The sequence below is a fragment of the Acinetobacter sp. YH12100 genome (genome assembly GCF_013419135.1).
In the GTDB taxonomy this organism is placed as follows: Bacteria; Pseudomonadota; Gammaproteobacteria; order Pseudomonadales; family Moraxellaceae; genus Acinetobacter; species Acinetobacter pseudolwoffii.
In genome coordinates, this window is the sequence record NZ_VPAQ01000011.1 from 1 (window position 1) to 115,343 (window position 115,343).

107 protein-coding genes, 8 tRNA genes, 1 other RNA gene and 3 pseudogenes (1 of these 119 running past the window's edge) are annotated in these 115,343 nt (G+C 44.2%); 55 read left to right on the forward strand and 64 right to left on the reverse strand.

The features are described from left to right. From FTU40_RS08805 to FTU40_RS08820, 4 genes and pseudogenes are all read left to right on the forward strand, one after another. Positions 1 to 111 (forward strand): annotated as a pseudogene (locus FTU40_RS08805) (IS701 family transposase); the annotation flags it as partial. A gap of 17 nt (positions 112 to 128) precedes the next feature. Then, positions 129 to 809 (forward strand): annotated as a pseudogene (locus FTU40_RS08810) (MFS transporter); the annotation flags it as partial. A 1-nt stretch (position 810) separates the two neighbouring features. After that, positions 811 to 1,704, forward strand: coding sequence for a LysR substrate-binding domain-containing protein (locus FTU40_RS08815; protein ID WP_180040576.1), 894 nt, complete (start codon positions 811 to 813; stop codon positions 1,702 to 1,704). A 133-nt stretch (positions 1,705 to 1,837) separates the two neighbouring features. Further along, positions 1,838 to 2,452 carry a glutathione S-transferase family protein gene (locus FTU40_RS08820; protein ID WP_180040631.1) on the forward strand — a complete coding sequence of 205 codons (615 nt, stop codon included), beginning with the start codon at positions 1,838 to 1,840 and terminating at the stop codon, positions 2,450 to 2,452. Positions 2,453 to 2,534: 82 nt separating this feature from the next. On the opposite strand, the gene FTU40_RS08825 is transcribed toward FTU40_RS08820, so the two are convergent. Together FTU40_RS08825 and FTU40_RS08830 are read right to left on the reverse strand one after the other, a co-directional pair. Next, positions 2,535 to 4,139 (reverse strand): bifunctional 3-(3-hydroxy-phenyl)propionate/3-hydroxycinnamic acid hydroxylase, encoded by a 1,605-nt coding sequence (locus tag FTU40_RS08825; RefSeq protein WP_180040578.1) that lies wholly within the window; start codon positions 4,137 to 4,139, stop codon positions 2,535 to 2,537. Between the two features lie 348 nt (positions 4,140 to 4,487). Continuing rightward, positions 4,488 to 4,718: a hypothetical protein gene (locus FTU40_RS08830; protein WP_005097806.1), complete on the reverse strand. Its 231-nt coding sequence runs from the start codon at positions 4,716 to 4,718 to the stop codon at positions 4,488 to 4,490. 389 nt (positions 4,719 to 5,107) lie between these two features. Between FTU40_RS08830 and FTU40_RS08835 the strand changes: the two genes are divergently transcribed. From FTU40_RS08835 to FTU40_RS08855, 5 genes are all read left to right on the forward strand, one after another. Next, positions 5,108 to 6,115: a GTP-binding protein gene (locus FTU40_RS08835; RefSeq protein ID WP_180040580.1), complete on the forward strand. Its 1,008-nt coding sequence runs from the start codon at positions 5,108 to 5,110 to the stop codon at positions 6,113 to 6,115. A 101-nt stretch (positions 6,116 to 6,216) separates the two neighbouring features. Next, positions 6,217 to 6,747, forward strand: a complete 531-nt coding sequence (locus tag FTU40_RS08840) for a YaeQ family protein (protein WP_005169770.1) — start codon at positions 6,217 to 6,219, stop codon at positions 6,745 to 6,747. Between the two features lie 85 nt (positions 6,748 to 6,832). Further along, positions 6,833 to 7,456: an MgtC/SapB family protein gene (locus FTU40_RS08845; RefSeq protein ID WP_005097799.1), complete on the forward strand. Its 624-nt coding sequence runs from the start codon at positions 6,833 to 6,835 to the stop codon at positions 7,454 to 7,456. Positions 7,457 to 7,540: 84 nt separating this feature from the next. Next, positions 7,541 to 7,879 (forward strand): FKBP-type peptidyl-prolyl cis-trans isomerase, encoded by a 339-nt coding sequence (locus tag FTU40_RS08850; RefSeq protein WP_005097798.1) that lies wholly within the window; start codon positions 7,541 to 7,543, stop codon positions 7,877 to 7,879. 229 nt (positions 7,880 to 8,108) lie between these two features. After that, positions 8,109 to 9,911, forward strand: a complete 1,803-nt coding sequence (locus FTU40_RS08855) for a diguanylate cyclase (protein ID WP_180001665.1) — start codon at positions 8,109 to 8,111, stop codon at positions 9,909 to 9,911. On the opposite strand, the gene FTU40_RS08860 is transcribed toward FTU40_RS08855, so the two are convergent. Beyond that, the gene (locus tag FTU40_RS08860; RefSeq protein ID WP_005097793.1) at positions 9,908 to 10,375 is read right to left on the reverse strand and encodes a GNAT family N-acetyltransferase; all 468 of its coding nucleotides are present in this window, start codon (positions 10,373 to 10,375) and stop codon (positions 9,908 to 9,910) included. The genes FTU40_RS08855 and FTU40_RS08860 overlap by 4 nt on opposite strands. A 370-nt stretch (positions 10,376 to 10,745) precedes the next feature. On the opposite strand from FTU40_RS08860, the gene FTU40_RS08865 reads away from it, so the two are divergent. Then, the gene (locus FTU40_RS08865; protein WP_005169777.1) at positions 10,746 to 11,231 is read left to right on the forward strand and encodes a hypothetical protein; all 486 of its coding nucleotides are present in this window, start codon (positions 10,746 to 10,748) and stop codon (positions 11,229 to 11,231) included. Between the two features lie 45 nt (positions 11,232 to 11,276). Here FTU40_RS08865 and FTU40_RS08870 read toward each other — a convergent pair. Continuing rightward, positions 11,277 to 12,160, reverse strand: a pseudogene (locus FTU40_RS08870) (alpha/beta fold hydrolase). Between the two features lie 170 nt (positions 12,161 to 12,330). On the opposite strand from FTU40_RS08870, the gene FTU40_RS08875 reads away from it, so the two are divergent. Next, entirely contained in the window at positions 12,331 to 12,606 is a 276-nt protein-coding gene (locus FTU40_RS08875; protein WP_100357877.1) for a hypothetical protein, read from the forward strand. A 147-nt stretch (positions 12,607 to 12,753) separates the two neighbouring features. Beyond that, complete coding sequence (locus FTU40_RS08880) at positions 12,754 to 13,251, forward strand: DUF2505 family protein (protein WP_005097789.1); 498 nt, start codon at positions 12,754 to 12,756, stop codon at positions 13,249 to 13,251. 280 nt (positions 13,252 to 13,531) lie between these two features. On the opposite strand, the gene FTU40_RS08885 is transcribed toward FTU40_RS08880, so the two are convergent. The 8 genes from FTU40_RS08885 to sdsA all read right to left on the reverse strand — a co-directional run bounded on the left by FTU40_RS08885 (position 13,532) and on the right by sdsA (position 24,277). Continuing rightward, positions 13,532 to 14,050 carry a YbjQ family protein gene (locus FTU40_RS08885; protein ID WP_005097787.1) on the reverse strand — a complete coding sequence of 173 codons (519 nt, stop codon included), beginning with the start codon at positions 14,048 to 14,050 and terminating at the stop codon, positions 13,532 to 13,534. Between the two features lie 3 nt (positions 14,051 to 14,053). Then, the gene (locus FTU40_RS08890; RefSeq protein WP_005097785.1) at positions 14,054 to 14,410 is read right to left on the reverse strand and encodes a YbjQ family protein; all 357 of its coding nucleotides are present in this window, start codon (positions 14,408 to 14,410) and stop codon (positions 14,054 to 14,056) included. Between the two features lie 106 nt (positions 14,411 to 14,516). Beyond that, a complete protein-coding gene (adeK, locus tag FTU40_RS08895) occupies positions 14,517 to 15,989 on the reverse strand; it encodes a multidrug efflux RND transporter AdeIJK outer membrane channel subunit AdeK (protein ID WP_005097784.1) in 1,473 nt (490 codons plus the stop codon). Next, entirely contained in the window at positions 15,989 to 19,165 is a 3,177-nt protein-coding gene (locus FTU40_RS08900) for an efflux RND transporter permease subunit (RefSeq protein WP_005169787.1), read from the reverse strand. The genes adeK and FTU40_RS08900 overlap by 1 nt, the downstream gene beginning before the upstream one ends. 13 nt (positions 19,166 to 19,178) lie before the next feature. Continuing rightward, positions 19,179 to 20,444, reverse strand: coding sequence for an efflux RND transporter periplasmic adaptor subunit (locus FTU40_RS08905; RefSeq protein WP_034608437.1), 1,266 nt, complete (start codon positions 20,442 to 20,444; stop codon positions 19,179 to 19,181). A gap of 35 nt (positions 20,445 to 20,479) precedes the next feature. Further along, positions 20,480 to 21,082: a phosphatase PAP2 family protein gene (locus FTU40_RS08910; protein WP_074383416.1), complete on the reverse strand. Its 603-nt coding sequence runs from the start codon at positions 21,080 to 21,082 to the stop codon at positions 20,480 to 20,482. Between the two features lie 159 nt (positions 21,083 to 21,241). Continuing rightward, positions 21,242 to 23,284 (reverse strand): site-specific recombinase, encoded by a 2,043-nt coding sequence (locus FTU40_RS08915; protein WP_034608441.1) that lies wholly within the window; start codon positions 23,282 to 23,284, stop codon positions 21,242 to 21,244. Between the two features lie 15 nt (positions 23,285 to 23,299). Beyond that, positions 23,300 to 24,277 carry an All-trans-nonaprenyl-diphosphate synthase gene (gene sdsA / locus FTU40_RS08920; RefSeq protein WP_100329110.1) on the reverse strand — a complete coding sequence of 326 codons (978 nt, stop codon included), beginning with the start codon at positions 24,275 to 24,277 and terminating at the stop codon, positions 23,300 to 23,302. A gap of 445 nt (positions 24,278 to 24,722) precedes the next feature. Between sdsA and rplU the strand changes: the two genes are divergently transcribed. The 8 genes from rplU (at position 24,723) to FTU40_RS08960 (ending at position 31,377) form a co-directional block, all read left to right on the forward strand. Next, complete coding sequence (gene rplU, locus FTU40_RS08925) at positions 24,723 to 25,034, forward strand: 50S ribosomal protein L21 (RefSeq protein ID WP_005097776.1); 312 nt, start codon at positions 24,723 to 24,725, stop codon at positions 25,032 to 25,034. A 19-nt stretch (positions 25,035 to 25,053) separates the two neighbouring features. Continuing rightward, a complete protein-coding gene (rpmA, locus tag FTU40_RS08930; RefSeq protein ID WP_005097774.1) occupies positions 25,054 to 25,308 on the forward strand; it encodes a 50S ribosomal protein L27 in 255 nt (84 codons plus the stop codon). A 247-nt stretch (positions 25,309 to 25,555) separates the two neighbouring features. After that, a complete protein-coding gene (gene lolA / locus FTU40_RS08935; RefSeq protein ID WP_180040582.1) occupies positions 25,556 to 26,251 on the forward strand; it encodes an outer membrane lipoprotein chaperone LolA in 696 nt (231 codons plus the stop codon). 169 nt (positions 26,252 to 26,420) lie between these two features. Beyond that, on the forward strand, positions 26,421 to 27,182 hold the full coding sequence (locus tag FTU40_RS08940; protein ID WP_180040584.1) for a DUF3298 domain-containing protein: 762 nt from the start codon (positions 26,421 to 26,423) through the stop codon (positions 27,180 to 27,182). 100 nt (positions 27,183 to 27,282) lie between these two features. Continuing rightward, positions 27,283 to 28,554, forward strand: coding sequence for a serine--tRNA ligase (gene serS / locus FTU40_RS08945; RefSeq protein WP_005097768.1), 1,272 nt, complete (start codon positions 27,283 to 27,285; stop codon positions 28,552 to 28,554). 73 nt (positions 28,555 to 28,627) lie between these two features. Next, the gene (cysG, locus tag FTU40_RS08950) at positions 28,628 to 30,010 is read left to right on the forward strand and encodes a siroheme synthase CysG (RefSeq protein WP_180040586.1); all 1,383 of its coding nucleotides are present in this window, start codon (positions 28,628 to 28,630) and stop codon (positions 30,008 to 30,010) included. Between the two features lie 355 nt (positions 30,011 to 30,365). Next, complete coding sequence (locus tag FTU40_RS08955; RefSeq protein ID WP_005097765.1) at positions 30,366 to 30,842, forward strand: tRNA (cytidine(34)-2'-O)-methyltransferase; 477 nt, start codon at positions 30,366 to 30,368, stop codon at positions 30,840 to 30,842. Positions 30,843 to 30,981: 139 nt separating this feature from the next. After that, a complete protein-coding gene (locus FTU40_RS08960; RefSeq protein WP_218944851.1) occupies positions 30,982 to 31,377 on the forward strand; it encodes a hypothetical protein in 396 nt (131 codons plus the stop codon). A gap of 60 nt (positions 31,378 to 31,437) precedes the next feature. On the opposite strand, the gene FTU40_RS08965 is transcribed toward FTU40_RS08960, so the two are convergent. The 6 genes from FTU40_RS08965 to rpoD form a co-directional block, all read right to left on the reverse strand. Continuing rightward, positions 31,438 to 32,832: an APC family permease gene (locus FTU40_RS08965; RefSeq protein ID WP_180040588.1), complete on the reverse strand. Its 1,395-nt coding sequence runs from the start codon at positions 32,830 to 32,832 to the stop codon at positions 31,438 to 31,440. A gap of 264 nt (positions 32,833 to 33,096) precedes the next feature. Further along, positions 33,097 to 34,281 (reverse strand): iron-containing alcohol dehydrogenase, encoded by a 1,185-nt coding sequence (locus FTU40_RS08970; protein WP_005097761.1) that lies wholly within the window; start codon positions 34,279 to 34,281, stop codon positions 33,097 to 33,099. A 1-nt stretch (position 34,282) separates the two neighbouring features. Next, positions 34,283 to 34,816: a hypothetical protein gene (locus tag FTU40_RS08975; RefSeq protein WP_180040590.1), complete on the reverse strand. Its 534-nt coding sequence runs from the start codon at positions 34,814 to 34,816 to the stop codon at positions 34,283 to 34,285. 74 nt (positions 34,817 to 34,890) lie between these two features. Further along, entirely contained in the window at positions 34,891 to 35,550 is a 660-nt protein-coding gene (gene lipB / locus FTU40_RS08980) for a lipoyl(octanoyl) transferase LipB (protein ID WP_074383411.1), read from the reverse strand. 150 nt (positions 35,551 to 35,700) lie between these two features. Beyond that, positions 35,701 to 35,988, reverse strand: a complete 288-nt coding sequence (locus FTU40_RS08985; RefSeq protein ID WP_005169807.1) for a YbeD family protein — start codon at positions 35,986 to 35,988, stop codon at positions 35,701 to 35,703. A 113-nt stretch (positions 35,989 to 36,101) separates the two neighbouring features. Next, positions 36,102 to 38,036 carry an RNA polymerase sigma factor RpoD gene (gene rpoD, locus FTU40_RS08990; RefSeq protein ID WP_225554192.1) on the reverse strand — a complete coding sequence of 645 codons (1,935 nt, stop codon included), beginning with the start codon at positions 38,034 to 38,036 and terminating at the stop codon, positions 36,102 to 36,104. 346 nt (positions 38,037 to 38,382) lie between these two features. Between rpoD and FTU40_RS08995 the strand changes: the two genes are divergently transcribed. Together FTU40_RS08995 and FTU40_RS09000 are read left to right on the forward strand one after the other, a co-directional pair. Next, positions 38,383 to 38,589 (forward strand): PA3496 family putative envelope integrity protein, encoded by a 207-nt coding sequence (locus tag FTU40_RS08995; RefSeq protein WP_005169810.1) that lies wholly within the window; start codon positions 38,383 to 38,385, stop codon positions 38,587 to 38,589. A 71-nt stretch (positions 38,590 to 38,660) separates the two neighbouring features. Next, complete coding sequence (locus FTU40_RS09000) at positions 38,661 to 39,185, forward strand: YecA family protein (RefSeq protein WP_005169813.1); 525 nt, start codon at positions 38,661 to 38,663, stop codon at positions 39,183 to 39,185. Between the two features lie 67 nt (positions 39,186 to 39,252). Here FTU40_RS09000 and FTU40_RS09005 read toward each other — a convergent pair whose 3' ends face one another. From FTU40_RS09005 to FTU40_RS09020, 4 genes are all read right to left on the reverse strand, one after another. Then, positions 39,253 to 39,678, reverse strand: a complete 426-nt coding sequence (locus tag FTU40_RS09005) for an ABZJ_00895 family protein (RefSeq protein ID WP_074383409.1) — start codon at positions 39,676 to 39,678, stop codon at positions 39,253 to 39,255. Positions 39,679 to 39,708: 30 nt separating this feature from the next. Beyond that, on the reverse strand, positions 39,709 to 40,326 hold the full coding sequence (locus FTU40_RS09010; protein ID WP_074383408.1) for a DedA family protein: 618 nt from the start codon (positions 40,324 to 40,326) through the stop codon (positions 39,709 to 39,711). 87 nt (positions 40,327 to 40,413) lie between these two features. After that, the gene (locus FTU40_RS09015; protein WP_005097750.1) at positions 40,414 to 40,692 is read right to left on the reverse strand and encodes a hypothetical protein; all 279 of its coding nucleotides are present in this window, start codon (positions 40,690 to 40,692) and stop codon (positions 40,414 to 40,416) included. Between the two features lie 206 nt (positions 40,693 to 40,898). Next, entirely contained in the window at positions 40,899 to 41,831 is a 933-nt protein-coding gene (locus FTU40_RS09020) for a rhodanese-related sulfurtransferase (protein ID WP_005097749.1), read from the reverse strand. A 198-nt stretch (positions 41,832 to 42,029) separates the two neighbouring features. Between FTU40_RS09020 and FTU40_RS09025 the strand changes: the two genes are divergently transcribed. From FTU40_RS09025 to FTU40_RS09040, 4 genes are all read left to right on the forward strand, one after another. Next, positions 42,030 to 42,515, forward strand: coding sequence for a DUF1289 domain-containing protein (locus FTU40_RS09025; protein WP_035337988.1), 486 nt, complete (start codon positions 42,030 to 42,032; stop codon positions 42,513 to 42,515). A 46-nt stretch (positions 42,516 to 42,561) separates the two neighbouring features. After that, entirely contained in the window at positions 42,562 to 43,173 is a 612-nt protein-coding gene (locus tag FTU40_RS09030; RefSeq protein WP_100329105.1) for a LysE family translocator, read from the forward strand. 90 nt (positions 43,174 to 43,263) lie between these two features. Then, positions 43,264 to 45,069, forward strand: coding sequence for a DUF2157 domain-containing protein (locus tag FTU40_RS09035; RefSeq protein WP_180040592.1), 1,806 nt, complete (start codon positions 43,264 to 43,266; stop codon positions 45,067 to 45,069). Next, positions 45,066 to 45,638, forward strand: a complete 573-nt coding sequence (locus tag FTU40_RS09040; RefSeq protein WP_005097744.1) for a GDYXXLXY domain-containing protein — start codon at positions 45,066 to 45,068, stop codon at positions 45,636 to 45,638. Before FTU40_RS09035 ends, FTU40_RS09040 begins: the two co-directional genes overlap by 4 nt. Before the next feature lie 69 nt (positions 45,639 to 45,707). Here the strand turns inward: FTU40_RS09040 and panD are convergent, their stop codons facing one another. The 11 genes from panD to FTU40_RS09095 form a co-directional block, all read right to left on the reverse strand. Continuing rightward, positions 45,708 to 46,088, reverse strand: a complete 381-nt coding sequence (gene panD, locus FTU40_RS09045; RefSeq protein ID WP_005097743.1) for an aspartate 1-decarboxylase — start codon at positions 46,086 to 46,088, stop codon at positions 45,708 to 45,710. A gap of 146 nt (positions 46,089 to 46,234) precedes the next feature. Further along, complete coding sequence (gene pth / locus FTU40_RS09050) at positions 46,235 to 46,816, reverse strand: aminoacyl-tRNA hydrolase (protein WP_074383404.1); 582 nt, start codon at positions 46,814 to 46,816, stop codon at positions 46,235 to 46,237. Between the two features lie 18 nt (positions 46,817 to 46,834). Beyond that, positions 46,835 to 47,131, reverse strand: coding sequence for a 50S ribosomal protein L25 (gene rplY, locus FTU40_RS09055; RefSeq protein ID WP_005097741.1), 297 nt, complete (start codon positions 47,129 to 47,131; stop codon positions 46,835 to 46,837). 98 nt (positions 47,132 to 47,229) lie between these two features. After that, complete coding sequence (locus FTU40_RS09060; RefSeq protein ID WP_005097740.1) at positions 47,230 to 48,183, reverse strand: ribose-phosphate pyrophosphokinase; 954 nt, start codon at positions 48,181 to 48,183, stop codon at positions 47,230 to 47,232. Between the two features lie 36 nt (positions 48,184 to 48,219). Further along, positions 48,220 to 48,294 (reverse strand) — tRNA-Gln (locus FTU40_RS09065). 92 nt (positions 48,295 to 48,386) lie between these two features. Next, positions 48,387 to 48,461, reverse strand: a tRNA-Gln gene (locus FTU40_RS09070). Positions 48,462 to 48,481: 20 nt separating this feature from the next. Further along, positions 48,482 to 48,556 (reverse strand) — tRNA-Gln (locus tag FTU40_RS09075). Between the two features lie 25 nt (positions 48,557 to 48,581). Then, positions 48,582 to 48,656 (reverse strand) — tRNA-Gln (locus FTU40_RS09080). Between the two features lie 2 nt (positions 48,657 to 48,658). Further along, complete coding sequence (gene ispE / locus FTU40_RS09085; RefSeq protein ID WP_035337985.1) at positions 48,659 to 49,486, reverse strand: 4-(cytidine 5'-diphospho)-2-C-methyl-D-erythritol kinase; 828 nt, start codon at positions 49,484 to 49,486, stop codon at positions 48,659 to 48,661. Positions 49,487 to 49,507: 21 nt separating this feature from the next. After that, positions 49,508 to 50,086, reverse strand: coding sequence for a lipoprotein insertase outer membrane protein LolB (gene lolB, locus FTU40_RS09090; protein WP_005097737.1), 579 nt, complete (start codon positions 50,084 to 50,086; stop codon positions 49,508 to 49,510). A 7-nt stretch (positions 50,087 to 50,093) separates the two neighbouring features. Further along, positions 50,094 to 51,806 (reverse strand): tetratricopeptide repeat protein, encoded by a 1,713-nt coding sequence (locus FTU40_RS09095; protein WP_034608942.1) that lies wholly within the window; start codon positions 51,804 to 51,806, stop codon positions 50,094 to 50,096. A gap of 78 nt (positions 51,807 to 51,884) precedes the next feature. Here FTU40_RS09095 and hemA point away from each other — a divergent pair, with 78 nt between their 5' ends. Beyond that, the gene (hemA, locus tag FTU40_RS09100; RefSeq protein WP_180040594.1) at positions 51,885 to 53,168 is read left to right on the forward strand and encodes a glutamyl-tRNA reductase; all 1,284 of its coding nucleotides are present in this window, start codon (positions 51,885 to 51,887) and stop codon (positions 53,166 to 53,168) included. Positions 53,169 to 53,249: 81 nt separating this feature from the next. On the opposite strand, the gene FTU40_RS09105 is transcribed toward hemA, so the two are convergent. Then, positions 53,250 to 55,163, reverse strand: a complete 1,914-nt coding sequence (locus FTU40_RS09105) for a DNA primase (RefSeq protein WP_005097734.1) — start codon at positions 55,161 to 55,163, stop codon at positions 53,250 to 53,252. A 193-nt stretch (positions 55,164 to 55,356) separates the two neighbouring features. Next, positions 55,357 to 56,349, reverse strand: a complete 993-nt coding sequence (locus FTU40_RS09110; protein WP_180040596.1) for an outer membrane protein assembly factor BamD — start codon at positions 56,347 to 56,349, stop codon at positions 55,357 to 55,359. Between the two features lie 71 nt (positions 56,350 to 56,420). Here FTU40_RS09110 and rluD point away from each other — a divergent pair, with 71 nt between their 5' ends. The 3 genes from rluD to FTU40_RS09125 are packed head-to-tail and all read left to right on the forward strand — an operon-like array spanning position 56,421 to position 58,852. After that, complete coding sequence (rluD, locus tag FTU40_RS09115) at positions 56,421 to 57,473, forward strand: 23S rRNA pseudouridine(1911/1915/1917) synthase RluD (protein ID WP_100534869.1); 1,053 nt, start codon at positions 56,421 to 56,423, stop codon at positions 57,471 to 57,473. Between the two features lie 37 nt (positions 57,474 to 57,510). Further along, on the forward strand, positions 57,511 to 58,251 hold the full coding sequence (pgeF, locus tag FTU40_RS09120; RefSeq protein WP_180040598.1) for a peptidoglycan editing factor PgeF: 741 nt from the start codon (positions 57,511 to 57,513) through the stop codon (positions 58,249 to 58,251). 40 nt (positions 58,252 to 58,291) lie between these two features. Further along, positions 58,292 to 58,852: a flavodoxin family protein gene (locus FTU40_RS09125; RefSeq protein WP_005097730.1), complete on the forward strand. Its 561-nt coding sequence runs from the start codon at positions 58,292 to 58,294 to the stop codon at positions 58,850 to 58,852. A 56-nt stretch (positions 58,853 to 58,908) separates the two neighbouring features. Here FTU40_RS09125 and smpB read toward each other — a convergent pair whose 3' ends face one another. Next, positions 58,909 to 59,388 carry an SsrA-binding protein SmpB gene (gene smpB, locus FTU40_RS09130; protein WP_004280586.1) on the reverse strand — a complete coding sequence of 160 codons (480 nt, stop codon included), beginning with the start codon at positions 59,386 to 59,388 and terminating at the stop codon, positions 58,909 to 58,911. A 139-nt stretch (positions 59,389 to 59,527) separates the two neighbouring features. Here smpB and coaD point away from each other — a divergent pair, with 139 nt between their 5' ends. The 5 genes from coaD to FTU40_RS09155 all read left to right on the forward strand — a co-directional run bounded on the left by coaD (position 59,528) and on the right by FTU40_RS09155 (position 61,682). Then, on the forward strand, positions 59,528 to 60,019 hold the full coding sequence (coaD, locus tag FTU40_RS09135) for a pantetheine-phosphate adenylyltransferase (protein ID WP_004280585.1): 492 nt from the start codon (positions 59,528 to 59,530) through the stop codon (positions 60,017 to 60,019). Position 60,020: 1 nt separating this feature from the next. Then, on the forward strand, positions 60,021 to 60,284 hold the full coding sequence (locus tag FTU40_RS09140) for a YfhL family 4Fe-4S dicluster ferredoxin (protein WP_005097729.1): 264 nt from the start codon (positions 60,021 to 60,023) through the stop codon (positions 60,282 to 60,284). A gap of 26 nt (positions 60,285 to 60,310) precedes the next feature. Then, positions 60,311 to 60,688, forward strand: an RNA gene (rnpB, locus tag FTU40_RS09145) — RNase P RNA component class A. 72 nt (positions 60,689 to 60,760) lie between these two features. After that, a tRNA-Met gene (locus FTU40_RS09150) sits at positions 60,761 to 60,837 on the forward strand. Positions 60,838 to 60,959: 122 nt separating this feature from the next. Then, on the forward strand, positions 60,960 to 61,682 hold the full coding sequence (locus FTU40_RS09155) for a hypothetical protein (RefSeq protein WP_159138243.1): 723 nt from the start codon (positions 60,960 to 60,962) through the stop codon (positions 61,680 to 61,682). Here FTU40_RS09155 and FTU40_RS09160 read toward each other — a convergent pair. The 4 genes from FTU40_RS09160 to carA all read right to left on the reverse strand — a co-directional run bounded on the left by FTU40_RS09160 (position 61,666) and on the right by carA (position 67,820). Beyond that, positions 61,666 to 62,292, reverse strand: coding sequence for a CatB-related O-acetyltransferase (locus tag FTU40_RS09160; RefSeq protein WP_005097726.1), 627 nt, complete (start codon positions 62,290 to 62,292; stop codon positions 61,666 to 61,668). The genes FTU40_RS09155 and FTU40_RS09160 overlap by 17 nt on opposite strands. A gap of 575 nt (positions 62,293 to 62,867) precedes the next feature. Beyond that, the gene (gene greA, locus FTU40_RS09165) at positions 62,868 to 63,344 is read right to left on the reverse strand and encodes a transcription elongation factor GreA (protein ID WP_005097724.1); all 477 of its coding nucleotides are present in this window, start codon (positions 63,342 to 63,344) and stop codon (positions 62,868 to 62,870) included. Positions 63,345 to 63,436: 92 nt separating this feature from the next. Then, positions 63,437 to 66,667 (reverse strand): carbamoyl-phosphate synthase large subunit, encoded by a 3,231-nt coding sequence (gene carB, locus FTU40_RS09170; RefSeq protein ID WP_180040600.1) that lies wholly within the window; start codon positions 66,665 to 66,667, stop codon positions 63,437 to 63,439. Positions 66,668 to 66,680: 13 nt separating this feature from the next. Continuing rightward, positions 66,681 to 67,820: a glutamine-hydrolyzing carbamoyl-phosphate synthase small subunit gene (carA, locus tag FTU40_RS09175; protein ID WP_005097721.1), complete on the reverse strand. Its 1,140-nt coding sequence runs from the start codon at positions 67,818 to 67,820 to the stop codon at positions 66,681 to 66,683. 308 nt (positions 67,821 to 68,128) lie between these two features. On the opposite strand from carA, the gene FTU40_RS09180 reads away from it, so the two are divergent. Both FTU40_RS09180 and FTU40_RS09185 read left to right on the forward strand, forming a co-directional pair. Then, the gene (locus FTU40_RS09180) at positions 68,129 to 68,617 is read left to right on the forward strand and encodes a hypothetical protein (protein ID WP_180040602.1); all 489 of its coding nucleotides are present in this window, start codon (positions 68,129 to 68,131) and stop codon (positions 68,615 to 68,617) included. Positions 68,618 to 68,718: 101 nt separating this feature from the next. After that, positions 68,719 to 68,943: a hypothetical protein gene (locus FTU40_RS09185; RefSeq protein ID WP_180040604.1), complete on the forward strand. Its 225-nt coding sequence runs from the start codon at positions 68,719 to 68,721 to the stop codon at positions 68,941 to 68,943. Between the two features lie 155 nt (positions 68,944 to 69,098). Here FTU40_RS09185 and FTU40_RS09190 read toward each other — a convergent pair whose 3' ends face one another. Together FTU40_RS09190 and yhbY are read right to left on the reverse strand one after the other, a co-directional pair. Continuing rightward, complete coding sequence (locus FTU40_RS09190; RefSeq protein ID WP_005169863.1) at positions 69,099 to 69,638, reverse strand: DOMON-like domain-containing protein; 540 nt, start codon at positions 69,636 to 69,638, stop codon at positions 69,099 to 69,101. Between the two features lie 11 nt (positions 69,639 to 69,649). After that, entirely contained in the window at positions 69,650 to 69,973 is a 324-nt protein-coding gene (yhbY, locus tag FTU40_RS09195) for a ribosome assembly RNA-binding protein YhbY (RefSeq protein WP_005097716.1), read from the reverse strand. A gap of 195 nt (positions 69,974 to 70,168) precedes the next feature. Between yhbY and rlmE the strand changes: the two genes are divergently transcribed. The 4 genes from rlmE to FTU40_RS09215 all read left to right on the forward strand — a co-directional run bounded on the left by rlmE (position 70,169) and on the right by FTU40_RS09215 (position 74,285). Next, positions 70,169 to 70,819 carry a 23S rRNA (uridine(2552)-2'-O)-methyltransferase RlmE gene (gene rlmE / locus FTU40_RS09200; RefSeq protein WP_005097715.1) on the forward strand — a complete coding sequence of 217 codons (651 nt, stop codon included), beginning with the start codon at positions 70,169 to 70,171 and terminating at the stop codon, positions 70,817 to 70,819. Positions 70,820 to 70,951: 132 nt separating this feature from the next. Continuing rightward, positions 70,952 to 72,841 (forward strand): ATP-dependent zinc metalloprotease FtsH, encoded by a 1,890-nt coding sequence (gene ftsH / locus FTU40_RS09205; protein WP_034608943.1) that lies wholly within the window; start codon positions 70,952 to 70,954, stop codon positions 72,839 to 72,841. Between the two features lie 169 nt (positions 72,842 to 73,010). Next, positions 73,011 to 73,862 carry a dihydropteroate synthase gene (gene folP, locus FTU40_RS09210; RefSeq protein ID WP_159138239.1) on the forward strand — a complete coding sequence of 284 codons (852 nt, stop codon included), beginning with the start codon at positions 73,011 to 73,013 and terminating at the stop codon, positions 73,860 to 73,862. 108 nt (positions 73,863 to 73,970) lie between these two features. Further along, positions 73,971 to 74,285, forward strand: coding sequence for a DUF5713 family protein (locus tag FTU40_RS09215; protein WP_005169878.1), 315 nt, complete (start codon positions 73,971 to 73,973; stop codon positions 74,283 to 74,285). Positions 74,286 to 74,317: 32 nt separating this feature from the next. On the opposite strand, the gene FTU40_RS09220 is transcribed toward FTU40_RS09215, so the two are convergent. The 3 genes from FTU40_RS09220 to FTU40_RS09230 form a co-directional block, all read right to left on the reverse strand. Then, positions 74,318 to 75,001, reverse strand: coding sequence for a hypothetical protein (locus FTU40_RS09220; protein ID WP_100329093.1), 684 nt, complete (start codon positions 74,999 to 75,001; stop codon positions 74,318 to 74,320). Between the two features lie 91 nt (positions 75,002 to 75,092). Continuing rightward, positions 75,093 to 75,178 (reverse strand) — tRNA-Leu (locus FTU40_RS09225). A gap of 170 nt (positions 75,179 to 75,348) precedes the next feature. Continuing rightward, on the reverse strand, positions 75,349 to 76,077 hold the full coding sequence (locus tag FTU40_RS09230) for a hypothetical protein (RefSeq protein ID WP_159516166.1): 729 nt from the start codon (positions 76,075 to 76,077) through the stop codon (positions 75,349 to 75,351). Positions 76,078 to 76,251: 174 nt separating this feature from the next. On the opposite strand from FTU40_RS09230, the gene FTU40_RS09235 reads away from it, so the two are divergent. Further along, positions 76,252 to 76,758 carry a hypothetical protein gene (locus tag FTU40_RS09235; RefSeq protein ID WP_074383395.1) on the forward strand — a complete coding sequence of 169 codons (507 nt, stop codon included), beginning with the start codon at positions 76,252 to 76,254 and terminating at the stop codon, positions 76,756 to 76,758. 52 nt (positions 76,759 to 76,810) lie between these two features. Here FTU40_RS09235 and FTU40_RS09240 read toward each other — a convergent pair whose 3' ends face one another. The 3 genes from FTU40_RS09240 to FTU40_RS09250 form a co-directional block, all read right to left on the reverse strand. Continuing rightward, positions 76,811 to 77,092 (reverse strand): hypothetical protein, encoded by a 282-nt coding sequence (locus tag FTU40_RS09240; RefSeq protein ID WP_005097706.1) that lies wholly within the window; start codon positions 77,090 to 77,092, stop codon positions 76,811 to 76,813. A gap of 46 nt (positions 77,093 to 77,138) precedes the next feature. Next, entirely contained in the window at positions 77,139 to 78,461 is a 1,323-nt protein-coding gene (locus tag FTU40_RS09245) for a hemolysin family protein (protein WP_005097704.1), read from the reverse strand. Between the two features lie 127 nt (positions 78,462 to 78,588). Beyond that, positions 78,589 to 79,578: a LysR family transcriptional regulator gene (locus tag FTU40_RS09250; RefSeq protein ID WP_005097703.1), complete on the reverse strand. Its 990-nt coding sequence runs from the start codon at positions 79,576 to 79,578 to the stop codon at positions 78,589 to 78,591. Between the two features lie 662 nt (positions 79,579 to 80,240). Here FTU40_RS09250 and FTU40_RS09255 point away from each other — a divergent pair. The 4 genes from FTU40_RS09255 (at position 80,241) to FTU40_RS09270 (ending at position 87,332) form a co-directional block, all read left to right on the forward strand. Then, positions 80,241 to 81,842, forward strand: coding sequence for an isocitrate lyase (locus FTU40_RS09255; protein WP_005169883.1), 1,602 nt, complete (start codon positions 80,241 to 80,243; stop codon positions 81,840 to 81,842). Between the two features lie 258 nt (positions 81,843 to 82,100). Further along, complete coding sequence (locus FTU40_RS09260; RefSeq protein WP_180040606.1) at positions 82,101 to 85,202, forward strand: multidrug efflux RND transporter permease subunit; 3,102 nt, start codon at positions 82,101 to 82,103, stop codon at positions 85,200 to 85,202. A 133-nt stretch (positions 85,203 to 85,335) separates the two neighbouring features. Further along, positions 85,336 to 86,676 (forward strand): magnesium transporter, encoded by a 1,341-nt coding sequence (gene mgtE / locus FTU40_RS09265; RefSeq protein ID WP_180040609.1) that lies wholly within the window; start codon positions 85,336 to 85,338, stop codon positions 86,674 to 86,676. Between the two features lie 74 nt (positions 86,677 to 86,750). Further along, complete coding sequence (locus FTU40_RS09270; protein WP_005169896.1) at positions 86,751 to 87,332, forward strand: DUF4112 domain-containing protein; 582 nt, start codon at positions 86,751 to 86,753, stop codon at positions 87,330 to 87,332. A gap of 82 nt (positions 87,333 to 87,414) precedes the next feature. On the opposite strand, the gene htpX is transcribed toward FTU40_RS09270, so the two are convergent. Both htpX and FTU40_RS09280 read right to left on the reverse strand, forming a co-directional pair. Continuing rightward, positions 87,415 to 88,320, reverse strand: coding sequence for a protease HtpX (gene htpX / locus FTU40_RS09275; protein ID WP_005097694.1), 906 nt, complete (start codon positions 88,318 to 88,320; stop codon positions 87,415 to 87,417). Between the two features lie 175 nt (positions 88,321 to 88,495). After that, positions 88,496 to 89,368 carry a lytic transglycosylase domain-containing protein gene (locus FTU40_RS09280; RefSeq protein ID WP_005097692.1) on the reverse strand — a complete coding sequence of 291 codons (873 nt, stop codon included), beginning with the start codon at positions 89,366 to 89,368 and terminating at the stop codon, positions 88,496 to 88,498. A 500-nt stretch (positions 89,369 to 89,868) separates the two neighbouring features. On the opposite strand from FTU40_RS09280, the gene ttcA reads away from it, so the two are divergent. Together ttcA and FTU40_RS09290 are read left to right on the forward strand one after the other, a co-directional pair. Next, positions 89,869 to 90,795, forward strand: a complete 927-nt coding sequence (ttcA, locus tag FTU40_RS09285) for a tRNA 2-thiocytidine(32) synthetase TtcA (RefSeq protein WP_005097691.1) — start codon at positions 89,869 to 89,871, stop codon at positions 90,793 to 90,795. 203 nt (positions 90,796 to 90,998) lie between these two features. Beyond that, positions 90,999 to 91,385: an SCP2 sterol-binding domain-containing protein gene (locus FTU40_RS09290; RefSeq protein WP_004280536.1), complete on the forward strand. Its 387-nt coding sequence runs from the start codon at positions 90,999 to 91,001 to the stop codon at positions 91,383 to 91,385. Between the two features lie 97 nt (positions 91,386 to 91,482). Here the strand turns inward: FTU40_RS09290 and FTU40_RS09295 are convergent, their stop codons facing one another. Further along, entirely contained in the window at positions 91,483 to 92,598 is a 1,116-nt protein-coding gene (locus FTU40_RS09295) for a transglycosylase SLT domain-containing protein (RefSeq protein ID WP_180040611.1), read from the reverse strand. A 362-nt stretch (positions 92,599 to 92,960) separates the two neighbouring features. Between FTU40_RS09295 and greB the strand changes: the two genes are divergently transcribed. From greB to epmA, 5 genes are all read left to right on the forward strand, one after another. After that, the gene (greB, locus tag FTU40_RS09300) at positions 92,961 to 93,455 is read left to right on the forward strand and encodes a transcription elongation factor GreB (protein ID WP_005097688.1); all 495 of its coding nucleotides are present in this window, start codon (positions 92,961 to 92,963) and stop codon (positions 93,453 to 93,455) included. An 88-nt stretch (positions 93,456 to 93,543) separates the two neighbouring features. Next, a tRNA-Ser gene (locus FTU40_RS09305) sits at positions 93,544 to 93,633 on the forward strand. 258 nt (positions 93,634 to 93,891) lie between these two features. Beyond that, positions 93,892 to 93,981, forward strand: a tRNA-Ser gene (locus tag FTU40_RS09310). A 179-nt stretch (positions 93,982 to 94,160) separates the two neighbouring features. Further along, entirely contained in the window at positions 94,161 to 95,228 is a 1,068-nt protein-coding gene (locus FTU40_RS09315; RefSeq protein ID WP_180040613.1) for a 4-phosphoerythronate dehydrogenase, read from the forward strand. Next, positions 95,225 to 96,199, forward strand: a complete 975-nt coding sequence (gene epmA, locus FTU40_RS09320) for an EF-P lysine aminoacylase EpmA (RefSeq protein ID WP_159516093.1) — start codon at positions 95,225 to 95,227, stop codon at positions 96,197 to 96,199. The genes FTU40_RS09315 and epmA overlap by 4 nt, the downstream gene beginning before the upstream one ends. 92 nt (positions 96,200 to 96,291) lie before the next feature. On the opposite strand, the gene FTU40_RS09325 is transcribed toward epmA, so the two are convergent. The 6 genes from FTU40_RS09325 to ahcY form a co-directional block, all read right to left on the reverse strand. Then, the gene (locus FTU40_RS09325) at positions 96,292 to 97,527 is read right to left on the reverse strand and encodes a multifunctional CCA addition/repair protein (protein WP_074383390.1); all 1,236 of its coding nucleotides are present in this window, start codon (positions 97,525 to 97,527) and stop codon (positions 96,292 to 96,294) included. Between the two features lie 94 nt (positions 97,528 to 97,621). Continuing rightward, positions 97,622 to 99,901 (reverse strand): NADP-dependent malic enzyme, encoded by a 2,280-nt coding sequence (locus FTU40_RS09330; RefSeq protein WP_180040615.1) that lies wholly within the window; start codon positions 99,899 to 99,901, stop codon positions 97,622 to 97,624. 140 nt (positions 99,902 to 100,041) lie between these two features. Beyond that, a complete protein-coding gene (locus FTU40_RS09335; protein ID WP_180040617.1) occupies positions 100,042 to 102,918 on the reverse strand; it encodes a bifunctional diguanylate cyclase/phosphodiesterase in 2,877 nt (958 codons plus the stop codon). Between the two features lie 176 nt (positions 102,919 to 103,094). Then, entirely contained in the window at positions 103,095 to 103,805 is a 711-nt protein-coding gene (locus FTU40_RS09340) for a 16S rRNA (uracil(1498)-N(3))-methyltransferase (RefSeq protein WP_035337758.1), read from the reverse strand. A 108-nt stretch (positions 103,806 to 103,913) separates the two neighbouring features. Next, the gene (gene metF / locus FTU40_RS09345; protein WP_180040619.1) at positions 103,914 to 104,750 is read right to left on the reverse strand and encodes a methylenetetrahydrofolate reductase [NAD(P)H]; all 837 of its coding nucleotides are present in this window, start codon (positions 104,748 to 104,750) and stop codon (positions 103,914 to 103,916) included. A gap of 150 nt (positions 104,751 to 104,900) precedes the next feature. Continuing rightward, a complete protein-coding gene (gene ahcY, locus FTU40_RS09350) occupies positions 104,901 to 106,283 on the reverse strand; it encodes an adenosylhomocysteinase (protein ID WP_180040621.1) in 1,383 nt (460 codons plus the stop codon). 223 nt (positions 106,284 to 106,506) lie between these two features. On the opposite strand from ahcY, the gene FTU40_RS09355 reads away from it, so the two are divergent. Beyond that, entirely contained in the window at positions 106,507 to 107,529 is a 1,023-nt protein-coding gene (locus FTU40_RS09355; protein ID WP_257223532.1) for a DUF4917 family protein, read from the forward strand. Between the two features lie 34 nt (positions 107,530 to 107,563). Here FTU40_RS09355 and FTU40_RS09360 read toward each other — a convergent pair whose 3' ends face one another. The 6 genes from FTU40_RS09360 to radA all read right to left on the reverse strand — a co-directional run bounded on the left by FTU40_RS09360 (position 107,564) and on the right by radA (position 113,318). Beyond that, complete coding sequence (locus FTU40_RS09360; protein WP_005097675.1) at positions 107,564 to 108,082, reverse strand: tetratricopeptide repeat protein; 519 nt, start codon at positions 108,080 to 108,082, stop codon at positions 107,564 to 107,566. Between the two features lie 98 nt (positions 108,083 to 108,180). Continuing rightward, a complete protein-coding gene (locus FTU40_RS09365) occupies positions 108,181 to 108,519 on the reverse strand; it encodes a DUF3325 domain-containing protein (protein ID WP_100329080.1) in 339 nt (112 codons plus the stop codon). Beyond that, positions 108,516 to 110,237 (reverse strand): PepSY domain-containing protein, encoded by a 1,722-nt coding sequence (locus FTU40_RS09370; RefSeq protein WP_180040623.1) that lies wholly within the window; start codon positions 110,235 to 110,237, stop codon positions 108,516 to 108,518. The genes FTU40_RS09365 and FTU40_RS09370 overlap by 4 nt, the downstream gene beginning before the upstream one ends. 1 nt (position 110,238) lies before the next feature. Continuing rightward, positions 110,239 to 110,595, reverse strand: coding sequence for a hypothetical protein (locus FTU40_RS09375; protein ID WP_180040625.1), 357 nt, complete (start codon positions 110,593 to 110,595; stop codon positions 110,239 to 110,241). Between the two features lie 208 nt (positions 110,596 to 110,803). Then, positions 110,804 to 111,808, reverse strand: a complete 1,005-nt coding sequence (locus FTU40_RS09380; RefSeq protein WP_005169956.1) for a Tim44 domain-containing protein — start codon at positions 111,806 to 111,808, stop codon at positions 110,804 to 110,806. A 118-nt stretch (positions 111,809 to 111,926) separates the two neighbouring features. Further along, complete coding sequence (gene radA, locus FTU40_RS09385; RefSeq protein WP_180000976.1) at positions 111,927 to 113,318, reverse strand: DNA repair protein RadA; 1,392 nt, start codon at positions 113,316 to 113,318, stop codon at positions 111,927 to 111,929. Positions 113,319 to 113,492: 174 nt separating this feature from the next. On the opposite strand from radA, the gene FTU40_RS09390 reads away from it, so the two are divergent. Further along, positions 113,493 to 113,897 carry a hypothetical protein gene (locus FTU40_RS09390; protein ID WP_005169959.1) on the forward strand — a complete coding sequence of 135 codons (405 nt, stop codon included), beginning with the start codon at positions 113,493 to 113,495 and terminating at the stop codon, positions 113,895 to 113,897. A gap of 102 nt (positions 113,898 to 113,999) precedes the next feature. Here the strand turns inward: FTU40_RS09390 and FTU40_RS09395 are convergent, their stop codons facing one another. Further along, positions 114,000 to 115,343, reverse strand: partial view of a sodium:alanine symporter family protein gene (locus FTU40_RS09395; protein WP_005169960.1) — the 3' portion only. It continues 3 nt past the right edge of the window; the window shows 1,344 of its 1,347 coding nt (coding positions 4-1,347); its start codon lies beyond the right edge, outside the window — the gene reads right to left on this strand; its stop codon occupies positions 114,000 to 114,002.

Below are 115,343 nucleotides of genomic sequence, written 5' to 3' on the forward strand. Positions count from 1 at the left end.
GAAAATGTATATCGTTGGCAGAAGAAATTATTTAGACCAGTTATCAAAAACTTCATTGATGACTTTATTCTCGATAAAAATCATCTGCTACCACAGAGAATCTATAAATAATAGTGCGTAAGTCCTATATTATTATTTCTCTGGGACTGATTTTCTGCTGGATGCTGAAAATTACCGAACTGCCAAAATCAAGGCGGATCGGCACAGAAAAAACCAAATTGAGTCTACAAGATATATTGGAAGTGAAAGTCCTGGCGGTAAGCTGTGTGGCGTTGCTGACGGCGTTTGCTTATTCGGGCATCATGAGTTTTATCACGGCATTTAGTGAAAGCAAGCAGCTTTTGGCTTATACCAGCGTATTTTTTATTGTATTTGCGGCTTCGATGCTGTTGGTACGGCCGTGGGTCGGGAAAATCTATGATCGTAAGGGGCCAAGTGCTGTCATTTATCCTTCCTTTATTTTCTTTGCGATTGGCCTAGTCATGGTGAGTCTGATATCCAATCAATGGACGCTGTGGTTATCAGCAGTCTTTGTGGGGATCGGTTATGGTTCATTATTTCCATGTCTGCAGACACTCGCAATTCAATCTGTCGATAAGCAGCGTATGGGACATGCGATTTCAACCTTCTTTACCCTGTTTGATCTGGGTTTGGCGGTAGGTTCCGTGGTGATGGGCCTATTGATTGCCTATTGGGGCTTTGAAGCGATGTATGTGTCGAGTGCTGCACTCGTCATTGTGACGATATTGGTTTATCGTCAGTATGTGGCCAAAAGACCAACACACGCACCGGAAAATCAGGAAGCATAAAATGGAATTAAGACATTTACGTTATTTTGTCACTGTGGCCGAGGAACTGAATTTTACCCGGGCTGCGGAAAAATTGAATACTGTACAGCCTTCCTTAAGTCAGCAAATCAAGGATCTGGAGCGTGAGGTAGGCGTACAGTTACTGGAGCGAAATAACCGTAAGGTCAACCTGACCGAGGCCGGACAGGTTTTTTTAAAAGAAGCGTTGCTCAGTCTGGAACATGCAGAACGTGCGATCCACGCTGCCAGACAGATTGCCAATGCACATCAGGATCAGCTGAATATCGGATTTGTACCGGTTGCGGAAATGAAAGTCTTTCCCTATATCATGCCCAATATCCGCGCACATTTTCCTGAACTGAAAGCACTATTTCATAGTTTGACCGACGCTGAGCAGTTTAGTGCTTTAAGAAAAGGCCAGATCGATATTGCTTTTACCCGCTATCCGGGACAGTCGAGCGAGTTTGATTCGATCCGGATTTTTGATGAACCTTTAACCCTGATTGTGCCGAAAGATTCTCCGGTTGTGACCCTGCCACATGTCAGTATTAAGAGCTTTGAAAATCAGGATTTTGTCATTAGTGATGAGCAGGCTTCACCACAACTGCATCGAATTATTCAAGACTTTTTTAAACAGTCTAAATTGAAGGTCAATGTGGTGCAGCATTCCACCAATATCCTGCTCAATGTCAATCTGGTCGGAATGGGCGTGGGCTGGAGTCTGGTACCAGCCTATGTGATTCCATTACTCGGCGACAATATTGTAGTGAAAAAGACCCTTGAACCTTTGCCCATGATTGGGCTATATGCCAATTATCGTAAAGACCAAAAACATGTGGTGATTGATCTGATTTTAAAAGTCTTAAAAGAAAAGTTTTGTGTCGATCTTTTTTAAGATTTGCATCTTTGGTCTGCCTATATTTTAAAAGCTGTGCGACAGAAATGATCTGTAGCACATCTGTGTAAATTGACACAGAAAACCGTTTTATACTGAAGCTCTAAAAATAAAAAATGGTTAAAGCAATATGATGAAGCTCTATAACAATCCGCAATTACGGGGCCTGACCCTGTTGCCCTTATTGAAAGAATTGCAGATTGAAGACCAGATTGAGCAGGTGGAAGTGTCCTATGAATATATGCATCAAGCTGAATATTTACAGATTAATCCGATGGGAAAAGTTCCCTGTCTGGTCGATCAGGAGATTGTCATTTCAGAAATGGCCGCCATTTTTATCTATCTGGCAGATAAGTATTCTGACCAAGGCTTGGCACCTGCTTTGGATGAACCCAAGCGTGGGGCATATTTAAAATGGATATTGTTCTGTCATGGGCCCTTCACCGAATATATCGATCTAAAAAATTTGCAGGTCTCGCCAGAAAATATTGAACAGAACCGCAGAAGTTTAAGTTTCGGGAATGAAGCAGCCGTATTTGATTTTCTGAAACAGGGCATAAGCCAGGCCAATCCCTATTTGCTGGGTGAAGAATTTTCCGCAGCAGACTTATATGCGGCTTATTGTTTAGTCTTTGCGATCTCTGCAAAAATTTTACCGCCATTTGACGAGTTCAGACCCTATTTGCAGCAGATGGCCTCTCGTGATTCCCTGAAAGACATGCCGTGGTTTCAAGACTATCGAGTTTAGTTCATCGCTCTGTATCACTTGATCTGGATATCTCATCACAATAAAAAACCACGCCGAAGCGTGGTAAAAAATGACCTTAAAATTATTTCAGGTACAGTTTTTTAAACAGTTGCTGACTGGTGTTTTCCAGTGATTGTGGAATGGCCAGTGCGGCCACAAAACGGTCAGGACGCAAGATCACCACTGAATCGGAAGTATTGCCAAACCAGGAGCGAATTTCTGTGCCGCTATCACCAATGGTGATGACATCTTCAAACTGTTGGCGCTGGGTATTTTGTAACTGCACTGCCGGAATGACCTGAATAAATTTCACACCGAGGGTTTTCCACTGTTGCAGTGTCTCTGGACTCAGGCCCCATTTTGGATCGACACCCCAGGCAATAATGGCAAAATCATTGCCGATGACTTCATCCAGTAACACTGTTTCACCTGATGCAAGCTGAACTTGAGGCTGAATGAACATCTTGCCAATTGGAGAGTTTTTGGCGCCGTTGCTCAAAAGCACACCATCATGATATTTCGGCATCGGTTTAAAGCGCATTTCCAGCAGGTACTGTTTGATCGGCTTGATATAGTTCAGGGCATAGGCGATACCGTCACGGACAAAACCTTGCCACTTTTTCGGTGGTGCCAATACATGACCGGCCATCACGGACAGATCAATCATGGCTTTGGCATGGTCTTTACGTTCAACCTGATAAGAATCCAGAAGTTCTGGGCCGGTTTTGCCTTGAACCACCAGTGCGACTTTCCAGGCCAGGTTAAAGGCATCCCGCATCCCGCTGTTATAACCCTGACCTTGCCAGACGGGCATAATGTGCGCAGCATCACCTGCCAGTAAAATGCGGTCTACCCGGAATTTGTCCGCAATACGGGCATTATGCGTATAAACACGCTGACGGATCACTTCGATGCCGTCGGTACTTGGAAGCACTTTGGCCAGTAATTTGGCAATATTTTCCGGTTTGCTGAGTTCTTCCTGAGTTTCACCCGGCATGACCATAAATTCAAAACGGCGAATTCCATGGGGCAATGCGGCGGATACATAAGGACGTACCGGATCACAACACAGGTAAATATGCGGTGTCGCAAGCGGATCATTTTCAAGATCGATTACGATCCACTGATTTGGTGCAGTTTCACCCTCAAAAGCAATGCCCAGATTACGGCGTACATAAGAGTTACCGCCATCACAGGCAATCAGGTACTGGGCACGGACTGTTTCTGTATTCCCTTGTTCGTTTTGCAGGTTAAGTGTTACACCCTCGGCATCCTGACTAAACTGGGTCAATTGACGTGAGAACAGTACCTGCGTATTTTCATATTGTTTTAAGCCCTGAAGCAGAATCTGATCGACTTGTGGCTGAATAAAGGCATTACGGCGTGAAAATCCAAATTCACGGGTTAAAGGTTGAATATCTGCAAAACAGCGACCCTTAGGTGTTAAAAAGCGCATGGCATGATTGGGCGTGGTATGGGGCAAGACTTGATCGACCAAACCTAAGGATTGAATGGTACGCAAAGATTCATCATCGATCCCAATGGCACGTGGATAATCAATCAAACTATCGAGTTGCTCGACCATCGTGACGCTCACGCCTTGCTTGCTCAGATAGTTGGCAATGGTTAAGCCTACAGGCCCAGCGCCGAGGATTGCTACATCAGTGCTGTAATTGGTATTGCTCATAGTGAATGTCCATTCAATCGACTTGCATTTCAATCTATTAAGGGACAGTTCTGAGTTGTAAACAAGTTAGGCGATAGTAGTTGAGCTATATCAATAATATTAATCTTAAGTGGCTTTTTCTTATGCAAATAACTGAATTTAAATGATAAATTTAAAATAATTCAATAGTCATTCTCAATCCTGTGATCAGTTTTAACTATGATGGGCATTTAAATCTAGTCAATAAAAATGCTGAACCCGCAGCAAGCATGATTCAGCATCGATCAATATGAGGCAGTACAGGCTAAGCCTACTGGAGAAATACTGCCCTGATATTTTCTTTGATCATTTAACCCGTCGTTAAATCACTTAACGTGCTGCAGGTTGTGCAGGTGTTGCGCTTTCTGCTGCAGCTTCAGATGCAGCTGGTTGTTCTGCATTTGCGCCAGCAACCGGAGCATTTGACTCAGGCAATTCCTGGGTACTGACAATCACTTTTTCTTCAGTGTTTGTATTTGCATTTGTTGTTTCAGTCGCGGCAAAGCTAGTGGCTGCAGCAGCAGTAAGCGTTGTTGCAAGTAAGATTTGTGCATATTTCATTTTTGGCATCCTTTATTTATGTCATATAATTTGCCGAGCTGACCATCACATCAATTCGACAGGAGTTCATCCTAAGCACTGAAATTTTGATGAGCAAATCAATTAACAAAAGCGACACGGAGTGAATAACTCAGCATATACACAATGCAGAAAGTTGTTTAATTACTGTTAATTATGCAGTGTTCTATTTAATGAAAATGTATATGAATGTTTCAAAAAGCTGAATTTTAAATATGAATAAACATCAGGATTCTCTATTTGGGATAATTCGCTTAACTTATAAACTGATGGTTTCAAGTCGCCATTGAGCAAGAAAATGTCTCTACAACCATGCTGTGTCCTATAATACAGGGCATGATCTTGTCTATTTAATTTCTTGAGAACCAATTTTGAAAATTCTGTCCGCAGCACAGCCGATTCCTGTCCATATCATTTCTGGATTTTTGGGGGCGGGTAAAACCACACTGCTTAAACATTTATTACAGCAGAAACCTGAACAGGAAATCTGGGCCGTACTGATGAATGAGTTCGGTCAGATCGGGGTCGACCAGCAGTTATTACCACAAGATTCAGGCTATGCGGTAAAGGAATTACTGGGTGGCTGCCTATGTTGTAGTAGTCAGTTGCCGATGCAGATTGCCTTGTCACGTTTACTGTCCGAAGTGAAACCGGATCGGCTGTTTATCGAGCCGACCGGGCTGGGACATCCTGCACAATTGTTAGAACAGTTGACGGAACCGCATTGGCACAGTCATTTAAACATGCAGGCTTTGGTCACTGTGGTTGATGGTTCACGTTTGCATGATCAGGATTGGTCACAGCAAAATCTGTATGCAGATCAGCTTAAGGCCGCGCATATTGTGGTGATTTCCCATACAGATTTAATGACAGCCGAAGATCATGCTGCGCTTACGCAATTGCAGGCGGAATATCAAGTCTATGCCCAGCAGTGGTTGTGCACAGAGCAGGGACAGCTGAGCATTGAGCAGATTAAACAGGATTATCAAGGTTCTGTACGTCAGCTCCAGCCTTTATTAAAACAGCAACAGATCAATCATTCCCCAGAGGTACCCGTGCTGATTCAGCAGCTGCCTTATCATTATGTGGAAAGCGCGCAGGGCTATCAGGTTGCGGGCTGGAAGTTGCCAAAACGCTGGCAATTTCATTTTTATGATTTGCTCGACTTGCTGTGTGAACAAAAAGACTGGCTCAGAATCAAAGGAATTTTTAATACCGATCAGGGCTGGAAAAGCTTTAATTTCAATCCGGAGCAGTTTAATTATCAGTCGGTCGAGGCAGGTATTGATAACCGGATCGAAGTGATTTATCAACAGTCACGGGATTGGCTGGCGTTTGAAAGCGCGTTGATGCAATGCCGTATTGATCCGGAAAAATAATAGTACTGTTTCCAGTGCACTGAATGAGTTATTAGTCTAAATCTGTTCAGCAAAATACTGCTAAATCTTATATGCTAGGCGCCAAATTTGAGGATTGTGTTATGGCGTTAAAAGCGACGATTTATAAGGTTGATTTGAATATTGCAGATATGGATACGCACCGTTATGCAGATTATCAGTTGACGATGGCGCTGCATCCTTCAGAAACTATTGAACGCCTGATGGTGCGTATTCTGGCGTATGCGCGTTATGCCGATGAAGCGCTGGAATTTACCAAGGATCTGTTTGAAACCGATGAGCCGGCCTTGTGGGAAAAAGACCTCACTGGTCAATTGGTGAAATGGATTGAAGTCGGTAGCCCGGATGAAGATAAAGTCAAAAAAGCCAGTGCGCGCTGTAAGCAAGTGGCTGTGGTGACCTATGGTTCTGCGGTAGATGAATGGTATAAGCGCAGCAGCAAATTAAAGACGTTAAAGAATGTGGAGGTGTGGAAATTATCGACTACAACCACCGATGCATTGCCACAATTATGTGCACGCACCATGCAGTTACAGCTCAATGTGATGGATGGTGAATGGACTCTGATTGGCGATCAGGGGCAGGTGCTGGTCGAGTGGGAACAGTTACAATAAGGACGCATAAGGATGCACGTCTGGACTTGTATCCTGTCGCTTAAATTGCGTATACCTGAGGGATAAAAATACTCAGGGTTATGTCATGTACCATGAACTTTATGATTTACTGCTGGCCGTCGCGATCGGAGCCATTATTGGTGCAGAACGTGAATATCACAGTAAATCTGCCGGACTGCGTACCATGATCATGGTCAGTCTCAGCTCCTGTCTGTTTACTATCATTTCCCTGAAAATAGGCGTGGAAAATCCTGACCGGCTGGCGGCCAATGTCCTGACGGGGCTAGGCTTTTTAGGGGCAGGGGTCATTCTCAAAGATGAGAACCGTATTTCAGGAATTACCACGGCCACCACCATCTGGATGACCGCAGCACTGGGCATGGCAGCCGGTGCGGGTTATGAAATCCTGAGTATCTGGGCCACTTTAATGGTCATGGTGGTACTGGTTCTACTGATGTATGTACAGCGCGGGATCGAGTCGCTGAATCAGGAACGTAATTACGAAATTGTCTGTCCTTTTGAGAAACATGAGCTCAACCATTATGAATCGCTTTTCAAACAATATAAGCTAAAAGTCATGCATTCTTCACAGCGCAAGGTTGAGCAGCAGATTAGCGGAAGATGGGTGCTGATGGGATCGGCCAAAAACCATCAAAAACTCACCCTGCATTTACTCAATGATCAGAATATTCAGGAACTCAGCTTTTAATCCATCAAGGACTAAAGCCTAAAAAAATCAATCAATCCGGTTTATACTGGTTTTTGAATTTATGCCAATCTCAGGTAAATAAGTATGATTAACGAACTTGAAATTATTGATTTAAAAGTAGGCGAAGGGAAAGAGGCGGTAAAAGGCGCGCTGATTACCACACACTATACCGGCTGGCTAGAAGATGGAACCAAGTTTGATTCATCGATTGATCGCGGTAATTATTTTGAAACCGTGATCGGAACAGGCCGTGTGATCAAAGGTTGGGATCAGGGCATTTTGGGCATGAAAGTGGGCGGTAAACGTAAACTGCTGGTGCCGGCACATTTGGCCTATGGTGAACGTAAAATGGGCAAAGTGATTCCAGCCAATTCAGACCTGATTTTTGAAATTGAACTGTTTGATGTAAAAACACGTGATTAATTCATTGAAATAAGATTCATTCAGTATCATGAGTGAATGCTGATCGGGAGAAGTCTCAGTATTGGGGGCTTCTTCCGATAAACTACAAAAAAATATTTGAACTCCCTGATATTCCAAGTAGATTATAAGAAGAATAAAGCTCTTTTTCAGGAAACTACTGTCTTTGCAAAACGTGATAAGGAATGTCTATTTTGTAATGTGGGTTTGGGCCATAAGCTGGGGCATCTTGATGAGCACTTCAGTATCTGCCCAGATCGCTGCCACATCCCCCGGGGTGCAGCAGCAGTTCCGTGATCATATCTCTGAAATTCATTTTAGCGAACACAGCAGCAGCCCTTTGCAGGGGAAATGGTTATTTTATCCGAGCCAGTTTATTGTCCAGCCAAGTTCCGTACTGTTATCAAAAACAGTGGAATTGCCGGCTTCTTTTAAAATACTGACCAACTCAAATATTGGTTATGGCACATTTATTAGCCATTATAAAATTCCTAAAGAATTTATCGGACGCCGGATTGCCATTCGGATTCCTGCTCAATATGGCGCTTATCGGGTCTATGTAAATGGCGAGTTTATTGTCCGGCTTGGGCAAATCAGTAAAACACCTGAACAGCAGATCACTGAAAAAGCCCCCCGGATTGGCTATTTCGTTGCAGACAGTGAATACATTACCTTAAGCATTCAGGCCTCGAATTACACTCATTTGCATGGAGGGCTGGAACGCCCAATGCAGATTGGGGTCGCAGGTACAGTCAATCGTCAATTCCAGCAGTTGATGATGAGTATTGCCATGGCCTGTGGCGCAGTACTCGGGGTGGGTGTTTTCAATATCCTGTTTTCAATATTTCGAGGATCGAAAGAGCGTAATAGCAAAAGCATTTTTGTGTTTGGCTGTTTTATTATCTTTCTGGCCCTGCATAATATGTTTTCAGCGCCCTATGCCTATTCGGTATTTACCAATATCGACTGGTTATGGGGAACACGTTTAGAGTATCTGTTTACGTTTCTGGCGGTATTGTTTTTCCTCAGTTATATGCATCTGTTTAATCAGCGCTATTTAAAACCGCTGATTTATTATATTGCGATCGTCTTATTGATTTTGAATATCAGTGTGACGCTATTTTCTACCCCAGAGTTATTTGAACGTCTTGCGCTCTATAGTGCGATTTATGGTCTGGTGATTATTGGGAATTTCATGTACGGGTTTTATCAGACCCTACGTGATAAGCAACCGTATTCACGCCTGAATCTGTTTGCCATTATTTTCTTGTGTCTGACATTTTTAAATGACTATCTCTTGCTGATTAATGTCATTCAAACCACACATTTGTCTTTCATTTCCACCAGTTTATATGCCTTGTTGATTATGTTTCAGCAGTCTAGACACTATGCGCATCAAACTTATCAGACGGAACAGCTAAATTTTAACCTCATCGAGCTCAACAGTTCGCTTGATCAAAAAGTCAAAGAACGTACCCAGCAACTGCATCAACTGAATGCCAAACTGGAACATCAGATGAAGATTGATGCGCTGACCGGTGCTTTTAACCGGCGTGCTTTAAATAGTGAAATCCAGCAGAAGTTTTTGCAAAGCCAGCAACATTCACATGCCACACTGCTTTTTGCCATGCTGGATGTTGATTATTTTAAAAATTATAATGATCATTATGGCCATTTAAAGGGTGATGAGATTCTACAAAACCTGGTTAAGGTGATTCAGGCCAGCTTGCCTCAATCGGGTTATCTGGCGCGTTATGGCGGGGAGGAATTTGCCATTCTGCTTGGTGATATACCGATTCAGGTTGCCCTGCAATATCTGGAACGTGTCATTCAGCAGATTCGGGAACAACAATTTGAACATCTAAACCGGCCGGATGGCAAAGCCTGGATCACGGTCAGTGTGGGCGCGGCTTGGATAAGCCCACAACATCAATATGCCGATATTCATGCCTTGATGAAAGCTGCAGATGTGCAGCTGTATCTGGCCAAACACACCGGGCGTGATCAATTAAACTTTGAGCAGGGCGCGGATTAAAAAACGTATTTATACAGATATGATCCATCATCTTGTGAATGTGCAGGGCTGGAATCAAATCCACATCGCTGATAATAGCTGAGGGCTGTTTGAGTCGACTTGACTGCAATCTGATAGATTTTTTTCTCTACTAATGCTGCATGCATTTGATTAAATAATTTGGTGCCAAATCCAAGCCTCTGGCAATGTGGGGCGACATAATGCATCCGGATTTCTCCAGTATCACTGACCAATAAAAACCCGACTACTTTGTCGTGCACAAGGCAAACCCAACAATCGTTATAAAGCATATCGACAATCAGGCTGGCGTGATCAAATTTTTCCAGCCAGCTTTGGATGCGACTGTCCTCACGTTGATGATCTAAAACACAAGATTGAATACTGTCATGAATCACCTGAATAATTTGAGGTATATCCTGAATCTTCCCTTCACGAATCACCATGTTATTCATTTTCTCGAACATTTACAGGAAGGCTTCATTGGAAGAGAAATGCAGGTTGAAACAAAATAACAATCTTGTAGTTTTTTGAGAGGATTTTCTTAAAAACCAGTAGGTGAAGATAACTTATGTTGCTGATCTGTCGGTTTTGTTTATCTGATTTTCTAGAATCAACGCTTCTCAGGAGCGGGTGCTCAAATTTACAGCAAGCTTTACTAGAATCGCCTGCTTACTTTAAATCCCCATAAAATCGAGTCAAGGATGCCATCATCGAAATAGTGCAGGAGTTTGCACTGTCTAAAAAATAGACGTATGCTAGGTGTTAGGCCATTATTCAAATGAATATGAAGTGCTCGGTAATAAAAATAAAATCAGCCACACGAGATGATCTACTATGTTTAAATTGTTGCTCTTGCTGTGTATTTTTTTGCTGTTCAATGCCGCCTGGATCGTGGGGCGGAAAATTTATAAAACCCAGTCTTATCTCTCTGCGCAGCGTGCAGAAAAACCTGAACAAATTGCCAGTATTTCAGAACATGTCATGACTACGCATGAGGAACAGGTGCATCTGGTTGATGCTTATGAACTGGAACTGTTTGATGATGTGGCTCAGCTGTTTTTTCAGCGTCATGTAGCTATTCAGGACAGGGCACAGGCAGAGCAGTTACAGCAGGAAATCTTGCAAAAAATGCCTATGCAAAGCAGTACACAAATTCGTCAGATGGATTTAGGGGAGTGGTCGATTTTCTGGAATTTTTACCATCAGTCACTGGAATATTATGTCGGCCGCTATGGCGTGTTTTATACGCATGTCGACCGTTTTGGCCAAGAGCATCGTCAGGAAATTCGTACCGATCTTTTACAGTCAGATTGTGCTTGATACTCTCTGCTCAGGAAGCTTGTAAGTGATGATAGGCGTTAAACATCAGGCTGCATATTTAAGCCGATGTAATTCGGAAAAGGTATTTAAGGCATCTTGCCAGATTTTTTCTGCCCCCTGACGGAAATAGCCCATATGACCAATGTCCTTTAAACCATAATCTTCAGCTTTAAGATCAATATAATGCACGTTTGCCTGACGGTAATATTGCATAAAAGCATGTCTGGAATTAGGCAGGGCCCAGGCATCATCGAGAGCAGCAACCGCATAAATCGGAGTACTTACCGCAGCATAACGTATGTGTAAGTCTTTCAAATCCGGATCGGCAAAGAAATAGGTCGGATATTTGCACCACTTACGCCACTGACGATAGACATCACGTGGCAAGTCTGCACCCATGTTAAATTTGCTCCATGGCAAATAGCCGGTGATTGCTACGAGTGGAGGGAAAACAATATTCCAGATCATCTGAACCTTGATTTTTTCCTTGAGCGGCATATAACCAGGCCAGCCGGCGCCTGTGCCATAACAGTACATCGCTTCGATGCGGTCATGATGTTTACACAGACCTAATGCCTGACCTCCATAGGAATGGCCAATCATATAAATATCCAGTTCTGTCCGGCCCAAATATTCAATTGCCGCACTCAGGTCATATTCTCCCCAGTCCAGATAAGACATTTTAAAGCCTTTGAGCTGTTTCGGTGCGGAAGCGGCACCCCTCGATAATCGAAGGTCAGCATCTGAAAACCGGCATGAGTTGCATATTCTGCAAAACGGCGATAAAACGCTTGCGGTACTCCCGTCGCACAGGCAACGACAATATTGGCCTTCGCCACAGACGGTGTACGGTAGAGTTTGCCACTTAAGCTATAACCATCTTCTGCCAGAAACTGGACACTTTCTACCTGCATTTTTCCCTGCACCATGAGTATATCCTTCGTTATATTGGATGAGATCTTGTTTTTTGTGCGCTAGCTTATGTTTAATCCAATAATGGGCCAGATGTCAAAACTCGGCAGTCGTATAGCGAGAAGAACCCTTTAAACATATATGAAGATCGCTGCGCTATCATCATGTCTAAACAGGGAAAAATAGTATGATTATTGATTTTCAGCAGACGCAATTACAGAAGTTTATGGCTCTGGCAATGAAGATCGAAGCGCAACCTGAACTGTATGTGCAGTTTGATTCGGTTTCAGACTTTTATAAAGCAGACTGGCTGCGGGATTTTCCAAACGGCACCACATGGTATGTGTCCGGTCTAGACGATGGCGCCGATGAATTTCATGTCGTGATTGACTATGCCACAGCGCAGCTACAGATCAGTTGTGGCCAGACACAGTTGTCTGCAAAACTATCTTGCAAAGATTGACCGAATTGCCGCTATTTCCCGATAAAAGAATAATGACAGATGCTATAAAGTTGATATAAATTGCAGAATCATCTCTGTGTTTGGTTTTATTTGCGATAGTCCGGAGTGACCTAAGCGAATAATGCAATAAAAATAAGGAAAAATAGCATGGCACATCAGTTCACTGTGAAAGCAATTATCAATGGCGTGTCTATTGATGAATTTAAACGGCTGGCCAATGATATTCGTTTGCATGAGGCAGTCTGTCATCGAATTCCTGCGCAAAATTTAGAAATTCTGGTCTCGGAAAAGCAGGGGCATATGTATACCTTGAAACGTGCCTATAATCTGGATGTCAACATCCCGGATATGGCAAAAAAATTACTCAAGGATGCATTCCGTTTGCAGCGTACCGATATCAGCGATCTGAATCAAATGACATCGACGGTACAACTCGGGGCAAATTTACCGATCGAGGCGACCTGTCAGCGTGCAGTCACTGGAGATGAAGACCAGATCCAGTTTCAGCTTAACTGGACAGTAAAGGTCAAAGTGCCGTTGCTCGGCGGTATGCTGGAAAAGCATGCAGAAGGCGAGATTCGTAAATTTAGTGAAATTGAACTCAGTATCGTTGAAGATGAATTACGCAAGAGCCTAACAGCCTGAATTAGTGCACCCATCTCGTTCACCAATATTTAAAAAGGGCACTTTTAAGCTGGGTGGTGGCGGTCAATTCGGCAATGTATAGCCATTTAGCTTGCTGCCGTTCTCTAAGCAATGCGGCTTAAGACGTAGAAAAATAATAAGGCAATACAGGTGGGATTGAGTGCCGTTTGATCGACTGAAGAAACGGCATCATATTATTTGTATTTATGCCGCTAACTTTGAGCTTAATCACTTCTTCTATGATATTGCATCCCCAGTCGATAAGCGAGTTGATCCACATTCAGTAATTATCTGCGCGTACTGCGCAACATGAGCTAACCATCTGCATGCTATTGTTTGTATAGATATTTTTGATTGGTGAAACAGATTGCTGAATTGCAGTGCCATAAGCAAAGACTTCGACCATACCGCCTTGCATGCCCAGTTCCGTAGTGCTCAGCCGAATCCCCATAATCTGGGTGGCTCCGATTCTTTCAGCTTCAAGTTTTAAACGTACAATCGCCTCACGCCGTGCCCGCTCTACCACGCTTTCATAGCTGGTCAAACGACCTCCCAACATGTTCTGCACATTGGCAATTGCGTATTTAAAATAATCATGGGAAATGACCACATTACTGCTGATCATCTGTCCGGAATGTTCAGATAAGATAAAGCGGCTGTTGTTGACCTGGATATAAGCCAGTCGTTGTTCCTGTTCGTCTAGATAACGAAAATGTTTGCGTTCATTATAACGACCAAAGCCAAAACCGACGCTAAACAGAATGACAAAAATGACGATCTGAAAAATTAAACCGTCCATGAATTATTCTGCCTGTGGAAAAGGGTCGGGTAATTTTGGCATGACTGGATCAACAATGACCGCCGTTCCATAGACAAACAGTTCAGAGGCGCCTTGGGCAATATTGGAGGTCGAGAAACGAATACCGACAATCGCATTGGCACCCATGCTACGGGCTTTTTCAACCATCCGGTTCATCGCTTCCTGACGGGATTCTTCCAGCAGCTCGGTATAAGCAGTAAGCTCACCCCCGACAATATTTTTCAGGCCAGCGAGTAAATCACGCCCGACATGTTTGCTGCGTACCGTACTGCCATAAACCACATCAATTTGTTGGCGAATAGTATGTCCCGGTACAGATTCCAGATTGCTAAGTAACATGCGTATGTTTTCTAAATAAATTGCTGGTCTATGACAATAGGAAAACTGCCTTGAAAATGCAATAAAAAAGCCCACCGAAGTGAGCTTTTCTTTTTCTATTTTAAATCTATTTCGCCTGCTGTTCTGCTGCGCGGCGTTGTTCAGTCACGGACGGCTGATTCGGCAGGGTATCCGTGGTATTGACTTTTAAGCCTCCGCCGAGGGTCTTGTAGACTTCAACCTGATTGTTCAAGTTGGCCTGTTCAAGCAAGAGCAAGCCTTGTTCTGCGGCATAAGAGGCACGCTGTGCATCCAGTACCGTCAGATAGCTGTCAATCCCGGCGCGAAAACGTGCCTGCGACAGGCGATAGGTGGTATTGGTGGCTTCTACCAGACGGCGCTGTGCAGCAATTCGATCACCAATGTTTTGGCGAACTGCTAGCGCATCATTTACTTCACGAAAAGCGGCTTGAATCGACTTTTCGTAATCTGATAATGCAATTTGCTGATCGGTTTCAGAAATCTGGATATTGGCCTGACGGGTACCCCAATCGAAAATTGGAATATCCAGACTTGGGCCAAAGGACCAGCCAAAACTGCCTGATTTAAACAGATCGCCTAAATCGGTCGATGCATAACCTGCTGAACCGGTCAAACTGATGGTCGGGAACAGGCGTGCGCGTGCTGCTGCAATATTGGCACCCGCTGCAGACAGACGATACTCGGCAGCGCGTACATCTGGACGGTTAATCAGCAGATCACTTGGCAAGCCTGCACCCAGTGCCGTATTGGATGTGATGCGGGTTACGCGTTGTGCCGGCAATAAAGTCGCAGGCACTTGCTGACCGACCAGCAGGTTTAACAGGTTTTGTGCCTGTGCCACCTGAGTGCGGTAATTCGCGACATCATTGCGTGCCGTTTCGACGGAAATCTGGGCCTGACGCACAGGAAGTTCGCTGTCGATCCCGACATCAAAACGTTTCTTGTTCAGGTTAAACGATTCAAGCTGTGCTTTTAGCGTTTGTTCAGCCAAAGCCAGATTGGCATTGGCAAATGAATAGCTGAGCCAGGCTTGAGACACCTGACCAATCAGTGCAATTTGCGTCGCATCTCGCGCACTTTGAGTCGCCAGGAAGTTATCCAGTGCATTGTCACTTAAGCTACGTACACGCCCCCAAAAGTCCAGCTCAAATGCGGTTACACCCAGACCTACATTATAGGTGGTTACAGCACCGCGGCTTTGAGGATTGCTACTGCCCGTGTCTTGACGTAACACGCTGCCACTGGCACCAATGGTCGGTAACTGATTGTTTTCAGTAATCTGATACTGTTGCTGGGCGCGTTGAATATTCAGGGCAGCAGTGCGCAGATCACGGTTATTGTTTAATGCCAGATCGAGCACCTGTAACAGGCGCTGATCGGCAAAAAAGTTTTTATAACCTTGTTCTGCTACAGAAGTACCAGACGCATTGGTATAGCTGCTCGGGATATTTGCCTGTGCAACCGGCTCTGGACCACGCATGCTTTGACAGGCTGTCAAAGCAAGCGCAAGGGCAGATACCGCAATGCTACGACCTGTAATAGACCATACATTTTGCATTACGACTTATACTCCTGATTTTGTTGTTTTGGTTTGTATTTAAAGATACTTCGAATCCACACGTAGAATACCGGGATAAAGAAGATACCTAACAAGGTCGAGCTGATCACGCCACCAAGTACACCATAACCGACTGAGTGCTGACTACCTGCACCTGCACCTGAAGCCAGGGCAAGCGGCAATACACCAAAACCAAAGGCCAAAGTGGTCATGATAATTGGACGTAAACGCATTTTCGCCGCATGCAAGGTTGCTTCGAATAAATCTTCACCTTGCTCTTGTAGCTCTTTCGCAAATTCCACGATCAAGATCGCATTTTTCGCAGAAAGACCAATCACGGCAATGATCGCCACCTGGAAGTAAATGTTATTCGACAGGTTCGGATTTTGCAGCAGCACCATCCCGCCATAAGTCATGAGCAATGCACCGACGATACCCAATGGCACCACCAGCAGAACCGAGAACGGAATCGACCAGCTTTCATACAGGGCTGCCAGACACAGGAATACGATCAGGAGTGACAGGGCATACAGGAACGGCGCCTGTGCACCAGATTCACGCTCTTCCAAAGACAGACCGGTCCATTCGAAGTCAAAGCCGGTTAAGCCCATTTCTGGTAACTTCGCCGCAATTTCTTCCATGGCTACCATGGCATCACCCGAACTAATTCCCGGAGCCGGTGTACCTTGAATGTTCATCGACGATACGCCGTTATAACGTTCAAGACGTGGTGAACCATAGGTCCATTCGCCTGTGGCAAAGGCCGAGAAAGGCACCATTTCACCGCGATTATTACGCACATACCACTGGTCCAGATCTTCCGGCATCATACGTGAGCCAGCTTCACCCTGAACATATACCTTCTTGACCCGACCGCGATCAATGAAGTCATTGATGTACGAACCGCCCCAAGCAATACCCATAGTACTGTTAATTTCGGCAACGCTGACACCCAGTGCACCGGCTTGTGCATGATCAACAATGACACGGTACTGTGGATTATCTTCCTGACCATTTGGACGCACACCTGCCAGACGCGAGTCTTGTGCTGCCAGGCCCAGAACCGCATTACGTGCTGCCAGAAGCTGGTCATGACTTTGACCACCTGCCGCCTTAAGCTGTAAGTTAAAGCCAGCCGACACACCCAGTTCAGGCATTGCAGGTAATTGCAGTGGCATGATGTAAGACGCATCTTTAACAATCATGTTTAGTGCCATACCACGCTGGATAATGGCACCGACTTGAGATTCCGGACTAGTACGTTCTGACCAGTCTCTCAGTTTAATAAAGGCCAGACCTGCGTTTTGACCCACACCGGTAAAGGAGAAACCCGCCACACTAAAGACTGACTCGACATGATCTTTCTCGTTTTCCAGGAAATAGTTGGTCATGGTATTGACCACCTTGTCGGTACGTTCCAGAGTTGCATTTGGTGGTAACTGAACCAGTGCCATGACCACACCCTGGTCTTCATCCGGCAAGAATGAAGACGGCAGTTTCTGGAACAACAGCACAATAATACCCAGTACCACCGCATACACGATACCTGAGAAAATCTTACTGTGGGTCATGCGATTCACGCCGCCCTGATATTTCACAGACACCTTGTCAAAGCTGCTGTTAAACCAGCGGAAGAAACGCGCAAAGATACCATTGCTTTCCGGCTTGTTTGGATCATGCTGTTTGAGCAGGGTCGCACACAGGGCAGGGGTAAAGGTCAAGGCGACAATCAGTGACAGGATCATTGCCGTGACCAGCGTAATCGAGAACTGACGATAAATGACGCCGGTGGTTCCACCGAAGAAGGCCATTGGAACGAATACTGCAGACAGCACCGAGGTAATACCAATCAGTGCGCCGGAAATCTGTCTCATCGATTTTTCAGTTGCAGACACCGGATCCAGATGCTCTTCCACCATGACCCGTTCTACGTTCTCGACTACAACAATCGCATCATCGACCAGAAGACCGATCGCCAGTACCATGGCAAACATGGTCAGGGTGTTGATCGAGAAGCCAAAAACGTTAATGACCGCAAAGGTGCCCAATACCACCACTGGAACAGCCATGGTTGGAATAATCGTGGCACGCCAGTTCTGCAAGAACAAGAACATGACCAGGAACACCAGAATAATCGCTTCGATCAGGGTCTTAACCACACTCTTAATCGACAGTTCAATAAATGGTGTTGTATCAAAGGCCAGTTGATCGACCATGCCTTGCGGATAGTTCGGACGTAACTGTTCTAAGCGTTCTTCAACCGCTTTTGCTGTATCAAGCGCGTTAGCACCTGTGGCAAGTTTAATTGCCACACCACCAGCCGGTTTGCCATTAAATTTCGAATCAAACTGATAGTTATCTGCACCGAGTTCCACCCGTGCCACATCACCCAGACGAACTTGCGCGCCCGAAGTGGTGTTTTTCAGGAAGATATTGCTGAACTGTTCCGGAGTTTGTAACAGGCTTTGAGCCGTTACGGTCGCATTCAGCACTTGACCTTCAACTGCAGGAGCACCACCAAGCTGACCCACCGCAACCTGTGCGTTCTGGGTGCGAATTGCAGTCGCAATATCGCTCGGTGTTACTTGCAGGCTAGCCATTTTGGCCGGATCTAGCCAGATGCGCATCGCATAAGAGCCACCAAAGACCTGAACTTCACCAACCCCGGCCACACGGCTTAAAGGTTCAGAAATATTCGAGTTGACATAGTCTTTGATGTCATCGGCGGTCAGGCTGCCATCAGGTGAATAGAAAGCCAATACCTGAAGGAAGCTGGCACCGGATTTGGTGACACGCACACCCTGACGCTGTACATCTTCGGGAAGAAGTGCAGTGGCAGACTGTAATTTGTTCTGAACCTGAACCTGTGCGATATCAGGATCAACACCCTGGTCAAAGTTCAAGGAAATAGAAGAAGAACCGTTACCCGCGCTGTTAGACGAGATATAACGTAAGCCATCCATACCGTTCATCTGCTGCTCGATGATCTGGGTGACTGTATTTTCAACAGTTTCAGCAGATGCACCTGGATAAGTCGCAGAAATGGTCACGGTTGGCGGAGCAATCGTTGGATATTGTGCAATTGGCATTTTGCTGATGGTTAAAATACCGGCCAGCATGATAACCAATGCAATCACCCATGCAAAAATCGGGCGATGAATAAAGAATTGAGCCATGAACCATTACTCCTTATGCATTTGCAGCAGGTTTTTGTTCAGGTTGTTCTTTCTTTGCATCATCTGCCTTTTTCTCGCTTGCTGCAGGCTGTTGCGGTGCAGCACCTTGTGGCGCAGCAGCTTGAGGTTGATAAGGTTTAGCTACAACTTGCTGTTCAGGTTTCACTTTTGCAATCCCGTCCACAATCACTTTATCACCTGGATTCAGACCTTCAGTCACAATCCAGTTGTTGCCTTGAGAGCCGGTGGTCGTGACTGGACGTGGTGCTACTTTACCATCAGCACCGACCAGCATCGCCATTGCCTGACCTGTTGGAGTACGGGTCAACGCCGCTTGTGGGATCAGGAAGGCATTGGGCACTTCACCCTGTACGATTTGCGCAGTCGCAAACATACCTGGCAGGAGTAAATGGTTTTTGTTCGGGAATACCGCACGTAAAGTCACCGTACCTGTTTCCGGATTTACGCTGGCATCCGAAAATGCAAGACGGCCTTCAATCGGGTAGATGCTGCCATCTTCAAGCTTTAACTTCACTTTAGTGTTGTTTGAGCTATTCAAATCGCCTTTGTTGAGCTGCTGACGTAAACGTAAAAGCTCAGCACTGGACTGGTTGATATCCACATAAATTGGATCTAAACGCTGAATGGTAACCAATGGCTCTGGTTGATTCGCCGTCACTAATGCACCCGCAGTGACAGACGAACGGTTGGTCTGGCCCGAGATCGGTGCACGTACAGTCGAATAGCCCAAGTTAATTTCGGCATTACGCAAGGTGGCACGGTTGGCATTCAGATCGGCTTCAGCCAGTTTGACCTGTGCCACGATGTCATCATATTCTTGTTTAGAAATGGCATTGGTTCCAACCAGCTGGCGGTAACGGCCTTCCTTCACACGTAATACACCCAGATTGGCTTCAGCACGGGCAATTGCTGCACGAGCATTATCCACGGTCGCACGGTTGGTGCTTGAATCGATTTCGTACAGAGCCTGACCTTCACGCACATAACTGCCTTCAGTGAACAAGCGTTTAAGCACCACACCACTGGCTTGCGGACGTACTTCTGAAATTTCAAATGCTGTTGTACGACCCGAGAGCTCTACAGACTGCTCTACACTTTGTGGTTGTGCAACAAGAACACCGACTTCAGTCGGTGGCATCTGTTGTTGAGCACCAGCTTGCTGGCCCTCTTTTGGATCTTTGCTACAACCAACAAGTGCAAGACTTGTTGCTAATGCGCAAGCAGTCAGGGCAGGTGCCCAAAGCTTTGCAGACATCATTGTTTCACCTCTATTAGATCTTTATCTAAATTTTCTTATTTGTGCGCCGCGCAATATCTGATCCAGACCATATACCACAACGAAATCCAAATAAAACTGATACTCCAGCCGGATATGACATCTGAAGGAAAATGTACGCCTAGATAAACTCTTGAAATCCCCATCATCAGCATCCATAAGCCTGCACCGATCATGATGATGGTAAAGCGAGAATGTTGCCGATACATGTAAATTGCCAGACAAGCCAGACATGCCGCATACAGACTATGCGCACTTGGAAAGGAACTTCCAAAACTTTCAACCAGATGCAAGGACTCTGGTGGTCGGGGTCGGGCAATTGCAAACTTTAACAGCCAAGCTAGGAGTATTCCTCCGATAATTCCGATACATATAAAAATTACGCTTGTATGCTTTTTATACCACAGCAAGGCAATACACCATAGTGTGGATAAAAATAATACAAATGGCATGCCACCTATCACTGATAAGGACAGAGTAATTCGATTCCAAAACTCGGTGCGATACAGACTCATCCTTTCCACTGCGTGCAAATCAAGCTTGCTTAAAGCAGGGATATTCAGGATGAACACACTGAAAATTAAAAATAAAATACCGACAAAAAGTAACAAGTAATGCATGCCAAAAATCCTTGTCCCTTTAACCGTTCGCAGATCGGTTAATTGTCTGGAGTAGAAGTGTACTTGTCAGTACACTTTTTTTCAAGTGTGCGTATTTTATGCGAATTCCATTTTTTTAGTAAGGAATTTGTTGCTAAATATACTGTAATTGTCGCAGTTTTAAGATTTCGTCGATGTATGATTTTCGTCAATTTCAATGCTTTGCTTGGGGGGCCAGAAGAAATCACTTGGCCGGGTCAGGAAGTGAGTCATGACCAGTTTTGCCAACGGTTTCCACTGTTCAAAACGCACCCGTCGTGCACGCAAGGCCACAATAATGGTCAAACTGAAACTGACAAATAAGTTGGTCAGGCCAATCAACAACACACCGAGGAAAGACACCACAATCAAGCCAATATCAGGGCCATTAATATTGATCAGGCCCTGAATAAAGTTGGCCGATGCAAAGGCAATATGCCGGATATCGAGCGGCAACCCCAGAATAAAACCAATGGTGCCCATACTGCCGAGCATGATGCCAAACATGAAATTACCTGCCAGCGCTCCCAGATTACGTTCAATATAATCTGCAAACCGGTACAACCGTTCCTGTCCCATCAATTGCGATAAACGTATATGGGCTTTCAGGCGGGGGCCTACCTTGCGGTAGACGGCCATATTGTCAAAATAACCGGCCAATAACCCGGACAGGAACAGACATACCCCGGCAATCGCAGCATGCGGAATCGCCAAAGAGGTAAAGGGATTCAGGTCATGTAAGGTTTTGGTTGCCTTGGCATGATTCATTAAGGGTTCATGCAGAGCAACGTCCCACATTAAGGTAATCAATGCCGCCACCGGAATGGCAATCGAAATATTGCCCAGAATTGCCACAAACTGGGTACGGATAATATTCACAATCAGCGCGGCCAGCTCGGCAATTTGCGCCATTTTTGAGCCTTTGCGTTGCTGGACTGTGGCCGCCAGTGCAGCGGCTGTCATCGCTGGCTGTTTGGTCGCCACGGTAAAATGCAGCACATGGATCAGCATAAAACCCAGCGAATAATTCATGCTATAGCTAAAGGCCTGCATGAGAGGCGCCATGCTCAGGCGTGTCATCAGGATTTTCAGGGTGGCCATTGTTGCGATAATGGCACCTGCACCGGCGGCCGATTTGTACATGGCCAGAAAGCCTTTTTTGTCAGTACTGACATAGTGCTCGCCGGTTTTACTAGCATTCTCAGTCACCTGCAAGGCCAGGAGTTCACTATTGGTCGCCAGCAGGGCACGTACACTGCGTTCGCTATAAATCGCTTCAGTGATATCTGCAATAAACAGGCCGATGGACTGGTAGCGCAGGTCATCCTCGTCCATGACCATGTTGAGCAGGATTTCAACCCGCTCCAGACACTGCTCCAGCAGTGCCAGCATATAGGTCAGACTCACGCTGACCCCAATCCGTTTGGTAGAGCGGCGAATTTTTGCCACGACATCATGACACTGTTCCAGCATCACCAGTGCTTGCGAAGCATCTGGCGGGGTGATCGAATCGACCAGCGTGACCGTGTTATAGCGTTTTTTGTATTCCTGAATAAATTCGTTAATCTCACGGTTCTGCACCAGAAAAGGAGATTCATATTCCATCAGTTCCGGCTGTGCATTAATAAATTCAGGATGCAGACCAATACCACTGATCCGATACGACAAAATGGTCAGTGCCTTGATCAGTTGATCTTTAATGCGGGTCTTTTCAGGCTGATTGGAGTGACCCTGATTGAGAACTGAAAATAAGCGTTGCCAGTCATCTTCATCAAAATAGTCGAGCCAGTATTTATCGGTCGGCTGATAAAAAACCTTGCGAAATAATTCTTGTAATTGCTGATGATCCGGAATAACTGGCAGGATATGCGCGCCAATACGCTGATTGAGCTGATTCCAGAAACCATCCAGAGACAAAATACCGGTATCGGAAAACAGACTGGTCTGTTTATAACGGTTAATGATCCGCAGGGTAAATGTCTGTAATGCTGAAACTGCATTCGGCGTCAATAATAAAGCTTGGATAAATGCATTGAACTTTGCTTCGATTTCTTCGGTATTTCTGCTGTCTTCCGGTCTGATTCTTTCAATCAGTTCAATGAGAAGATTTTCATCCAGCACCGCCTGAGGTTGCTCAAGCTGATGCTGCATGTTTTGGAAAAGATCAAGAAAATTAATATGCATAGGCGAGTTTAAAGATTACTGAATTCGGTGTAGGGCCAGTTTGGCCAGATTAATCAGAGCTTGACGATACTCAGAGTCAGGTAATGCCTGCAAGGCATGAATGGCGGTTTCCGTTTCTTCAGTCGCACGTTGACGGCAATAGTCCAGTGCCCCGGACGCATTGACAATTTGAATGACTTGATCGAGATGTTCTGTACCGCCAGTGGCAATACTGCGACGGATAATTTCATGCTGCTCACCGGAGGTATTTTTTAGCGCAGCAATCAATGGCAGGGTAGGTTTGCCTTCCATCAGGTCATCACCGATATTTTTGCCGAGGGTTTCTGCATCGGAGGTGTAATCTAGAATGTCATCAATAATCTGGAAGGCATTGCCGAAATGACCGGCGAAAGTTTTTAAAGGGTCACGGAATTCATCTTTCCCCGACAGAATCGCTGCGCCTTCTGTCGCCAGTTCAAACAGGCGCGACGTTTTACCATGAATAATATTTAAATAAGTCGCTTCACTGGTTTCTGGCTGGTGCTGGGATTGCAATTGCAGCACTTCACCTTCAGCAATTTCACAGGTGCCGGTCGAGAAATCTTTCAGCAAGACCATATTGTTTAAATCGACCAGCAGATCAAATGCACGTGAAATCAGGAAGTCACCGACCAGAACAGCAGTCTGGTTATTCCATGTCGCATTGGCAGTCGGACGGCCACGACGCAGGCCAGATTCATCGACCACATCATCATGCACCAGCGTCGCCGTATGCAGCATTTCAATAATCGCGGCCAGCTTGCGATGCGGTTCTAAATCTTCAGCACCACAAGCCTTGGCAGCCAGAAGACACATAATCGGGCGCATGCGTTTGCCACCCGCTTCGACCACATGTTTGCTGACGGCCATCACCAGTGCAACTTTTGAAGTAATTCCTTCATTAATGAATGTGTCCATCGCAGCAAAGTCGTTAGCAACAGGAGCGAGAATGTCTTGCTTAAAGTCGATGGTCATGTGAAAGAAAACCTCTAGTCTGGTAAATCGCAGGTCGTAGTTTAACAATTTATAACATGAGTGAAACCTAAGAAATGCATAAACTCCACTAAAAATCAGCTTTTTATAGATCTTATTCAGATTCGATCTATATTCTGCGCTACAAAAAATCAGGAAAGGTCAGCGATATCGCTCTCTTCATCAGGCTGAGTATATTAATCAAACTGGCCGAATTTCTGCTGTATTATTTTGTTGCTGAATATATCTTGAGTGTCTGATTTGATAGAAATTATTTAAGTGTTAAATAATTAGCACATACTCGCCATTATTATTTCAGTAAAATGGCTTGTTGTTTTTTTGAATATCCCTTAAAATCCTCGCCCTTAGATATCCCCCAGTGGCGTACGTCTTAAGATCGATATCTTCCTTTATCGGCACGACGACACGGGCTTGTTTGGAGTACATTATGTACGCAGTAATCCAAAGCGGTGGTAAACAACACCGTGTAATCGAGGGTGAAACCCTTAAAGTAGAATTATTGAAAGCTGAAACTGGCTCAACTATTACGTTTGATGACGTATTGATGCTTGTAAACGGTGAAAGCATTCAAATCGGTGCTCCAGTTGTTGCTGGCGCTACTGTAACTGCTGAAGTAGTTAGCCATGGTCGTCACGACAAAATCCGCATTATCAAAATGCGTCGTCGTAAACACTACCGTAAACAACAAGGTCACCGTCAATGGTTCACTGAGTTGAAAATTACAGCTATTTCAGGCTAATTACGAGGAGTAAATAGACATGGCAACTAAAAAAGCCGGTGGTTCGACTAAAAACGGTCGTGATTCGAATCCTAAAATGTTAGGTGTTAAAATGTACGGCGGTCAATCTGTGACTGCTGGTAACATTATCGTTCGTCAACGTGGTACTGAATTCCACGCTGGTCAAAACGTAGGTATGGGCCGTGACCATACTTTGTTTGCGACTGCTGACGGCGTAATCAAATTCGAAGTGAAAGGCCAATTCGGTCGTCGCTACGTATCTGTTGAAGCGTAATTCGCTGAGATAGAAAAAAAGCCCACAGTTTCTGTGGGCTTTTTTATGCCTGAAAATTGACTGTAATGAACGCCTGATCCAGCTTATGTAAAAAAACGGCTGAAATCTTCATCATGATGAACAAAAAAATAGATTTCGAATTAATAACCATACAAAAGTTCTTATTTTCTATCATTTTAGCTTTTAATTTTCGTTTAAGATGAGACATCAAATAAATTGCGATGACGCAAAATATAAAGGTGAAATTATGAATATGCTTCGTAAAACCGTCTGTGCTATGGCTCTGGGTGCAGTGATTTTAGCACCGGTGATGAGTACAACCGTGTTTGCTGCACCTGTGGCAGCGTCGGAGCAACAGGCAACTGCCAGTCTGGTAAAACAGCTGAATTATGTGCGTAGCATGACGGCAAATTTTGAGCAAAGCACCAAGGTGACCAATCCGAGAGCAACCCAGAAAAAAGGCTTGAGCGCACAACATATGAATCAAACCTTTAAAGGGGTGATGAAAGTCGAGCGTCCGGGTAAATTCTATTGGGAAACGACCGTACCATCGAAGCAAACCATTACAACGACTGGTAAAACAGTATGGATTTATGATCCGGATTTGCAGCAAGCGGTTCGTCAAAACCTGGATGAGCAAGTTGCCAATACACCGGCTTTGCTTCTGTCAGGAAATACCAGTCAGATTATGCAGTCTTACCGGGTCACTCAGCCGAATAAGGGGAAAACCTATTACACACTGTATCCTAAAAATACCGATGGTGTCTTTGAGAGCCTGACCATCAGTTTTGGTGCAAACAAGGCACCTAGCTTGATGATCTTGCAGGATTCACTTGGCCAAACTACAAATATTAAGTTTAGTAATGTGAAAGTGAATAGCAGTATTCCGGCTTCTACCTTTAACTTTACCCCGCCAAAAGGTACGGACATTATTGATCAATAATCAGAAGTATCAAGTAAACCAAAGAGCAACCGATTCAGGTTGCTTTTTTATTGCCGATTATCATGATTGTTTTGAGCAGGCTACAAGGTTCAGCTATATCTAGACAAGAGAGCATCTTAAAATAAATAAAAGTCGAGTCAATGAAATTGCAAAATTTTGGGAGCTCAGGATGAAGATCAATCTGTTTAAAACTGCTGAATTTTATGCTGTCTTATTAATCACTGTATATATGTTGGGCTGTCAGCCGCCATCCAATTCAGTTGCAACGCTTACCCAAACAGATCCGTTGGTGCAGATTGAAGCCAAGAGTATTCCCGTCAAAGGGGTGGCCAAAGTGGTGTGTGAAATAGAAGGCTGTGTACGCTTTGATCTTCATACGGTGGATACCAACCTCGACTGGATTGATCAATATTTTATAGAACGTATTCAGCATACCGAGCCGGTTGCATTCACTAAAGTGACTCAGAAAAATCCTAAAAAAGCCGATGAGCCCCATTATCTGGATCAGCGTTTTATCAAGGTAGTATTTATCGCTCAGCGTGATCATCTGGCGACTTTTGCCTTAATAAGTTCCAATCTGGTGAAGAATCACACTGCATCAAGTGAACATGTGGAATATATCAATTTTGATATGAAACAGAAAAAGCGTCTGGCTTTGCATCAATTGATGTTAAAGGGCGGTGAGCAGAAACTACTCAATGTGATATATCGAACCAATACTCGATGGCTACGCACACAGGGGATACAAGCACAGCAGTTAAAACTGAGTGATAACTATTATTTTGACAGGTCGGGTCTGGTGTTGGTGTACCCGGCAGGTGAATTAACTTCTAAAGCAGCAGGAACGCCTGAATTAAAAGTGTCCTATGCAGATTTGGGTGAAGTGATTTGGCCTGAATATTTAGCCATTTTACAGCCCAAGACTTCCTAAATATTGTGCTAATAAGGCACAGCTGGGGTCGTAGTCACTGTATTTTTTGACGTTAAGAGCTTACACTATAGCCAGTTTTTTTCTTCTGCAAAGATTGATTATGATCGACCCGAAATTACTCAGAAACAATATTGAGGCTGTAAATTTGGCCTTGGCAAAACGTGGTGTTCAACTCAATGTTGAAGAGTGGGCCTCCCTAGAAGCGCGCCGTAAAGAAATTCAGTCCAAGACAGAAACACTGCAAGCTGAACGTAATGCCGGTGCAAAACAAGTCGGTCAAATTAAAAAGGCAGGCGGTGATGCTTCTGAAATCATGACACGCATGTCTGCGATTGGTGATGAAATCAAAGCGGCTGAAGCAGCATTGGCTGAACTGCAAGCGGAGCTTGAAGAAAAATTACTGTCTATTCCAAACTTGCCAGATGAAGCTGTGCCTGAAGGCAAAGACGAAAGCGATAACGTGGAAATCCTGAAATGGGGTACACCACGTGAATTCGATTTTGAGATCAAAGACCATACTGACCTCGGTGAAATGATGGGCGGTCTGGAATTTGAAACCGCAACCAAATTAACCGGTTCTCGTTTCAGTGTTTTGAAAGGCCCATTGGCGCGTTTACAACGTGCATTGACACAGTTCATGCTGAATACGCATACAGACCAGAATGGTTATACTGAAGCTTATGTACCGTATTTGGTGAATGCGGATTCATTACGTGGCACAGGTCAGTTGCCTAAATTTGAAGAAGATCTGTTTAAACTTCAAGGCGAAAAAGAATTCTATTTAATTCCAACTGCTGAAGTGCCAGTGACTAACTTCGTGCGTGATGAAATCATTGATGCAGATCGTCTGCCATTAAAATATGCAGCACATACCCCATGTTTCCGTAGTGAAGCAGGGTCTTATGGCCGTGATACCCGTGGCCTGATTCGTCAGCACCAGTTCGACAAAGTGGAAATGGTTCAGATTGTTAAACCTGAAACGTCTATGCAGGCACTGGAAGATTTAACCGGCCATGCTGAAGGTATCTTGCAAGCATTAGGTCTGCCATACCGTAAGATCATCCTTTGTGGCGGTGATATGGGCTTTGGCGCGACCAAGACTTATGATCTTGAAGTTTGGGTGCCAAGCCAGAATACTTATCGTGAAATATCTTCATGTTCAAACATGGGTGACTTCCAGGCGCGTCGTATGAAAGCGCGTTACCGTGCCGACCAGAAAAAAACTGAATTTGTACATACCTTGAATGGTTCGGGTCTGGCGGTTGGTCGTACCTTGCTTGCAGTGATGGAAAACTATCAGCGTGCAGACGGTTCGATTGAGATTCCTGAAGTATTGCGTCCATATATGGGTGGTGCGACTTATATCGACTAATGCTTGATATCAGCATCGCTAAATGTGCATGAAAATTGCATAGACAATCAGATTTAAAATTTTGAGGTAGTTCGTGGATATCTTTCCAATCTCGTTAAAGTTGCAACAGCAACCTTGTCTGATTGTCGGTGGTGGACATATTGCCTACCGTAAAGCGGTATTATTAGCAAAAGCCGGAGCAGTGATTCATGTCATTGCCCCTGAAATTGATGCCAATTTACTTGGGATTGTTCAGCAGTCTCAAGGGCAATATGATCAGGCACCATTCAGTATACAGATTCCTTTGCGCCATTATCGTTTAGTGATTGCAGCAACAGATGATGCTGATGTGAATCGTCAGGTTTTCGAACTGTGCGAAGCTGAAAATGTACTGGTCAACAGTGTCGATGATCCACCACATTGCCGTTTTATGGTACCTGCGATTATTGACCGTTCGCCGCTGGTGATTTCGGTGGCATCGAATGGCACGTCGCCGGTGTTGTCACGCCAGATTCGGACTCAACTGGAAGCGACGATTCCACATGGCATGGGCAAGCTGGCTGAGTTCTCAGGCAAATGGCGCAGTCGCGTTAAAGCAAAAATTGTCAATCCGGATCAGCGCCGTATTTTCTGGGAAGATCTGTACGCCAGTCCGCTGAAAGAACAGGTGTTTAATGACAATATGGTTGAAGCAGATCGTCTGATCGAGCAAGCATTACAAGAGTGGCAACAGCCGAAAGGTGAAGTCTATCTGGTGGGTGCTGGTCCAGGTGATCCAGAACTGTTGACCCTGAAAGCGTTAAGGTTGATGCAGCAAGCCGATGTGGTGATTTATGATCGTTTGGTGTCTGAACCAATTATGGATCTGTGTCGCCGTGATGCGGAAAAAATTTATGTTGGTAAGGCGCGTTCCAATCATGTAGTTCCACAAGATGGGATTAATGCTTTATTGGTCAAATATGCCAGTGAAGGCAAGCGAGTTTGTCGTCTGAAAGGCGGTGATCCTTTCATCTTTGGGCGTGGCGGCGAAGAAATTGAAGAACTGTTTGCGGCAGGTATTACTTTTCAGGTGGTGCCGGGTATTACCGCAGCTTCAGGTTGTTCCGCCTACGCCGGTATTCCATTAACGCATCGGGATTATGCACAAAGTGTGCGTTTCCTGACAGGTCATTTAAAAGAAGGTTCGCCTGAATTGCCTTGGCGTGAGCTGGTTTATGAAAACCAGACCTTGGTGCTGTATATGGGACTGGTGGGATTGGAAAGAATCTGTGCGCAGTTAATCGCTCATGGTCAACGCGCAGATATGCCGGTGGCACTGGTCTCTAAAGGCACGACTCCTGAGCAAAAAGTTGTGGTGGGAACCCTTGCCGACATCGCCTCCAAAGTGTCTGAGCATCAAATTCAGGCACCGACTTTAACCATTATTGGTGAAGTGGTTCGCTTGCGTGAACAACTGCAATGGCATGAGCGAGGATAAGCAAAGCACTGCTTTGCCCGAGCGCAAGACGAAGGCTATGCCTGAGTAAGAGGATAAGCAAAAGTTGTTTCTTGGTTTGACCGCAAGACGAAGGCTATGCCTGAGTAAGAGGATAAGCAAAAGTTGTCTCTTGGTTTGACCGTAAGACGAAGGCTATGCCTGAGTAAGAGGATCAGCAAAAGTTGTTTCTTGGTTTGACCGCAAGACGAAAATTACACCTGAATAAAAGGATATGACGATTAATCTCATGGTCCGAATACAGGAAAAAGCTGTATCTAGATAACAGCACTGATGTTGCTGTTTGATCTATAAGTTGAAAGCTATATCTGAATGAAATGTATAAAGTGAGAAATAAGTGATCCACGTTGTTTTATATGAGCCCGAAATTCCTGCAAATACAGGCAATATTATTCGTCTGTGTGCCAATACGGGAGCACAGTTGCATCTGGTCAAGCCACTGGGTTTTGAACTGGATGATAAAAAACTGAGACGTGCCGGTCTGGATTATCACGAATATGCACGTATGCAGATTTGGGACACTATCGAAGATTGTCTGGCCGATCTGGCAAGCAAAGGCATTGCTCTGGATGCGGTCTATCCACTGACCACCAAAGGGACTGAAACGCCACATACCTCGGACTTGAACCGTCCTGTGGCATTGTTGATGGGGCCGGAAACGCGTGGTCTGCCTGAACATGTTCGGATGATGTTCCCGCAGCAGCACTGGATTCGTTTACCGATGGCAGAGAACTCTCGTAGTTTAAACCTTTCGAATGCCACGGCAGTGATTGTATATGAAGCCTGGCGTCAGCAGGGTTTTAAAGCGCTCTAAGCTTAAATTTACAATAATTTGAAAAGCTGCCTTTAGGTGGCTTTTTTATTTGCTAGGATAGAGAGATACAACTGATTGGAATAAGAAGGATATACGCGTGAAGCCGATATTAAAATTTGCCTTGGCCTGTTGTATTGGAATGACTGCTTTACACCTCGGTGCGCAAGAAGCAAGTGATGTAATGGGGGAAACGCAACAAGTTCAGCCAATTACGCAAGCGGAAATACAGCAAGGATTGGCTGACATGCAAAAACGCTTGGATGCGCGGATCGATAACTGGGGACAGAGTCTGAATTCCGATGATTTTGAATGGACTTGGCGTGGACGTAAATTGAAGCAGACCAAACGTCAGGAAGTTTGTGATATTTTTCAGGATGTGGTCAATGAAATGTATCAGCTGGCGGTCAAGAATAAAGCCAGACTAAATCCGGAAGAGCAAAAATTATTGTCGAATAGAAGTCTGTTCATTGAAAAACTGGGCTATGAAAATAATCGGGTCAATACCCAAATGGGTTTTGATTGTCGTTTATCCTAAGTAAAATCAAAACATAAAAAAGGCGCTTAAAGCGCCTTTTTTATTTGAACCGGAACGATATTATTTATCGTCAAATTCGTTGTGCTGAGGTGCAGGATGCTTGAAACCTTTGGTTTTATAACCCAGGTACAAGATACCGCCAAATGCCCAGATCAGACCATATTTCAATGAGGTTTGATCAACTTCGAGCCATAAGGCAAATACTGCAATGAAACCTGCAAGTGGTACCACCACAAAGTTCAGAATTTCTTTCCCAGTTTTGGTACGACCATCACGTAAAGCATAGCGTGAAATGACAGACAAGTTTACGAAACTGAACGCCGTCAATGCACCGAAACTGATCAGTGAAATCACAAAATCAAGATCCATGAAGCCAGCTGTTAAGGCTACAGCACCGACAATCATAATGTTGTATGACGGTGTGTAGTTTTTCGGACTGATATGACCAAAGATTTTCTTGTTGATCACGCCATCACGGCCCATGACGTACATTAAGCGAGATACACCTGCATGTGCAGAAATCCCTGATGCCATGACGGTAATGATTGCAAAACCAAGTACATAAGCCTGGAACAAGGACCCACCCACCAGCATCAAAATTTCCGGCTGAGTTTCAGCAATATTCTGGAAATATGAACCTGGATTGTTCGGGAAGTAAATCTGCATAAAGTAAGTGCTGATAATGAAAATAATACCGGCAATTAAAGCGGTCAAGAAAATCGCTTTAGGCAAAGTTTTTTCAGTATCTTTGGTTTCTTCAGCCAGCGAGCTTAAAGAGTCAAAACCAGTGAAAGAGAAGCACAGTAAAGTCGCACCGGTAATCAGGGCGCCTACTGAAGTTAATTCATTCCAGAACGGTTCCAGACTCCAGAGCTGATAGCGTTGCTCAGCTGTGATTGGACCATCCGCATTAAAGCCAGCCTGTAACTTGCTGTAGACCATCCAGGTAAATACGGCAATGACAATCAACTGCACGAACACGATCATACTGTTGAAGTTCGCTACAAAGCGCGCACCACGTAAATTGATGCCAGTCATGAATGCAGTCAATACCACGACCCAAACCCAATGATTGATATCAGGGAACAGGGCTTCTAGGTAAATGACAGCAAGAATGATGTTGACCATTGGCGACAATAAATAATCGAGCCAAGATGACCATCCCACCATGAAACCCACATTCGGGTGAATGGATTTTTGCGCATAGGTATAGGCCGAACCCGAAGAAGGGTAGCGACGAATCATATGACCATAGCTCAAAGAGGTTAACAAAATTGCAATCAGCGCAAAAATGTAAGAGGTGGGAACGTGGAAGTTACTTTCTTCAGATACCAGACCGAATGTATCAAACAAGGTCATGGGTTGAATATAAGCCAAACCAATAATAATGATGTGCCAGAGTCCCAGCGTTTTTTGCAGTTTAGCTGCCGATTGAGTCCCAGAGATATTAGTCAACGGCGTTATCCTCTTAATCGTTGATCAAGGATCAGTCATATTTATAAGGATCGTTTGAGACGAACGATCCCCCCTACAGTTTTCTATAAAAGCCCGCCAATCTACTTGAAAAGAAGGGCTTTTGCTAGCTATTTTTTTGACTTTTGAGGTGCATAAAGTATGCTATTCAAATTAACGCAATGATTTCTTTATGCAAGATTAAAGCCTGATGTCTAAAAAAACATCAGGCTTTAATTTTCGCTATATTGGCTTATTTTTCAGTAATTACCAAGCCTTTTTTAAGATAGATTTTAAATCTTCCAGGGTGGCTTCTTTCGGGTTATAAATGATGGAACCATCGTTCAGGGCTTTCTCTGCCACTTCATCCAGCTGCGCTTCAGAAATCTTGCCGGTTTCACGTAATGTACGTGGCAGTTTGGTTAGACTATAAATCCGATCTCGCATGGTCAGAATAGTGGCAATGGTTTTGTCTGCGCGTAAATGTGCAGGTGTTTGCGCATAAATATCGGCACCTGCCAAAGGTAGCAACAGATCAGCAATCTTGTCACCATTGACCTCTTTGTTGTATTCCAGCACATACGGCAGGAACAGGTTCATACATAAACCATGCGGCAAGTGCACCACTGCACCGAGTGAATGACCGAGTGAATGTACAATCCCGACCATCGAGTTAGAAAATGCAATACCGGCCATGGTCGATGCTTGAGCCAGTTCCAGACGGCCTTGCGCATCATTGGGATTATCCAGCACATTGAATAGATGGCTACTGATCTTCTTGACTGCTGCGGTGGCATAAGCATCCGAGATTGGATTGGCTGCCATACAGGTATAAGCTTCGACCGCATGGGTCAGTGCATCCATTGCGGTCATGGCGGTTAAATGCGGCGGCAGAGTCTGGGTCATGCGCGGATCTAAAATCGCAGCATGCGGCATCAGATAATACGATGCGAAAGGCATTTTAACGTTCTTCTCGGTATCTGAGACGACAGCCACCATGGTGACTTCTGAACCTGTCCCTGAAGTTGTTGGAATCACAAAAAATGGTTTCAGTGGCTTAGGCAGGTTGTGGGCACCAGAATATTTAAGCAAGTCATCACCCCCTTCAGACACCAGAATATTGGTGGCCTTGGACGTATCAATGACTGAACCACCGCCTACAGCAATGATCGCGTCACAGTGATTTTCACGATACAGTTTCGCCGCACTACGTACTGTACCCAAGCTAGAATCGGGTGGTACATCATCAAAAATGGCTACAATTGCAGCATCTGCCATTTCAAATGCCGCTTCAATCGGTGCCAGCAGATTATTGGCGCGTACACCTTTGTCGGTAATGATCAGCGGACGTTTTGCGCCTAAGGTCGCAAGTTCAAACGGAATATGTTCTAACGCGGCATGTCCGGCAATGACTTTAACCGGACAGAAAAATTCATAATAAGGTTTAGCCATGTTATACACTCCGTTTTAAATAAGATTGAGCGATTTTTAGATAAATACTGCTCGCTTCGCTTAGTTTTTCTTTGAGGCTGAGATTGCTTGGATATTCTTTGACAGCCAGTTGCGCCACCAGTTTAGGCAAAATCAGTGCTTCCATTTTATTTAGACAACGCACCAGACGAATGGCATTGGAAATATCGCCATCGGCAATCATGCGGTCATTGGCAAAGGCTTGAGAGGTGCTTTCCTGAAAGGAAAAAACTAAAAAAGCATGGTGCAGATGTTTAAAGGTAATAGTCAGATCAGGTGCTTTTTCCAGATTTTTCACCAGTTCCAATTGCTTGTCCTTAGTGACCCGCGCCACAAAGGCTGGGCCATGCGGAAAGACTTTCATGGAAAGAGTGAAATGGACTGGAAATTGAGCAACTTCCTGTTTGATTTCTTCATCCACCTGGCTTGCCATGACCAGACCGCGGCCAATCACATCCATCATGAGTTTGACATAGGCAAGCTGCAAAGCGGGTTTTACGGATTTAGTTGCAATCACGTGATGATCCCTATCTCAATATTATTGGTTTAGAGTAAATACTCTAATTTATTTGGGGGTGAAATGCAAAGGCTTTATCTTTGCTCGACAGTGACTTGATTAAAGTAACCGCTGTGGCGCAAAGTTTCAATAATTTCACGACATAACTGGTTGAATTGTGGCGGTTGTTCCAGTAGGTCGCTCATGCGAACCATTTCCAGTCCCGCATAACCACAAGGGTTGATGGTATTAAATCCGCTCAGGTCACAATCCAGATTTAAGGAAAGACCATGATAGCTACGGCCTTTACGAATTTTAAAACCCAGTGAACCAATTTTTCGTTCAGCCACATAGACCCCCGGTGCATCGGGTTTGGCATAAGCATCAATGCCGTATTTTTTCAGCAGATCGATCATCAGGTTTTCAGCATAGGACACCAGTGTACGCACATTCCAGCCTAGGCGATTCAGGTCAAACATGAAGTAAGCCACCAGCTGGCCCGGGCCGTGCCAGGTCACTTGACCACCACGATCGGTTTGAATTACCGGGATATTGCTCGATATCAGAATATGTTCTGGCTTACCGGCCTGACCTTGAGTCAATACATCCTGATGTTGCAGAATCCACAGCTGATCCGGACTATATTCATCACGGTTTTCCGTAAATGTTTTCATTTCCAGAAAGCGATCTTCATAAGGAGTAAGGTCGTGATATTGACGAATGATCAGCTCGGGCTTTTGCAGCACATCAGTCACAGGGAGTGTCCTTGGTAATTATAAAAAACTGGTCATAATTATAATGATTTCGGCATGAAATAGGGGCGAGACCTACAATATTTAAGCGCTAGCTCAGTCATTGTACAGGCATAAAAAACACGCCCGAAAGCGTGTCTTTTGTATTTTTGATTACAGTGCGGTTTTAATCAGCGGACAGGCGGCCAAATCTGCATATACTGCATGTACCTGCTCCAGTTCCAAAAAGCGCAGTTGTGCGGTAATGGAATGATATTTGCCAGTACGCGACGGTGTGATGGTCATCTCACTGCCATCAAATTCAGGAAAATGTTTTACAAAGATATCATTCACGGCCTGACGCAGTTCAATGCCAGCAAGGCCAATCAGTTTAATCGGATAATCCATAGGGAAAACCCAAAGATGTTCTTGAAGTTCACGAGATGGTGTACGGTCTAACATGGTAGTCCCCCTGATTTGAAACGCCTGCAATCATGCAGGCGTTTGGGTCTGTCTTGGCTACTTAAGTGGAGACTGATGATTAAATTTCAAGTCTCCAGAATAAGCATCAAATCTTAATCATTCTCGAGGAATGAACGTAAGTGTTCTGAACGTGATGGATGGCGAAGCTTGCGTAACGCTTTAGCTTCAATCTGACGAATACGTTCACGTGTCACATCAAACTGTTTGCCCACTTCTTCCAAGGTGTGGTCGGTCGGCATGTCGATACCAAAACGCATTTTCAGAACTTTGGCTTCACGTTCAGTCAGGTTTTCCAGAACTTCGCGTGTCGCTTCTTTCAGGCCTTCTGAAGTCGCAGCATCAATTGGTGACGTGATGTTGCTGTCTTCAATGAAGTCACCCAGATGCGAATCTTCATCATCACCGATCGGTGTTTCCATCGAAATCGGTTCTTTGGCGATTTTTAGCACTTTACGTACTTTGACTTCGTCCATTTCCAGACGTTCACCCAACTCTTCAGGTGTCGGTTCACGCCCCATTTCTTGAAGAAGCTGACGCGATACACGATTGATCTTGTTGATGGTCTCGATCATGTGCACCGGAATACGAATGGTACGTGCCTGATCGGCGATTGAACGGGTGATCGCCTGACGAATCCACCAGGTTGCATAAGTCGAGAATTTATAACCACGACGATATTCAAACTTGTCCACCGCTTTCATCAAGCCAATGTTACCTTCTTGAATCAGATCCAGGAACTGCAAGCCACGGTTGGTGTATTTTTTCGCAATTGAAATCACCAGACGCAAGTTGGCTTCGACCATTTCTTTCTTGGCGCGACGTGCCTTAGCTTCACCAACGGCCATGCGTTTGGCAATGTCTTTAATGCCTTTAACATCAAGACCCAACTCTTTTTCAATATCGGCAATCTTTTGCTGGAAGGCCAATACATCGGGACGTACTTTTTCCAGATAGGCTTTCTGGTCTGCAGGTGTTTTCGCGATCTGTTCATCTAACCAGGCTGGATTCGATTCCTGTCCCGGGAAAGAAGTACGGAACTGGGTACGATCCATACGACCACGGCGCACGGCATAACGCATCACTTCACGTTCTGCACCACGGATCTGGTCATGCGTACCACGAATCATTTCTGAAATGATATCGAATAGACGCGGCGTGAATTTGAACATCATGAATACGGTCGCCAGTGCTTCCAGCGCAGCTTCAGATTCTTCACTGTCACGACCATGTTTTTCGATGGCTGTTTTGGTATTCAACCATGCATTTTCAAGTTCAGTGAAGCGCGCTTTGGCAATTTCAGGATCTGGACCAGAATCAGCTTCTGAATCATCTTCAGTTTCAGCTTCTTCCTCTTCATCATCGTCCAGTTTTACATCCTTGGTCGATTTTTTCGAGTCAGTCTTGTCTTCAGCGATCTCGACTTCTTCTTCGAGTACTTCAGGAATTTCTTCGTCTGATTCAGGATCTAAATAACCCGATAACAGGTCAGCAAGACGGCGTTCGCCCGCTTCATAATCTTTATATTCTTGGAGTACAACTTCTACCGCATTGGGCCAGTAAGCAATCGAGTGCAAAACATCACGAATACCTTCTTCGATGCGCTTTGCAATGCTAATTTCGCCTTCACGGGTTAAAAGCTCAACGGTACCCATTTCACGCATATACATACGCACAGGGTCAGTTGTACGACCTGGCTCATTTTCTACAGAGGCCAGTACGGCTGCAGCTTCTTCTTCTGCAACTTCATCGGCAGCTTCTGTAGTATCTTCGAACATCGTATCATCAGATTCAGGCGCGCGATCATGTACAGGAATACCCACGTCATTCAGCATCTGAATGATATCTTCAATCTGCTCGCTTTCTGTGATGGAGTCCGGCAGATGATCGTTAACCTCAGCGAAGGTTAAGTAACCTTGTTCTTTGCCTCGGCTAATCAGAGCCGCTACTTGTGAAGTAGGGGAAGTCATATCGCTCATCTTTTGCTTACTCTTCGTTGAATCTGTGACAGGAAAAACCGTACAACTTATGCACGATTTAAGCTCATTAAATTTAGTGAATAGCCTACGTATTTCATCAGAGTATTCAGCATTCAAGCTGTCTGATAAAATATTTAAAATGAAATTCAGTAATTTAAGATGGGGATGAATTTGTTATTTTCAAGTCCAACCCCGGCATCTGTGTATTTGACCAAAAAATGTGTAGTCAAAAAACATAAGGACGCAGGGTGGATTATATCATGTCACACAATGTCCTTAAAAAAAAGCCCTATTTACAACTTTAAAATACGAAAATTTAAATAAAACTTGACTTGTGGTTTTAGGCAAGATAAATAGCGCTAAAACCATTTACATTTTTCACTATGAGGAAGTTTTAGTGTCTTCTACAGATTTTGAACTAGATGATAGCTTCGGTGAGGATGATGTTAATTTCGATGAAGCTTCCAGCAAGCTGAGCGCTAAAGAGTCGTTGGAAAAACGTCGTCTGATTGATGACTTACTTTCACAACGTCGCTTGGAACGCGAACTCAAAGATTTTGACTATGACTTCGACGATGATGACGATTTTGATGACGAAGATTAACGAATTCGGATTTAGCATGGCCTGAATAAATGCTATGCTAAACCTTTCGGTTTTCTAAGTTTGGATGTTAGATGAGTGCTTTAGATTTAGACCTGTTGAGTGAATATCTAGATGGTGACCAAAATGAACATGGTCTAGATTTCGCAGCAACCCATGGTTTCTTATGTGCTATTGCAGTAGGCCCAAAATTCGACAAATGGTTAGACGAGCTTTTTGATAGCAATCAAAAGAAAGTGCCTGCAGAAATCATCACTCAGGTACAAGCATGGTTAGAGTCTATCCGTCAAAGCTTAGCCAATGAAGAAGGGATTACATTCCCATTTGAAATTGAAGAAGCAGACACCGAATCAAGCTTGGGTGACTGGAGTGTGGGCTTTGTCGATGCCATGTTCCTGAACGAAGAAGCTTGGTTTACTGAAGAATTTGAAGAGCAACTGGTAGATTTAACTCTGCCAATCATGGTCTTCAGCGGCATTGATGATGAAGATCCGCAAATGGAAACTTTCCGTCGCAATGGCCAGTTAATGGACGAACTTGCAGAAGAAATTCCAGACAACTTAAATGAATTGTATCTGATGTATCACACTCCAGAATAATTCATAAAAAAAGCACCGCACGGTGCTTTTTTTAGCTTTGGACTTTTATTAAAGCATCGAAGGGATTTTATTTTCTTTCAATACCGACCCGTTTGCTCAGACTGTAGCGGGCATAGCCATTATAGGCAATATGAAAGATCAAACCATGTACCGCAATCACAGCGGCCATCAGAAATGAATTCGGGCCCCTTCCGGTATAAGCCATGTTGTTGAAGATGGCTTCAGTCTGTGGATGCATCCAGATCACAACAAATATAAAAATAAACCCAAATGTAATCGCAATGATGGTAGAACCCCATACCAGTTTGCTTTTCTCTTCCTTGCTGGGTAAACGTTGTTCTCTCTTCACAAAGTATCGGGCACTGAGAAAGGCCGACGCGATCAGGGCCGGGATCAGGAGAATCGCGCCCAGATTGAATACATAAATGAGTACGCCCACGAATAGAACCAAGCTAAGATAAACGGTGGCAAAATATTTAAGATAGTGCGACATCGTTTTAGCCTCCTTCATGCTGAGGTCTATTCAGGATGGACGATTTTTACGCTGCTGTCTACGGTAGATAACCCAGGCAATAATGACTATAACAATCGCAATAATCACATAACTGACTTTACTGAAAATTTGCTGCATCAACTCTTGGTTTTCACCAAAGTAAAATCCGACACAGGCCAAAAACGTGGTCCAGATGATGGTTCCGAGTGTGCTATAGAACATGAATTTCCAGAAGGGCATACGGCTCATACCGGCAGGAATGCTGATCAGTGAGCGGACGGCAGGAACCATGCGGCCAAAAAACACAATCCGATGTCCATAATGTTCAAACCAGCTCAGTGATTTTTTCACATCATTGGATTTGATAAACAGATATTTGCCATAACGGTCGACAAACTTGAAAATGGAATCGTGATTGAATTTATAACCCACCCAGTACAGCAAGGCTGCTGCTAGTAATGAGCCAATGCAACCGGCCATGATCACCCCGACCAGTATTAACTCGCCCTGAGAGGCCGAATAGCCCGCAGAAGGCATAATGATTTCGGAAGGGATGGGTGGGAAGACATTATCCAGAAACATGAGCAGGGCAATACCCCAGTAGCCCAGTTGTTCCATGACGGAAATAATCCATTCAGTTAAATTCATAAGATGGTCAAAATAAAAAATACTGCCTGTATCCTAAGCAGTATTTTTTATGCGGTAAAGTCTTGGAATATAAATGAGCAGGCAGAATCAGCTATGTGTCAGCGTATAAATATAGACTTTGCGTAAGCCATAGGCCAAACAGACAGGTAAAACACTCAGCAGCATAAAATGAATGACACTGGTATTAAGATGATAACCAATAAACAGCGCTAAAATCGCGCCAATCACAGTTCCCAAGATGACCACAAACACATGTGACTGGCTCTCAAGCTCGTCATTAACCTGATGAAGTCGTTGTTGTTTTATATTCTCTTTGGGTTGAAACTGAACCAGATTATCTGGATCTCGAGCAAGTGAACTGGTCATGTTATATTCCTTTTCATTTTAAAATTTAAGTTAATAATGAAAGACTTGGCTTAAGATAGACTTTTCAATAGACTAGCAATCTTGCTTGGAAAAAAATAAGGTTCTTGGTAATGAATTGGTGAGAGTTTTATTACTGTTGTAATTTTTATGTAAATAAAAAACCCTCCGAAGAGGGTTTTTATATATTTTCTTACAAAGCGGCTGGCTTAGAGACGTTTACGTTTTGCTGCCAGAATTTGGGACTGACGCATACGGAAACCGTCTTTTTGTTTCTCTGTGGTCTTGTCAATGCAGTACACGCAAGAGACACCATGTTCATAACTTGGCAGCGCCACTTCTTCAGGAAGCAAAGGCCAGCCACAGGCATGGCATTTGGTGTTTTGACCTTCTTCGACACCGTGTGTTACTGCTGTACGGCCATCAAATACGAAGCATTCGCCTTCCCACATACTTTCTTCAGCCGGAGTTTCTTCCAGGTATTTTAAAATACCGCCTTTCAGGTGATACACCTCTGTAAAACCTTCTTGCAGAAGCAGAGAGGTTGATTTTTCACAGCGAATACCACCGGTACAGAACATGGCAATTTTCTTGTCTTTGTGCTGTTCCAGATTATTTTTCACATATTCAGGGAATTCACGGAAGCTTTCAGTTTTCGGGTCAATCGCGCCTTTGAACGTTCCTGCTTTGTATTCGTAATCGTTACGGGTATCAACCAGAATCACGTCATCACGCGCAATCAGTTCATTCCATTCCTGAGGATCAAGATAGTGACCGACCAGATCACGTGGTTTCACTTCTACCCCTAAAGTCACGATTTCTTTTTTTAATTTAATTTTCATTTTACGAAATGGCTTGTCAGAGCTGTCTGACTCTTTATATTCCATTTCAACAAAGCCTTCATTGAGAAGGAACTGGTGAATTTGATCAATCGATGCACGGTCACCTGCAACCGTACCGTTAATCCCTTCACCCGCTACAATGAGTGTTCCACAAAGGTTGATTGTTTTTACCAAGTCTAAAAGACGTTGTTGAAGATCGGCAGGATCTTGAACTTCTTTGAATTGATAAAGTGCGGCAACAACCCAACCTGAGGTCGCTTGCTGTTCTACAGGTGCAAGCTGTTCTACAGTAGCGTTCATGGAATACTCCAACGTAGCATGATAATTTAAAGGCGCATATTTTAGCGTGATTCGAGTGAATAAGCGAGTAAAACACTTGCCTTTTAACAGGCTTCAATTCATGGGGGAGAGCGTGTATAGTCATGCCCGACCCGGAATTTTGTAAAGTTTTATGCAGTGATGCAGGTACTGGAAGTTGTAGTATCTTTGGAGTGTGTTTTGAGTTCAGATCGTCGTATTGCGTCTTTAACCCCGTGTGCTGGGCGTTGCTCGACCGTATTTGGTGATGCGGTATGTCGTGGTTGCCGCCGTTTCAATCATGAGGTGATTCACTGGAACACTTATGGCGCTGATCAGCATCATGCCGTATGGCGGCGTCTGGATGCACAGCTGGATCAGATTTTAGTGCCGTTGTTGCCACATGCAGATATCGTCAAGGTTCAAGCCTTTGTGCTGTCAAAACGGGTACGTTTACGTGACGATGCCTCCAAAGGGCGTAAGCTGTATCATGCTTTAAAGCTCTGTGAAAAAAATCGGCATTTTACCGATGATAGTGGTTTGGGGATTCATTATAAGCAGGTACGTCCACTCTGGGATGAATTTGAGCGCCGGATCCTGGCTTTGGCCACTGCCAGTTATGATCTGGCTTTTCTGCGGGCGGATGGTATCAGTCAACATCTGATTCATCTGCAGGAAGAGGAATAAGTCCTCTTTTTTTATGCAGAAAAATAACAACAGCTGAGGGAAGAGCATGAATATCAGTGAGTATCTCTTGTATTGTCTGGCTGTTGTGGTAATGATCGCCACGCCTGGTCCGGTGATGTTGCTGGTGGCGAGTTCCGGTCTAAAAGGCGGTTATGCTGCGGCTTTAAGAACTATTTTTGGCACCAATTTTGCTTCATTGATATTGATTGCTTTATCGATATTAAGCCTGAAAGGCTTGCTGGTCATTAATGAACAGTGGCTGGATGCCATCAAGTTGCTGGGTTGTCTGTATATTGGTTATCTGGGGCTGCAAATATTTCGGGAGGTGATTTTTCAGCAAGCAGAGTCAGCTCAAAAGAAGTTATCTCCGGTACGTGGCGGCTTTCAGCAGGGTTTTCTGGTCGGTATTTCCAATCCCAAAGATATTATTTTCTTTGCGGCTTTTTTCCCGCAGTTTATTGGTATTACATCTGATCTCGATTTAAGTCTCATAATCTTAACCCTGAGCTGGATCGTGCTGGATTTCCTGACCCTGTCAGTGGTGTATTTGGGTTTTAATCGTTTATCCCGTTCTCGGTTGTATCCGCATTTGCTGGCCTTGTGTGGTCTCATTCTGCTGATCATTGCTCTTTACGGCATTTATCAGATCCTGATTTAAAAAAGTACTGCACAGTTGTAAGATTCCTGCCTGGCATATGCGCTAAAAATCATGCTAAGGTAAAATCAAATAAAAATTGAACAGATCAGCATGTCTAAAACAGTACCCAAGCCCGATCATCCATTCTCACCGCTGTTATTTATTCAACCTGCTGTTATTCAGATTCTTCAAATCATTGGACTCGCGCTGATCGCTGTCAGTATCGTATATCTGCTGGCAGCAAACTGGTGGATGCTGCCGAAATTTGTCCAGTTGTTTATGCCGCAAGTTTTATTGCTGGGTTCGGCATTGCTGAGTGTGCATTTCGCTGCGCGAGAAAAGTTAAGACAAAGTCTGGATACTGTATCGGGTTTAATGCTGGGCTTAAGTCTGGCGGTGATTGGGCAGATTTATCAGACCGGTGCTGACAGTTATCAATTGTTTTTGCTTTGGGCCTTGTTACTTTTGCCTTGGCTGTATCGACCGAATATTGGTGTGTTTGCATTATTTTGCGTGGTCAGCCAGCTGGCGCTTTATTTTTATTTTAAACAAAGCTTTTGGTTGGTACGTGCTGAAACTGCCTATCTGCTCAGTCTTAATCTGTTGACCGGACTGAGTCTGATCTATGCATTACGCTATTATCCGGTTTTACGCTATCTGTTGATTGCCGTGGTGGTACTCATTTCGGTATTTAGCATGTTTCGATTTATCGACTCGAATTCGATCTGGTATTTGGCTTCGGTACTGGTCTTAGCACTGTTATTTAGTGCTTATTTCTATACTCGGCAGCAACAGCTGGAAACCAGTTTGCTGGTTGCAGGGCTGGCACTGAGTTTTAGCATTCTGATTTTTGATCTCACAGACCAATATTTGCAAAATTCAGCTGCAGGCTTATTGGTGCTGGCTTTGCTCATCTTTGGCTGGTTTGCGGCGATTAGTGCGCTGCTGATAAAGCTGTTACCCCAGAGCCGGTTTTCGGTCATTCCACTGGCGCTGGGCGCATGGATTGCTGGTGTGATACTGGCCATACTGTTGCTGACCTATTGGGAAAGTTTATCCATCCTGATGGGGCTAATCTTTATCGGGATTGCCTGGTGGTTGATTCATAGCAAGCCTTCAGTTTTTCTGCGGCAATTGGCTTATTGTTTGTGGGTCTGCGGTCAGGCTGCTGTCCTGATTCATACCGAATTGTTGACAGATAGTTTATTGCTGATCTGGCTGATACAAATCGGTATTACGTTGCTAAGTATCATGAATCGCATGCATTGGCTGGTGCTGCTATTACAGTTATTACTGGCTCATGCGTTGGGAATTGCAGTTTTAATCGAGCAGCACCCATTTTCTCATGACCATCGCCTGATCACATGGATCATGCTGTTGAATTACAGTGTGCTGACCGTGGCTTTACTCACTGCAAGACACTGGCTTGCTTCAGCTTATGCCAAAAGTGTGAATCTGTGGATGATCAGTATTTTGGCAGCAACGGCTATTTTTCAATGTCTGTTGCAATTTGGCGTAGCGCAGCAACTGCATCCGCGCGGTATAGATGAAGCAATTGTTTTCTATATTTTACCCGCAGTATGGCTGCTGAGTTTTATCGGAATACATCTGAAGCAATTTTCGCTGACACCACTCTGGCTGATTCCTGCCGTAGGCATTTTACTGATTGCACTGGGCTATTTTGAAATTTTCATCATTCTGGTACTTATGGCCTGGGCGATGGTCAATCAACAGCGATTGATGCAGGCCTTATTGGTTCTGTTACTGATCTTCTGGTTATGGTTGCTGTATTACAATCTGGGACTCAGCTTTTTATTTAAGAGTGTCAGTATCTTTGCTTCAGGTCTGCTGGTTTTGCTTCTGGCTTATGTGTTGAGCTCACCGAAATTTCAGTCGAAAACAGGAGTAGCCTCATGAAAAAGTTCTGGGTGCTACACCTGAGTATTTTTAGTATTGCCTTATTTGTGGGCTTAATTATCCAGCATGAATGGCATTTAAGAAATAGTCAGAGTATTTTTGTTAAGTTGGCGCCCGTCGATCCGCGTTCGATTTTGCAGGGCGATTATATGGCGCTGAACTATCAGTTGCATTTTGCTGGTCTGGATGCTGATGAAACTGCCCTGAATCAAACAGGTTCAGATATCACTATTCAGGATTTTAAAGATCGGTCTCAGATCGTGAGCTATGTACGCTTGGATGCACAACGACGAGTGATACGAAGCAGTTTTGATCCGCGTCTGTTACAAGTTCATCCGGCATCTTCCGCAAAACTGCTGTTAAAGAATCCACGCAATAGTTTTGAAGCTTTATATCCGGCGGCCAATAGTTTTTTATTCGCCGAAGGCCTAGAGCCGTGTTATCGCAATGCCAAATTTGCCGAACTTAAGCTTAAGGAAAATGGAAAGGCTTTACTGGTTAATCTTGTTGACTCCCATTTAAAGCCCCTAAATTGTGAAAGTTCTAAAAGCTGGCGGCAGGGCAGTTAATTATATTTAGTCATTCTGGCCATAAAAAAGCCCGCGAGGTGCGAGCTTTGGGAATCTGGTCGCATCGACTTAAGCGACTTGTACCGGAATACAGTTGGCAGTATGGCTGACGGTATTGTTTGGATTTGCATAGACCAAGCGTGGCTGATGTGCATTTGCTTCAGCTTCAGTGAAATCACCAAAAGTTGCAATAATGATGATATCGCCTACATCGGCTTGATGTGCAGCGCCACCATTGACTGAAATGATGCCTGAATTATCTTCGCCACGAATGGCATAAGTTGCAAAACGTTTACCATTGGTCACGTTCCACACATGAATTTCTTCGTATTCGCGAATGCCAGCTAAATCCATCAAAACGCCATCAATTGCACATGAACCTTCATAGTGTAATTCTGCATGTGTAACGTGAGCGCGGTGAATTTTGCATTTTAATAAACGAGATAGCATGGCTAGCGTCCCCTGAGTTGAACTAAGACTTTGATCATCATATGGTTGAATCAATTTCTACGACACTGGATAAGTGGGTAGGCTTGCGCATTTTGCGCTTAAATGATCTTTCTGACAAGCGGAATTGTCCAGCGATTTTTGAATGATCAGTTCGGCTTATAGGCATTAATTTGATTCATGGCTTGCTGTACTTCTGCATTCACCAGCATTTTGGTACGTGCGAGCGCATGTGAAATTGCATCATCCATTAACTTTTGTTCGCTGCTCGGCGCTTTGCTGAGCACATGACCAGAAACACGGTCTTTGGCACCAGGATGGCCGATTCCAATACGCAGGCGATGGAAGTTTGAACCAATATGCGGCACGATATCGCGTAGACCATTATGACCACCGTGACCACCACCCGTTTTCAGGCGAATGACACCAGGATTCATATCCAGTTCATCATGGGCAATCAGGATCGATTCAGGTGCGATATTGTAGAATTTGGCGAAAGGAACAACACTTTTACCGGAAAGGTTCATAAAGGTTGTAGGTAGAAGAAGACGAACGTCTTGACCTTCGATATTGCCACGACCACTAAATCCATTGAATTTCGGGTCTTTCTTGAGGGTAATGCCATATTGCTCTGCAAGGCGTTCTACGAACCAGGCCCCTGCATTATGGCGGGTTTGGGCATACTCAGAACCTGGGTTGCCCAAACCAACAATCAGTGAAATATTTGACACTAATTACACCATTAACACTTATGCGCGTTTAAAGTCAGCGTGCATAGGCGTGTTTTTAGCTGGGTGACGTTGTAAGGCTTGGATTTTCACGCTTTCAACTTTACCGTCTACATCAATTTCGATAACTTCTTCAAAGAAAGAGTTATTTTCTAAGAATTTAACAAGCTGACGAAGCTCAAGAGTAACAGCTACAGGAGCAGCTTCGCCACCGTAGATGATTGCAGGAACTTTAGCTTGAAGACGAAGGCGGCGGCTCGAACCTTTCCCTTGAACTGCTTCTTCACGTGCTGCTGCGTTTAATACGAAGTTTGCCATGATAGACATCCTATTTAAGTTAAATGAACCAGACTTGCGACCAGTCTAGTGAGTAAAAGCCCTACCAAATGGCAGGGCTTTGAAAATTCAGCGCTCTATTATAGATAAGAATCGAACATTGCGCTAATAGATTCTTCGTTGTTAATGCGACGAATCGTTTCGGCAACCATGCTGGCTACGGAAACCTGGCGAATCTTGCCCAGTGCTAAAGCTTCATCTGAAAGTGGGATGGTGTCACAAACCACCAACTCATCAATCACAGAATGTCTTAAGTTTTCTAATGCTTTACCAGAAAGTACTGGATGCGTTGCATAAGCAACAACCTTGCGAGCACCGAAAGTTTTCAATGCATCAGCTGCTTTGCATAAAGTGCCTGCAGTATCTACCATGTCATCGACGATGACACAATCACGATCTTTCACATCGCCAATCAAATGCATCACTTGTGATTCATTCGCTTTTTGACGACGCTTATCGATGATTGCAAGATCGATATCACCCATTTGTTTCGCAACAGCACGTGCACGAACCACACCACCGACGTCAGGTGAAACCACCATCAGGTTGTGATGTGACTGCTGACGTAAGTCAGCAAGTAGCGCTGGTGTACCGTAGATGTTGTCTACAGGGATATCGAAGAAACCTTGGATCTGGTCAGCATGAAGATCAATCATCACAACGCGGTCAATACCTACAGTCGTCAGCATGTCTGCAACGACTTTAGCAGTAATTGGCACACGGCTTGAACGTGGACGACGGTCTTGACGAGCATAACCAAAGTAAGGAATCACGGCAGTAATACGACCTGCACTTGCACGACGCAAAGCGTCAGCCATGACTAAGATTTCCATCAGGTTATCGTTAGTAGGAGCACAAGTAGGTTGCACGACGAATACGTCTTTACCACGAACGTTTTCAGTAATCTCGACAGCGATTTCACCATCAGAGAACTGACCTACAGAGGCAGCGCCTAGAGGAATATGTAAGTGACTTACGACTTTTTGAGCGAATTGTGGATGCGCAGATCCACTAAAAACGACAAGATTGGGCATGAAGCACCCTTGGCGGTTGGGATATATGGGAATAGATGGCAGGGGTAGCTGGATTCGAACCAACGGATGCCGAGATCAAAACCCGGTGCCTTACCACTTGGCGATACCCCTAATGCGGCAGAACTTTAATATTTTTACGGTAAAGTGTCAAGGTAAATTAACAGTCTTACAGCAAATGAGTGTTCTGTCTTTTTTCGAGAAAATGGCAGGGGTAGCTGGATTCGAACCAACGGATGCCGAGATCAAAACCCGGTGCCTTACCACTTGGCGATACCCCTAAATTTGATGAACTGTAAGATGGCAGGGGTAGCTGGATTCGAACCAACGGATGCCGAGATCAAAACCCGGTGCCTTACCACTTGGCGATACCCCTAATACAGTACATCTACAGGTGAAAATGGCAGGGGTAGCTGGATTCGAACCAACGGATGCCGAGATCAAAACCCGGTGCCTTACCACTTGGCGATACCCCTATCTACACTTTAAACTGAACTAAAGGTGATTCTTGTAAACTGTTGACCAGGTAAGCTTTACATGGTGCATTTGCAAGAATATCTTCGATATTCAGATTTTCAGTGACTTCAATAAACACACAAGCACCTGTACCTGTAAGTTTTGCAATACCGAACTGGTCGAGATATTGCATCGCTTCATCGACTTCAGGATATAAGGATCGAGCCAGTGGCTCAAAGTTATTTCCAAAATCAGATGGCGTTTGCTGATAGGCGCAAAATTTAGTGCTCTTCGTGTCTCTTGTCAATGCTTTTTGCGAAAAAAGCAGTTGAGTGCTGATAAAACAGTCAGGTTTTAACACAATGAATTGTTTTTGATCTAAGTCTATGAATGTTAAGTGTTCGCCAATGCCTTCAGCCCAGGCATTTCGACCATGTACAAATATCGGTACATCTGCACCCAGCTTGACTCCGAGATCTGCCAGTTGCTCGATATTTAAACCGCACTGCCAGAGCTGGTTCAGCACAATCAGGGTGGTGGCTGCATTCGACGAACCGCCACCGAGTCCAGCACCCATCGGGATATTTTTTTCCAGACGAATCTTTAGCCCGGTCAGTGTTTGAGCATAGGGCTTCAACAGTTGTACCGCACGATAGATTAAATTTTGTTCCAGATCGACTGAGGCCAGCCCTTCAATCTGGATGTGTTGATTATCTGTTTGTTCAAACTCCAGCCAGTCATACAGATCAATCAGCTGAAAAATGCTTTGCAGCTCGTGATAGCCATTTTCACGGCGACCGGTAATATGTAAAAACAAATTCAGTTTAGCAGGCGAGGGAACACGAATCATCATGGGCTAACATCAGGTCAATTAACGGTTTTCAATGATCATTGTAATACGGTTTTCCGCACCATTTTCAAGTGACTGCTTTAAAATCAAGCGGTTTGGCATTTTGGCCTGCGCATTGTAATTGAGATCGACCGTCCAGCCCTGTTCAATAATCTGGCTAATCCGCTGTGTATCATCTTTTTGCAATTTGGCAGTCGTTGTCGCAGGGCGGGCCTGTACCCAGTCCACTAAATAGCTGATCGGTGCTTGCCAGCCTGTGGCGCGTTGCAGTAATTCTTCGGCACTGGCCGCCTGAATCACACCCGTTTTAGCACTGTTTAATGTGACTTGGCCGGGCGTGCCGGAAATCTGGGTTTTGCCCACACCTAAAATGCCACTCAGCTCAATATCAAATTCTTCTTGCTGTTGTACCCAGGTAAAGAATGCACTGCCGGTCTGTTGCGGTGTGCGCACACCAATTTTACCTTGCAGCTGGAATTGATTATCTGCCTGTACAGAAGGCGTCACTGGCGTTTGCGGATTGATCATCTGCTGACAACCAGTTAAGAATAAAGCAGTTGCTGCAAAGGCACAGCAGCCCAATTGGCTTAAATTGCGCATAAAAGAATTAACTCGTTTGGTTTTGTGGTGCTAACAATAGCGAATTAAGTTGTTTTAATTCGGGGTCATTTGGATGGTTTTGTTGTAATTGTTGTAACACTTGATGGAAGTGTTGTATATCACCATTCATGTACAACGAACGCGCATAACGTACCCCAATCTTCACGCTTGGATTGAGTTGATACGCTTTGTATAACACATCTGCAGCCGTGGCAAAGTCATTCTGTAAATAACAGATATAACCATAGGTGTCCAGAATGGAAGCCTGTTCCGGTGCATATTCCAGTGCCTGTTCGACATAGCGGCGCGCTTCTTCCAGACGCCGGTTCTGCATTGCCAGGGTATAGGCATAGGCATTCAGATAGGTCGGACTATTCGGTTCAATCTTGAGTAAATTTGCCAGCAATTCATCCAGCTTGTTGCGATCCTGATGTGGATCTAGCAATAGCACTTGTGCATAAACCAGTTCCGGATCATCCGGCAGGTTTTTGCTGGCTTCTTCTAGCAGGCGGATCGCGGCTTTTTTATTCTGCATACGCGTTAAAATATCTGCCTGGGCCAGATATAAAAAGCTGGCATGTTGCGGATAATTCACCCGTTCCTGAGTCAAGAAACGCAGCGCATCATGCAGCTTATCCTGCTGGGCAAAAATCGAGATCATGTTACGACGCGAGACGGTGTACAGACTGCCATCGACCAGACGATAATAGGCTTTGGCGGTTTCATAATGCTGTTTGCGTTCAGCATTCACTGCCAGATAATAATAGGCTTCATTTTGATACTGTGCAGAATAACGCAGTTCGACCAGATGTTTTTCGGCCTTCTCGTATTCTTCCAGATCAATACTGGTCAGTCCGGCAATAAACAAGGCTTCTTCAGCCGTTGGCCATTTTTTTAGAATATCCTGCAGTTTTTTTAGCGCTAAAGTCGATTCATTGAGCTTGACCAGATATTTGACTTCGGCCAGACGCACATCCAGATTATTGCGGTGTTTACGGCTGGATTTTTCATACCATTGCAGGGTTTCTTCTGGATCGCCAAGAGCATTCAGCAGATTGGCTTTCATCAGGATATAACCAGTCGCATTCGGACGTTTTTTTAGAGCACGGTTAATGGTATTTAAAGCCTGTTCCAGCTGACCATTTTGTGCTTCCAGACCGGCCACCAGCACCAGAATAGACGGATTGTCTCTGGCTTTGGTGGTGCTTAAAGCCTGAATCAGATAGCTGCGGTCTTCTGTGCCTTCAGGTGAAATCCCAGCGAGAATTTCTTCCAGATCGGCACTGTCATCAATTTGCAGGATTTTCTCTAAGGTCTCTGCCGCCAGCTCATACTCATGCGCTTTCAGGGCAATATGGGATAAATAAAATAAAGCGGGGACATCCTGCGGCTCCTGTACCACCCAGTGGGTCGAGATATCGAGGGCTGCCTGTAAATCATCATGTTCCAATGCAACATTCAGTGCACGCTGCTTGACCGTGGTGGAGTTGCTCTTGATTGCCAGAACTGTATAGTTGTGCAAAGCAGTCGGAATGTCATGTGCGGCAATGGCAAACTCGGCCATCATACTTTGTTTTATGGCATCATAATTTTGATTTGCATGGTAAACTGCTTCCGCTGCATAAAGATGAGCAGTTGAAGCCATGCTACCCACCAGTAGGAATGTGGTAGAATATTGCTTAATTGTAGGGCCGTTGATACGGCTGATTGTTTGACGCAATTTTTCTTGATCCAAGTAATGCTTTTTATGACACCGATATTGCACAATAGCATAAATTTATTGAAATGATGACCTGATATGTCTTTCTTTGCATTGGGTGTCAACCATCAAACTGCCTCTGTAGAACTGCGGGAACAAGTTGCGTTTAACCCTGAAAAGTTAAGTGCCATTCTTGCCGAGCAAAGCCAACACCCTGAATTAAACGACATGGTGGTGGTGTCTACATGTAACCGAACCGAAGTTTACGCGATGTCTGACAATGTCGACATGGTGCTGAACTGGCTCGCCCAAAAAAATGGGGTGGATGTCAAACAGCTGCAAAATCATGTCTATCGTTATGAAAATGCCCAAGCCGTGACGCACTTGATGCGTGTCGCCAGTGGTCTGGATTCACTGATGCTGGGTGAACCGCAGATTCTGGGACAAGTCAAAAATGCTCTTTCTCTTGCCAAAGATTCCCAGACGGTGTCACGCAGTTTAAACCGAATTTTTGAATATGCCTTTTATGCGGCCAAACGGGTTCGTTCCGAGACCGCTGTCGGCAGTCATGCGGTATCAATGGGCTATGCGGTCGCACAGTTGACCCTACAGGTATTTAGTCATCCAGACAAGCTCACCATTATGGTGGTAGCAGCCGGGGAGATGAACAGTCTGGTCGCCAAGCATCTCGCAGAAATGGGTGTGGGCAAGATTATTATCTGTAACCGTACCCGCGAACGTGCCGACATTCTGGCGCAGGAAATTGCGCATCGGGTGGAAGTAGAAATTATTGACTTTGACCAGCTGGCAGACAATCTGCATCGCGCCGATGTGATTTCCAGTTGTACCGGCAGTCTGCATCAGGTGATTCATTTTGCAGATATCAAAGCGGCACTGAAAAAACGCCGTTACCAGCAAATGTTGTTAGTCGATCTGGCCGTGCCACGTGATATCGATCCTAAAGTTGAAAAACTTGATGGGGTATATCTGTATGGCGTCGATGATCTGCAAAGCGTGATTGAGGAAAATCTGGCGCATCGTCGTCAGGCTGCGGTTGAAGCCGAAGTTATGGTGAATCAGCTCGCAACAGAACTGATGACCCAGCAAAAGGTCAAGCAGGCCGGGGCCACCATTCATGCTTATCGTGACCATGGTGAAGAGTTGCGGCAGGAAGAACTGGCATTGGCGCTGCAACGTATTGCCAAGGGTGAAAAAGCAGAAATGGTTATGGCTGAGTTTTCGCACCGCCTGACTCAGAAACTCTTACATCCGACTTCTATTGTGCTGCGTGAGGCGGCCAAAGCGGAAGATCCAAGCTGTTTTGAAATGATGCGCGATACCTTGCAAGAGGTAGTTGATACACGCCGCAAGACCAAACATTAGCGAGCTCTTTAACAATAGCTATTTTGAAGAAAGGCGTTTAGAGATAAACGCCTTATTTTTATTTGAAGCGATTTAAAACTGTTAATCGTCCAATAAGGTCATGGAGCGTTTTTTATCAATTTCGTAAATCTGCATTTTCAGATTCTTCATTTCTGCAATGCTGCTAAATTTTTTCGATTTTATCTTGTTTTTCAGACACTGATATTGCAGCTTGGTCGAGAAGTCTGCCGCCAGTTTGTCGGCCTGTTCAGGCGAAGAGGTATAATCACTCACATTGGCATGTTGTAGAATATGCTGTAATTCATGATGATGTACTGCACAGGCACCCAAAACATAATAGATCGACAGTTCAGGATCATCCGGCAGGTCATCAAAAATCACATTCAGAATATTTAGGATTTTAAACAGCAGCTGATCTTCAGATACCAGCGCACGCAGTGGTTCAAAATGAATATACAAATAGGGATGATTCATCAAAATTGCAATCACATATTCTTCAGCATCAATTTTGGTGCTAAAACTTAAGGATGCATCGGTATTAACCTTGGGTTGCCATTTACGGTTAAAGCCCAGCTTTTCGCGGAAAAATTGCTGCAGCAAATAGCGGAATGAGCCATGTTTAGGCAATAATTCGGTCAGATTTTTCAGTTCACCCATGACCTGACTTTTACCTTCAGGGGTAGTGATGTCCTGATTTTGGGTCAGATGGGCAAACACGAAGTCCGACATCAGCGGCGCCTGATCCAGCAAGCGTCTAAAGTTTTCGATGCCTTCACGGCGGATCAAGGAGTCCGGGTCATGGTCAGCAGGCAAAACAAAGAATTTCAGCTCACGGCCATCACTGAGTAATGGCAGGGCAATGTCCAGCGTTCGGCGTGCGGCTTTTTGACCGGCAGCATCGCCATCAAAGGCAATGGTAATCCGGTTGTTCTGCTTAAACAGAATGTTCAGATGGTCGGTATTACTGGCAGTTCCCAGTGTCGCGACTGCGCCATGAATGCCGTATTGCTGCAATGCAATCACATCCATATAGCCTTCGACCATCAGCCATTCCTGGGCTTTCTGCTTTCTGCCTTCATACAGCCCATAAAGCAACTGGTTCTTATGGAAAACTTCAGAGTCTGGCGAGTTGATGTATTTGGGCTTGATCTCGTCATTGAGCGCACGGCCACCAAAGCCGACCACACGACCCTTGGTATCACGAATCGGGAAAATTACCCGCTCTCGCAGCAGGTCGAAATCACGGCCACTGTCGCTGGTACGAATTAGCCCCAGTAGTTTCAGGCCTTCGATATCCTGAGGAAAGGCTTTTTCCAGATGTTGCCAGTCTTCAGGTGCATAACCTAAGCGCCAATAGGCAATGGTTTCTGCAGTCAGGCCACGTTGCTTGAAATATTGCTGTGCACTGGAACTGTTGGGTAACTGGCGTTCATAGAACTGCGCAATATTTTCCAGCAGGTCGTATAAGTTGCCGTCTTGCTGAACTTCGGCCATCGGCATGTGTTCAAAAGCAGCAAAAGGGTCGCCGTAGAAATCCTGTTCGGAGGCCTGAAACTCTGCAAATGGATCAAAAGAAGCATCCGACACAGAATGTTCTTGTGCTGGACGTTGCGGAGCTTGCGTATTCTCAACTTTGGTCGCAGCGACTATTTTCGGTTTGGCGGCTTCCCGTTTGTATTTTAATTTATTGGAATCAGTATTGTCTTTTGGCAGTTCAATGCCGGTCTGACTGGACAGGTCTTTCATCACTTCGACGAAATTACGGCTACCAATGTCCATTAAAAAACGGATGGCGTTGCCATTGGCCTGACAGCCAAAACAGTGAAAATATTGTTTGTCACGATAGACGTGAAAAGAGGGCGATTTTTCCTGATGGAAAGGACAGCAGCCCGAATAGGTACGGCCAGTTTTTTTCAGTTTCACGAATTGACCAATCACATCGACAATATCGGTGCGATCGAGAATCTGATCAATCGTATGTTGAGGAATTGCCATAATCTGCTGAGCTTCTCGTGCTGCGTATCTAAGGTTTAAGTGATTGAATCAATAGGATTCAACTGATTCAGGTCAATTCTTTTTAACTTCCTTTGTATACCTTTTGCACGATTTGTTCAAGCCTGGCCGGGACAAAGCAAAAGGGCAAGTATGATACCTTGCCCTTAAAGAAAATGCACCTGCGACAGTCGGCTTATTCGGCAGTCGGTTCAGGTTGCTCTGCTTCGGTATTTTTAGGACGATCAAGCAAACCAAAAGATACACGATTGGTCAGGCTGCGCTTTTCAGTTTCTGGCGCATCCGACTCTGCATTGTTGTCAGTCACCGTCTTGGCTTCTTTACCAAAAATACCCAGTGTGGCACGGTTAAAGAAACTGCTTTCGCTACGTGCTGCACGCAAGTTGACCGTACCATCAGATTTCACCAGATTTGGATAATTCAGCTTTAACATATCAACATATTGCTGAGAGGTTGCTTTATCACCCAGTTGATCATAGCCATAGGCAATCGTTGCCAGTGCTTCTGGAATCTGAGGGGTTTGTGGATAATGTTCCACCACCCATTGTGCACGTTCAACCGCAGCCAGATAGGCTTTACGTTTTAAATTAAAGCGTGCCGCATTCATTTCATGCTCAGCCAGTTCCTGACCGATAAATTTCATGCGCTGCGCTGCATCGACCGCATAGGTGCTAGACGGATAGCGGCGAATGAAATCGACAAAATTCTGATAAGCCACTTTCAGATAGCTGACATCACGATGCGACTGTTTCAGCGAGGTATAACGCAGCAGACCATTATAGTTCTGCTCCATATTGGATACGCCGCGTACATAGTAAGCATAGTCGACATTTGGATGTTGTGGATTCAGACGGATAAAGCGCTCTGCCAGTGCCACTGCACCTTCATAATCTTTTTGCTGAAATTTTACATATAACAGTTCAAGCTGCGCTTGCGGAGCATACTGACTGGTCGGGAAATAGGTTTCCAGTGCTTCTAGCTGTTTTGCGGCATCGGTATATTGATTACGATCTAGCGCTTTCTGTGCTTTTTGAATATAAACTTGCTCGCTAGATTCAGGACCTTTATCCACGACTTCTTTTTTGGGATTACTGCTACAGCCTACCATTGCCGATGCAATGCCAATCGTGAGGGCAAGCATTGTCATTTTATAATGTGGTAGCGACATAAAAATTCCTCTGTTAATACGGGCAATGAGCTACAATTGCACTATTAAACCACTTTTGTCTGAATGAGCAAATGAGTCAAGCACAATCTTCCAATTCTAATATCCCTGATACTGATTTCAATTTACTTGAAGATTCTGAGGATGCAGATAACCATACTTCAGAAGCAACTGCAACACGTTTATCGTTGCAATTTCAACTGGATGAAACTTATATCGGGCAACGGATCGACCAGATTGCCGCGATGGTCTGGAGCGATTTTTCCCGAGAAAAATTAAAGCAATGGATCAAAGATGGCAATTTATTGGTGAATGGTCAGCCGGTCAAGCCGAAATTTAAAAGTGATGGTTTTGAAATCCTGACCTTAAATGTCGAGCTTGAAGCGCAAACGCGCAGCCTGCCGGAAGATATTCCACTGGACATCATCTATGAAGATGATGACATTATCGTCATTAACAAAGCTGTCGGCATGGTTGTGCATCCGGGCGCAGGCAATACATCGGGTACTTTGGTGAATGCTTTGTTACATCATTATCCAAAATCGGCTGAACTGGCACGTGCCGGTCTGGTACACCGTATTGATAAAGACACCAGTGGTCTGTTGGTCGTCGCGAAAAATCTGGAATCACAGTTCTCTCTTAGCAAACAGCTTGAGAAAAAATCAGTGTATCGTCTATATGATCTGGTGGTATATGGCAATATTATTGCTGGCGGTACCATTGATGAACCGATCAAACGCCATCCGGTGGATCGCGTGAAAATGACTGTGCTTCCGGGCGGTAAAGATGCAGTAACGCATTATAACGTCAAAGAGCGCTTCCAGCATTTCACCCGTGTTCAAGCCCGTCTTGAAACCGGACGTACCCACCAGATTCGTGTGCATTTTAGCTATATCGGCTTTGGCCTGATTGGTGATCAGGTGTATATGCCGCGTGTACGTATGCCGGCAGGTGCATCACAATTATTAGATGATACTTTACGTGGCTTTAAACGTCAGGCCTTGCATGCAGCAAAACTTGGTCTGACCCATCCGCGTAGCAAAGAAGAAATGACCTTTGAAGCGCCGTGGCCGGAAGATTTTGCCAATCTGATTGAAGTGCTGCGCACCGAAAACAAAGCCTATTAATTTTTTTATTTAGCTTGCGTCAAAGCAAGGAATCGAGATGCAATTTGTACCAGGACTTCCACAAGGTGTGTATGTGGGTCAGACCCGCGTTCATCATGCGAAAGTACAGCCATCCACGCAGCCTGAGCTTGCAGGTTTTAATCTGGCCTTGCATGTGCAGGATGATGCGCAGCGGGTACAACAGCATCGTATGGCTTTATTGCAAGATTTCGCTGCCTTTGGCGTAGATAAAATTACCTGGATGACACAGACCCATAGCACCATCTGTCATAGCATTAATGAACAGATAACTTTTGAGGCATTGGTCGGCGATGGTCTGGTGACGCAGCGCAAAGCGCATGCTTTGATGATGATGACCGCAGACTGTTTGCCGGTGGTGTTAGGTAATGCCGATGGTACGGAAGTTGCCAATTTGCATGCCGGTTGGCGTGGTCTGGCCGGTGGTATTGTCGAAAATACCATTGCCGCCATGCAGACTCCGCCGACCTGGGCCTGGCTTGGTGCGGCGATCAGTCAGCCCTGTTTTGAAATTGGTACAGAGGTAAAAGTGGCTTTTTGCAGTAAATATCCTGAACTGGACAGTGCATTTCAGGGTGGTGAACAGCTAGGTAAATATTATGCCGACCTGTATGCGATTGCACGCTATATCTTGCAGCAACATGGGATACATACCGTATTGGGCGGGGATCAATGTTCTTATCGTCAAGCAGATGAATATTTTTCTTATCGCCGTGAGCCTAAAACGGGTCGTATGGCGACATTCGTGTTTATGGCATGAAAATGTTAAACTTAACTGAATTTTTTGGCTTTTGAGCATTATGTCCCTATCTTCCAAATCTGTTGCGATTGTTTATCACAGTCCTTATGGACACACGGCTAAAGTGGCAAATTTTATTGCTGATGGTGCACGGGAAACTGGTGTTCAGGTGCATATGATGAATGTCGAACATATTGATTGGGATGTGCTAGATGCCGCAGATGCGATTGTCTTTGGTTGTCCGACCTATATGGGAAGCCTGACCTCTGCCATGAAGCTGTTTATGGAGCAGTCATCCAAGCGCTGGCTGGCGCGTAGCTGGCAGGGCAAACTGGCAGCAGCTTTTACCAATGGTGGCGGACTTAGTGGCGACAAACTGGCAGTGTTGCAGCAAATCAACCTGTTTGCGATGCAGCATGGTATGTTGTGGAGCGGTTTGCCCTTGATGCCGACAGGTCGTGCCGTGACTGATCTGAATCGTATGTCGAGCTTTTTGGGGCTGATGACCCAGTCGGACAATGCACCGGTAGAAGTCACCCCACCTGAAGGGGATTTAAAAACCGCGCTCTGGTTTGGCGAATATATTGCTTTGACACTGGCGCGCTTAAATCATCCAGCTTAGTCAGTGATAAAAAAACCTCCACATGCTGGAGGTTTTTATATTCAAGTATTGATCCATTATTTATGGAAAATTCGCGCTTTATCACGTTGCCAGTCACGGTCTTTTTCAGTGGCACGTTTGTCATGGAGCTGCTTACCTTTGACCAGTGCAATTTCCAGCTTGGCATGCGGGCCTTTCCAGTAACAGGCCAGTGGCACGCAGGAATAACCTTTCTGGTTAATCGCGCCCATCAGCTTTTCAATTTCACGGCGATTCAACAACAGTTTTCGGGTACGGGTCGCTTCAGGCACCACGTGTGTTGAAGCACTCAGCAAAGGCTGAACTTGCGCACCAAACAGGAAAGCTTCACCATTTTTAAAGGTAATATAGCTTTCTACAATGGTCATACGACCGGCACGCATTGATTTGACTTCCCAGCCCTTTAATGACAGCCCCGCTTCAAATTTCTCTTCAATAAAATAATCGTGGCGGGCACGTTTATTCAGTGCAATGGTACCGCCATTATTTTTTTTTACTACAATAGATGCTTTCGCCATAATCTGATACTTCCAAACGTGCTGCTATTGTACCGCAACTAGAAATAAGGTGAAGTTTTTTAAATTAATGAGGATTATTCACCAAAAAAACAAGTTTTTGCTAAAATAAGATTCTACATAACAAACAGAGTACAAATGGATGTCTAAAACTCGTGTGATTTATCCGGGGACTTTTGATCCAATTACCAATGGACATATTGATTTGGTAACCCGCGCAGCGCGAATGTTTGATGAGGTCGTTGTGGCGATTGCCATCGGTCATCATAAAAATCCGGTATTTAGTCTGGAAGAGCGTGTCGCATTGGCAAAAGAGTCATTGAGTCATTTGGACAATGTTGAATTTGTAGGTTTTGACGGTTTGCTGGTCAATTTTTTCCGTGAGCAAAAGGCGACTGCTGTATTGCGTGGTTTGCGTGCAGTGTCTGATTTTGAGTACGAATTTCAGCTGGCCAATATGAACCGTCAGCTGGACTCCCACTTTGAAGCGGTATTTTTAACCCCTTCAGAGCAATATTCTTTTATTTCATCCACTTTGGTGCGTGAAATTGCTCGATTAAGAGGTGATGTGACCAAGTTTGTACCACCAAACGTGGTTGCGGCCTTCGAGCGTAAACTTCAACAAGGTTGGTAGCGTGTCTTTATATATCACCGATGAATGTATTAATTGTGATGTCTGTGAACCTGTATGCCCGAATGAGGCCATTTATATGGGTGAACTCATTTATGAGATTCATCCAGATTTATGTACAGAGTGCGTCGGACATCATGATCAACCGCAATGTCAGCTGTTCTGTCCGGTGGATTGTATTCCACTGGATCCGAACCATGCGGAAACGCAGGAGCAGCTGCAAGCCAAGTATGAAAAACTGACTGCTCAAAAAACATCAAGCAATTAGTCTCGATATTTGGTACTATGCCGCTCGAAGTGAGCCAGACGATCGCTGCTGTGGAGATCTCCGTGATTGAAGCAGGGGAGGAAAGTCCGGGCTTCATAGGGCAAGGTGCCAGGTAACGCCTGGGCGGTGTAAACCGACGGCAAGTGCAGCAGAGAGAAGACCGCCTTCATTATGTTTTCGAGCAATCGGAATCGGAGGTAAGGGTGAAAGGGTGCGGTAAGAGCGCACCGCATGGCTGGTAACAGTTCATGGCGAGGTAAACCCCACCGGAAGCAAGACCAAATAGGAATCCATTAGGCATGGCCCATGCTGGATTCGGGTAGGTCGCTTGAGCGCATGAGTGATTGTGCGCCTAGAGGAATGATCGTTCACGACAGAACCCGGCTTATCGGCTCACTTCAACAAATTTTGATCAAACAGTGCATTATGGGGTTGACGCTCTTTAAAGAAAATCTCATAATGCGCGCACAGTTTAAGGCTATGTAGCTCAGTTGGTTAGAGCACCGCACTCATAATGCGGGGGTCACAAGTTCAAGTCTCGTCATAGCCACCATATTCTGAAAAAACCCACTCCGATTGAGTGGGGTTTTTTATGTCTGATATTTGATGATGATGTTGGTGGAAAATCTGAAAAGCACTACAATAGTTAAAATAAAACAAATAACAAGAATATGTATGATGATTAAAAATTTAATACTATCAACTCTGATTTTCTTTATTGCTTTACCTGTTTTTGCTGCAGATTCAATTAAGTCACTTCCTTTTAAAGAAAAAAATATTTCCAAAGCAGAAATAAGATCAATTTGTCAAAAAGTAAAATTTAGTTGTGATGAGAGTGATGCAAAACTTTGGGTAGTTAAAATTGCTGAAGCTGAAAAATATTATTTAATTGATGAAAATTTACAAATTATTCAGCTTTCAAAAAATCTTGGAAAATATCAAATCATTGATTATTGGGATCTAACCACGTATCAACAGGTTTATGCGCTTAAAGAGGATAAGAGTGGTATAGAATTTATATATCCTGCCTTATACCCACTCAATCGGCATAGTTATGCTATTGCCTTAATTCATGGCTGGGTTTCAAATGATGCAGGTGAACAGAATGCACAGTTTATTCAATTACTTCCAAAAGGAAAGACAAAACTGGTCTTCGAGCATTTACCTTTTTACGAATACCAGAATCGACTTTCCTGCTACAAAGATATGAAAGATAAAAAGAATAATTATTGTGATGATCAGAAGGAGACCGTACTTAAGATCAGCTATAGAGATGTAGGATTGGCTTATTATGAATGGCGTTTAAGTTATTTGAATATAAACTGGCTTAAAAATAATAAAATCGACGAATATAAACAGCGGAGTTTGGTGTTAATCCCTTTTATTCAAGCGCAGTAAAGGCATGTAGCAGTGATCTAACATCATCTGTTTGCAACTGCTCACGCATTTTTAAAAACTGCTTTTCATCTAAGTCATAGAGCTTAAGAGAAAGCAGTTTTTCTATATCTGCTTTAGGAAAACGATATTTAATAATTTTGGCAGGCACGCCACCGACCACTGCGTATGATGGAACGTCTTTGGTGACCACGGCACCTGTTGCCACCACAGCACCTTCGCCAAGCGTTACACCTTGCATAATCATGGCACGTGAGCCAATCCAGCAACCATCGCCAATGAATGTATCGCCAGCAGGCACAAAACTGCGTGTATCGAAGGGAAAGGCTGAAATCCAGTCGGTACGGTGTAATTGATTACCACCCATCATAATCACGCATTCTGCGCCAAAACAGACAAAATTGCCGATATAGAGCTGATCAATGGGTTTATCTGGGGTAGAGGGCTTGTCATGTAGATAACGCACCACGCAACGCTCAAAACCCTGATCCCAATAAGCAGAATAGTAAGAATAGTTTCCCTTAATATGAATATTTGGATTCTTCACCGTTTTTGAGATGAATTCGAACTCACACCAGTGTTTGACAGGGGAATTAATTAACTTTTCAGACATGCGTATATGGCGTTTAGAAGGTGGGGGGATTATATCAAACAAAAGTCCCCCTTTGAAAAAGTGGGATTTTGGGGGGATTCTTAAATAAGGCCTCTCCTTTGTCGAGTAGTGTTCTTCCTTTCCTAAAAGGAAAGGCAATTTTATTGTGAGTTTTGATTTGTAATGATGGCTTTGTATCCCTGTGGAATAACATCCTCAGAATATGTACTGAGTGTACAAGGGGGTGAGGAATATGATTGAAATTATGAAAAATTTTATCTGAACAAATTCCAAAAGATACTAAAAATACGAGCAATACAATTGGGAAAATGAAAGCCCAGAATTGCGCAGCTGAGTGTCGTGGTTGAAATAATGACGACAGAACTGGTATGCGTGTCGATGAAGTATGACCAGTTGATCGCGATGGCAACACCAAGGATCAAACCGCCAAGTGCATAGTAAAAAGCGTGTATGAAGCGATCATCCATTTTTTGTTATCTATTTTATTATTTGCTCATAAATTAAAGCTAAATCAATAGTTTTGCAATAAAAAACCCCTCAATTGAGGGGCTTTAATTGTTGTAAATATCTAAAGCTTAGATATATTCAACTTTCACAATTTCGTATTCAACTTCACCATTTGGTGTCGTAATTTTCACATCATCGCCTTCGTTTTTACCTAAAAGACCACGTGCAATTGGTGAGTTCACAGAGATCTTGTTGATCTTAAAGTCTGCTTCGTCATCGCCTACAATCTTGTAAGTTTTTTGCTCTTCAGTATCCAGGTTTTCAATTGTCACTGTTACACCAAAAACCACACGACCTGATTGCTCAAGTTCTTTGACATCAATGACCTGGCAAGCGCCCAGTTTCCCTTCGATGTCCTGAATACGGCCTTCACAGAAGCCTTGCTGTTCACGCGCTGCATGATATTCTGCATTTTCTTTTAAGTCGCCGTGTTCACGTGCTTCTGCAATCGAAGCCGTGATACGAGGACGGTCAACGGTTTTCAGTTGATGTAATTCTTTCTCTAAGGCAATTTTGCCTTCAGGAGTCATAGGATAACGTTGCATGTTGTCCCTCAAAAGTCAGTTGAAAGATATAAAATCTATAAATAAAAAAAAGCCCGCCACCAAGAAGGTAGCGGGACTTCTTGGAAACTTAATTAACCTTTAGTTAGGTCTTGCAAGCGATATACATCCATTGGCAATTTGATTGCTAAAGCTTGGCATACAGCATCAGCACCGTTCAAGGTGGTCGTGTAATACACTTTACCTTGTAGCGCAGAGCGACGGATCGAGAACGAATCCTGCTGAGCCTGTTTACCTTCAGATGTATTGATAATGAGGTGAATTTCGCCATTTTTCAAGCGGTCCACAATATTAGGACGGCCTTCAGTTACTTTATTCACACGTTCACATGCAATACTCGCTTCAGTAATCACGCTGTATGTGCCACCCGTTGCAAGCAACTTGAAGCCATAGTCTACCAGTTGCTGAGCGATACGCGCGACATGCGGCTTATCTGAATCACGAACAGACAGGAATGCATGTTTTACTTCGCCTTCAGTTGGTTTACCTGGTAAGCGATCGTTCGAGCCTAATACAGCTTTATAGAACGCTTCACCAAATGATTTACCAACACCCATGACTTCGCCAGTCGATTTCATCTCAGGGCCAAGGATTGGGTCAACACCCGGGAATTTGTTGAATGGGAACACCGCTTCTTTTACAGAGAAGTGCTGAGGAATAATCTCTTTAGTGAATCCTTGAGATTCTAGAGATTGACCTGCCATACAACGTGCAGCAACTTTTGCTAAAGACTCACCGATACATTTAGAAACGAACGGTACAGTACGTGATGCACGTGGGTTCACTTCCAGAATGTAAACGTCAGTGCCTTTTACTGCAAACTGAACGTTCATCAAACCGATTACACCCAGTTCTTTTGCCATTGCAACAGTTTGACGGCGCATTTCGTCCTGTACTTCTTGAGAAAGCGAGTAAGGAGGAATCGAACATGCTGAGTCACCAGAGTGGATACCCGCTTGTTCAATGTGCTGCATGATACCGCCAATCACAACGTCTTTGCCGTCAGATACGCAGTCCACGTCAACTTCGATCGCGTCATCAAGGAAGCGGTCAAGAAGAACCGGTGCTTCGTTTGATGCTTGAACTGCATCACGTAAGTAGCGTTTCAATTCGTCATCGTTATACACGATTTCCATGGCACGACCGCCAAGAACGTATGATGGACGTACCACAAGCGGGTAGCCAACTTTTGCTGCTTCAGCCATACCTTCTTCAGCAGATTTTACAATGCTGTTGTTCGGTTGACGAAGTTGTAGACGTTGAATCATTTGCTGGAAGCGTTCACGGTCTTCTGCACGGTCAATCGCGTCTGGAGATGTACCGATAATTGGCGCACCGGCTTCTTCCAAAGCACGAGCCAATTTCAAAGGTGTTTGACCACCGTACTGCACGATAATGCCTTTAGGCTTCTCGATACGTACGATTTCAAGCACATCTTCCAATGTGATTGGTTCGAAGTACAAACGGTCTGATGTGTCGTAATCTGTAGAAACCGTTTCAGGATTACAGTTGACCATGATGGTTTCATAACCATCTTCACGCATTGCAAGCGCTGCGTGTACACAGCAGTAATCGAACTCGATACCTTGACCAATACGGTTAGGCCCGCCACCAATCACCATGATCTTGTCACGCGTTGATGGATTTGCTTCACATTCTTCATCGTAAGTTGAGTACATGTATGCTGTATCAGATTCGAATTCTGCAGCACATGTATCGACACGTTTGTAAACAGGGGTTACGCCCAGGTTCCAACGGTGTTTACGGAATTGTTTTTGTGAAATGCCCATCAAGTCTGCAATACGAAGATCCGATAAACCTTTACGTTTGAAGCTGCGGATGTTGTCCGCGTTCAAATCACCAAAACCTAAAGATTTAATCTGTTCTTCAGTTTTAATGATGTCTTCGATTTGAATCAGGAACCAAGGGTCGATATTGGTTGCAGCAAATACTTCATCAAGTGTAAAGCCGTGACGGAATGCATCACCAATGAACCAGATGCGCTCAGGACCTGGCACTTTAAGTTCTTGAAGAATTTTATCTTTCGCACCTTCAGCACCGATTTCGATTTTTTCATCGAAGCCAGAAGCACCGACTTCAAGACCACGAAGCGCTTTTTGCATAGACTCCTGGAAGTTACGGCCAATGGCCATGACTTCACCGACAGATTTCATCTGAGTCGTCAAAGTTGCATCTGCTTGCGGGAATTTCTCGAAGTTGAAGCGAGGAATTTTCGTTACAACGTAGTCAATCGCAGGTTCGAATGAAGCCGGTGTTGTACCGCCCGTGATGTCATTTTTCAACTCATCAAGGGTATAACCTACAGCCAGTTTCGCCGCGATTTTCGCAATCGGGAAACCCGTTGCTTTAGATGCAAGGGCAGAAGAACGAGAAACACGTGGGTTCATCTCGATCACAACGATACGACCGTCTTTCGGGTTGATACCGAACTGAACGTTTGAACCGCCTGTTTCTACGCCAATTTCACGAAGTACAGCTAAAGATGCATTACGAAGTAACTGGAATTCTTTATCTGTCAGCGTTTGTGCAGGCGCAACAGTGATGGAGTCACCGGTGTGCACGCCCATTGGATCAAAGTTTTCAATGGTACAGACGATGATACAGTTGTCATTTTTGTCACGAACAACTTCCATCTCGTATTCTTTCCAGCCAATTAAAGATTCATCAATCAATAACTGTTTGGTCGGAGAAAGATCGAAACCGCGTTCACAGATTTCAATGAACTCTTCACGGTTATATGCAATACCACCACCTGAGCCACCCATCGTGAATGATGGACGGATAATCACGGGGAAGCCGAAGCGTGCTTGAATAGTTAAAGCTTCTTCCATTGACTCGGCAATATCTGCTTTTGGACATTCAAGACCAATTTTACGCATTGCCTGGTCGAAGAGTTTGCGGTCTTCAGCTTTTTCAATCGCTTCTTTGGTCGCGCCGATCAATTCAACATTATATTTTTCTAGAATGCCGTGCTCATCAAGGGCAAGGGCACAGTTCAATGCAGTTTGACCGCCCATGGTGGGAAGAACTGCGTCTGGGCGTTCTTTCTCAATAATTTGTGCAACAGTTTGCCAGGTAATCGGTTCGATATACGTTGCGTCTGCCATTGCAGGGTCGGTCATGATGGTCGCCGGATTCGAGTTGACCAAAATAACGCGGTAGCCCTCTTCACGAAGGGCTTTACATGCTTGAGCACCTGAGTAGTCAAACTCACATGCCTGACCGATGACAATCGGACCCGCACCAATAATTAAGATGCTTTTAATGTCAGTACGTTTAGCCATGATGCTTCCTTAATTACTTCTTAGATGCTTCGATAAGTTCGATGAAATGATCGAACAATGGTGCGCAGTCATGTGGGCCAGGGCTTGCTTCAGGGTGACCCTGGAAGCTGAACGCAGGCTTGTCTGTGCGATGAATACCTTGGTTAGTACCATCAAACAGTGAGCGATGCGTTACACGCAATACATCCGGCAGGTTGCTTTCATCAACTGCGAAGCCGTGGTTTTGAGAAGTAATCATCACTGTACCATTTTCAAGGTTTTGCACAGGATGGTTGGCACCGTGGTGACCGTGAGGCATTTTTAGTGTTTTGGCGCCACTTGCAAGTGCAAGGATCTGGTGACCCAGACAGATACCAAATACTGGAATTTCAGTGGTTTCTACAATTGTTTTTACAGCTTCAATTGCGTAGTCACATGCAGCTGGATCGCCAGGGCCGTTCGACAGGAACACGCCATCTGGATTCAGAGCAAGTACGTCAGCAGCAGGAGTTTGCGCAGGCACCACAGTCAGTTTACAACCGCGGTCTGCGAGCATACGTAAGATGTTGGTTTTGACACCGTAATCGTATGCAACAACATGGAATTTAAGTTCAGGTTGAGAGAAACCTTTGCCTAATGCCCAAGAGCCTTCAGTCCACTCAAAGCCCTCAGGATCGCAACATTCTTTTGCCAGGTCTAAACCGTTTAAACCGCTAAAGGCACGTGCTTTTTCAAGCGCTTCTGCTTCAGTGATATTTTCGCCAGCAAGGATACAGCCATTTTGCGCACCTTTGTCACGTAGGATACGTGTCAATTTACGCGTGTCGATATCCGCAATTGCCACAACATTGTGTTGTACCAAATATTCAGCTAATGATTGGGTTGAACGGAAGTTACTGTGCAATAAAGGCAGGTCACGAATGATCAATCCGTTGGCCCAAACTTTATGAATACGACCTGATTCAGCGTCTTCTTCATTGCAGCCTGTGTTACCGATATGCGGGTAAGTCAGTGTCACAAGTTGCTGTGCATAACTCGGGTCAGTCAAAATTTCTTGATAGCCAGTCATGGCAGTGTTGAAAACGACTTCACCAGTCGTACTACCCGATGCGCCAATCGAAGTACCTTTAAAGATAGTTCCGTCGGCAAGGGCTAAAATTGCTGGGGTGCTCAAACCAAAGCTCCTGAAATTTAGGCTGTAAAAAAGCGAGAAGACGAAAAAAAAGGAAGGCTAATTTTTAAACCTACCCTCCTATGTCTGCTCGCTTGAACTTAACACGGCATTATACGCAGAATGATGCTTGAAGTCCAATGGCTTTGCAGCGAAAGTATAAGATAAATGCCTTGCTTTTTGAGTGGAAGTCTGTTTTGTAAACAGGATGAAAAAATGTAAGCAATTAATAATTGTCAGACAAATCAAATCTTAAATTTTATCAAGTCTACTAATATAGCTCAGTCAATATAACAATAGGAACAAGACAAATGACTACAGCATCAAAATCTACCCAATCCCAAAAAGCCAGCCCGAGCGTCGTGGCAGAAACTGCCGAGAAGCTTGAAAAAGTAGCAGTAGAGGCGAAAGATCAAGTATTTGAAAGCATCGAAGAAAGTAAAGAAAAGCTTGAAGTTGAAGCCAAGCAATTGACCGATACCGTACAGGAACAATTGCGCCAATTTAAGCAGGAGGTGTTGCAGCGAATTGACACTTTAAAGGAGCAGATCTTCGGTTCACAAAAAGAATTAACTGAATTGAAGAGCTTTATCAAAACAGAATTCAATGCAGTGATCGAAGACTTGTCCAGTCTGGGCAAGGAACTGAAAGAGGATGTCAGTCAGATTTCGACCAAACATAAAGAGCATTTGACCGATACCTTAAAACGTTCTAAAGACAGCACCATTGAAGTGCTGAAAAAAGTCAAGCCGGTAGTGAAAGCAGAAAGTTCAGACAAAAAGCCTGAGCTGAAAAGTTAAGCTGCGTTGAAAGGCTGCTCTTTAAAAGGAGAACAATCACATGTTCTCCTTTGTCTTTATGTAGCAAAACGGACTCACAATAATAATCAGAAGGGGTTACGATGCCACGGCATTATTTGGTAGGTGTGCTTGTTTTATTGATATTGATTATGCTGCTTAATCTGGAAAGCGGCTTGGGGCGCATACTTTATCTGGGTGTGATCGTATTATGTTTGGGCGTACTGGGGCCGGTTTTGGGGACTGTTCTGCTCATGGTACTCACTTTTACTTTTATTCTTTATGCTGCAGTGAAAGCCATTCGGAGCCAGCATCAGTTACCTCATTAAAATGCTACTCTAAGATGTTCAAAAACAAGAAAATGCAAAATAACCATACACAGCTAACTACTTTGTCTAGAGACAAACAAAAACGTGAGACTTCAAGTCTCACGTTTTATCAGTCTTTTACAGATTCAGACAGAGGATATACAGGTTTGACTGATCTAAAATACATGCAACCAGTCACGTTTATTATGAAAATCTGCCTGAGGACTACTATGCTGCATCGCGTAGTACTGGTCACCTTGCGAGGTTTTTAAAACAGCAGATAAACCCAGGAACAAGTTTTCCCATTTGAGTTTATGTGTTGCCATAAAATCGGTCAGATCCACACTGACATTGAGACCATAATGGGTACGTTTGAGCTGATTCAGCTCAATATCATCTGCAGCTTGTGGTGGCATATCTTCAGGATAGCGGTATTCTTCAAATTGATAAGCCTGCCAGGCCTGAGAAGGGGAGAGATTAATCTCACGATAAAAATCTTCACCCTGAACCCCAATAAAAATTTCAAAGCAGGTCTGTTCCCACAAGAAATCCTGACGGGGATGTGCAGCTACCATGTCTGGCCACAGGATGTAATGATTGGGATCGCGGATCCAGAAGCCCACATTTAAACTACATGGACCTTGCTGTTCAATGGCAGCAACCAGAGAGATGGCCTGAAAACGGCGATCAAATGCGCTAAGTTCGTAACTTGCCATAAGTCCTGTACTTAGTTAGACAAATGAGCGAAACGAACAAGATTGGACAATTTTTGGTTCTGTTTTGCCGCTTTCTTATAAAGAAGTGCAATTTTACCAATAGTTTGAACCACTTCAGCACCAGTCGCTTCTGAAATTTCAGCAATCAGCGCTGCACGCGCTTCACGATCTTCAGCGACAATTTTAACTTTAATCAGTTCGTGATCGTTTAAAGCACGCGCTAATTCTTCGATGACATTTTCCGTCAGACCTTTGTCACCTAGCATCACGACTGGGTTAAGTGTATGTCCGATTTGACGTAAACGCTTACGTTCCTGAATAGATAAAGCCGCCATGAGAGATAACCTGAATTTTAAAACGGCTTAGTATAGCAAAAGCAAAAAATAAACGCTGTAAATTATCAGGAAATAATCATATTCAATCTGTCCACGGAGAGAGCAAAAGCCTTAGATTTAGATACACATGTATACTGCAAAATAAGTCTTTTTCACGTACAATTAATAATGAGACATTTTTTTATTTAGAGAGTTATGGCTACACGCATTACCAACCAAAAGTTATCTAAAAGTAGTCGTGATTGGATGAGAGAGCATTTAGACGATCCTTATGTGAAAAAGGCACAAAAGGAAGGCTATCGTGCGCGTGCAGCATATAAGCTCTTAGAAATGCAAGAAAAGTATAAAATCATTAAACCTGGTATGACTGTGGTCGACCTGGGCGCAGCGCCAGGCAGCTGGTCACAGATTGCCGGTAAACTTGTTGGCGATAAGGGTTTATTGATTGCATCTGATATTTTACCAATGGATGCTTTACCAGATGTCACTTTTCTGCAAGGTGACTTCCGTGAAGAAGAAGTTTTCCAAAAACTGCTAGAAATTTTAGATGGTCGTACTGTAGACGTTGTAATTTCAGATATGGCCCCCAATACATCAGGTAATAAGGCTGTAGATCAACCGCGTCAGATTTACTTGTGTGAACTTGCACTGGATTTTGCCAATAAGGTGCTAGGCCCCAAAGGTCAATTTGTGGTAAAAGTTTTCCAAGGCTCAGGTTTTGATGAATTCCGTAAGCAAGTGGTTGATAGTTTTGATATTCTGAAAACATCTAAACCCTTGGCATCACGTGCTCGCTCTAAAGAAGTTTTCCTGATCGGGCAGGGACGCAAGAAGGCTTTAAAATAAGTCTACTTGCCAAGTCGTTAAAAATTGTGCATTTTGTACGTTTTCAGATAATTGTAAGTTAATTTACAGCTTAAGTATTAAGGTCACCCTGAACAGGGCATGATCAAATTAGATTGGAATGGGAATAAAGCTTTGAGCGATCTTTTTAAGAATGCCGTATTGTGGCTCGTAATACTGGGTGTGCTGGTGTTAATCTTCAGCAACGTCAGTGACCGCAATCAACCGACTACAATGAACTACTCAGAGTTTGTTGCCGCGGTCAATGCTGGCCAAATTAAACAAGTTGTTATTGACGGCGAAAGAATTCGTGGCGAAAAATCAAACGGTTCAGAGTTTGAAAGTATTCGTCCGGCAGTTCAGGATCCTGAGCTGATGCCAAGCCTCATTAAAAATAATGTTGTGGTCGAAGGTGAAGCACCACAACGTCAAGGCTTGCTCATGCAGTTGCTTATTGCAAGTTTCCCTGTGCTTTTAATCATTTTGTTATTCATGTTCTTTATGCGCAACATGGGTGGCGGTGCAGGTGGTAAAAACGGCCCAATGAGTTTTGGTAAGTCTAAAGCCAAAATGTTGTCTGAAGACCAGATTAAAGTCACTTTCGTCGATGTTGCCGGTTGTGATGAAGCCAAGCAAGAAGTGGTTGAAATTGTCGACTTCCTGAAAGACCCAACCAAATTTAAACGTCTCGGTGCAAGTATTCCACGTGGTGTTTTGATGGTCGGTCCTCCAGGTACAGGTAAAACTTTGCTTGCCAAAGCCATTGCCGGTGAAGCTAAAGTGCCATTCTTTAGTATTTCGGGTTCTGACTTCGTGGAAATGTTTGTGGGTGTTGGTGCATCGCGTGTGCGTGACATGTTCGAACAGGCAAAACGTCATGCACCATGTATCATCTTTATTGATGAGATTGATGCAGTCGGTCGTCACCGTGGTTCAGGTACAGGCGGTGGTCACGATGAACGTGAGCAGACGCTGAACCAGATGCTGGTGGAAATGGACGGCTTTGAAGGCAATGAAGGTATTATCGTGATTGCTGCAACCAACCGTGCAGATGTACTGGATAAAGCTTTACTTCGTCCGGGTCGTTTTGACCGTCAGGTTGTGGTTGGCTTGCCAGACATTAAGGGTCGTGAACAAATCCTGAATGTGCATTTGAAAAAATTGCCTTCAGTCACAGGGGTCGACGTTAAAGTACTTGCGCGTGGCACACCAGGCTTCTCGGGTGCGCAATTGGCTAACCTGGTGAATGAAGCGGCTTTATTCGCTGCACGCCGTAACAAGAACACTGTCGATATGCATGACTTCGAAGATGCAAAAGACAAACTGTATATGGGTCCTGAGCGTAAGTCGATGGTGCTGCGTGATGAAGAGCGTCGCGCGACGGCTTATCATGAAGCAGGTCATGCGATTGTTGCTGAAAGCTTGCCAGGTACAGATCCTGTGCATAAAGTAACGATCATGCCGCGTGGCTGGGCTTTAGGTGTCACCTGGCAGCTGCCTGAATTTGACCAGACTAGCCATTATAAAGACAAAATGTTGAATGAACTTTCGATTTTGTTTGGTGGCCGTATTGCTGAAGAAGTATTCATTAACCAGATGTCGACCGGCGCGTCAAATGACTTCGAACGTGCAACTAAAATGGCACGTGCGATGGTGACCAAATACGGTATGTCTGACAAAATGGGCGTCATGGTCTATGAAGAAGATGCACAGCAATCGTTCATGGGCAGTATTGGCAGTCGCAGTATTTCTGAAACAACCCAGTTAGAAGTCGATCGTGAAATCCGTCGTATTCTGGATGAGCAATATAAAGTCGCACGCGATATCTTGGAAAGTAAAAAAGATATTGCCCATGCGATGGTCAAAGCCTTGATGGAATGGGAAACTATTGATCGTGATCAAATCCGTGACATTATGGAAGGTCGTGAGCCTCAACCGCCAAAAGTCTATGTTGCAGAAAATCCTGTGATTGATGTAACCCCAGATGATGGCCCGTTGACGCCACCGCCATTGCCAGCCAACTAAGTTAAATAAAAAACCACCTTCGGGTGGTTTTTTTATATCAGTCATTTTTATGATAATTTTCTGAATGCTATATTTAACTCAAAACTAATGGGCAAATGTCTTATCGAGCTTTGCTTTATTGCTCTATCCATAAGACAATATTCGAATTATTGTGAACGAGAATGGAAACATGCAGCTGATGCCTTTACGACCACATGTATGGACATTTGGTGAGTTAAAACTGGACTTATCTCAGCCGCATGTGATGGGAATTCTCAATGTCACCCCCGACTCATTTAGTGATGGTGGTCGGCATAATCAAAAAGAAGATGCAGTTGCACGTGCGCTGGAGATGATGGCTGAAGGTGCGACCGTAATTGATATCGGCGGGGAATCGACCCGTCCGGGTGCCGCTGTGGTAGACGTAGAGGAAGAGATCCGCCGCGTGGTGCCTGTGGTTGAAGCCTTAGCAAAACATGATGTTGTTCTCTCGATTGATACTTCACAACCAGAAGTGATTCGTGCAGCGGTTCAGGCCGGAGCGCATATCTGGAATGACGTCCGTGCGTTGACCCGCCCCAATGCCTTAGTAACGGCCGCTGAATTAAATATTCCGGTAATCATTATGCATATGCGTGGTGAGCCGACCACCATGAACAATCTGGATCAATATGAGGATGTCACTACCGAGGTGATTGGCGAACTATCTCAACGTGTTCAGGATGCCTTGGATGTAGGAGTAAAAGCCGAAAATATCATGATTGATCCGGGGTTTGGTTTTGCCAAGAATGCTCAGCAAAATCTCAAGCTGCTTCAAGAATTTTATAAATTGACAGAAATGGGTTATCCGATTTTATCTGCCTTATCACGTAAACGCTTTATTGGGGCTGTCTTAGATGGCGCAGAACCACAGGCGCGTGCGGTGGGTTCGGCAACAGCACATTTGCTCAGTATTCAGCAGGGCGCCTGTATGGTACGGGCACATGATGTGAAAGCGACAGCGGATGCGATTAGAGTCTGGCAAGCCATGCAGATGGCGTAGACATTGATGGCGGGAGAGTAAGCATCTGGCAATGTTGTTTGGCTTTCAGGCAACAATGTGCTATATAGGCACGCTTAGATTAAATTGTCATCTTTTAGAGTGCCTGTAATGTTTGCAGATTTACTTCTCCCCATGTTCGATGATGCGTATTATCCCGATATTCTGGTTGCTGAAATCAAACAGCACATCGAACATTTTGCCCAAAAAGTCGCTAAATCAGCTTTGTCAGATCAAGAAATTTACCAGCTTGCCCATCTGACCGTTGCTGATATTAATGCCATGAAACCGCAGTTTGAAGATCTGGATTCATCTCTGGATGATACCGCTGCAGATTATATTGCCGAAGCCATGATGATGGTGGTGCAAGAGCACGGGTTGTTCGAGATTGAAATGGAAGAGCTGATTACCAATCGTGAATGGTGATCGATAAAACCCTGCTACTGCAGGGTTTTTTATTATTTGTAGAAATAGTCTTTAAAACTTTTAAAGCGAATCGAGCTGAGTAATTTTTGCTCTTCATGCATGCATTGCTGATAAAGATTCTGGTAATAAGCCTGCAGATTTGACTGGTCCTGAATCGGTTGCGGTGTTTTGGATCTGGACTGTTGATAGGCCCAAAAGGCCAGCTGCCGCAGTTTTTGCAGTTTGATCTGATCAATCGCACTACAAGAACTTTTAAATAAAGGTTCTAAGGTGACAGCGCCAAAAGAGGAAAGCGCTAAAATGATCATGCTGATGATTACCAGCATATCTGAATGAATTACATACAGATTCAGCAATAAAACCAGAAAAATTGGAATTTGCAGATACAGACAGTTCTGCAAGCGCTGACTATAGGCTTTGGAGCTGAATTGCGCCTGATATTGTGCATACCAGATATAGGGATAAAGCAGGGCCATTAACATGATCAAGGTGACATTAAAGGCGATCGTGGCATTCTTGAAAAAATAATATTCCAGAAGTACTGAACTGATGCTACAGGCCACGCAGATTAAAAGAGACAGTAAATTAATCGCGATCACAAACTGGAGATTTTGCAGGGCATTAAATTTGAAGCGGCTATAACGCAGCTTCAGGAAAAAAGCGTCTGGATGGCGTAATTGTAATGTGGCGAGATCGAAGTATTTTAATTCTGACATGAGGATTTCGCGCTAAAAGAATAAAATTCAGGCACAAAAAAACCAGCCTAATGCTGGGTTTTCTATTGCACCATTTTAATAAAGATTAAAATGGTGCCCGAGGCCAGACTCGAACTGGCACGCTTTGTGGGCGGGGGATTTTAAATCCCCTGTGTCTACCGATTTCACCACTCGGGCATGTGCGCAATAATAGAGGACGAAATAAAGCTTGGCAAGCACATTTCTAAATGATTGCTTTCTTTTCAAGCAATTCCGTGGCTTCTCTCTAAAAAAACTAGCAAATCAATCTGTTTTTTTAAGGACCCTTATTAAAAATATTCAAGATGGCTAATCAAAATGATAGAGCACTATGAGTTCTCGTCCAAATAACTGTCGACATCCAGATGCTTGATGGTTTTACAGTATTGATGCTCATGTTTCAGCAGCTGGGTATATAATTCGGCATAGTGATTTAATTGCTGTTTTAGTTCGGCATGCCGAGGATGATTGCTTGAACAAAAACGTAATTTTAGTCGAAGCATACAGGTCTGTTTATAAGCCCAGAAGCAGATTCTACGTAATTGTTGCAACTGATAATGTTCAGTATTTTGGCTGTTTTCCCGGAACAAGTTTTCCCGATAAAAACGGATAAAGCCAAAGCTCACTCCAAAAAAGAATAAACTCCACATCAGTAGGCTACTTTGTACAAAAAACAGATTTAAGGTTTGTAGTAGAATCACCACAGCCATCTTGATTGGGGTATGGCGTAATAACTGATATAGCGAATAAGAAGAATGCTGAACCTGTTGCAGAATTAAGGTGAGACTCAACATCAGGAACAACAGTATCGCCAAAATGGCATAACTTTGCGCCTGAAATTCGCTCACTTGCACAAAAGATTGCTTTATGACGTCACCGAACATCAAACTGACGGGAATAAAAATCATGGCCGCCAAGACCCAGGGAATCAAAAGCTTGGCTTTATCCCAGATCCCACGGATTTTGATCTGGCTATAGAACAGGTAATTGCCTTTAAATGCAGTCGGATACTGTTGTTGAAGTTGCTGCAGCAACAAAGTCACTTGGGTAGTGGGCATCATCCAGAGATTGATTCAGAAATAGACACAGGCACTATAGTCGATTTGACGCAGAATCACAGGACAAATCCATTTTCAGCGCTTATCATTGCTTTAATCACGAAGATTTTAGTTTTTTAGCCACGAATTATGCGAAAATAGCCGATTCAAGATTTATTTTTTTAAGGACAGTTTATGACTGATCAATCTCCTGAGGCGTTAAGCGACATCGAAATTTTAGACATCCTGCAAAGCATGAAAAAGGATGAACTAAATACTGAGGCGAAAGAAGTGATTCGTCAGGGTGGTAAAGCTGGTCGTCAGGAAGCGCATAAAGAAGCGTTAGTGGCATTGAATCAGTCATTTGAAGACAAATTTGTCGAAGCGGTATCTTTGGCTTTGGGCCTGAATACGGCACAAATCAAAAAAATCCGTTATAAAAAAGACCGCGTCCGTATTTTAAAAGCGCGCGGAATTGATTATATGGCGATTGATGGTGCTGAAACTGCACAGGTACTGTCACAAATTGCCCAAGCAATTGTGCGTGAAGACGCGATTGTTACCCATGACCTGCATAATATTTTCCCATTCTGGAAAGAAGGCTGGCCTATGGTGCAGTTCGACAATGCTTACAAGATTCTAGAAGATGATATCCAGATTCACTATCAAGCTGTTTTAGATGCATTGTTAACAAAGATCTAAGCACCTCAATAGATGTAAAAAAGCACCGTTAGGTGCTTTTTTATGATTGAATTTACTGGTTTGAATAAAACAAACTTAAAATAAAACTGATAGGAACGATAAATAGTCGTCCCCATAAAATCAAAGGTATGGCTAAATACTGTCCCCAACTCATGGTTCGGTCATAATGGCCACGGTGACGCTGGTAACCATAAGGGGTAATGATGCAAGCAAAAATCAATAAAATGATCGCTAAAAACAAAAACAGCGGATTTTGTTGTTGAGCAAAAAAGAAATAGATTAAATACAGTCCTGAATAAAAACTAAAACAAGCCAATAGCGCAGAAATGGACATCACTCTATCCTTATGATTTTTATTTTAAAATAGAAGAAGAATCAGATTATTCTGATTCTTCCTGAATTAATGGATTGATTTCAATGATCCGAGTCACCAGCAACTGGTCAATCTTGAAATGATCGACATCGACGACTTCAAATTTATAACCGGCATGAATGACGGTATCGGCAGGACGCGGAATTTTACGCAGCTTGAACATCATAAAACCAGCCAGTGTTTCGTAATTTTCCTCATCTGGCATTGAGTCGATTTCAAGCGCATGTTTCATGTCTTCAATTGGCGTGCTGCCTTCAATCAACCAGGAATTATTGTCACGCTTAATAATTTGCTGATCGGCTTCAATTGGTGTCACCCAGTCGCCCATTACAGTAATCATAATGTCGGAGAGGGTAATTACCCCAACCACCAGCGCATATTCATTAATGACGACGGCAAATTTTTCCTTGGTCGAGCGAAAACGGTCCAGGACTTCCGATAAAGTTAAAGTATCCGGAATGGTCAGGACATTACGGATGGTATTTTCATTTAACTGTAGCAGCGACTGGTTATTCAGAATCCGCACCAGAATATCTTTGGCATCGACATAGCCAATCACACTGTCGATATCATTGCTACACACCAGAAACTTGGAATAGGGATATTCCGCCAGCTTTTGCCGAATACTTTCTTCTGGTTCATTTAGGGTAAAGAACACCACATTCTCACGGGTAGTCATACTCGAAGGTACATTACGCTCTTCCAGCTCGAATACATTTTCAATGAAATGATGTTCCTGTTTTTGCAGTACGCCAGCCTGTGCACCTGCATCCATCACTGCGGAAATATCATCAAAGGTAATATTATCATCACGAATGGTATTCACTTTAAACAGACGGAACAGCATGTTGGCAATAACATTAATGAGCCAGGCCAAAGGCTTACAGACTTTAATGAAAATCTGAATGGGTTCAATGACCGAGACTGCAATCTTTTCTGGCGCAATCATGGCCAAACGTTTCGGCATCAAGTCTGCAAATAGAATAAATAAAGAAGTGACGACAGTGAAGGAAAGTGCAAAGCTAATATTTTCAGCCCAAGGACCCTGGTAAAAGCGGGAAACAAAATTAAAAATATAAGGACGGAAGGCTCCTTCACCTAAAATACCGCCAAGAATGGCGACTGCATTTAAACCGATTTGAGAGGCTGCAAAGAAGTCAGCAGAATTTTCTTGTAGATCTAAAACTTTTTGAGCGCGATGTTCACCCGATTCAGCCAGAATTTTCAGTTTGACTTTACGGGCACCTGCGAGGGCGATTTCTGTTAAAGATAAAAAACCGGCCCCCGCGATGAGTATTAAGATAATCACGATATTTTGTAAGAGGCTCACAAATCCACCTGTGGATGAATAGTATCTTGGGATATTTTTAACACAAAAAAAGGCTTGAGGTGTAAAAACTACCTCTCAAGCCTTCAAAGTATAATCTTAAAAAATAAGAATTTAGAAGAATTTGAGTTTAATAGTGTGAAAATTGAGAATTATTGCTCAGGAATTCACGATTTTCTTCCTCAATCATTTGACGCGCAACATACAAAATCAGCTGACGTAACCAGCGATGTGCAGGGTGATGATGCAATAGAGGGCACCATGCCATTTTGAGTTCAAATTCGGGAATATAAAATGGAGGATCTTTCAGAATTAAATTATGATTCTTGGCTTGCAGGCGTGCGATCCGTGAAGGCAGGGTTGCCACCAGATCGACATTGGAGGCCAATAAACCTGGCATTTGATAATGACGGGTAAAGACCGAGATTTTACGTTTCTGGCCAATACGTTCCAAAGCCTGATCGATCCAGCCTAAACCGGCCTGTTTCTCCGGGTTGACCCCGAAGCCCACACCCATACCGGTTTTAGAGACCCAGATATGCTGTGCATCCAGATAGCTTTTTAAGTTCAGGTTGGTTGCAGCCGGGTGTTTATTGTTTAATAAACAGGAAAAACTGTCACGCCAGACCAGAACCTGATGAAAACTTTGCGGTATTTCATTAAAACGGTTAATCGCCAGATCAACTTTGCCTTGTTCCATGTCGCGATAAGACACATCACTCGGGGTTAGAAAGTCCAAGACCACGTTCGGTGCTTCTGAACGTAAGGCTTTGACCAGCCGAGGAACCAGTGTCGCTTCGGCATAATCCGAGGTCATAATCCGGAAGACACGATTTGACGTATAAGGACGGAACTCGGTACGCGGTTCCAGAATCATGGACAAGTCAGCCAGCGCATCCCGGATACGTGGCTGTAACTCAAGTGCACGTTCTGTGGGTGTCATGCCTTCAGAAGAACGGATCAGGAGAGGATCATTAAATAAATTGCGTAATCGGCGTAAAATATTACTCATGGCAGGCTGGGTAACGCCCAATTGTTCGGCTGCACGGGTGACATTTTTTTCGCGAAGAAGTACATCAAGATAAATTAATAGATTGAGATCGACCCGCTCCAGATTCATAAAAGAAATACCGAGAATAAATACAAGAAATTATGCTGATTATGCCATAACTGCCGGGCTTTGTGTAAAGCGCCGATGAAAAAAAAGCCATGAGAATGCAGATAAAATCTAGGGAATTTATGCAGGTTTAAGCTGAATAATTAACGATTTTATTCGACTGAGTAGAAGTACGGGCTAAGCAAAGATTCAGTATTTTCATGTATGCAGATCAACAGCTCCATAACCAAGCTTTAAACTTTAAAAATACAGGTGTGAGTGCGTGAATAATTGCGTGAAAAGTATGCTATCTTGATAAATGCTTCAGCCTAAGAAATAATTCAAAATCATGATTATTTTTTAATAAAAGTGGATTTGAGCCAAGCCCAGACTTAAGTCTAATGAAGTATTTTTAAGCAGTATGAGTGAAAAACGATCAGTTTTATTTTAGTAAAATATAAAATAAAACAATATCTTATTTTAACATCACAGGATTATACTAAGACTTTCATCTACTCATTTTTTAAATAAATACTGAAGATTCTTGCAGACTATTGGATTAATTTTCATAAGCCCACTAATCTTTAGCTATCCCAACGGACCGGCGAAAATCTAAACAAGTTACTGAGGGTGTGATTTGAACGGTTCGTTGCAGAAAAATCCTAATATTATTACAGGAAAATATCATGACTACATACCAAACAGCGATTGATGCAATCCGCGAATTGAAAGCGAAATTCGGTAACACTTGGGCAGACATCAGTCCTGAAGATGCTGCGCGTATGCAAATCCAAAACCGTTTCAAAACTGGTTTAGACATTGCGAAATATACCGCGGCAATTATGCGTCGTGATATGGCTGCTTATGATGCAGACTCTAGCAAATACACTCAATCATTAGGTTGCTGGCATGGTTTCATCGCACAACAAAAAATGATTGCGAACAAAAAATACTTCGGTACGACTGAACGTCGCTACATTTACCTTTCTGGTTGGATGGTTGCAGCACTTCGTTCAGAATTTGGTCCACTTCCTGACCAATCTATGCACGAAAAAACTTCTGTTCCTGCATTGATCGAAGAAATCTACACATTCTTACGTCAAGCTGACGCGAAAGAATTGAACGACTTGTTCCGTGCACTTAAAAAAGCACAAGAAGCAGGCGACACTGCTAAAGCAGCTGAATTGACTTCACAAATCGACAATTTCCAAACTCACGTTGTGCCAATTATTGCGGACATTGATGCGGGTTTCGGTAACGAAGAAGCGACTTATCTTTTAGCTAAGAAAATGATCGAAGCGGGTGCATGTGCACTACAAATCGAAAACCAGGTGTCTGACGCGAAACAATGTGGTCACCAAGCTGGTAAAGTAACTGTGCCACACGAAGACTTCATCGCGAAAATCCACGCACTTCGCTATGCATTCCTTGAAATGGGTCTTGACGACGGTATCATCGTTGCACGTACTGACTCTGAAGGTGCTGACCTGACTCAAAAAATCCCAGTGGTTAAAGAGCCAGGCGACATCGCTTCTCAATATATCAGCTACTTGGAAACATCTGAAATTGATATCGCTGATGCACAAGAAGATGAAATCCTGATCAAACGTGATGGCAAACTTCACCGTCCTAAACGTCTTGCTTCTGGCTTGTACCAGTTCCGTGAAGGCACGCAAATTGACCGCGTTGTACTTGACTGTGTAACCAGCTTGCAAAATGGTGCGGATCTTCTTTGGATCGAAACTGCGACACCAAACGTTGCTGAAATCGCTCACATGGTAAACCGTGTGAAAGAAACAGTTCCAAATGCGAAACTTGTATACAACAACTCACCTTCATTCAACTGGACGCTTAACTTCCGTCAACAAGCGTATGACCGTTGGGTTGCTGAAGGTAAAGACGTTTCTGCTTACGACCGTGCTAAGTTAATGAGCGCTGAGTACGATGCAACTGAACTGGCTGCTGAAGCTGACGAAAAAGTTCGTACCTTCCAAGCAGATGCTGCGCGTGAAGCGGGTGTGTTCCATCACTTGATCACACTTCCGACTTACCACACAGCTGCACTTTCTACGCATGAACTTGCTCAAGGTTACTTCGGTTCTGAAGGCATGTTGGCTTATGTTGCTGGCGTACAACGTAAAGAAATCCGCGGCGGTATCGCATGTGTTAAACACCAGGCAATGGCTGGTTCTGACATCGGTGATGACCACAAAGAAATCTTCGCTGGTGACAATGCATTGAAAGCTGGTGATGACGCTAAAAACACAATGAACCAGTTCAGTGCTTAATCTGCTGAATTGATTCACCAAAAAACCCTGCATCTGCAGGGTTTTTTATTTGGAAAAATGCTATTAATAAATAGGAAATGGCAACCTCAAGAAAGTATTCAAGTGAGATCATCCATAATTTCTCCATGATTGGTTTTTATCACAGTTATTATGTGTTTAATTCTTGCATTTTACTGCTATGTCACTGAATACTTAGATATAGCTTGCTCGTATTTGGTCTAAATTCATCCCTATTTAATTAAAAAGTGACTCGGACTTATGCTGTCTAAATTTTTTATCCACCGCCCGATCTTTGCTGGGGTATTGGCGATTGTCGTGATGGCGATTGGCCTGTTCGCAGTGATGAACCTGCCAGTGGAACGTTATCCGGATATTGCCCCGCCACGGATAACGGTGGCAGCAACCTATAGTGGCGCTTCTGCGGAAACTGTGGAAGAAAGCGTGACCCAGGTGCTGGAGCAGCAGATTAAAGGGATTGACCATTTACTGTATTTTAGTTCGAGTAGTGATTCTTCAGGGCGCAGCCGAGTCAGCATCAGCTTTGAAAATGGTACCGACCCCGATACAGCACAGGTTCAGGTACAAAATGCGATTAATGGGGTATTGAACCGTTTACCGGAAGATGTCCAACGCCAGGGCGTTAACGTGTTTAAATCTCTCGGCGATACCCATATGGTGATCAGCCTGTATGATGAGTCCGGTCGCAGTAACAATATTGAACTTTCTGATTACTTGATGACACATCTGGAGCAGGACATTTCCCGGATTGAAGGCATTGGTGAAGTCGATGTTTTTGGTTCTCAATATGCGATGCGGATCTGGCTGGATCCAGGAAAACTCAAACAGTATAAGCTGATGCCAAGCGATGTTCGTGCCGCCATTGAAGCTCAGAATACTCAGGTGGCTGCGGGCGCGATTGGGGATTTGCCGGCAGTGGATGAACAATACCTGAATGCTAAAGTCACCTCGGGTTCCCGTCTAAAAACCGTTGAAGAATTCCAGAATATTATTGTCAAATCGGATCGTGCCGGTAGTTTTATTTATTTAAAAGATATTGCACGGGTCGAACTTGGTGCTGAAAGTTATCAGTCTTATAGCACCAATAATGGTTATCCTTCGGCAGGTCTTGGGATTTCTCTGGCCTCAGGTGCCAATGCCATTGCCACCTCAAACTTGATTAAAGCTGAAGTTGCCCGTATTTCCCAGCAATTGCCCGAAGGCTATAAAATTGCCTATCCACGAGACAATACGCCCTTTGTACAAGAGTCGATTAAAGAGGTGGTCAAAACCCTGATCGAAGCGATCATTCTGGTTATCATGGTGATGTTCATTTTCTTGCAGAACTGGCGTGCCACCTTGATTCCTACCGTAACGGTGCCGGTGGTGATTTTGGGAACCATGGCGGTGCTTTATGCACTGGGTATGAGTATCAATACCTTAACCTTATTCGCTTTGGTTCTGGCTATTGGACTATTGGTTGATGATGCGATTGTGGTGGTAGAAAACGTGGAACGGCTGATGCATGAACAGCATTTGTCTGCCAAAGAGGCGGCGTTAGAGTCCATGCAGGAAATTAGTGGGGCATTGGTCGGAATTACCTTAGTTCTAACCGCAGTCTTTATTCCGATGGCGTTCTTTGGCGGTTCTACCGGGGTGATCTACCGACAGTTCTCCATCACTTTGGTTGCGGCCATGTCCTTATCCTTATTGGTGGCCTTGATTCTAACCCCAGCACTGTGTGCACTCATTCTGAAACCGAATCCAAAACCGGCAAAATGGGCGGCATGGTTTAACCAGAAGCTGGATCATTTAAAGTATCGTTATCTGCATCTTTCCAAAGTCACGATTCAGCATCAGGTCATTTGTTTACTGCTTTTTGCCGGTTTGATCTGTGTCTTTGCACTGTTTTACCGTGCTTTGCCAACCAGTTTTTTGCCGAGTGAAGATCAGGGGATTTTAAGCCTGCAAATCAAAGTGCAGGAAGGTGCTCCGATGAAAAATACCATTCAGGTCGGAGAAGAGGTTCGTAAATATTTTCTGGATCAGGAACAGGCCAATGTCAGTCTGGTGATGATTCGTTATGGCCGCAATTTCTCGGGAACTGGCCAGAATCTGGCCACCGGTTTTGTGGCATTAAAACACTGGAATGAACGTTCCGGTCAGGACAATACCGCACCCGCGATTCGTGAACGGGCTTTGAAGCATTTTCAAAGTAACCCTAATGCACAAATCAACGTATCCATGCCCGCGTCAGTCAATGGTCTGGGACAAACCGATGGTCTGGATTTCTGGATTCGGGATATCAATGGTAATGGCCGGCAGTATCTGGAACAGCAATTTCAGGCACTGGAAGCTCAGGCTGGCAATTATGCAAGCTTTGAAAATCTGGGTAAACGTTCTAATCCTGAAAAAGCCGAACTACGCGTCAATATTGACCAAAAACAGGCCATGGCCAATGGTCTGACCCAAACGGCAATTAACAGCACCTTATCTAGCGCTTGGGGTGGCAGTTATATCAATGACTTTATTGATCGCGGCCGGATTAAACGGGTGATCATGCAGGGCGATGCCGAATTTCGTTCCAAGCCGGAAGATCTGGCACAATGGCATGTCCGCAATGACCAGAATCAAATGGTGCCTTTTAGTAACTTCTCGCAAGTGGACTGGAGTGGTGGTCCGGAAGTGGTCAACCGTTTCATGGGCTATACCGCACTACAGATGGAAGCAGATCGGGCTCAAGGCAGCAGCTCCGGTCAGGCCATGCAGGATGTAGAGGCGCTGATTGCTGAACAGGACGGTGTAGATGTGGTCTGGAGCGGTTTATCCTTTGAAGAAAAACAGTCCAATAATCAGGCCATCTGGCTGTATCTGATTTCGATAGGTTTTATTTTCCTGTGTCTGGCCGCATTGTATGAAAGCTGGAGTATTCCAACGGCGGTAATGTCAGCAATTCCTCTTGGTATTGGCGGCAATATTATTTTCAGTTATTTGGCTGGCTTCCCGAATGATATCTATTTCCAGATTGCCTTGCTGACCACCATTGGCTTGTCCTGTAAGAATGCCATTCTGATTGTGGAATTTGCTTCGCTGGCACAGCAACAGGGAAAATCGGTGGTGGAGGCAGCATTGGAAGGTGCTTCCCTGCGTCTGCGTCCGATCCTGATGACTTCCTTGGCTTTTGGCGCCGGAATTTTACCTTTGGCCTTTGCCACGGGAGCAGGCGCGGTAAGCCGTCAGGAAATTGGTGTCAGTGTATTCGGCGGCGTAATTTTCGGAACCGTGCTGGTGCTAATTTTTATTCCCTTTATGTATGTGATGATTCGAAGTTTAATGGCTAAAAAAGAACCGGTTGATTCATGATCGTGCGCTCAGAAAAACAATCCATAGCCTGACTCAATCCGGCTGTGATGATTTAGATGCACTGAGAGCAGGGGTAATGTTCGGAGGATGATGCTAAAATCCACGCCTTTGCGCTTATAACCATGGACTGCCTATGCCGAAAATTTCAGAAAAAATACAGCATATTCAACAACAGATCCGTTCTGAAAACCATGCTATGGCGATTGGCTTATTAAATGAGCTGAATGTCGCCGATCAGGCCAGTATTTTAAAAGGTTTGAAGTTAGAAGCACAGATCCGGATTTTTCAGGAACTCAAAGAACCGAGCCGGGTATTCGAGTTTATGCCACTCAGCCAACAAGTCAGTCTGGCTGAGCAATTACCGGTCGCACAGATTATTGCGATTTTAAATGCGCTCGATTCGGACAACTTTGTCGATGTTTATAAACGATGTTCTCCACAGCTGCAGCAGCAGCTCATGGCAAAATTGTCCGAAGCGAGTCGGCAAACCCTAAAAGATCTGGCGATTTATCCTGAAGGGACTGCTGGTGCGCTGATGAGCTCCAGTTTTGTTTCTTTGCATCAGGATCTGTCGATTCATGACGCTATCCAAATGTTGCGTGTGGTGGCCGCAGATCAGGAAACCCTGTATCTGATTTATATTGTTGATGAGCAGGACCAGCTGATCGGGGTAGTCTCTTTAAGGCAGATGATTCAGGCTAGTCCTGAAACCAGCATTGCCGAGATCATGCAAAGAGATGTGATTTACGCCAAGATTGGGGATGACCAAGAAGACGTCGCAAAAACTTTAACCTATTATGATTTTATGGCTTTGCCCATTGTCGATGAGCATAAAAAAATTCTTGGAATTGTCACTTATGATGATGCCATGGACATCATGGAAGCCGAAACCACCGAGGATATTTTAAAGTCAGGGGCGGTTGAGCCTTTAACTGAGTTAAGTTTAAAAACTGCGCCTATTTTTACACTGTACCAGAAGCGCGTATCTTGGCTGGTGATTCTGGTCTTTGGCAGTCTATTGTCCGGCATTGGCATTGCACATTATGAAGAGACCATTGCCGCGCATATTGTTCTGGTTTTTTTCCTGCCATTGCTGGTGGGCAGTGGCGGTAATGCCGGCTCGCAGTCGGCGACCTTGATGGTGCGTGCTTTGGCCACCGGTGATGTAGAATTTAGAGACTGGTTTAGCCTGCTCAGCCGGGAAACCTTGGTGGCGTTGTGTCTGGGTGGCACCATGGCACTGGCTGTCTCGGTGTTGGGTTATGTCCGAGGGGATATCATGGTGGCTGTGGTTCTAGCGATCAGTATGCTCGGCATTGTGCTGATGGGCTGCCTGATTGGCATGAGTCTGCCTTTTATTCTGAACAAGTTTAAGATGGATCCGGCCAGTGCCTCTGCACCTTTGGTGACCTCTATTTGTGATGCCACCGGTGTGATTATTTATCTATTTGTTGCTTCCAAATTATTGTTTTAATTCACAGATTGCTACAACTTTGGTCTCAAAATAATTTATGCTGATGAAAGTCAGTCCTATTTTTGGAATCACATATGCCTGAGCCTGGACAAAAAACAAAACTGAGTCAACAAGAGGTCATTCGTCTGGAACGTGATCTGGCCAAGTTTGCCAACATGATGGATTCAGTGGTACGTATTCCATTTACCAAGCAAGGGGTAGGGGCAGATGCCGCGCTGAGTACGATTCCGGTCGCTGGAGATATCGCCGGTTTTGTATTGACCTGTTATGCCATTCATAAGGCCAAACAGATTGGGGTGCCGAGTGCCAAGCTGAATCCGGTCATGAAACTGGCGGTGATGGATGCAGTGGTTGGATTTATTCCAGTGGCAGGCACCATTTTTGATATTTTTATTCGTCCCAGTCGCAAGGCGCTTGATGTGGTGCATGTTCATATTCGTGAAGAATATCAGATTCACAGTGATCGACATGTGGTACACCCTTTTTTGCATGAAAGCCTGGAACGCAAACAGCAGCAATCTGTATTTTGGCGCAATCCTGTAGTGGCCTGGATCTGGATTCATATCCCGGATATTTTAGGCGCCTTGTTCCTGATTCTATTTGTTTTTGCGATTGGGTGGGGTGCGATGGCGTTGTATCAGTGGATTAGCGCATAAAGGCCTATATAAATAATGAATAATTGAATCCAATAAAAAAGCCTGCAAGTGCAGGCTTTTTTCAATCAATGAATAGTATTACTTAAGCACAATCAAGCTGTTGTAGTGCAGCAACACGTTGTTCGATGCTTGGATGCGTCTGGAACAAGGCAGCAAGGCTAAAGCCTTCTTCTTTACCCGCAGAAATCGCAAATGCTTTCATTTCTTTCGGCATGGCATCTGGCATTTCAGACTCTGCCTGTAAGCGCAATAATGCTGAAATCATAGCCTGTTTACCTGCCAAGCGCGCACCGGCTTCATCGGCACGATACTCACGCTGACGGGAGAACCACATCACAATCGACGACGCCAGAATACCGAATACGATATCCAGTACGATGGTAATTACAAAATAGGCAATACCCGGTGCTTCACCTTCTTCACGACCAAAAACGTTACGGTCAATAAAATCACCCGCAACACGTGCGAAGAACATGACGAAGGCGTTCACAACACCCTGAATCAGTGCCAGAGTGACCATATCACCATTGGCGACGTGACCAATCTCATGCGCCAATACTGCACGAAGCTCGTCTTTGTTCATACGCTCAAGCAGGCCAGTCGATACGGCTACTAAAGCATCGTTTTTATTCCAGCCAGTGGCAAAGGCATTGGATTGATAAGATGGGAAAATACCCACTTCCGGCATTTTAATGCCTGCACGCTGAGAAAGTTGTGCAACTTCATGGAGCAACCAGGCTTCAGCTTGGTTACGAGGTGCATTCGGGTCAATCAGTTCAGTACCCGTGGTCTTTTTCGCCATCCATTTAGACATGAACAGGGAAATCATTGAGCCAACCATACCGAACACGAAACAGATGACCAGCAGGTTGCCTAGATTCAAGCCACCTGCGCCATGGTAACTACCGACACCGAAGAGTGACAAGATAATGCCAGCTACAACCAGTACCGCGAGGTTGGTTAGCAAGAACAAACCAATCCGCATCATTGAGAAATCCTCTTATTACAGAAAAATAATCTGATTATTGAATGTAAATCATTGAAATCAATATGAGGTGAAATCGATAAGATTTCAAGAAAAAAATAGCAATTCGCTACAAAAAGACAGTATGTTTTTTGTCCATATTAAAAGATAGGTCTTTAAAAACAAAGCTGTTTCAAAATTACTCACTTAAATATATTTTTGCAGATGCTGTCGCATTGGCAGTGGCATAAGAACCCATCGGTGCATCAGTGAAGCTACCATCTGCTCGTGCAATGATCTGACGCTGATATTTTGCCGCCTGAACATTGGACGCCGTCGTGGTTTCAGTTGAATAATTGGCAGAGCTGGCAATGACACGACCAGTATCAGAAGAAGCGGTATATGTACCACTGGTGCTGCCCAGTCCCTGTGCGTACAAGTTCTGATAACGGCTGCTGACACGGCGGACATAGTCCTGAGTTTCACGAAAAGGTGGCACACCCTTATATTTGGCCACATTGCCTTCGCCTGCATTATAACCTGCCAGTGCTAAGGTGGTATTGCCATTAAAGCGTTTCAATAACCAGGCCAGATATTTGGCCCCGGCCATAATATTCTGCTGCGGGTCATAGGCATTGCTGACATTAAAGCGACGTGCTGTCGCCGGCATGAGTTGCATCAGGCCTTGTGCACCGACTGGAGAGCGAGCCTGTACATTAAAACCGGACTCGGTATGCATCACGGCTTTGATCAGGCCTTCAGAGACACCATAGGTTTGCGCTGCCTGGCGAATAATCGAATCATAAGCATTTTTATTTCTACTATAGCTAGGCAACACAGAAGCTTCACTGGAACCCCAATTGCTATAACTATGAATATTACTGTCTGGATAATAGGTCTTCTTTTCAACCTGAAGATGGTTATAGCGACTTTTCTTATTGGTTAATAAGGTGCTGCCATTGCTATCGCGCAACTGATAAATGGTTTGACCGGCATAGACCAACTGGCAACAACTCGCCAATAGCACAGCACTGATCCCATGACACCCCAAAACACGCAAATTTATTTTCATTGTTTATATTAGGTAAACACAATCGAGAAAAATTTAATGATGAGTTTAACAAAAAATTACGGAATGGAAAGACTTGTACGCTGCATTTATAAACGAGTTTGTAAGTGCAAGCCATTTTTTACATTTTAGAGTTAGAAAAAAAAATATGATTTAATTTAAAACCTTAGGGTTGACAGGTTTAACTAGTTGATTTTTATTAATAATTAAATTGGTTAAAAAGTGATCAATTTAAAGAAAAGCCTTATCTTTTGAGACGAAGAACTTGTCAAGTGCGTTTCAATCCACAAAGTTATCCACAGCTTTTGTGGACAACTGTGGAAAAGTCCAAAAACTAGGCATCTTGCTGATTAATTGAACTGAAACGTTCAATATATCAATCTAAATAAAACATGAAAATGAAACTAATATGACATTTGCATGAAAATAAATTCTTTTGATGCGATGCGGGCCTGAATCGGCTAAAATTGCGCGGTATTTTTATTTATGGGTGAATCTCGTCTATGTACTCGCCAGTTGAGTCCGAACAAGGATTTAATTTCAAACCTGAACTGCCAACAAGCTCAGCCTACTATCGTTTGTTAAAGAAGCTGCGTCGCCAGGTCGGACATGCCATTCGTGACTTCAAAATGATTGAAGAAGGCGATAAGGTCATGGTGTGTATTTCAGGTGGTAAAGACAGTTACACCCTGTTAGATATCATGTTGCAGTTCAAGCGTATCGCACCGATCAACTTTGATGTCGTGGCGGTGAATCTGGATCAGAAACAGCCAGGCTTCCCGGAAGATGTATTACCACGTTATTTAGAAGAAAATAACATTCCGTATTACATTCTGGAAAAAGACACCTACAGCATCACCAAAAAGTTGACCCCGGAAGGTAAGACTTATTGCGCCGTCTGTTCGCGTCTACGCCGTGGCTCTTTGTATGGCTTTGCCCAGGAAATTGGTGCGACCAAGGTTGCGCTGGGGCATCACCGTGATGATATTCTGGCGACCTTCTTCCTGAACCTGTTCCATGGCGGCAGCTTGAAGGCCATGCCACCAAAACTGTTGTCTTCTGACAAAAAGAACATTCTGATTCGTCCACTGGCTTATGTGGAAGAAAAAGACATCATCAAATATGCAGAAATGCGTCAATTTCCAATTATTCCATGTAATTTATGTGGCTCTCAGGCGAACCTGCAGCGCGCAATTATCAATGACATGTTACGTGATTGGGATAAGGCACATCCAAAACGTCTGCACAGTATTTTTGGTGCATTGCAAAATGTCTCGCCATCACAGCTGGTCGATCGTGAATTGTTTGACTTTGAAGTGCTGGACAGCCAGCGCGAATTTGACTTCAAAGACAGCTGTTCGACTGAAGAAGCGCTGGAAGGCGAGAAACGCCGGATTAATATGGTCAATCTGGGCTTTGCCGCAGAATAATTTCAGTACGCAGATATCAGCCTTCGGGTTGATGTCTGTATGAAAAACAAATAAAAATAGAACTACAAAAATTGAACGACGCGTACAAAATTCGTTAGCCTTTGCGCTAATGATCATGATATAACAAAGCACGAGCATAATAGCTTCAACATGATGTCGTCTGGATAGTCGACACAAATGAACAAATAATTTGAGGAAAGATCATGCCTGCTTTTTTAACTGATGATTGGTTTTCAACTGTAGAAACACTTACTGCGCAAGCTGGTGATTTAAACTTGCCACCAGCTTTGGCGAACCTGGCGATTAATTTGGTTGTAGCGGACACTACAGGTAATACTGAACTATCTTTAGATGGTGGAGCAATTAAAAAAGGTTTGTCTTCAAATGCCAAAACGACTTTGAATATGGACGGCGAAACGTTACGTAAAGTTTTTCTGGAGTTTGATATGGCCGCAGCCATGCAGGCATTTATGACCGGTAAAATCAAAGTACAGGGTGATATGTCTCAATTGATGGCACTTCAAACTGCCAAACCGAGTCAGGAACAAAAAGATCTATTCAAGAAAGTACTTGAAAATACGACAGCTTAATTTTGCTGAACATCAGCTGAAATGAGCACAAAAAAAGCTTACCCTTGAGGTAAGCTTTTTTTATCGCTGGATAGAATAAAATCCAGCTCATCAGACCTTAGATATTCACCAATTGTGGTGTGGTCTTGATGTGTTCCAAATAAGCACGAATACGGGTTACATATTGTACTGCCTGACGATAGCGGCCGTTATTGGCTTTATTCTGATCCAGATAGGCATAGAGGTTGACCCAGTTATTTGGATTCTTGCCTTGTGACTGAATGCGTTTTTGTAACTGATTCACTGCACCTGGGCCCATATTATAAGCGACCAGTGCAAACCAGTTGCGATCCGGATAAGGAATATGCTCATAGCGGCTCAGCATTTGATCATAATACTTGGCACCACCCTGAATGCTTTGGGCTGGATCGGTACGATTGCTCACACCCATTGCTTTAGCAGTGCTATTGGTCAGCATCATCAAACCGCGAACACCTGTCGGAGAGACCGAGTTCGGTTTCAGATAAGATTCCTGATAACCAATGGCAGCTAATAAATGCCAATCCAGATCATATTGCTGCGCTGTCTGTTTAAAGCTTGCTTTATAGATCGGTAACCGGTTGCTCAAATCACGTTGAATGGCTGTCCAAGATTCCTCTTTCACCACATTCTGATTATAAAATGAAGCAAGCTGCTTGATGGCACCACTTTGTTTGCCTTTACAGATAAAAGCACTGGCAGTTTGGCTCAAGGGATCTGTGGCAGATTTAAATACCAGATTTAAATTGGTATTCAAGCCATTACTCACCAAAATAGACTGATCACCACAGGTGGCGGAGAATGAAGTCAGGCGCTTATTTTCAATTTCACCTAAATCGGTGGTGGTCATGGCCAGATTGGCTTTGCCCTGAGCAACCCATTGCAGTGCAGTGGCATTATTCGGGACAATTTTAAAATCCAGTTTCACATTCAGACTGTTGGCATAGTTGCGCACTAGGTCATAACCGAAGCCATGCAGATGTTGCCCATCCTGAAATACGGTGGTCGGATTTTCGACTGCAACCACGGTCAGCTTATTGCTATTGACCACATGATCAAACTGAAGTGTGGTTTTACTTGCATTGATACTGTGAAAGGGAATAAATGCAGTGCTCAGTATAAGTGCTTTCAAAGGGAGAGAAGAAATTACAGATCGTAGGCAAAGCCTCGACCCAGTGGATGAACTACTGTGCATGTTGTCTCCGCTACAAGTAATTTATGCCCTAAAAATCACAGCCAACATAGCCAGAAATTTTAACAGTTTGATAAATTCAATAAGGGTTGGGCAGTCATGACGTCATTCAAAATGACAAGAGATTTACGCATCATTATGTAGAAAAACTACATAGATTAAAAAGTAAGCATTTCCGGAAGTAGGTGGCATATTAATGATCTAAAAAACGATTGTCAAATTTTGTACACAAATTATTATTAAAAATAATTTTAAGATATTGAAATGTAATGTGAATTTTTTTTGAATTTTTTCATTGTTTTGAAATGGTAAATAAAATAAGCTGTTTGTAAGTTAATACACTGAAAATTTGATCAGCACGACGTATGAAATCCAACTTAATCACCCGTGGTGGACACGATAAATTGGTGGCAGAACTTAAGAATCTCTGGCATGAAGAGCGTCCGGAAATCACCAGAAAAGTGAACTGGGCAGCGAGTCTCGGCGACCGTTCGGAAAATGCCGATTACCAATATAACAAGCAAATTTTGCGTAAGATTGACCGCCGGGTCAGATACCTAGGCAAGCGTCTTGAAGAGCTAAAAATCATCGATTTTTCTCCAGAGCAGGAAGGCAAGGTCTATTTTGGAGCTTGGGTCGAGATTGAAAATGAAGAAGGCGAGCAGAAAAATTTACGTATTGTTGGAGTCGATGAAATTTATGATCATCATCCGCAGCATATCTCGATCAGTTCGCCCATGGCACGTGCGTTGTTGGGCAAGCAGGTAGATGATGAGGCTGAAGTGCTGACACCTTCTGGAAAGAAACGCTGGTTCATCAATTCAATTCGTTATGAAAAACCAGAAAATTCAGCAAATTAATGGAATTGATTTTATTTTGTGCAATTGATGCAGTGAAAGCATGAAAATATTTGCCAAGCGTGATTTTTGTTTATATCATGTCGGCCATGGAAGCGTGGCAGAGCGGTTTAATGCACCGGTCTTGAAAACCGACGAGGGTGTGAGTCCTCCGTGAGTTCGAATCTCACCGCTTCCGCCAAATTCTAAAAACCCAGTCAATTGACTGGGTTTTTTTATGCCTTTATTTTTATATTCATTATCAAGCTAATTCTGATTCATGTCGTTGCTTTATCTTGAATTAAATACCTCTTGGCATCGTTTAAGTATTAACTTCTTTAAATAAAAATACATTTCAGCTTTTGTTTCGACTGATTTTTAACTGAATGAACAGCTTTTGCTAAAAGTTTTGCTAAATTTTATTGCCAAAAATCCGATTTATTTATATGATGGCGGCCAAGGAAGCGTGGCAGAGCGGTTTAATGCACCGGTCTTGAAAACCGACGAGGGTGTGAGTCCTCCGTGAGTTCGAATCTCACCGCTTCCGCCAAATTCTAAAAACCCCAGTCGAAAGATTGGGGTTTTTCTTTTTAGGCAGCAATGATTCAATACTTTATTCATCAATAACCAGCTCATAGCTTAAAACTTGAAAAATGGACGCATGTGCCAAATATAGAGTCAGAGACATCAACGCGCTATCATATGCCCAAGCATCATATGGATCTCATTATGAAAATTGTCGCAGATGAAAATCTGGCATTTACCGATTATTTCTTTTCTGAATTTGCAGACATTCGTCATTGTCCAGGCCGTAACTTAATGGCACAGGATGTTCAGGATGCAGATGCATTATTGGTACGCTCAGTGACTCAGGTCAATGAAGCACTGCTACAGAATAGTTCGATCAAGTTTGTAGGCAGTGCCACTATTGGTACAGATCATCTGGATATTGCTGCATTGGAACAGCATGGGATTCAGTGGAGCAATGCAGCCGGCTGTAATGCACAAGCTGTGGCTGAATATGTCATTACCGCATTACTGCATGTACGTCCTGAGTTAGTAGATGCCAATGCAACATTTAGTTTGGGTATAGTCGGTTTGGGTAATGTTGGAACCCGTCTGGCTTATATGGCAAAACTTTTGGGCTGGCGCGTGATTGGCTATGATCCTTTGGTTCAAAGAGCGCAGGTTGATCAAGTTGAATTTAATGAATTGTTGCAGCAAGCGGATGCGATTTCGATTCATGTCCCTTTAACTCAAACGGGTCTTTATCCAACTTACCATTTATTCAATACGGCTACATTGGCGCAAATGCAGCCTGATGCAATTCTGATTAATTCTGCACGTGGGCCAGTGATTGAAGAGGCCGCCCTGATCCAGGATCTTAAAGCGACACAACGAACCGTGATTTTAGATGTTTTTGAACACGAACCGGTTATTTCAGCAGAGCTTCTGGATCTGCTGACGCTGGTGACGCCGCATATTGCCGGTTATAGCCTGGAAGGCAAGGCGCGTGGTACTCAAATGATCTATGACGCTTTTTGTCAAACTTTTGCTTTTGCAGCACATAAACAGTTCGAAACCCAGCTTCCGGTCTGCAAGCAGTTTTTCCAAAATCAGGATTTAAAAATGGTGCTAAAGCAATATTTAACGCAAATTTATGATATTGCCCGTGATGATCAAAATCTGCGTGCTTGTGTCAAGGATGGCAAAGTGGATCAGCAGGCTTTTGATCATTTAAGAAAAACCTATCCGCTGCGTCGTGAATGGGCTGCACATGGTGGGCCAAAAGCATGAATAGCACTTATCAGCCGACGTGTGACCTGAATGCCATGCGTGCACGTGCCACCTTATATGCACAAATCCGTCAATTTTTTGCTGAGCGGGATGTATTAGAAGTCGAAACACCAATTTTATCTCAAGCCGGTGTGACCGATGTGCATTTGGCTTCAGTACAGGCGCAGCGTCATGTACTGGCTAAAGCACATACGCATTATTTACAGACCTCACCTGAATTTGCCATGAAGCGTTTATTGGCCAGTGGCAGCGGGCCTATTTACCAGATTTGTAAAGTCTTCCGTGATGATGAGCATGGGCGTAAGCACAATAGCGAATTTACCATGCTGGAATGGTATCGTCCGGGCTTTAGCTTAAAAGATTTGATGTTCGAAGTAGCCGATCTGCTTAATGTGACGCTTAAAGCACGTTTTGCTGAAATTCGTCCAACCATTTTGAGCTATAAACATGCCTTTATGGGTCGTCTGGATATTAATCCATTGCAAGCGACCTTGCAGGAACTGAAAGACTGCTGTCGCCGTGTCGGTCTAAATCTGGATTTGGGTGAGGATCGGCTCGGCTATATCGACCTGTTATTTTCACATATGGTGGAGCCAAGTCTCGGTTTTGATACCGCAGTATTCCTGACCGATTTTCCGCCTGAAATGGCCTCTCTGGCGAAAACCCGAATCGATGAAGATGGGGAACTGGTCGCTGCACGTTTTGAGTTGTATATCGAAGGTTTAGAATTGGCTAATGCCTATGATGAGCTGATTGATGCCGAAGTTTTGCGCTCACGCTTTGAGGCGGATAATGCAGAGCGGGCCAGACTTGGGCTGCATGTTATGCCTATTGATGAGTATTTACTGGCGGCTTTACCGAATATGCCGGAATGTTCAGGGATTGCTTTGGGAATTGACCGCTTGCTCATGATCGCGACCAATCAGATGAAACTGGAGCAAGTGATTAGTTTCCCGGCGGATATTTCCTGATCGGGATTTGATTTTCCTTAAGCTCTTTAGAGGGCTGGGTCTCTGCACTAAATGATTGAAGCAATAAAAAAGCACCCTCGGGTGCTTTGTCTTTATTCAATAGATACAGTTTGTTGGGCTTTAAGTTCACCCAGTGCCTGAATACGCCGTTCAATCAGCATTTCGCCAATATCCGGGCCTTGAATATCGGCAGGCAGGTCTTGTGCTTTAATGGCACGTACTATCTGCATGGCATCAAGTACATATTGTGCTTGTGGATAGGCACGATCTTCCAGTCCTAAACGGCCACGTGAATCACATTCACAGGCCTGTACAAAAGCTTCGACACGCTCGGGACGACGTAAAACGTCCAGACGCTGCAATAAACGCCATAAAGTACCGGGTTTGAGATTAAATGCCTGATGACATTTCAGATGCTCTTTACATACTGCCAACGCCAGTTGCTTGGTATAGGTCGGTACTTTTAAGCGATCACACAGATCATTGACCGGCTTGATGCCACGTTCTTCATGCATGATATGCCGCGGTAATTCTTCAACCGGGGTTAATGCTTTGCCCAAATCATGCACTAAAACGGCGAAACGTACATCCAGGCTATAGTTTTGACGACACGCCTGCTGCAAGGACATCATGGTGTGAATGCCGCAGTCAATTTCCGGATGATATTCAGGGCGTTGCGGAATACCATATAAGGCATCTATCTCAGGAAATAAGACTTTTAAAGCGCCACATTGACGCAATACTTCAAAATACACATCAGCATGACGTTCTGTTAAGGCACGTGAAGTTTCTTTCCAGACCCGCTCCGGTGTTAATGCATTCAATTCACCGGATTCCGTCAAGCGCTGCATGAGTGCTAAAGTTTCATCCGCAATCACAAAACCTGCACTGGTATAGCGGGCCGCAAAACGGGCAATTCGCAGCACCCGTAATGGATCTTCGACAAAAGCATCGGAAACATGACGCAGCACCCGGTTATTCAAATCTTGCTGACCGCCATAAGGATCATAAATCTGACCGGCATCATCCATCGCCATAGCATTAATGGTCAGGTCACGACGGATCAAATCCTGTTCCAGGGTCACACTGATATCGGTATGAAAGTCAAAACCATGATAACCGGTGCCGGATTTACGTTCGGTACGGGCCAGTGCATATTCTTCTTTTGTTTTGGGGTGTAGGAAAACAGGAAAATCTTTGCCTACGGGCTGATAGCCTAAGTCAAGCATTTGCGCCGGAGTTGCACCAACGACCACATAATCTTTTTCGTGATAGGGGTGTCCGAGCAAATGATCCCGAACTGCACCGCCTACTAAATAAACTTGCATGAAAAAACCTCTATTCTTACAAGCATCATGCTACAGAATAGAGGTTTTCTCAAGTTAAGAAACGAGGCGGATGCGTCGTTATCTTGTCATTGGATTAAAGTGCGTCTTGTTCCGCTTGCTGGATTTCTGCAACGGTAAGTGCAGTCATGTTCACCACGCGACGCGTAGTCGCAGTCGGAGTCAAGATATGTACTGGCTTCGCAGCACCCAACAGAATTGGGCCAATCGTCACGTTGTTGCCTGAAGTTGCTTTCAACAAGTTAAACGAAATGTTGGCAGCATCCAGATTCGGCATGATCAGTAAGTTTGCAGAACCTTTAAAACGTGAGTTCGGGAAGGCAAACTGGCGAATATTTTCATCCAGTGCAGCATCACCGTGCATTTCACCTTCAACTTCTAGCTCAGGCGCGATTTCAGACAGGATGTCATATACCTTACGCATTTTTTGCGCGCTGGCATCATGCTGGTCTGAACCGAAACTTGAGTGAGAAAGCAGGGCAATACGTGGGGTCATACCAAAACGGCGCACTTCTTCAGCAGCCAGAATGGTCATTTCCGCCAGCTGTTCAGCCGTTGGATTGGTGTTGACATAGGTGTCGGCAATGAACAGGTTGCGATCTTCAAGCATCAAGGCATTTAGGGTAAAGAAAGTGTTATGACCTTCTTTTTTGCCAATGATGTTGCTGACGAAGTCCAGATGAATGTCGTAGCTTGAATAAGTACCACAGAGCATGCCATCTGCCATGCCATGTTTGACCAGCATCGATGCAATTAAGGTAGAGCGACGACGCGCTTCACGCTGTGCATATTCAGGCGTTACGCCTTTACGCTGCATGATCTGGTAATAATCGTCTGCAAACAACTCATAATCCGGATTCTTTTCCTGATCAACAATCGTGATATTCACGCCATCTTCAAGACGTAGACCCAATTTTTTGATATTGGCTTCAATCACGGCTGGACGACCGACCAGAATAGGGATCGCCAAACCATCATCGACTGCAATTTGAACGGCGCGAAGTACACGCAGATCTTCACCTTCCGCATAGGCAATACGCTTAGGATTCGATTTTGCCTGTTCAAAGATCGGTTTCATCACGAATGCCGAGTTATAGACAAACTCAGACAAACGTTGACGATAATGCGAGAAATCTTTAATTGGACGTGTTGCTACACCCGAATCCATGGCTGCTTGTGCCACTGCAGGTGCGATTTCAAGAATCAGGCGCTGATCCAGTGGACCCGGAATCAGGTATTCACGGCCAAATGATGCCGATTTCTCACCATAAGTTGCAGCATCCGCTTCGATGTGTGCCATACGCGCAATTGCATGTACACAGGCAATTTTCATTTCTTCGTTAATCGTGGTTGCACCAACGTCTAATGCCCCACGGAAGATGTATGGGAAGCAAAGTGCGTTATTGACCTGGTTTGGATAGTCAGAACGGCCAGTGGCCATGATCACATCATTACGAACTTCGTGTGCATGTTCAGGCAGAATTTCTGGATCCGGATTCGCCAGTGCGAAAATGATCGGATCTTTGGCCATCACCTTAACCATTTCTTTGGTCAGGATGCCGGCAGCAGAAAGACCAAGGAACATGTCTGCACCCGCGATCACATCACCAAGCTGAGTGGCTTCAATGTCCTGTACATACGCTTTTTTAGATTCATCCAGACCTTCACGATGCGTGGTCAGCAGACCACGTGAATCGGCAACGATGATGTTTTCTTTTTTAGCGCCCAAAGCACACAGCAGATTTAAGCAAGATAGCGCTGCAGCACCCGCACCTGATGCCACAATCTTGATTTCGTCAATTTTTTTGCCATTAATTTGCAGGGCATTCAGTAACGCAGAACCAACAATAATTGAAGTACCGTGCTGATCATCATGGAATACCGGAATATTCATGCGTTCACGCAGTTTTTGCTCGATGTAGAAGCATTCTGGCGCCTTGATATCTTCAAGGTTAATCCCGCCAAAAGTCGGCTCTAAGGATGCGATAATATCTACAATTTTATCTGGATCATTTTCAGCGATTTCGATATCGAATACATCAACACCGGCGAATTTTTTAAATAATACGCCTTTGCCTTCCATGACTGGCTTAGAAGCCAGAGGACCAATATTACCCAGGCCCAGCACCGCAGTACCGTTGGTCACTACAGCGACCAGATTACCGCGTGCGGTATACAATGCAGCAGTTGAAGGATCGCGTTCAATCTCAAGACATGGTGCAGCTACGCCAGGCGAGTAAGCAAGGGCTAAGTCACGTTGGTTGACCAATTGTTTGCTTGGTGTAACGCTGATTTTCCCCGGGGTAGGAAACTCGTGATAGTAAAGGGCCTGTTGCTTTAAAGATTGTTCGTCCATCAGTCTCTCGATCGTTGTAAAGATTACCCGGTCAGCGGGTAAAAAATTTATTTATGTCCCCGAATATACCATTTGTTCGCCAGTTCGCACAGCCAAAGACGGCCGTTTTTCCAACAATCTTATTGGGGGAGGGTATAAACTTAGACTTGATAAGTATAAGAATCGTTGGTCATATTTTGTGTCAAATACGCAGTGGCTTCCTCTTCTGGCAGCGGTTTGGAGAATAAATATCCTTGAGCGATATCACAGTCTAAATCACGCAGATATGCTAACTGCTCTTCAGTCTCGATGCCTTCCGCGACCACGGTCATCCCCATGGCTTTACCCATCGCCACCATGGCACTGACTATGGCTTCCTGCTTGTTCTCTCCAATCTTGGAAACGAAACTACGGTCGATTTTTAAGGTATCAATCGGGAAATCAGCAAGATAGGACAGAGATGAGTAGCCTGTCCCAAAATCATCTAGGGCAATATGAATCTGTCGCTGTTTGATTTCGTTCAGCAGGTTTTTGACGGTTTCTGAATTTTCAATTAAAGACGATTCGGTAATTTCCAGTTCCAGACTGGTACCTGAAATCTGGTTATCGTCAATGGCCTGATCCAGATCGTCAAGTAATTGGCCGCGCCGCAATTGTTGCGCCACGATGTTGACTGATACACAAATATGATTAAAACCGAGATCATTCCATTGACGAATCTGTTTGGCAGTTTGCTGTATCACCAGACGGCCAATGTCTGAAATCAGGCTGGTCTGTTCGGCTAAAGGAATAAACAGGCCGGGTGGAATAATGCCTTTTTCTGGATGATTCCAGCGAATCAATGCTTCAAAGCCATAAATGCTCTGATCGCTGAAATTGATTTTTGGCTGATAATAGACAATCAGTTCATTGTTCTGAATGGCTTTACGCAGATCCCGTTCCAGGAAAATTCCCTGTTCCTGTAAACCCTCATTCTGACTGGAATAAAAATGAATGGTATTGCCGCCCAGATTTTTGGCTTCATTCAGCGCCTGTTCGGCGCAGTTATTTAAATAATCGAGTTGTCGGCCATGATCCGGATAAAATGCCACTCCCATAGAAAGAGTAATTACATAATCCTGACCATAAATATTAAATGGTGCGCTAAAAGCCTGGGCAATGCGTTCACAGTGATGCTGCACGGAAGGGCGAATGTGCGAAATCTCGTAGATAATTGCAAAATCATCCCCATTCAGATGTGCTACAAACAGGGCTTCTGCATTGGTCATACGCAGGCGCTGCGCCACCTGACGTAAAAGTTCATCCCCGCCATTATTGGACAGATATTCATTTAACGGGCGGAAGCGATCGATGTTCAGCCGGATCACTGCCATCTGCTGGATAGAGTCTTTTTGCGAGACCAGATACTGATGCAGCTGATAGTTATAATAAAAGCGGTTCGGCAAATCGGTCAGGGTGTCATAATTTTCCAGATATGACAGGCGCTGTTCCTGTAATTTACGTTCGGTCAGATCTGAGACAATTCCGACATAATGGGTAATCCGGCCCTCATCATCAGTGACGGCATTGATATGCAGCCATAAAGTGGACTGTTTGCCGGACAGAAACTTTGCCTGCACTTCTCCATCGTAGGAGCCAATCTTTTGCAGCTGTTTGATAATGCTGGCATGGCTGCTGCGTTGTTCGGCCTTATTTTGCGCGGCAATATCGAATAAAAACTTACCGATGATCTGCTCTCGATCATAGCCGCTCAGGTATTCATAGTGAGGATTGACATCAATATAATACAGTTCAGGATTGAGAATAAAAATCCCTTCCGCGGCCTGTTCCAGTACACTGGCAACCAGTTTCAAGCGTTCCTGAGAAATGCGTTCCTGCTGAATATCCCGACGAATGCCCACCATACGTAACGGCTTATTATTTTTGGGATCACGTTGAATCACACGGCCAATATCATGCACCCAGCTCCAGCTGCCATCACTGAGCTGGATCCGGTAGGTGACATCATAACGTTCAATCCGGCCACGTAGATGCTGCTTCATGTTGCTTTTAAAATAGTCCAGGTCATCCGGATGAATCAGATACTCTAATTGCAGATGATGGTCTTTAGAATCACGCAGGATTTTTTCATCTTTATGATTGGTCAGGGTAATTGTACGATCCTGGATACTCCAGTCCCATGGCCGAATGCCGGCAATTTCATGGGCAAGTTGCAGATTTTGTTGCTGATTTTTTAAATGATGATTAATCTGTTCAATATCGTAGGTACGTTCCCGAACTTTCTGTTCCAGCAGTTGATTGTTGAGCTGTAACTGTAATTCGATATCCTTGGATTTATTGACTTCAGTTTGCAGTTGCTGACACAGTTCATCGCTCCAGAGTACTTGCTGTTCGGCATTTTGAACTAACAGATTATTTTCTGCATACAGGCGCGATGTCCGGCGATGAATGCGATAACTACTATTGGCACACAGCAGAATGACAATCACCGCAAAATTTAAGGCCAGACCGAAGAAGGGATTGGAAAGGCTGACATGATAAATTTGCGACAATAAAAAAGGGAATAAAGAGGGTAAAAATACCAGGCAGAAATAACTGAGTTTTTGGGTAAGATAGGTCAGCCCAAATGCCTGAGTCACAATCAGGAGCAGAGCAGACAAGGTCAGTGCTTCAATATCTTCGAATGCGGGATTGGCCTGCGGCAAATAGTAATAAATTGTATAAATACCGACAGCAATACAGCTCCCGACAGCAAGACTCTGAATCTGTAACCAGCGATGTGCGCCTTTCAAATCATATTGTTCAGGCTTAAAATAAAGTGTGCTCACCAACCAGCACATACTGACCAGTAGCTCGGTCAGAATAAACCAGGTATTAAAATAGGTATTGGAAGGACGATATTGAAGGTGATAAATACAAAAAATATAAAGGCAAATCACCATTATACTGATTAAAAAATAGCGACTATGGCGAAGTGTGTTCGCAATCTGAGCATGATGCAAATGCTGCTGGATATAGTCGTCTTGCTTATCAACCATGTGATTCAATGCCTGTATTCATCCTAAACGTTTTTCCCTATGTATTGTTCTTATAAAAAAACTCCAGGAAATGTGTAAAATTAACTCATCAATAGTTATTATTCTTTCGTCGAGATTAGAGGTCTTAGAAATAAAAATCAACAAAATTAAAGACAAATTTTTACTGGCCTGATGAACTAGAGATTATAGTTCAAAATTGAAAGGGCCACGACAGGGGCTGTTTCGGTACGTAGTACGCGTTCACCAATACACCAGTTTAGAAAACCTTTTGCATTTGCCGCTGTAATTTCTGCCTCACTGAGACCGCCTTCAGGGCCAATCAGCAGGGCAATATCCAGGGTCGCATCTGCCAGTACATCTGTTTCATCTTTATTGGGCGCCAAAACCAGTTTGGTCTTGGGTAGCTCGGTTTCCAACCATTTTTCAAGTGATATTGGTGCTAAAATTTTAGGCACAATATTCAGTCCACACTGTTCACATGCTGCAATCGCGATCCCTTGCCAGTGATCCAGTTTTTTCTGGTCACGATCATACTTCAAGCGCATTTCACAACGATCCGAAGTCAGCAGCTGAATTTCGGAAACGCCCAATTCCACAGCTTTTTGAATCGCATAATCCATGCGGTCGCCTTTGCTCATCACCTGACCGAGCAAGGCCTGGAACTTGGGTGTGCGATTAGCCAGATTAAATGCATTGACCGATACTGTGGCTGATTTCTTAGCAACTTCAGTTAAGGTCACTTCATATTCGCCACCCTGTCCATTGAACAGGGTCGCGGTTTCGCCCGCTTGAGCACGTAATACCTTTACCCAATGATGAAAAACGGTTTCCGTTAACTCAACCGTAGTATCAACATTTAAGTCTGCTTCAATAAAAAAACGTGGCATGGAGGGATTACTCTCAGATGGAACAAAACAAGACTGCATTGCTATTTACACCCTCTTTGTGTTTTTCCCAAGGGGAGAAAATGGGTGAGATCAATGCAGCCTAAAAACTTATGCTAGACCTAAGTCTTTTACAAGTTGGCGTGTAGGATCAGTGGTGTTCATGGTGTAGAAGTGTAAGCTTGGTGCGCCACCTGCAAGCAGACGCTCACAGAATTTAACCACAACTTCGTGGCCAAAGGCTTTGATGCTGGCAGTATCATCACCATAGGTTGCCAGTTGCTTGCGAATCCAGCGTGGAATCTCGGCACCGGTACCGTCCGCAAAGCGGATCAGGTTGCTGGCATTGGTGATTGGCATAATGCCTGGCGCCACAGGAATATCAATCCCGGCTTTCTGGATGCGCTCTACAAAGTAGAAATAAGCATCTGGATTGAAGAAAAACTGGGTTAATGCTGCATTGGCACCAGCTTGTACTTTTTCAACAAAGTGCTGGATGTCTTGATCAAAGCTTTCTGCCTGAGGATGCATTTCCGGATAAGCTGCGACTTCAATCTTGAAATGATCGCCTGAATATTCACGGATAAAGCGAACCAGATCAGCGGCATAGGGTAATTCACCCAAACCAACCTGACCTGATGGCAAGTCACCGCGGAGGGCAACAATACGGTCAATGCCTTGTGATTTGTACAGATCAAGCAGTTCTGCAATACGCGCTTTATCATCGCCGATACATGACAGGTGAGGGGCAATCGGTGCACCTTTGCCATTAAAATCGTTGATGGTAGACAGGGTGCGTTCACGAGTTGAACCGCCTGCACCATAGGTCACAGAGAAGAATTCTGGATTGAGCAATTGTAGTTCTTGATGAACCACTTTGAGTTTTTCCGCACCTACATCAGTTTTGGTCGGGAAGAATTCAAATGAAATTGGAATTTGCTTAGACATGTTGAAATCCTTTTTATAAATACTTTTTAATTAGTTTTACCTCTCCTAAATCCTCTCCTGAAAGGAGAGGACTTACCCTCGATGACATACATTTGGTAATGAATGTTTCCTCTCCCTATGGGAGAGGGTTAGGGAGAGGGTGGAGTTTAATTAGTATTTATAAGCATCCGCTTTAAACGGACCTTCAACAGCAACGCCTAAGTAATCCGCTTGCTCTTGAGTCAATTGAGTCAGAACACCACCAAAACCTGCAACCATTGCAGCAGCGACTTCTTCGTCTAATTTCTTAGGAAGAAGCTCTACACGAATTTGTGCAGCTTTTTCAGATTCTGGAAGATCAGCAAATTTCTCAGCGAATAAATGCATTTGACCCAATACCTGGTTGGCAAATGAACCATCCATAATACGTGATGGGTGACCAGTCGCATTACCAAGGTTTACCAAACGACCTTCAGAAAGAAGGATCAGGTAATCATTTTCATTTTCTGAACGATACACTTGGTGTACTTGAGGTTTCACTTCAACCCACTTGTAGCCACGTAGGTAAGCTGTATCAATTTCAGTATCGAAATGACCAATGTTACATACAACAGCGCCCGCTTTTAATGAATCAAGCATTGCTGAGTCACACACGTGGTAGTTACCCGTTGTAGTCACGATCAGGTCAGTGTTTTGAAGAAGATCAAGATTCACGTCTTCTTTCTTGCCAGTTTGTACGCCATTTTTGTATGGAGAAACAACTTCGTAACCGTCCATGCATGCTTGCATTGCGCAGATTGGATCAACTTCAGTGACGCGTACAATCATGCCTTCTTGACGAAGTGATTGAGCAGAACCTTTACCTACGTCACCGTAACCAATTACAAGCGCACGACGGCCAGATAAAAGCATATCTGTACCGCGTTTGATGGCATCATTGAGTGAGTGGCGGCAACCGTATTTGTTGTCGTTTTTAGATTTCGTTACTGAATCGTTTACGTTGATTGCAGGAACTTTTAAAGTGCCATCACGAAGCATTTCATACAGACGTTGAACACCTGTCGTTGTTTCTTCAGTGACACCGTGGATTTTAGCAATCACTTCTGGGTATTTTTCATGAACAAGTAGCGTTAAATCACCGCCATCGTCAAGAATCATGTTGGCATCCCAAGGCGTGCCATTGACATTGATCTGTTGTTCAAGACACCACATGTATTCTTCTTCAGTTTCGCCTTTCCAGGCAAACACAGGAATACCCGCAGCCGCGATTGCAGCAGCAGCGTGATCTTGAGTAGAGAAGATGTTACATGAAGTCCAGCGAACTTCAGCGCCCAATTCAACCAATGTTTCAATAAGAACAGCGGTTTGAATAGTCATGTGGATACAGCCGAGAATTTTCGCGCCAGCAAGTGGTTTAGCAGCAGCATAGCGTTTACGCAGACCCATTAGGGCTGGCATTTCAGCTTCTGCAAGTTTAATTTCTTTACGGCCGTAATCAGCAAGTGAAATATCAGCAACTTTGTAATCTGTAAATGAAGCAGTAACCGCGTTCATCAGGATCTCCTAGGAAAAAATAGATTGGATCGTTCTGTTCGCGGATGCCGTTGTTGATCAGAACGAATGTCTGACCGATGGTCGAGCCTAGCGATTTTACATTTAGTACCTGTAAAACGTCGCAGCATCCCTCGACTAGCGCAGTATTGTACTTGGAAAATGATTTTGTTCCAATCTTAAATTGATTAATATCTGACTAATAAGAAAATTTTGAGAATAAACTATGACTGATGGTTTTGAGTATGCAATCAAAGACTGGGCTGAAATTAAAGATGATTATAAGAATGGCAATTTAATTATCGGGAATGGCTCGAGTATTGCTTTGCATCAAGATTTTAACTTTCGTTCTCTAAAAGAAAAAGCGGAAGAATTAAAGTTATTTGATGAGGATATAGCAAAATTATTTAAAGAATTTGAAACTGATGATTTTGAATTAATTTTACGATTGGTTTGGCATACGAAGCTAGTAAACAAGCATTTGGGAATAATTGATCAAAAAATTGATTCAGCTTACGAAAATATAAAAGAAGCTCTTATTAAAGTGGTGAAGGAAGTTCATTGTGTACATTCTGATATCGCGGATCAATTACCTCAGCTATATCAATTTACAAAACAGTTTAAAACTATAGTCTCCCTTAATTATGATTTAATTCTGTATTGGATTCTTATGTATGGGAATCGGGAAAGAGACGGTCATAAATTTAAAGATTGTTTTCAGGATGGCGGTATCTTTAGCAGTAGTTGGCAAGATATGCGTGAACCGATATATGATCAAAAAGAAGTAACTTTGAGTCTTTATCAACATGGTAATTTATCTATTTTCAGAGATGCAAAAAATACCGAAACTAAAGTTCAAAGAGGGGATTTTGAGGATTTGTTAGAAGTTATTACTTCACAATGGGAAGATAATAAAATTCCTTTATTTGTTGCCGAGGGTACAGGAACTAAAAAGCTTGAATCTATAAAAAGTAGTCCCTATTTGAGTACTATTTTCTATGAAGTTCTACCAGATTTAATAACTCAAAAAGCTAATTTAGTCATTTATGGCTGGAGCTTAGGCAAGCAGGAATCACATTTGGTAAAGCAGGGCGAATTCAAACATGAGGTGCGACAGTTTCAAAAGCCTTATGATAATCAGGAAGAGTGCCATCGAATTTATAGGCTTATAAAAAATGAAAAAGTAGCTCCAAATATCGAAGTAGAATTTTTTGACAGCCAAAGTTCAGGTTGTTGGAATAATCCTTAAATAAAAAGCCCATCATCTGACGGGCTTTTCTTACTTATTTAGTTTCAGCAGCATCTGCTTTTTGAGTCCAGAACTCAGCCTGTTCTTCATCGCCATCTACGCCTAAACCATTGGCATAAATAAATGCAAGATCGCGCATTGCTTGAACTTCGCCAAGTTCCGCAGCCTGTTTGACCAAAGCAATCGATTTTTCCACGTCTTTTTCAATTACATCACCGCGACGGTAGAAACCGGCCAACTCTAAAGTCGCAGCAGGATGCTTCTCGATATTGGCCTTACTTAGCCAGTAATAGGCTAACTCAAAGTGAGCTTTAGATTCTTCTGGATCTTCTTCAGCCAGTTCTTTGGCATAAACGGTATAACCTTCACCTAACCAGTACATCGCATCAACCAGTCCGCCGTTGGCAGCTTTCAATGCCCATTCTTCAGCCAGAATAATGTCATCATCATGCTCGCTTTGCATATACAGTTCAGCCAATTCAAATTGCGCTTCAGCATTACCTGCTAAGGCAAGATTGGTCAGGGCAGCAGAGGGAGAAACACGCTGGGTCATATCAACATCTCAAAAATATTATGCGTAGACTAAAGGTTTAAATTAAAAAAGCCAATCCGAAGATCAGCTTTTCAAGTATGAGGGGGTAAATTAGAATTTTAGACCAAGCAAATGATTGCTGAAATCACGGCGATTACCACACAGATTGAGGCGATTACTTTAATTTTACTTTCCAGATAGCTCAGGCTTAAACCAACGACCAATGCTGCAAAAGTTAAACTGCCCAGCCAATAACTGATCATGTTACTGATTGTACCTGCGAACAGGCACAGGATGAGCGCAATCGTTAATATCACCCAGCCAAGAATGCTGGCCATTCTGGTTTTGGAAGCATCTAGCTCTTTAGCAAAGATCTGTTTCTGATGTTTGGACATCGACGCGGCAAGTGCAAATAAACCGAGAGAAGTCAAAGCCCAAATCAATAAGAAGAACATCATGCCTGATTCTCCTTGAGCATCACTTTGGATTTTTTAGGCGGCAAGCCTTTATGGTTTTTTACTTTCTTGAATGCAAACCAGAACAGGATTGCAAGCGCCCACATCGCCAGATCAAAAGAAGCAATCATCCACTGACCATGCATGATGCTGTTCCAGATTGCCTGACCGCCGGTCAGGAAGTTTACAATTGGGAGTAGGGCAAATGCTGCTGTTGCAAGCAGGAGCAGCTCTAGCCAGGCCTGACGATTGCTACGAATCATGGCATAAACTAAGGTCAGCAACCACGCGATAAAGAAGCTGCGAATTTCCCAGTTCAAACGCATGTCCATGTCTGCAGGAATAAAACGGTTGGCATAAAAGTAGGCAGCACAGGCAATCGGTAAACCGATAATTGCCGCGATATTAGTCACTTCCACAAGACGATAACCAAAAGATTTATAGCCTTGCTTTTGTTGTTGTGGTGCGCGTTTGACACACCACAGAATCAAACCAGTCGCAATCATGAATGTGCCGACCACACCAGACATGAACAATAACCAGCGTAGAGCCAAGTCCACGCCACGTGCTTCATGCAATGTGGTAAATACGTTATAAATACCGTTTGCAACTGAAGGTGTTTTCAGTGTGGTTTGATCCGGCTTTAATTCACCCGTCACGCCATTGAAAGCCAGACTCGGATAAACATTGCGATAGGCTACGCTGACCCCATTTAAGGCACGAAGTTCAATTTCAGCTTTGGCGGTATTTGGCTGGATGATGTTAATTGTAGCAACCGGATTGTTTTTCCATTGCTTTTCTGCTGCTGCAAGAATGGGCGCTAAGTCTGCCAATGGCGCAGGGCGTGCAGGTGGTGCATCACCACGCGAACGGCGAGCTTCACTCCGTGCAGACATATCACCACGTTCACTACGACTCTCTCCCTCGCCACGCAGTCGACGCTGGTCACTATCACCGGATTCAGCCTGAACGCTATTGTCCTGAATCAAGCTCTTACGTTGATCTTGCAGAAATGCGCCTCGATTTTCATAAATCTGGTTGACACCCCAAGGCATCAGGGTAAACAGCAGCAGTAACAAACCGCTAAAGGTAATCATGATATGGAACGGCAGGGCAAATACCGCCGTTGCATTATGGGCATCCAGCCAGGAGCGCTGACCTTTGCCAGGACGGAAAGTAAAGAAATCCTTAAAAATTTTCTTATGGGTAATCACACCGCTGATAATCGCCACCAGCATGAGCAAGGTTGCAATGCCGACAATCCAGCGCGCCCAGATTCGGGGCAGTCCGTACAGTTCAAAATGAAAACGGTATAAGAATGAACCACCGCGTGTTTCACGGGCTTGCAGCACTTCACCGGTTGCACTGTCAATGGTTAGGCGGGTACCGCCACGACGGGCACGCGGATCTTCACCGGCACCGCGAATATTCAGTATGGTGGTATTCTGGCGTGAGTTAGGCAGCTGAATCGCCCAGCTGCCGGCATCCGGATGATGCTGTTGCAGATAAGCCAATGCGACACGGGTCTGTTCGATTTGGGACTTTTGTGGGACTGACTGATGAAATTCCGGTTTCATCCAGATGCTGATTTCATTCTGGAAAAAACTTAAAGTTCCAGTTAAAAAAATCGCATATAAAAGCCAGCCTAAAATCAGACTGGCCCAGGTATGCAACCATGACATCGACTGGCGTGGCCCTTCCTGTTTTGCATCTACTCTCATCTTAATTTCCTAGGAATTTATATGCGATATAGAGCAAAACACTGGGAATTACGATTCCGAGCGTTGCCTTGACAGTTTTGTTGACCATAAATACCCAAATAAAGGCTGCGGTATTCAGGCTAAAACCAATCAGGGTGGCTGACATGGCAGCACTGCTTCCTGCATCCATAAACATCTGGGCAATCACGATGGCAGCCAGCGAGGCAAGCATATAACCGCCGACACCAGCCAGAAGAAAGCGATATAAAATCATCCCACGATAAACCAGCAGATTTGCTTTAACTTTATTTTTGCTCGATGGACTCGGTGCAGTAACTGTTTCAGTCGCTATTGCATGCATATTCGGACTACTCATCATCGAAAATTCTATCTATTAAACTTGTTAAGCTATTTCGATGCGAATGATAACAATTATTGTTTATATTTTAAATACGAAAAATCAAACTATTTATATGAAAAATAAAAAGAACTATTGGACAGGCTAAAAGGGGGGTATTAAAAAATATAAGCTTTAAAAATAAAAACAGCGGTTCGAAAGCCGCTGTCTAAATATTATCTGTTCAGAATTAGTCTTGCTGAATACCTGCAACCACCCAGTCCTGATTTGAACCTGCTGGTTTAGTGAAATGCCAGATCTCTGCAAACGGTTGTGGCAAGCTGTTCAAGTCTTCGCTTACCGTACCGGTAAAGCGTACGCTGACAATATACTGACCATTGTCAGTCGATGAATCTACCACCATGGCATTCAGATTTGAAAACTCGGCAACATCCTGATCCTGATTACTCATGATGTCATTACGCATTGACTGATAAAGATCAGGAGTTAGGTAACGCTGAATTTCCGAAATATTGCTTGCCGTATTCATAGACTGAATGTGGTTAAAACGCTGACGTGCGACACGCAAGAACGCGGCAGGTTCAGTACCATCCGGTAACTGGCTGCCGCTTTGGGTATAAGCCGTGCCGAAAGGCGCCGTATTTACCGGCGCAGAACCAAACGGTGCATTAGTACTTGGCGTTTGACCACCAACATTCTGACCAAAGATATTGCTATTGTCACCACCGCGAGGTGCAGTCGGTGCTTGACCAAAAGGTGCTGTATTCCCAGCACCGCTATTTGGTGCAAATGGATTAGAAGCTACTTTTTTTTTTGCGCCCATCTTACGGAAAATGAAGAAGGCAACAGCAGCAGCAAGCAGGATCCAGATCCAGCCTGGAATACCACCTTTTTCCTCTTCTGCTGGAGCCGCCTGAGCTTCAGACGCTGCCACACTTTGATCATCGGCCAATGCATTGGCAGCTACGGCACCAATCGCAGCACCCGCTACACCGGCAGCAACCATACCACCCACACCTGGGCCAGATTTTTGCTGGGTTGCAGCACCGGCAGCTGGCGCTTGTTGAGCAGGCGCAGCTTGACGAGGTTGTTGATAAGATTGGGTAGGCTGTGCAGAACGTTGCATACCGTGACTTTTACCGCCACCGGCACGTTTTGCTTCAGCAGCAAAAGGCGCAACCAATAATACTGCTGTCAAGATACCTGTAATCAAACCGCGCTGTCGAACTTGCATTCATTTTTCCTATGAGAATAAAACCTATTTGTACAGTCTATTTATATAGGCTTTGTGTGGAATTTCAATCAAAAATCTGTATTTTTTTGCGCTTTACTGCAAATTCACTGCCTGATGCTTAATTTAGCTCATCACTTAAAGACATGGCTTCACTCAGGGCTTCATGCAAACGGGCAACAGCAATAATTTGCACGCCTGCAATGGTTTTTTGCGGTGCATTGCCACGCGGCACAATAATGTATTTAAAACCATGCTTGATCGCTTCTTTCAGACGTTCCTGTCCATTTGGCACGGGACGAATTTCACCAGACAGCCCGACTTCCCCAAAAACAGCCAGTTGTTGTGGTAAGGCCTTGCCACGAATACTGGAAGCGCAGGCGAGAAGTACCGCCAGATCTGAACCGGTTTCGGTGATTTTCAAACCACCGACGATATTGACATAGACATCCTGGCCGGAGGTTTGCACACCACCATGCCGATGCATGACGGCCAAGAGCATATTCAGGCGGTTCTGATCCAGGCCAAGTGCTACACGTCTTGGTTGGCCATGCGCATCATCGACCAAAGCCTGTACTTCGACCAGGAGTGGACGCGTGCCTTCACGACTGATCATGACAATCGAGCCCGGAATCGCTTCATCATAACGGCTTAAAAATATTGCAGATGGATTGGACACTTCGCGCAGCCCTTTGTCGGTCATGCCAAACACCCCGAGTTCATTCACCGCGCCAAAACGGTTTTTGACGGCACGGATCATCCGGTAACGTGAATCCGACTGGCCTTCAAAATACAGTACACAGTCGACCATATGTTCCAGTACACGTGGGCCGGCCAGGGCGCCCTCTTTGGTTACATGACCGACCAAGAATAAAGATGTGCCGCTATTTTTGGCAAAACGGGTCAGCAGGGCTGCAGATTCACGAATCTGCGAAACACCACCTGGTGCAGATTGCAGGGTTTCGGTATACAGGGTTTGGATTGAGTCCAAAATGGCCACTGCAGGACGTTGCTGGGCCAGTACTTCACAAATACGTTCGACGCAGGTTTCTGCCATGACTTTGAGCTGGTCGGTCGGCAGATCCAGACGCTGGGCACGTAAAGCCACCTGAGACAAGGATTCCTCACCGGTCACATACAGGGCCGGATTTTTGACAGAGGCCATATGCGTGGCTGTTTGTAGCAAAATGGTTGATTTACCAATGCCGGGATCACCACCGATCAGAACCACTGAACCCGTTACCAGTCCGCCACCCAGAACCCGGTCAAACTCACTGATACCGGTCGGTAAGCGTGTTTCATGAGAGACTGAGACCTGATTTAAGATGGTGATTGTAGATGCCTGACCTGCATATCCACCCGCGATTTTTGGCTGAGCCCGATGTGTAACCGCAGGTGCAATGCTGACCTCAGTCAGGCTGTTCCATTCCCCACATTCCGAACATTGTCCCGACCATTTCGGATGATCTGCACCACATTGTTCACAACGATAGACACTTTTTGCTTTAGCCATATTTTAAGATGAAGCGATTGAAATTGACTGACAGCATAGCGGTGAATGTGATCTAAAACCAAGCCTTTCACCTGAGAAATCATGGTTTTTACGACAAGGCTTGTCGTTTTTATTTGTGCTTATTCGGATGTTGTGTATCAACGCCGTCTATAATGCCCGTCTTGTTATGCTGAAATGGAACAGATCTTGTCACAATTGCTGAAACATATTGATGCGATCGCACGTGAAAAAAACCGTGATGTGCTGTTTGTGCATTTTGAACAGTATGTATACCCAGATCAGGACGCTCACTCGGTTCGGCAAATGTTTATCGGCTGGTTAGAGCAACAGGGTATCCGTTATATACCGTGTTTGGGCATTGAGCCCACAGTCCGCAGTGACGTGTATTCGGGCAGTCTATATCTGGATGTACCTTTTGACCTGCAGCATAAAACTTATCAAAAACTGAGCGAGTACTTGGAAGATGATCAGGGCAATATGAAAATTGAAGGCATTCAGTTTTTTGTTTTATCTTTAGGGCTGGCACTTGAACTCGAATCTGACGGCAAATTACCAGAATGGGGCGGTTTACGCTCATAGAACATGAATATTGGATTTGGATTTCGAATAAAATTAATAATAAAAAGCCACAATTGATGTGGCTTTTTATTCTCTTGGTTCGGGATTTAAGCAATAAGGCGGTTAATAAAGTTCACCAGATTTACGTCTTGCGATGAAGTCTTTCGATTCCTTGGCAATCACGCCAGACAATAACAGCAATGCAATCAGGTTGGGAACCGCCATCAGACCATTAAAGGTATCGGCAAATAACCAGACCAGATCCAGTGTCGCGATACAGCCGACAAAAACCGATGCAATATAAATAATACGATAGGGTAGAACGAACTTTTCGCCGAGCAAGTAAGTGGCACATTTTTCGCCGTAGTAGCTCCAGCCTAAAATCGTGGAATAAGCAAAGAAAATAATTCCGAAGGTGACCACCCAGCCACCGACACCGGGCAGGAGTTTGTCGAACACGCCAATCGTCAGTACTGCACCGGTCTGATCACCAAATGAATTACCGGCCATGATGTAGCCCATGACCAGAACAATACCAGTAATTGAACAGACAATAATGGTGTCAATAAAAGTACCGGTCATAGAGACCAGACCCTGACGGGCAGGATGGTCGGTTTTTGCTGCTGCGGCTGCAATCGGCGCAGAGCCCATGCCGGCTTCATTCGAGAATACCCCACGTGCTACACCATAACGAATCGCCGCACCAATCGCACCGCCTACTGCAGCTTCACCGGTAAAAGCATAGGTGAAGATCATTTTTAGTGCAGGTGCTACCAGTTCTAAATTGTTGAGAATAATGATCAGACCGCCAGCCACATAGCCTACCGCCATGATTGGAACAATCACCGAAGATGCCTTGGAAATCGATTTAATCCCGCCCAGAATCACCAGTGCTGAAAAGGCAGTAATGATAATACCGGTCATCCAGGTTTCGATCCCCAAACTGTTTTCAACTGCCAGTGCAACAGTATTGGACTGCACTGAACTGCCGATCCCAAAAGAGGCCAGTGTCCCGAACAAGGCAAAAATCAGCGCCAGCCATTTCCATTTCAGGCCACGTTCGATGTAGTACATCGGACCACCCGACATTTCACCTTTTTCATTTTTAATTCGGTATTTGACTGCAAGGACACCTTCGCCGTATTTAGTCGCCATACCAAACAGCGCAGTCATCCACATCCAGAAGACCGCACCCGGACCACCCAGCACACAGGCGGTGGCTACGCCGGCAATATTACCGGTACCAATCGTGGCAGACAGTGCGGTCATCAGTGAAGCGAACTGGGAAATATCACCTGAGTGCTCGGGATGCTTGCCAAAGACCTGTTTGAAGGCCAGTGGCAGCATACGGAATTGCCAGAACAATAAGCGGAAAGTGAGGAATATGCCGGTGCCGACAATCAGTACCAGCATATAAGGGCCCCAGACCCAGCCGCTTAAAGTCTCCATTAAACTTTGTAAATTTTG

Coding starts and splice junctions, on each gene's coding strand:
- FTU40_RS09105 (WP_005097734.1), bottom strand. CDS start 55,163: ATGGCAATTCCTCAACATACGATTGATCAGATTCTCGATCGCACCGAT.
- lolA (WP_180040582.1), top strand. CDS start 25,556: ATGAATATGCTTCGTAAAACCGTCTGTGCTATGGCTCTGGGTGCAGTG.
- FTU40_RS09375 (WP_180040625.1), bottom strand. CDS start 110,595: ATGATGAGTAGTCCGAATATGCATGCAATAGCGACTGAAACAGTTACT.
- FTU40_RS09190 (WP_005169863.1), bottom strand. CDS start 69,638: ATGGCAAGTTACGAACTTAGCGCATTTGATCGCCGTTTTCAGGCCATC.
- FTU40_RS08970 (WP_005097761.1), bottom strand. CDS start 34,281: ATGGCTAAACCTTATTATGAATTTTTCTGTCCGGTTAAAGTCATTGCC.
- FTU40_RS09270 (WP_005169896.1), top strand. CDS start 86,751: ATGCCTGAGCCTGGACAAAAAACAAAACTGAGTCAACAAGAGGTCATT.
- mgtE (WP_180040609.1), top strand. CDS start 85,336: ATGCCGAAAATTTCAGAAAAAATACAGCATATTCAACAACAGATCCGT.
- FTU40_RS08905 (WP_034608437.1), bottom strand. CDS start 20,444: ATGATGTCTGCAAAGCTTTGGGCACCTGCCCTGACTGCTTGCGCATTA.
- FTU40_RS09325 (WP_074383390.1), bottom strand. CDS start 97,527: ATGCAAGTTTATTTAGTAGGCGGTGCAGTTCGGGATCATTTGCTCGGA.
- FTU40_RS08815 (WP_180040576.1), top strand. CDS start 811: ATGGAATTAAGACATTTACGTTATTTTGTCACTGTGGCCGAGGAACTG.
- FTU40_RS08890 (WP_005097785.1), bottom strand. CDS start 14,410: ATGTTACTTAGCAATCTGGAATCTGTACCGGGACATACTATTCGCCAA.
- coaD (WP_004280585.1), top strand. CDS start 59,528: ATGTCTAAAACTCGTGTGATTTATCCGGGGACTTTTGATCCAATTACC.
- FTU40_RS09330 (WP_180040615.1), bottom strand. CDS start 99,901: ATGGACGAACAATCTTTAAAGCAACAGGCCCTTTACTATCACGAGTTT.
- FTU40_RS09005 (WP_074383409.1), bottom strand. CDS start 39,678: ATGTCGCACTATCTTAAATATTTTGCCACCGTTTATCTTAGCTTGGTT.
- FTU40_RS08900 (WP_005169787.1), bottom strand. CDS start 19,165: ATGGCTCAATTCTTTATTCATCGCCCGATTTTTGCATGGGTGATTGCA.
- FTU40_RS09295 (WP_180040611.1), bottom strand. CDS start 92,598: ATGCACAGTAGTTCATCCACTGGGTCGAGGCTTTGCCTACGATCTGTA.
- FTU40_RS09040 (WP_005097744.1), top strand. CDS start 45,066: ATGAAAAAGTTCTGGGTGCTACACCTGAGTATTTTTAGTATTGCCTTA.
- FTU40_RS09340 (WP_035337758.1), bottom strand. CDS start 103,805: ATGCCACGTTTTTTTATTGAAGCAGACTTAAATGTTGATACTACGGTT.
- adeK (WP_005097784.1), bottom strand. CDS start 15,989: ATGCAAAATGTATGGTCTATTACAGGTCGTAGCATTGCGGTATCTGCC.
- FTU40_RS09035 (WP_180040592.1), top strand. CDS start 43,264: ATGTCTAAAACAGTACCCAAGCCCGATCATCCATTCTCACCGCTGTTA.
- sdsA (WP_100329110.1), bottom strand. CDS start 24,277: ATGACCATCGACTTTAAGCAAGACATTCTCGCTCCTGTTGCTAACGAC.
- FTU40_RS09060 (WP_005097740.1), bottom strand. CDS start 48,183: ATGCCCAATCTTGTCGTTTTTAGTGGATCTGCGCATCCACAATTCGCT.
- FTU40_RS08840 (WP_005169770.1), top strand. CDS start 6,217: ATGGCGTTAAAAGCGACGATTTATAAGGTTGATTTGAATATTGCAGAT.
- FTU40_RS08985 (WP_005169807.1), bottom strand. CDS start 35,988: ATGTTAGACCGTACACCATCTCGTGAACTTCAAGAACATCTTTGGGTT.
- FTU40_RS08830 (WP_005097806.1), bottom strand. CDS start 4,718: ATGAAATATGCACAAATCTTACTTGCAACAACGCTTACTGCTGCTGCA.
- FTU40_RS08910 (WP_074383416.1), bottom strand. CDS start 21,082: ATGCATTACTTGTTACTTTTTGTCGGTATTTTATTTTTAATTTTCAGT.
- ttcA (WP_005097691.1), top strand. CDS start 89,869: ATGTACTCGCCAGTTGAGTCCGAACAAGGATTTAATTTCAAACCTGAA.
- FTU40_RS09255 (WP_005169883.1), top strand. CDS start 80,241: ATGACTACATACCAAACAGCGATTGATGCAATCCGCGAATTGAAAGCG.
- ahcY (WP_180040621.1), bottom strand. CDS start 106,283: ATGAACGCGGTTACTGCTTCATTTACAGATTACAAAGTTGCTGATATT.
- yhbY (WP_005097716.1), bottom strand. CDS start 69,973: ATGGCGGCTTTATCTATTCAGGAACGTAAGCGTTTACGTCAAATCGGA.
- greB (WP_005097688.1), top strand. CDS start 92,961: ATGAAATCCAACTTAATCACCCGTGGTGGACACGATAAATTGGTGGCA.
- FTU40_RS09380 (WP_005169956.1), bottom strand. CDS start 111,808: ATGCAAGTTCGACAGCGCGGTTTGATTACAGGTATCTTGACAGCAGTA.
- FTU40_RS09290 (WP_004280536.1), top strand. CDS start 90,999: ATGCCTGCTTTTTTAACTGATGATTGGTTTTCAACTGTAGAAACACTT.
- folP (WP_159138239.1), top strand. CDS start 73,011: ATGCAGCTGATGCCTTTACGACCACATGTATGGACATTTGGTGAGTTA.
- serS (WP_005097768.1), top strand. CDS start 27,283: ATGATCGACCCGAAATTACTCAGAAACAATATTGAGGCTGTAAATTTG.
- FTU40_RS09155 (WP_159138243.1), top strand. CDS start 60,960: ATGATGATTAAAAATTTAATACTATCAACTCTGATTTTCTTTATTGCT.
- carB (WP_180040600.1), bottom strand. CDS start 66,667: ATGGCTAAACGTACTGACATTAAAAGCATCTTAATTATTGGTGCGGGT.
- hemA (WP_180040594.1), top strand. CDS start 51,885: ATGTCTTTCTTTGCATTGGGTGTCAACCATCAAACTGCCTCTGTAGAA.
- rplY (WP_005097741.1), bottom strand. CDS start 47,131: ATGGCAAACTTCGTATTAAACGCAGCAGCACGTGAAGAAGCAGTTCAA.
- FTU40_RS09355 (WP_257223532.1), top strand. CDS start 106,507: ATGACTGATGGTTTTGAGTATGCAATCAAAGACTGGGCTGAAATTAAA.
- ispE (WP_035337985.1), bottom strand. CDS start 49,486: ATGATTCGTGTTCCCTCGCCTGCTAAACTGAATTTGTTTTTACATATT.
- FTU40_RS09370 (WP_180040623.1), bottom strand. CDS start 110,237: ATGAGAGTAGATGCAAAACAGGAAGGGCCACGCCAGTCGATGTCATGG.
- FTU40_RS08915 (WP_034608441.1), bottom strand. CDS start 23,284: ATGCATATTAATTTTCTTGATCTTTTCCAAAACATGCAGCATCAGCTT.
- rpmA (WP_005097774.1), top strand. CDS start 25,054: ATGGCAACTAAAAAAGCCGGTGGTTCGACTAAAAACGGTCGTGATTCG.
- FTU40_RS08880 (WP_005097789.1), top strand. CDS start 12,754: ATGGCACATCAGTTCACTGTGAAAGCAATTATCAATGGCGTGTCTATT.
- FTU40_RS08845 (WP_005097799.1), top strand. CDS start 6,833: ATGTACCATGAACTTTATGATTTACTGCTGGCCGTCGCGATCGGAGCC.
- FTU40_RS08855 (WP_180001665.1), top strand. CDS start 8,109: ATGAGCACTTCAGTATCTGCCCAGATCGCTGCCACATCCCCCGGGGTG.
- FTU40_RS09315 (WP_180040613.1), top strand. CDS start 94,161: ATGAAAATTGTCGCAGATGAAAATCTGGCATTTACCGATTATTTCTTT.
- metF (WP_180040619.1), bottom strand. CDS start 104,750: ATGTCTAAGCAAATTCCAATTTCATTTGAATTCTTCCCGACCAAAACT.
- FTU40_RS08820 (WP_180040631.1), top strand. CDS start 1,838: ATGAAGCTCTATAACAATCCGCAATTACGGGGCCTGACCCTGTTGCCC.
- FTU40_RS08875 (WP_100357877.1), top strand. CDS start 12,331: ATGATTATTGATTTTCAGCAGACGCAATTACAGAAGTTTATGGCTCTG.
- FTU40_RS08885 (WP_005097787.1), bottom strand. CDS start 14,050: ATGGACGGTTTAATTTTTCAGATCGTCATTTTTGTCATTCTGTTTAGC.
- FTU40_RS09220 (WP_100329093.1), bottom strand. CDS start 75,001: ATGTCAGAATTAAAATACTTCGATCTCGCCACATTACAATTACGCCAT.
- FTU40_RS09235 (WP_074383395.1), top strand. CDS start 76,252: ATGACTGATCAATCTCCTGAGGCGTTAAGCGACATCGAAATTTTAGAC.
- FTU40_RS09000 (WP_005169813.1), top strand. CDS start 38,661: ATGAGTGCTTTAGATTTAGACCTGTTGAGTGAATATCTAGATGGTGAC.
- FTU40_RS09240 (WP_005097706.1), bottom strand. CDS start 77,092: ATGTCCATTTCTGCGCTATTGGCTTGTTTTAGTTTTTATTCAGGACTG.
- greA (WP_005097724.1), bottom strand. CDS start 63,344: ATGCAACGTTATCCTATGACTCCTGAAGGCAAAATTGCCTTAGAGAAA.
- FTU40_RS09180 (WP_180040602.1), top strand. CDS start 68,129: ATGACTACAGCATCAAAATCTACCCAATCCCAAAAAGCCAGCCCGAGC.
- lolB (WP_005097737.1), bottom strand. CDS start 50,086: ATGCGCAATTTAAGCCAATTGGGCTGCTGTGCCTTTGCAGCAACTGCT.
- panD (WP_005097743.1), bottom strand. CDS start 46,088: ATGCTATCTCGTTTATTAAAATGCAAAATTCACCGCGCTCACGTTACA.
- FTU40_RS09365 (WP_100329080.1), bottom strand. CDS start 108,519: ATGATGTTCTTCTTATTGATTTGGGCTTTGACTTCTCTCGGTTTATTT.
- htpX (WP_005097694.1), bottom strand. CDS start 88,320: ATGATGCGGATTGGTTTGTTCTTGCTAACCAACCTCGCGGTACTGGTT.
- pgeF (WP_180040598.1), top strand. CDS start 57,511: ATGCAATTTGTACCAGGACTTCCACAAGGTGTGTATGTGGGTCAGACC.
- FTU40_RS09160 (WP_005097726.1), bottom strand. CDS start 62,292: ATGTCTGAAAAGTTAATTAATTCCCCTGTCAAACACTGGTGTGAGTTC.
- FTU40_RS09390 (WP_005169959.1), top strand. CDS start 113,493: ATGGAACAGATCTTGTCACAATTGCTGAAACATATTGATGCGATCGCA.
- FTU40_RS09260 (WP_180040606.1), top strand. CDS start 82,101: ATGCTGTCTAAATTTTTTATCCACCGCCCGATCTTTGCTGGGGTATTG.
- FTU40_RS08940 (WP_180040584.1), top strand. CDS start 26,421: ATGAAGATCAATCTGTTTAAAACTGCTGAATTTTATGCTGTCTTATTA.
- FTU40_RS09250 (WP_005097703.1), bottom strand. CDS start 79,578: ATGAATCTGGAGCGGGTCGATCTCAATCTATTAATTTATCTTGATGTA.
- FTU40_RS09360 (WP_005097675.1), bottom strand. CDS start 108,082: ATGACCCAGCGTGTTTCTCCCTCTGCTGCCCTGACCAATCTTGCCTTA.
- FTU40_RS09030 (WP_100329105.1), top strand. CDS start 42,562: ATGAATATCAGTGAGTATCTCTTGTATTGTCTGGCTGTTGTGGTAATG.
- epmA (WP_159516093.1), top strand. CDS start 95,225: ATGAATAGCACTTATCAGCCGACGTGTGACCTGAATGCCATGCGTGCA.
- FTU40_RS09125 (WP_005097730.1), top strand. CDS start 58,292: ATGTCCCTATCTTCCAAATCTGTTGCGATTGTTTATCACAGTCCTTAT.
- FTU40_RS09110 (WP_180040596.1), bottom strand. CDS start 56,349: ATGTCGCTACCACATTATAAAATGACAATGCTTGCCCTCACGATTGGC.
- FTU40_RS08825 (WP_180040578.1), bottom strand. CDS start 4,139: ATGAGCAATACCAATTACAGCACTGATGTAGCAATCCTCGGCGCTGGG.
- rlmE (WP_005097715.1), top strand. CDS start 70,169: ATGGCTACACGCATTACCAACCAAAAGTTATCTAAAAGTAGTCGTGAT.
- FTU40_RS09185 (WP_180040604.1), top strand. CDS start 68,719: ATGCCACGGCATTATTTGGTAGGTGTGCTTGTTTTATTGATATTGATT.
- FTU40_RS09015 (WP_005097750.1), bottom strand. CDS start 40,692: ATGACCAGTTCACTTGCTCGAGATCCAGATAATCTGGTTCAGTTTCAA.
- FTU40_RS09280 (WP_005097692.1), bottom strand. CDS start 89,368: ATGAAAATAAATTTGCGTGTTTTGGGGTGTCATGGGATCAGTGCTGTG.
- FTU40_RS08850 (WP_005097798.1), top strand. CDS start 7,541: ATGATTAACGAACTTGAAATTATTGATTTAAAAGTAGGCGAAGGGAAA.
- FTU40_RS09230 (WP_159516166.1), bottom strand. CDS start 76,077: ATGCCCACTACCCAAGTGACTTTGTTGCTGCAGCAACTTCAACAACAG.
- FTU40_RS09010 (WP_074383408.1), bottom strand. CDS start 40,326: ATGAATTTAACTGAATGGATTATTTCCGTCATGGAACAACTGGGCTAC.
- FTU40_RS08865 (WP_005169777.1), top strand. CDS start 10,746: ATGTTTAAATTGTTGCTCTTGCTGTGTATTTTTTTGCTGTTCAATGCC.
- rluD (WP_100534869.1), top strand. CDS start 56,421: ATGAGTCAAGCACAATCTTCCAATTCTAATATCCCTGATACTGATTTC.
- FTU40_RS09020 (WP_005097749.1), bottom strand. CDS start 41,831: ATGAACGCTACTGTAGAACAGCTTGCACCTGTAGAACAGCAAGCGACC.
- FTU40_RS09215 (WP_005169878.1), top strand. CDS start 73,971: ATGTTTGCAGATTTACTTCTCCCCATGTTCGATGATGCGTATTATCCC.
- FTU40_RS09335 (WP_180040617.1), bottom strand. CDS start 102,918: ATGGTTGATAAGCAAGACGACTATATCCAGCAGCATTTGCATCATGCT.
- radA (WP_180000976.1), bottom strand. CDS start 113,318: ATGGCTAAAGCAAAAAGTGTCTATCGTTGTGAACAATGTGGTGCAGAT.
- rplU (WP_005097776.1), top strand. CDS start 24,723: ATGTACGCAGTAATCCAAAGCGGTGGTAAACAACACCGTGTAATCGAG.
- smpB (WP_004280586.1), bottom strand. CDS start 59,388: ATGGCGAAAGCATCTATTGTAGTAAAAAAAAATAATGGCGGTACCATT.
- FTU40_RS08860 (WP_005097793.1), bottom strand. CDS start 10,375: ATGTTCGAGAAAATGAATAACATGGTGATTCGTGAAGGGAAGATTCAG.
- FTU40_RS08960 (WP_218944851.1), top strand. CDS start 30,982: ATGACTGCTTTACACCTCGGTGCGCAAGAAGCAAGTGATGTAATGGGG.